A 114250-nucleotide genomic window follows, 5' to 3' on the forward strand; every position below is an offset into this window, starting at 1 on the left:
CACCTCGTCGTCGAGGTGCGCCGTCGCGCGGAAGAGCTCGAGCACCGCCGTGAGCTCGGCCTGGTTGTTCGTCGCGTGCGGCCACCCGCCCGCGGCCCAGCACCCGTCGTCCACGTACCAGGCCCAGCCGGCGGGGCCGGGGTTTCCGAGAGCCGATCCGTCGGCAGCGGCGATGATCACAGGGGTCCCTTCGAGCGCGGTGCGCGCTCATCGTATCGGGAGCCCGGAACTCGGCGGGCGAGTTGCATCCGCGCTCAGCGGACGGCGGCGGCCGCGTCGGAGGCCGCGCGTAGACTCGTACGGTGATCCTGCAGGGCTTGAACACGGCGCTTTCGCGCGCCTCCACAATCGACGGCGCACTCGCCGAGGCCCTGCGGAATGCCGACTTCTCGGCGCCCGCCGGCATCGACGCGTCCCTCCTGGCCGGCCTCCTGCAGCGTCGAGCCGAGGCCGGACTGCCGCCGGCGCTGCTCGTCATCACCGCGACGAGCCGGGAGGGGGAGTCGGTGCGATCGTCGATCGCGCCCTACCTCGACGGTGCCGAGGTCCTCGAGTTCCCCGCATGGGAGACGCTGCCGCACGAGCGGCTGAGCCCGTCGGCCGAGACGGTCGGTCGCCGCCTGCACGCCCTGCGCCGCATGCGCGAGTGGGCCGAGGCCGGCTCGCGGCATCCGCTCGTCGTCGTCGCCTCGGTGCGGGCGGCGCTGCAGCCGCTCGCCGACAACCTCGCCGAGCTCGCGCCGATCGAGCTCGTCGCGGGCGGCCGGGGGTACGACCTCGCCGACCTCGCCACCCACCTCGTCGACCTCGCCTACTCGCGCGTCGACATGGTCGCCCGGCGCGGCGAGTTCGCCGTGCGCGGCGGCATCCTCGACGTGTTCCCGCCCACCGCCGATCACCCCGTGCGGGTGGAGTTCTTCGGCGACGAGGTCGAGGAGCTGCGCGCGTTCTCCGTCGCCGACCAGCGGTCGCTGCCCGGCGCGGTCGAGCGGGTTCAGCTCGCCCCGAGCCGGGAGCTCCTGCTGACCCCGGCCGTCCGGCAGCGCGCCCGCGAGATGGTGCACGAGTTCCCGAGCCTCGCCGGCCTGCTCGAGAAGGTCGCGGAGGGCATCCCGGTCGAGGGCATGGAGTCGCTCGCCCCAGCCCTGCTCGAGCGATTGGTGCCGCTCGCCCACTACCTGCCCGAGGGGGCCGCCGTCGCCGTGCTCCAACCCGAGCGCGTCACCGGCCGGGCGGTCAGCCTCGCCGAGACGAATCGCGAGTTCCTCGGCGCGGCGTGGAGCGCCGCCACCGCCGGCGCGGAGGCGCCGATCGACCCTTCGACGTGGCTCAGGACAAGCCTCGCGGCCGGCGATTTCCTCACCGTCCGCGAGTTCCGTCGGGCGGCGCTGTTCAGCGCACCGGGCGAGCCCGACCCGCGGCGGGTGTGGTGGACGTTCTCGAGCTTCGACATGGGCGATGCCGCCGAGGTCGTGGCTGCATCGTCGGATGCCGCGGCAGCCGAGGCGGCGGCGGGTGTCGCGTCCGAGTACGTGCGCGTCGCCGCGAACGCGATGCCGACCTTCGCGGGCAACGTCGCCGGTGCGGTCGACCACGCCGGAGAGCGTCTGCGCGACGGGTGGAGCCTCGTCGTCGCATCCGCAGGGCACGGACTCGTGGAGCGCGCCCGCGACGTGCTCGCCGAGGCGGGGCTCGCCGCACGCATCGTCGAGCAGGTCCCGGCCGAGCTCGAACCGGGCGTCGCCTACCTCGTCCAGGCCGACGCATCACGAGGGTTCGAGGTGCCCGAGGCGAAGCTCTCGCTCATCGCCGAGGCCGAGTTCTACGGGCGCGCCGCCGGGTATGACGCGCGCCAGAGCAACAAGCTCGCCACCCGCCGGCGCAACGTCGTCGACCCGTTGCAGTTGAAGGCGGGCGACCACGTCGTGCACCAGACGCACGGCATCGGCCGCTTCGTCGAGATGGTGCAGCGCGAGGTCGCGACCGGCAGCCGCCCGACCGGTCCCAGCCGCACCGCCGGCATCCAGCAGGCTCCGACCGCGGTGAGGGAGTACCTCGTGCTCGAGTACGCGCCGTCGAAGCGCGGCCAGCCGGGCGACAAGCTGTTCGTGCCGACCGACCAGCTCGACCTGCTGAGCCGCTACGTCGGCGGCGAGGCGCCGGCGCTGTCGAAGATGGGCGGCAGCGACTGGGCGCAGGCGAAGGGCCGCGCTCGCAGGGCCGTGCGCGAGATCGCGGTCGAGCTCGTGAAGCTCTACTCGGCGCGCATGGCCGCCAAGGGTCACGCGTTCGGCCCCGACACCCCGTGGCAGCACGAGCTCGAGGAGGCGTTCCCGTTCGCCGAGACGCCCGACCAGCTGCAGACCATCGACGAGGTGAAGGCCGACATGCAGCGGCCGATCCCCATGGATCGACTCCTCGCGGGCGACGTGGGCTTCGGCAAGACCGAGGTCGCGGTGCGCGCCGCGTTCAAGGCCATCCAGGAGGGCAAGCAGGTCGCGATGCTCGTGCCGACGACCCTGCTGGTGAGGCAGCACTTCGAGACCTTCGGCGAGCGGTTCGCGGGATTCCCCGTGCACGTGCGCGCGCTGTCGCGGTTCCAGTCCGACAAGGAGGTGCGCGAGACCGTCGCGGGCCTCGCCGACGGCACGGTCGACATGGTCATCGGCACCCATCGCATCCTCACCGAGCAGGTGAAGTTCAAGGACGTGGGCCTCCTCATCATCGACGAGGAGCAGCGGTTCGGCGTCGAGCACAAGGACGCGCTGAAGAAGCTCAAGACCAACGTCGACATCCTCGCCATGAGCGCCACGCCCATTCCGCGCACGCTCGAGATGGCCGTCACCGGCATCCGCGAGATGTCCACGCTGGCCACGCCGCCCGAGGACCGCCACCCGATCCTCACGTTCGTGGGCCCGTACTCCGAACAGCAGGTCGCCGCGGCGATCCGGCGCGAGATGCTCCGCGAGGGCCAGGTGTTCTTCGTGCACAACCGCGTGTCCTCCATCAACCGGATCGCCGCGCAACTCTCCGAGCTCGTGCCAGAGGCGCGCATCGCCGTCGCGCACGGGCAGCTCAACGAGCACCTGCTCGAGCAGATCGTGGTCGACTTCTGGGAGCGCAAGTTCGACGTGCTCGTCTCGACGACGATCATCGAGACCGGCCTCGACATCTCCAACGCCAACACGATCATCATCGACCGGGCCGACAAGTACGGCCTCTCGCAGCTGCACCAGCTCCGCGGCCGCGTCGGCCGCGGTCGCGAGCGCGCCTACGCGTACTTCCTCTGGGATCCGCAGAAGCCGCTCTCCGAGACGGCGCACGACCGGCTGTCGACCATCGCGGCGAACAACGAGCTCGGCAGCGGCATGCAGGTCGCCCTGAAGGACCTCGAGATCCGTGGCGCCGGCAACCTGCTCGGCGCCGAGCAGGCCGGGCACATCGCGGGCGTGGGCTTCGACCTCTACCTGCGCATGATCGGTGAGGCCGTGTCGGCGTTCCGGGGCGACGTGGCCGACGGGCAGACCGAGCTGCGGCTCGAGCTGCCGGTCGACGCGCACATCCCCGAGGACTACGTCGACTCCGAGCGGCTGCGCCTCGAGGCCTACCAGAAGCTCTCCGCGGCGAGCGGACCGGCCGCGAAGGAGGGGCAGATCGACGCCGTCCTCGACGAGCTCGTCGACCGCTACGGCGCGCCGCCCGACGCCGTGAAGCACCTCGTCGCGATCTCGCGGCTCCGCCGCCGGGCGCAGCTCGCGGGCCTCTCCGACGTCATCGCCACCGGCTCCAAGCTGCGCATCGCACCCGCGAACATCCCCGACTCGCGCCGCGTGCGGCTCGAGCGGCTCTACCCGGGCGCCAGGCACTTCGCCCAGAACGACGTCATCCTCGTGCCGTTCCCCACGCCCGGCGGCGAGCTGCCCGACGACGCCGATCTCATCGATTGGGTGTCGAAGCTCGTCACGGCGATCTTCCCGGTGCCGGATGCCGCAGTCGAGGCATCCGAGGCATCCGCCACCGCCTGACGGGAGCGACGATGAGCCGACGACTCAGATGAGCAACGCGACCGTGACCAATCCGGTCGTCGTCATGGTGACCGTGTAGGGCAGGGCCATCCACAGCATCCGGCCGAACCCCAGCCGGATGAGTGGTGCCAGCGCTGACGTGAGCAGGAACAGGAAGGCGGCCTGGCCGTTCGGGGTCGCAACACTCGGGATGTTCGTGCCCGCGTTCACGACGATCGCGAGCGACTCGAACTGCTCATGCGTGATCGAACCGGCGTCGAAGGCCTGAGCGATCTCCGTGATGTAGACGGTCGCGACGAAGACGTTGTCGGTCACGGCCGAGAGCGCACCCGCCGCGACGAACAGCATGGCCCCCTGCTGTGGTCCGTCTTGAGCGAGCACGAAGTCGATCACGGGCGTGAACAGTCCCTGATCATCGATGACGGCGACGATGGCGAAGAACGTCACGAGCAGCGCGGTGAACGGCAGCGCCTCCTGGAAGGCGCGCCCGAGCGAGGGTTCGTTCGTGACGCCGTTGAACGCGGTCGCAACGACGATCACCATGAGGCCGACCAGTCCGACCTCCGCGAGTTGGAACGCAAGCGAGACGACGAGCAGGACCGCGGTGATCGCCTGGATCGTGAGTCTGGCCTTCTGGCGGGGCCCCCTTCGGGCCGCCTCCCGGCGCTCCCACCGCTCCATCACCTCGCGCACCGACGGGGGAAGCTCCACGCCGTAGCCGAACCAGCGGGTCTTCTCGACCAGGACCGTGGTGAGCAGCCCGACGATGAGCAGCGGGAGCGAAACCGGCAGCATGCGCACGAGGAACTCGACGAAGCCCCATCCGACGAGTTGGCCGATGAGGAGGTTCTGGGGCTCGCCCACGATCGTGACGAGTCCACCCAGAGCCGTCCCGACCGCTGCGTGCATCATGATGTTGCGCAGGAAGCCGCGGAAGCGATCCAGATCGCCCTTCATCGGGTCGTTCACCAGCTCGTCGTCGGCATGATCATGCTCGTCGTCGAAGCCGCGATCCGAGGCGAAACGGTGGTAGACCGCGTAGAGCCCGGTCGCCACCGCGATGATGACGGCGACCACGGTGAGCGCGTTGAGGAAGGCTGAGAGCAACGCCGTCGCGCCGACGAAGGTGAGCGAGAGCATGAGCTTCGAGCGCACGGCGACCAGCAGCTTCGTGAACACCACCAGCAGCACGTCCCGCAAGAAGTAGATGCCCGCGACCATGAAGATCAGCAGCAGGATGACGGAGAAGTTCGCCGCGGTCTCGTCGTACACGCTCTCGGCGCTGGTCATGCCGATGATGACCCCCTCGATCGCGATGAGGCCCCCGGGCTGGAGCGGGTAGCACTTCAGCGCCATGACCAGGGTGAAGATGAACTCCGCCACGAACACCCACCCGGTGATGAAGGGACCGGATGCGAGGAGCACGAACGGATTCAGCACCAGGAACGCGACGATCGTCGCCTTGTACCAATCGGGGGCCTCGCCGAGGAAGTTGCGCGTCACCGCTCTCAGGAACTCGCGAACCATGCGCGTACCTCCTCCGTATCCGTCTGTTGTCCGGTCGTGTCGTCGCCGGGGGGCCTCAATGCGCGAATGGGCCCCCCACGCCGGCATGCTCGCCGCGGCGGCGGTATCGCCGTGACTGCAGATTGACGGCGACGCTGGAGAGGACGATCGCCACGCCGGAGCCGAGGAGCACCGCGAGCGTTCCCTCGTCGGCGACCCCGGGCCGACCGGCGAACGCGAGCTCGTTCATGAGGAGCGAAACGGTGAAGCCGATGCCGCCGAGCGCGCCCACGATGGCGAGGTCGCTGAGACGGAGCGGCGTGCCGCTCTTCGGTCGCGCCACGAACCCACCGAGGGCGCCCACGACCGTGATGCCGATGAACTTGCCGACGGGCAGGCCGATGAGGATGCCCCAGAATGCAGGATCGAGGGCGCTCGGGCTCACCCGCGGCACCACGACCATCGCCGCCGAGAATGCGAACAGCGGGAGGATGACGCCGTTCGACCACGGCTCGAGCGCGTGCGCCGAGCGACCGCCGGGTCGCCTGGCCATCACGAGGCCGAGCGCGACGCCTGCGACCGTCGCGTGCACGCCCGACCGGTACACGAAGTACCAGGCGAGCACGGCGAGCACCGTGAGCACGACGATGATGGGCCAATGCGGCCGGCGCGACAGGATCCAGGGCGACCGGGGCTTCATCAGGCGACTGAATGCACCGAACAGCGCGATCGCCATGGTGGCGAACCCGAGCGAGGCGAAGTCGACGTCGCTGGTGAAGAAGAACGCGATGATGAGGATCGCGATGAGGTCGTCGAGCACTGCGAGGGCCAGCAGGAACACGCGCACGCGCGTCGGGAGGAATGTGCCGAAGATCGCGAGCACGCCCAGCGCGAAGGCGATGTCCGTCGCGGTGGGGATCGGCCAGCCGTCGACCGTGTCGGTGCCCGCGGTGAACGCCACGAAGATCACGGCCGGAACGACGACGCCGCCCACGGCGGCGATCGCGGGCGCCATGGCCTTCGAGGGACTGTTGAGCTCGCCGATCACGAGCTCGCGCTTGAGCTCGACCGCCACGATGAAGAAGAAGATCGCGAGCAGTCCGTCGCTGATCCAGTGGCCGGCCGAGAGGTCGAGACCGATCCAGGTCAGGTCGAGGTGTTCGTCCTTGAGCTCGATGAGCCGGGGTCCGAACGGGAGGTTGGCGATCACGAGGCCGAGCACCGCGGCGATGAGCAGGAGGGCGGCCGACATACGCTCGGAGCGGAGGAAGTTCATGAGACTCCTGTTCGGCGGCGCCCGTCGATGGCGGTGCGGCGTGGGCAACGACGGCGGTCTCCCGCCGGCCGACCAGTCTTCCCGGCGCTCCGCCTCCGATACTATCGGGCGGCTCCCGACCCTCGCGGGCATCCCACGACCGAGCGTTTAGCATGGCTGCGAGGGCGCGTCCGCCCGGAGGGGAGCGATCGTGGGAGACATCCGACACGGGAACACGACGGAGTCCACCCCGCCCGAGACCAGGCGGCTCGACGAGCTGATCGAGACCGTCGCATTGCTCCGCGCCCCCGGCGGATGCCCCTGGGACGCCGACCAGACGCACGCCTCGCTCGTGCAGTACCTCGTCGAGGAGAGCTGGGAGCTCATCGACGCGATCGAGTCGGGCGACCGCGACGAGATGATCGAGGAGCTCGGCGACGTGCTCTACCAGGTGCTGTTCCACGCCGACATCGCCGCCCACACCCCCGGTGAGGACTTCGACATCCAGGATGTCGCGGCGCACATGACGGCGAAGATGGTGTCGCGGCATCCGCACGTCTTCGGCGGCGACCGCACGGCCGAGACGGCCGACGACGTCGTCTCGTTCTGGGATGAGCTGAAGGCCGACGAGAAGCCGCACCGCACCAGCGTGCTCGACGGGATCCCGCGGGGCATGCCCGCGCTCGCGCTGGCGCAGAAGGTGCTCGGCAAGGCCGAGAAGGTCGGCGTGGGAGCCGCGTCCGCGCCGCGGACGAACGCGTCCGCGTCGACGGTGACGGATGCCGCTGCGTCGCCCGCGCCCGCCACGGAGGAGGAGCTCGGCCGCGCGCTGCTCGCGCTCGTGGCATCCGCTCGCTCGCAGGGACTCGACGCGGAGCGGGCCCTGCGCCACGCGGTGCGAGGACTCGAGGACGACGTGCGCGCCGCGGAGCGGGGTTCCGGGGAGTAGCCCGAGTCGGCCGTCAGGCCACTCGGCTCCCGGTCGGCAGGCGCGCGCCGCCCACTGAGGGGTCGCGCGCGACCGCGGGGGCAGCGTACGGTCGGGGCAGGGTCATCGACGAGGAGGGGTCCATGGGCATCGAGGAGGAACGGCTCGCCGAGTTCTTCGACGCGTATGCCGCTGCGCTCCGCGAGTTCGACGCCGACGCCACCGCGCAGCTCTGGGGCCTGCCGGGCATGATCGTGACCGACGACTTCGCCGGCGCGCTCGAGAGCCGGGCCGACATGGCCGCGGGACTCGCGTCGTCGTATCCGGTCTACCGCATGCTCGGGCTCGAGTCGGCACTGCCGGAGATCCGTGCGGTGAGCGCCCTCACCGACCGCATCGCGACGGTACGGGTGCGCTGGAGCTATCTCGACGCCGATGACGACCTCATCGTCACCACCGATTACGAGTACCTCGTGCGCGACGACGCCGACGGGTTGCACGTCTACCTCGCCGTGGGCATCGACGAGGCCGAGGCGCTCCAGCGGGCGGCGCGCATCCGCGGCGTCGACCTCGACCTGTTCGGCTGAGGCGTGCGCGTGCGCGCGGCGCACGCGCAGGTGCGCCCGCGCGTGCTGGAAGAATGGTCGGCATGGCCGCATCCGTCACCCCTCCGCGCGGCATGCGCGACTTCCTGCCCGCCGAGAAGGCCCGGCGCGAGCACGCGCTCGGCGTGATCCGCGGCGTCTACGCGGCGCACGGCTTCGACGAGATCGAGACGCCCGTGATGGAGGACTCGTCCCGCCTGCACGCCGGCCTCGGCGGCGACAACGAGAAGCTCGCGTTCGCGGTGATGAAGCGCGGCCTGACCGCCGACGACCTTGCGGCGGCCGCGGCATCCGGCGACGCCCTCTCACTCGCCGACCTCGGCCTGCGCTACGACCTCACCGTGCCGCTCGCACGGTTCTACGCCACGCACCGCGCGGCGCTGCCGCCCGTGTTCCGCGCCATCCAGATCGCGCCCGTCTGGCGGGCCGAGCGCCCGCAGAAGGGTCGCTACCGCCAGTTCGTGCAGTGCGACATCGACATCATCGGCGAGGCCGGCCCGCTCGCCGAGCTCGAACTGCTCACCGCCACGGTAGCGACGCTCGATGCGCTCGGCCTCGGCGGCTGCACGATCCGCCTGAACGACCGGCGCATCCTCGCGCGCATCCTCGGTTCGTGGGGCGTGCCGGCCGAGCTGCGGGAGCGCGCTCTCATCACGATCGACAAGCTCGACAAGATCGGCACCGGGGGAGTGGCGGCCGAGCTTCGCGATCTCGGCGTCGAGCACGCTGATGTCGCGGCCGAACTCGAGGCGCTGACGAACGCGGGCTGGCACCTGCTCGACCGCCAGGCGTCGCAGACCGGGCACAGTGTGCCCCCGCCGGCTTGGCTCGACCAGGAGGCGTACCGCGACCTCCTCGCCCTCCGCGAGGCCCTGCCCGATGCCGCGATCGAGTTCGACCCGACGCTCGTGCGCGGCATGGGCTACTACACGGGCACGATCTTCGAGGTCGCGCACGACGATCACGGCTACTCCCTCGGCGGGGGCGGCCGCTACGACCACATGATCGGGCGCTTCCTCGGCCACGAGGTGCCGGCGTGCGGCTTCTCGATCGGGTTCGAGCGCATCGTCGACCTCCTCGAGATCGCGGATGAGGCGCGACCGCGTGCGGTCGTGCTCGTGCACGATGCGGATGCCCCGGCAGCGCAATTGCTCGCCCTCAAGTCGGAGCTCGTGGCATCCGGCACCAGGGTGCGCCTCGAGCGGCGGGTCAAGAACCTGCGGGGCATGCTCGACCGCGTGAGCGCCGACGGCTTCGACGCCTTCGCCCAGGTCGGACCGGACACCGCGGATGCCGCGTCGCTCGCGTTCCGCGACCTCACGACGTCAGCCTGACTCCGCGCGCGGAGAGCGCGTTCGCGAGTTCTCCGCCTGACTCGTCCCCTGCGCTGGGGCGGACCTCACGACCTGCTCGAACTCACGGCGGGCGACGCGCTTGCCGGTGACTTCGGGCACGGCATGGCGCCGAGAGGGCGCAGATGCCGGGTGATTCCGTGCATTTGCGATGTTTCGAGGAGCTGGCCGCTGGTCTGTGGACAGCGGCGAACGTCCGGTCGCGAGGCCCGGCAAGGTGGGCGAATGACTCGACGTGCGCCGCTCGCCCCGCACCTGTTCGGGGCGGCGTTCCACGTGCGCGACCAGGACTTCCATGGTGCCAGCCGCGGACGCCTCGTGGCGTCCGATGTCCAGCGGCCGTTCACGGCCGTCCGCTCGCTCGGACTCGACCTCGACGACGCCGTCGGCCGGTGCCTCGCTTACGAGCCGCTGCTCCGGCCGGGCGAGGCGTTCAGCCATGCGACGGCGGCAGCGCTGTTCCGGCTGCCGCTGCCCGAGGACTATGAGGCGGTGCACGTGCTCGCGCCGCCCGGCGTGGCGCGGGCCCGCGGGCGCGGCGTGAACGGCCACGCGGCATCCGTCGCGCTGCCGGTCGTGCTGCACGAGGGGCTGCCGGTCGTCGCGCCTGCCCATGTCTGGTGCCAGCTCGCGAACGACCTGTCGACCTACGACCTCGTCGCGGTCGGCGACGCGATCGTGACCGGTCTGCGCCGCGGCGAGGTGCGCGCGGCGGCGCTCACGACGCTCGACGAGTTGCGGGATGCCGCGGCGCAGTGGGGCTCGCGGCGCGGCACGAAGGCGATCGCGGCTGCGTTGCCGTGTATCCGCGTGGGCGCGGAGTCCCGGAAGGAGACGCATCTTCGGCTCACGCTCGTCGACGCGGGGCTGCCCGAGCCGATCCCGAACCCGCCCGTGCGGCTGGCGTCCGGCGTGGTCGTGCATCCCGACCTCGCGTACCCCGAACGGCGGGTCGCGCTCGAGTATCTCGGCGACATCCACCGCACCGAACGGCGACGCTGGCAGGACGACCTGAGGCGCCGGCGCGGCCTCACGGCGACGGGGTGGCTGGTCCTCGAGGTCACGGCCGACGACCTCGCGTCGAATCGCGCGGCGTTCGTCGCGAGCGTGCGCGAGCTGCTCGCGAAGCCCGCCGCGTGATCGGTCAGCGCCGATGCGTCGCCGCCCGGTCCGACGCATCGAAAGGGCGTGCATGCAGTGTCTTACCCTGCATGCGCGACGTTTCGATTGGTGCGCGGCGACGACGGGATGTCGCGGCACGGGCGGCGGGAATCGAGAGGGCGCGGATGCAGGGTCGCACCCGGCATCCGCGCCCGTTCGATGTCGCGAGCGCGAGCGCGCTGAGCGGATGCCGCGGGGCCCCGGGGGTGCGGGCGGCGGCCGTCATCCGACCTCCGAACGTCACCGAGTCGTGAGCATTACTAGACTGACTCCGGATCACGACGGAGTCGTCCGACGCACACCCCCCCATCACAGAGGAGTTCACTGTGGCATTCATCGAAGCTGTAGGCGCCCGCGAGATTCTGGACTCTCGCGGCAACCCGACCGTCGAGGTCGAGGTGCTCCTCGACGACGGCTCGCTGGCCCGCGCGGCGGTTCCCTCGGGCGCGTCGACCGGTGCCTTCGAGGCGTACGAGCTCCGCGACGGCGACAGCGACCGCTACCTCGGCAAGGGCGTGCAGAAGGCCGTCGACGCCGTGCTCGACGAGCTCGGCCCGGCCATCGAAGACCTGGATGCCGCCGACCAGCGCCTCGTCGACGCCGCGCTCATCGAGGCCGACGGCACCGAGAACAAGGGACGCCTCGGCGCGAACGCCATCCTCGGCGTGAGCCTCGCCGTCGCGAAGGCCGCCGCCGACGCGGCCGACCTCCCGCTCTTCCGTTACCTCGGCGGCCCCAACGCGCACGTGCTGCCCGTGCCGATGATGAACATCATCAACGGTGGCGCACACGCCGACACCGGCGTCGACATCCAGGAGTTCATGGTGCTGCCCATCGGCGCGCCGACCTACTCGGAGGGCCTCCGCTGGGGCGTCGAGACGTACCACGCGCTGAAGAGCCTCCTGAAGTCCAAGGGCCTGTCGACGGGCCTCGGCGACGAGGGCGGGTTCGCGCCCGACCTCGAGAACAACCGCGCCGCGCTCGACCTGATCGCCGAGGCGATCGGCAAGGCCGGCTTCACGCTCGGCACCGACATCGCCCTCGGCCTGGATGTCGCGGCCACGGAGTTCTTCGAGAACGGCGTGTACCGCTTCGAGGGCAAGGACCGCACCGCGGCCGAGATGAACGCGTACTACGGCGAGCTCGCGGCCGCCTACCCCCTCATCTCGATCGAGGACCCGCTCGCCGAGGACGACTGGGAGGGTTGGGCGGCGCTCACTTCCCAGCTCGGCACGAAGCTGCAGCTCGTCGGCGACGACCTGTTCGTCACCAACCCCAAGCGCCTCGCCGACGGCATCGCCAAGCACGCGGGCAACTCGATCCTCGTCAAGGTCAACCAGATCGGCACGCTCACCGAGACGCTCGACGCGGTGAAGCTCGCGCAGCGGGCCGGCTACACCGCCGTGCTCTCGCACCGTTCCGGCGAGACCGAGGACACGACCATCGCCGACCTCGCCGTCGCAACCGACTGCGGCCAGATCAAGACGGGCGCGCCCGCCCGGAGCGAGCGAGTCGCCAAGTACAATCAGCTCCTGAGGATCGAAGAAGAACTCGGTGAGGCCGCGGTGTACGCGGGCCGCACGGCGTTCCCCCGATTCACGGCCTGAGTCGGGTGACGGGGGTGGCCGTGGGGCCGCCCCCGTTCGGCTTCCCGGGTCGGTGAGGAGGGGCGATGCATCCGGATGCTCCGCGCCCACCGCGATCCTCCGGCATGCCGCGCCGGCCGGCCGTCCCGGGGCGACCGCGCCCCGCCGGCGACGACGGAACGTCCTCGACGAAGCGAGCGGATGCCGCGAAGTCGTCGCGTTCGGCGAAGGCGGATGCCGTGAAGCCCGCGCCCACCCCGAAGCCGGATGCCGCGAAGCCCGCTCGTGCCCCGAAGCCGGATGCCGCGAAGGCCGAGCGAGCCCCCAAGTCGGGCGCCGCGACCGCACCTCGGTCCGGCAAGGACGCGGCCGCGAAGCCCGCGAAGTCCGCGTCCGCCTCGGCCGGCGCCGGCTCGGCGAAGACGGCCGATGCCGCGAAGCCCGGCCGCGCACCGAAGCCCGCGCGCACGCCGGGCTCGCGCCCGCCGGGTTCGTCCCGCTCCACGCGGGGCGGCGGCTCGAAGTCGCCGTCGGGCGGGCCTGTCGCGGCCGACCGCGCGGGGTGGCTGAGCGGCATCCGATTCTCAGGCTTCTCGCTCATCATGATGGGTGTGCTCGTGCTCGCGGTGGTGGTGCTCGCGCCGACGATCGCGGCGTTCGCCCAACAGCGCCAGCAGATCGCGGAGCTGCGCGCCGCGGTCTCCGAGCAGGAGGGCGAGGTGCAGCGCCTTCGCGACGAGCGCGAGCGCTGGAACGACGAGACGTTCATCATGACCCAGGCACGCGAGCGGCTGTACTACGTGATGCCGGGTGAGGTGAGCTACCTCGTCATCGACGACCGTTCCGAGGCGGCCAAGGCGGATGCCTCGGCTGAGGTCTCGGCCGAAGTGACCGAAGCGAAGGGCGACTGGATGCGCACCCTGCTCGACTCCGTGATGACGGCCGGGCTCGCTCCCGCGCCCGCGGCGCCCGTGGAGGCACCTGCGGACGTGCCTGCCGAGGGGAGCGACGGATGACGCGCCCGCCCTTCCCGCCCGTGAGCGAACGCGACATCCGCATCGTCTCGGCGCAGCTGGGACGCCCGGCGCGCAATGTCGTCGGCATCCCGGCGCGCTGCGTGTGCGGGGCTCCGACGGTCGTGGCGACCGCGCCGCGCCTGTCGGACGGCACGCCGTTCCCGACCTTCTACTACCTCACGCACCCGGTCGCGACCGCGGCGATGTCATTCCTCGAGGCGGCGCAGGTCATGGTCGAGTGCAGCGAGCTGCTCGCGGCCGACGCCGAGTTGCGGGCGGCGTACCAGCGCGCGCATCGCGACTACCTCGCCGACCGCGAGTCCATCGCGGTGGTGCCGGAGCTGGCCGGCATCTCCGCGGGCGGCATGCCGACGCGCGTGAAGTGCCTGCATGCGCTTGCGGCGCACGCCCTTGCCATGGGGCCCGGTGGGAACCCGATCGGCGACATCGCGCTCGAACGCTCGTCGTGGTCGCCCGACGTGTGCCAATGCCCCGACTACGGCGTGGACGTGCCCGACCCCGAGGACCCCGCCGACGACGACACCGGAGGGCGCGCATGACGCGTCACGTGCCTCGCCCACTGGCTGCCGTCGCGAAGGCCGCTGCCCTCGCCGCCGCAGCGACGATGATCGCGCTCGCGGGCGCGACGCCCGCGCACGCCGACACGGTGCGCGACCTCGAGTACTGGCTCGCCGACTACGGGTTCACGACCGCGTGGAACTCGTCGCGCGGCGAGGGCGTGACCGTCGCGGTGATCGATACGGGCGTCAACGGCGATGTCGCCGAACTCCGCGGGGCCGTCACGGGCGGCACGGATGTCTCGGGGCTCGGCTCGCCCGACGGCCAGACGCCGGTGGGCGACGACCCGAACCACGGCACGATGGTCGCCTCCCTGCTCGCAGGTCGCGGGAGCGGGGAGGGCAACGGCGTGATCGGCGTCGCCCCCGAGGCCGACCTGCTCACGGCATCCGTGGCATTCGGCCAGGACACGGGCGCGACGAAGTCGAACGACGACCAGATCGCCGAGGCCGTGAAGTGGGCCGTCGACAGCGGTGCGGACGTCATCAACATGTCGCTCACCCGCAACACCCGCGACTGGCCCGAGAGTTGGGACGACGCGTTCATGTACGCGTTCGAGCACGACGTCGTGATCGTCGCCGCCGCGGGCAACCGTGGCAGCGGCACGAGCGAGGTCGGCGCGCCCGCGACGATCCCCGGGGTGCTCACCGTCGCAGGCGTCGACCGCGACAAGAACGCGAGCTTCGACGCGAGCTCGCAGGGCATCACGATCGCCGTCGCGGCGCCGAGCGAGGACCTGGTCGGCGTGCTCCCCGATGGCAGCTACGTGCAATGGAGCGGCACGAGCGCGGCCGCCCCCATCGTCACGGGCCTCGTCGCCCTCGTGCGCAGCGAATATCCCGAGCTGGATGCCGCGAGCGTCATCGAACGACTCATTCGCACCGCCGACCCGCACGGCGACGAGGTGCAGACCGCGCTCTACGGCTTCGGCATCATCGACCCCGTCGCGGCGCTCACGGCCGAGGTGGACGAGGTCGACGCGAACCCCCTCGGAAGCCTCGCGGACTGGATCGCACTGCACCGTCGAGCGGATGCCCCGGAGACGTCGACCGACGGCGAGGAGCAGGAGATCGTGCCCATCGCCGACCCGCCGCTGCCGCGATCCGACGGCGCGCAGACCCTCCTGCCGACCGCGTGGACGCTCGCCTACATCACCGTCCCGCTCTCGCTCGTAGCAGGATTTGGTACGCTAGCAGCGCTGTTGGGCATCGGCGCCACTCGGCATACCAGGCGGACTGTCCGCACCCGCGAGCAGTGATCGCACGCACCAGGCCGCACGTACCAAAACTGAGGAGTCCATTCACCGTGCCCAAGATTCTCATCGTCGGCGGTGGCTATGCGGGGTTCTACACGGCGTGGAAACTCGAGAAGTGGCTGCGTCCCGGCGAGGCCGAGGTCACGATCGTCGACCCGCTCCCGTACATGACGTACCAGCCGTTCCTGCCCGAGGTCGCGGCCGGCTCGATCGAGCCCCGCCATGCGGTCGTGTCGCAGCGCCGGCACCTGAAGAAGACGAACGTCGTCACGGCCAAGGTCACCCGGATCGACCACGCGTCGAAGACGGCGATGATCACGCCCGAGGTGGGCGAGCCGTGGGAGTTCGAGTACGACGTCGTCGTGGTCACGGGCGGTGCCGTGTCGCGCACGTTCCCCATCCCGGGCATCGCCGAGAACGCCATCGGCCTGAAGGCGATCGAGGAGGCCGTCGCGATCCGCGACCGCGTGCTCAGCAACTTCGACAAGGCGTCGAACCTGCCCCCCGGCCCAGAGCGCGAGCGGCTGCTCACGTTCGTCGTCGTCGGCGGCGGATTCGCGGGCATCGAGATCTTCGGCGAACTCCGCTCGTTCGCGAGCGCGTTGCTCGACTACTACCCGCAGCTCACCTTCGACGAGACGCATTTCCACCTCATCGAGGCCATGGGCCGCATCATGCCCGAGGTGTCGCTCGAGACGAGCCACTGGGTCATCAAGCACCTGGCCCAGCGCGGCGCCGAGATCCATCTCGACACCCAGCTCTCGAGCGCGGTCGACGGCGTCATCGAGCTGTCGACGGGCGAGCGCTTCGAGTCCGACCTGATCGTGTGGACGGCCGGTGTCATGGCGAACCCCGCGATCGTGCGTTCGAGCGACCTCCCCGTCGAGGAGCGCGGCCGGCTGCTGACCCGCGCCGACCTCCGTCTCGGCGACGAGGACGACTTCGTGCCCGACGCGTGGGCAGCCGGCGATATCGCCGCCGTGCCCGACCTCACGGGCGGCGGCGTCGGCGGGTACTGCGTGCCCAACGCGCAGCACGCGGTGCGCCAGGGCAAGCTCCTCGCGAAGAACATCGTGGCGGTGCTGCGCGGCGAGGAGCCCAAGGAGTACTTCCACAAGAACCTCGGGGCGGTCGCCGGCCTCGGCATCGGCCACGGCGTGTTCCAGTCGGGCAAGCTCGCGCTGAAGGGCCTCATCGCCTGGTTCGCGCACCGCGGCTACCACGGCCTCGCCATGCCCAGCTGGGAGCGCAAGTTCCGCGTGTTCTGGGGCTGGTGGAACAACTTCTGGCTCGGCCGCGACATCGTGTCGCTCGCCGCGGTGCAGCAGCCGCGCGCCCAGTTCGAGATATTCGCGGCACGTCCGAAGCCGCCGGCCGCGGCCGCACCCGCCCCTGCGTCCGCCGCGGCATCCGGCAAGGCTGCACCGAAGGCCGTGACGCGGAAGGCGGCACCCGTGGAGGCCAAGGCCTCGGCGGCGAAGGCCGCTGAGACCGCGCCGGCCGAGGCGAAGGCCGACGCCGAGCCCGTCGCAGCGAAGTAGTCTGGGACGCGGCGCCGCCGGGTGCGGCGTCGCGCTCCCGTAGCCCAATCGGCAGAGGCAGGCGACTTAAAATCGCCGCAGTCTGGGTTCGAATCCCAGCGGGAGCACCCAGGTACTCGAGCTGTCGCCCCCGCGGTGGCGCGCCCTCATCGGGTCATCGATCGAGGTCGATCGCAGGGTCGACCGCGGTGAGCATGCGGTGGTGGGCCGGACGCCACGTGCGGCCGATCCGCTCGGCGAGTTCGTCCAGCGTCGCGGCGACGTCGATCGCGGCGGAGTCATGCACCGCCTCGACGACCACGAGCACGCGACGGGTGGCCGGGGTCACGGCGGAACGGCCGCTCTGGCGCGTCACCCAGCGGCGGGAGTGCGCTGAGCCCGCGTCATCGGCGTAGACGATCTCGCCGGCGGCGGGATGCTCGACGTCGCCGGAGAACGTGACGTACGTCTCGGCGCCGCTCGCCGGACGCACTGTGAGGTCGCCGTCGACCCGGTCGACGTCGAGGACCGCGATCGGGATCGCGCGCGCCGCTGACACCGCGTTGCACAGGTCCACGAGCGGATGCAGGCGCGGCAGGTCGCCATGCGTCCGGATGCGGCGGAGCAGGGACTCCGCGGCGCACCGGTACTGCGTGGGCTTCAGTCCCATCTGCGCGTACGCCCGCCGCCAGGCGCGGATCTCGGGGAGTTCGCTCTCGGGAACGTGTTCGGCCCGCCTCGCGGCGACCGCCGTGCGCTCGCGCACGGAGGCATCGACGTCGGCGTCCACCCGGATGCCGTCGCAGACGAGCGCCCCGGCACTGAGGCTCGGGAAGGTCTGCCAGACCTCGTCGGCGTGCCGGAATCGTCGCGTCATCCTCGCCTCCATCCCTGGCTCCACCCCCGTTGGCCGGTGCCGCACGCAGGCGAGCGCCCGCGAGCGGACGGCCGGAACCCGACGACGAGGCCCGCCGCGATCGCCGTCATCCCGAGCCAGGCCCCGGGCGAGGGGAGCGGTCCACCCACCAGCGCGCCGATGAGGGCGGCCGACGGTGCGGCGATGCCGGCGCAGAGCCCCACCCGGCTCGGGCCGAGACGCTCGACCCCCGTGAACCAGAGGACGAACGCGAGGGCGGTCGCGACCGACCCGAGGTAGGCGATCGCGGCCAGGGCGTCCGGCGTCGTGAACGCCGCCGGATCGGGGCGCTCGACGACGGCGGAGAGCACTGCGAAGACCACGGCGGCGACCGCCGACGTCCAGATGGAATAGCTCCAGGGGCCCATCCGGGGGAGGGTCCTCGAACCCATGAGCGTGAACGCCGCCTCGCAGCCGATGAGGCTGACGGCCATCGCGATGCCGATCGCGTCGCCGCGCCCCCATCCGGTGACGGCGATGGCCCCAGCGCCGACGATCACCGCGCCGGCGACGACCGCGGGCGCGGGTCGGCGGCGCTGGACGAGCGCGCCCGCGATCGCCAGCACGATCGGGATGCACGAGACGGCCGCACCGAGCAGCCCCGGCTCGGCGTGGCGCGTGCCGACGATCGTCGCGAGGTTGAACCCCACCAGCCCGGTTGCGGCGCCGCCGATCACCCATCCGAGATCGCCGCGTCGGGGTCGGACGAGCCGCACGCGGAGCACGCAGGCGAGGAGCACGAGCGTCCCTGCGGCGACGGCGTAACGGCCGGACTGCACGCCGAGGACGGGCAGGTGGCGGGTCGCGGAGATCACCGCGACACTGCTTCCCAGCAATGCCATGCCGGCGAAGCCCGGCCACGCGCTCCACCAGAATCGCCGACCGGTCGGCGTCGGTCGGACCAGCGTCGGCGCGTCGGCGGCATCAGGGGTCATGTCGTCCATCGTCTGCGCCTGTTGGTCCTCGCGGAAGGTCCAAATGGGTCACGCTAGATTGGTCCAATGCGCGGGTCCGACTTCCTCCAACTCGATCCCGAGCCGGTCGGGCGCGGTGCGCGCACCGAGTGGCTCACGCTCCGGCTCCGCACCGCCATCCTCGACGGCGCGCTCGGCATCGGCTCACGGCTGCCATCGTCCCGGGTCCTGGCCGAGGACCTCGGGTTCTCGCGTGGCACGGTCGCCGAGGCCTATCGGCGCCTCACGGAGGAAGGCCTCATCGCGGGCAGCGCGGGCGCGGGCACGACTGTCGTGGCGGCGGGGCTGTTGTCTGCTCGCGCGGCGGGACGGTCGGCGGCAGCATCGGCGGCAGCGCCGGCGGCGACGCCCGCCGGCGCGCCCGCGGGTCGATCGGACGCGTGGGTCGAGGTACCGGGCGCGAGCCACGACGCCGTACCGAGCTCCCTGCCGCACGCCGACGTGATCGACGTGGCCACGGGCCTGCCCGATCTCGCGGCGTTCCCTCGCGGTGCCTGGCTGCGGGCTGAGCGAGAGGTGCTCGCGACGGCGACGGCCCGCCAGCTCGGCTACGCTCCGCCCGAGGGCACCGTCGAGCTCCGGCATGAGCTGAGCGGATGGCTCGCACGGTCGCGCGGGGTGGTCGCGCAGCCCGACCGCATCATCGTGACGGGCGGGGTCACCGGTGCGCTGAGCCTCGTCGCCCAGCTCCTGCGCGATGACCGGTCCGTCCCGATCGCGGTCGAGGACCCCTGCGCGGAGGGCAGTCGACGCATCCTGCGCCATTGGCTGGGCGAGGTCACCCCGGTCGCCGTCGACCGCGACGGCATCGAGGTTCGGAGGCTCTCGGCTTCAGGGGCCCGTGCCGTGCTCGTGACGCCCGCTCACCAGTACCCGACCGGAGTCGTGCTCTCGCCCGAACGTCGCCGGGAGATCGTCGCCTGGGCACGTGACGGCGGGAACCTGGTCATCGAGGACGACTACGACGCCGAGTACCGCTACGACCGCCGACCGGTGCGGGCGGTGCAACCCCTTGCCCCGGATGCGGTCGCGTACGCGTCCAGCCTGTCGAAGACGCTCGCCCCCGCGTTGCGGCTCGGCTGGCTCGTCGCGCCCGAGCACCTGCACCCTCGTCTCGTCGAACTCCGCTGGGCCATCGACCTCGGCTCTCCGGCGCTGCCGCAGTTGACGCTCGCGCACCTGCTGCGCTCCGGCGCGCTCGAACGCCACCTCCGCAGCATGCGCGTGCGCCACCGGGCACGGCGCGACGCAGCGCTGGTCGCACTCCGAGAACACCTTCCCGGATGCTCCGTGGTCGGCATCGCGGCGGGGCTCCACCTCGTGATCGAACTCGCCGACGGCGTCGATGACGAGCGGATCGCGGCCGATGCGCGAGCCGAGGGCGTGCTCGTGCAACCCCTCGGCCGGCACTTCGCCGGTGTCGGTCGCCCCGGGCTCGTCATCAGTTACGCCGGCAACCATCCCGCGCGGGTGCAGCGCGCGATCGAGGTGCTCGCCCACGTCATCCATCGTCGCGGAGGCACGCTCGCAGCCTCATGACATACGGTCGAGCCGCCGCAGGATGAGCCCCTCGCGGAGCGCCCACGGCGACACCTCGAGCTCGCGGACGCCGAACGCGCGCATCGCCTCGGAGAGCACCACGGCGCCCGCGACGATCTGGAACGTGCGGTCGGCGGTGATGCCGGGAAGCGCGGGCCGGGCATCGGCGGGGATCTTCGCGAGGCGCGGCGTCCAATCGTCGAGTCCGCGTCGCGTGAGCACCATGCGATCGGATGACCCGACGCCTTCCTCGACCGTGCCCGCAAGACGTGCGAGCGAACGGATCGTCTTCGACGAGCCGACCACGTGATCGGGAGCCGGCAGGTCGCGCAGCGGCGCGATCGCCTCGGCGAGCACGGCACGGGCGTGCCCCCGGAGCCGGGCGACCTGGTCGGTGGAGGGCGGGTCATCGGGGAGGAACTCGATCGTCGAGCGTCCGGCACCGAGCGGGACCGAGAGCGCGACATCCGGCACCTCGTCGAATCCCTGTGCCAGTTCGAGCGAACCGCCGCCGATGTCGAGCAGCAGGATCCGGTCGGCGGACCATCCATACCACCGGCGTACGGCGAGGAACGTGAGCCGCGCCTCCTCTTCGCCCGAGAGCACCTGCAGGTCCACCCCCGTCTCGGCGGTGATGCGGGCGAGCACGGCTTCACCGTTGGCCGCCTCGCGGATCGCGGAGGTCGCGAACGCGAGCAGCTCGTCGATGCCCGCCTCCTGCGCGGCGGCCACGGCCTCGACGACGGCGTCGATGATCGCCTGGACGCCCACATCGCCGATGGAGCCGTCGGGCTCGAGGTAGCGCATGAGCCGGAGCACCGACTTCTGCGAGGTCGCCGGGATCGGCCGGGCCCCGGGATGGGCGTCCACGACCAGTAGGTGCACGGTGTTGGAACCGACGTCGAGAACCCCGAGGCGCATGTTGCGAGCGTAACCCGTGGCGAGTGCGCGCGAGGGAGCTTTCGTGCATACTGGTGCGACTGGGACGACTGTCCCACTTCGGCCGGCGATGGAGTCGAGAGGAGACGCGTGGCCCGCATCCCCGCATCCGAGCGCCGCGCGGCGCTCATCGAGGCGGCGCTCCGCGTCGTGTCGCGGCGCGGCATCGCCCAGGCAACCACCCGCGCGATCGTGGCCGAGGCCGGCATGTCGCTCGCGAGCTTCCACTACGCATTCGACTCCCGCGACGAGCTCATCGACGAGCTCATCATCACCGTCGTCGCCCGCGAGCAGCAGGCCGTCATTCCCGACCTGTCACCGGGCCAGAGCCTGCGGGAGCTGCTCGAGTCCGGCATCCTCGGCTATTTCGAGCATCTGAAGGCCGATCCCGAGCACGAGCAGGCGATGCTCGAGCTCACCCAGTACGCGCTGCGGTCGCCCGAGCGGCATCCGCTCGCCCGCGCCCAGTACGCGCGCTACGCCGAACTCGCCGAGCGCTCGCTCGAGCTCGCCGCGAGCGTTGCCGACGTCGCCTGGCGCGTTCCGGTACCCGAGGTGGCGCGCACGCTCGTGGCGTTCACCGACGGACTCACCCTCACCTGGCTCGTCGATCGCGATGACGACGCCGCCCGGGCGGTCGCGCAGGCGGCCGCCGACGCCCTCTCGAGAATGGCCGGTCCACGATGACGAACCTCGACGCGGCCTCCGAAGCCTCGCCCGCCCCGACCGCCGCACTCGGCGAGCCGACCAGGCGCGTCGGCGTCGGCTGGATCGCCGCGTTCGCGACGGTCTGGTTCGGCATCTGGATGGCGCAGCTGACGCCGGTGCAGCTCCTGCTGCCCGCCCAGATCGATGCCCAGCTGCACCCCGACGACTGGGTCGACAGCGTCATGGCGTTCGGCATCATCTCCGGGATCACGGCGCTGTTCGTGATCGTCGCCTACCCGCTCACGGGGGCGCTCTCCGACCGCACGGCCTCGCGATGGGGCCGACGCCGGCCGTGGATCGCCGGCGGCGCGATCGCGTTCGCCCTCTCGCTCGTGGTGCTCGGCTTCCAGACCGAGGTGTGGGCGATCGGCCTCGCGTGGGTTGTCGCGTCGATCGCGTTCTGCGTCATGACCGCGGCGCTCACCGCGACCATCTCCGACCAGGTGCCCGTGGGGCAGCGCGGCTTCGTCTCGGGCTGGATGTCCGCGCCGCAGGCGGTGGGCATCATCGTCGGCCTCGTGGTCGTGACGATGCTCGTGCCCGGCACGGTGGCCGGATACGCCGTGCTCGCCGTCGCGCTCGTGGTGCTCGCGCTGCCGTTCCTGCGCGTCCACGACGAGCCGCTCGCGCCGGGGGAGCGGGCGCGCGTCACCGCCCGAGGCGTCATCGCGAGCCTCTGGATCAGCCCGCGCCGCTACCCCGACTTCGGCTGGACCCTGACGAGCCGCGTGCTCGTCTCGGTCGGGAACGCGCTCGGCACGAGCCTCCTGCTCTACTTCCTCATGTTCGGCCTCGGCGACGAGAACGCCGAGGAGGACCTCATCATCCTCACGCTCATCTACATGGTGTTCGTGATCCTCGCCTCGCTCCTGCTCGGCAAGCTCTCCGACCGCCTCGGGCGCCGCCGTGTCTTCGTCTTCGTGGCAGGAGGACTGCAGGCCCTCGCCGCGCTGTTGCTCGCGCTCGTGCCCGACCTCACCGTCGCGATGATCGGCGCGGGGCTGCTCGGGCTCGGCTACGGCTGCTTCCTCTCCGTCGACCAGGCCCTCGCGACGCAGGTGCTGCCCGACCCGGGCGCGCGCGGCAAGGACCTCGGCATCATGAACATCGCCTCCGCGGTGCCGCAGTCCCTCGGCCCGCTGCTCGGCGCGCTCGCGGTGCTCGCGACGGGATCGTTCACCCTCGTCTTCGTGCTCAGTGCGCTCTGCGCCCTCGGCGGCGCGCTGGCGGTCATGCGCGTGCGGAGCGTGCGCTGATGGCCCTCGACCTCCGTTTCGACGATCCGGTGACGGATGCCCCGGCGTGGCTCGAGCCCGCCCGGTACTGGCCGGCGCTCACCGCCGCCACCCGCGACCTCGACGCGCCCGTGGGTGCCCTGCACCTCGGCGCGCTCCGGCACAACGCCCGGGACATGACCCGCCGTGCCGCGGGCACCCCGATCCGCATCGCGTCGAAATCGGTCCGCGTGCGCGGCGTGATCGAGGCGCTCCTCGAGCAGCCGGGCTATCACGGCGTGCTCGCCTACACGCTCGCCGAGGCACTGTGGCTCGCCGACACGGTGGACGATCTCGTGGTCGGCTACCCCACGGCGGAGCGCGGCGGCATCCGTCGACTCGGCGGGGATCCCGACCTCGCGAGTCGCATCACGCTGATGGTCGACTCTCCGCAGCAGCTCGACCTCATCGACGACGTGATGCCGCCCGGAAGGCGCGAGGAGATCCGGGTGTGCCTCGAGCTCGACGCGTCGTGGGAGGCACCGGTGCTCGGGCACCTGGGCGTGCATCGTTCGCCCGTGCACGATCCGGCCGACGCGGGCGCGCTGGCCGCGTACATCGCACGACGACCGGGCTTCCGGCTCGTCGGCATGATGTCGTACGAGGCGCAGATCGCAGGCGTCGTGAACCGGCCGGCAGGCAGGCCGATCGACGGTGCCGTGAACCGCTGGATGCAGTCCCGCTCGATGCCCGAGCTCGTCGAACGCCGTGGGCGCGCGGTCGCCGCGGTGCGCGAGCACGCCGACCTCGAGTTCGTGAACGGCGGGGGCACCGGCTCGATCGAGGCGACGGCCGCGGATGCCTCGGTCACCGAGATCGCCGCCGGCTCTGGGCTCTTCGGCGGCCACCTGTTCGACGGCTACGCCCACTTCACCCCCGCGCCGGCCGCGGCGTTCGCGCTCGACGTCGTGCGCTCGCCGAGCCCCCGGCACGCCACCATCCTGGGCGGCGGATGGATCGCCTCGGGCCCGCCCGCCGTCGACCGGCTGCCCCGCATGGTCTGGCCCGAGGGCCTTGCGATGATCGCGCGCGAGTCCGCAGGCGAGGTGCAGACCCCGGTCACGGGTCGGGCCGCGGGCCGCCTGCGCGCCGGTGACCGCGTCTGGTTCCGGCACACCAAGTCGGGCGAGCTCTCCGAGCACCTGAACGCCTTCGCCGTGGTCGAGGGCGACGAGGTGGTCGGCGAGCTCCCCACGTACCGCGGCGAGGGGAAGGCGTTCCTGTGACGGCGAGTGGCGACACGTGGCGCAACTGGGCCCGTACCGAAGCGGTGCGACCGCTTCGCGTGGAGCGGCCCGCCACGACCGACGCGGTGCAGCGCGCGGTGGCCGCGGCTGCGGCATCCGGCCTGCGCATCAAGCCGGTCGGGTCGGGGCACAGCTTCACCGGCATCGCGGTGGCGCCGGGCGTGCAGCTCGACCTCGCCGACCTCACGGGCGTGATCGACGCGGATGTCGCGACCGGCCGCGTGACGCTGGCCGCCGGCACGCCGCTGCACCAGCTGCCCCAACTGCTCGCACCCTACGGCCTCGCGATGCCGAACATGGGCGACATCGACCGGCAGACGATCGCGGGGGTCACGTCGACCGGGACGCACGGAACCGGCCTCAGGTTCGGCGGCCTTGCGACCCAGATCGTCGCCGCGAAGCTCGTGACCGGCAAGGGGGAGCTCCTCACCGTGAGCGAGACCGTGCGCCCCGACCTGCTGCCCGCCGTGCGCCTGGGCCTCGGTGCCCTCGGCGTGCTCATCGAGGTGACCCTGCAGCTCGTGCCGCGCTTCGTGCTGCACGCGGTGGAACGGAGCGAGCCGTTCGACGAGGTGCTCGACGGGTGGGTGGACCGCGTCCGAGAGGTGGACCATCTCGACGTGTACTGGTTCCCGCACACGCGCACCGCACTGACGAAGACGAACACGCGGCATCCGGGCGATGCGCCGCGTCGGCCCGTCGGGCGGGTGTCGGGTTGGATCGACGACGAGCTGCTCGCGAACGGCGTGCTGCGGGGAATCTGCGCCCTCGGCGCGCTCGCGCCAGCGGTCACGCCTCCCCTTGCGCGCCTGGTCGAGGCGCTTACGCCGAACCGCGAGTTCTCCGACTTCTCGCCGGCGGTGTTCACCGCGGGTCGTTCTGCACGCTTCTGCGAGATGGAGTACGCGATCCCGCTCGATGCAGTGCCCGACGCCGTGCGCGAGGTGCGCGCGCTCATCGAGCGCAACGGATGGCGCATCAGCTTCCCGATCGAGGTGCGCGCCGCGGCATCCGACGACAACTGGCTCTCGACCGCTTACGGACGCGAGAGCGGCTACATCGCCGTGCACCGATACTTCCGGGAGGACCCGCGCGAGTACTTCACGGCGGTGGAGGAGATCATGCGGAGCTTCGGCGGCCGCCCGCACTGGGGCAAGATGCATACCCAGACGGCGGAGACACTGCGTGAGCTGTTCCCGCGATTCGACGACTTCCTCCGCGTGCGCGACGAGCTCGACCCCGAACGGCGGTTCGCGAACCCCTACCTCGAGCGCGTGCTCGGCGCGTAGGTGCGGTGACGGAGGGCGCTACGGCGTGCGCCGGCGCAGCGTGATCGAGCCGACCACGATCGACCCGACGATCCACGCGCCGATCGCGAGCAGTCGCACCATGATCCACTCTGTGCTCTCGGTGTCGCCTGCGACCGCCTGGAGCGCCTCGATGGCGTAGCTGAGCGGCAGCCAATCGCTGATGATCTCGAGCCCCTCCGGAAGCTGGTCGCGCGGGACGAAGATGCCGCCGAGCAGGATCTGCGGGAACACGAGCAGGGGCATGAACTGCACGACCTGGAACTCGGTGCGCGCGAACGCGCTCGCGAGCAGCCCGAATGCGGTCCCGAGCAGCGCGTCGGCCACCGCGACGGCGAACAGGAGCCAGATCGAGCCCTCGATCTCGAGGCCGCACACCCACACGGCGAACGAGACCGCGATGGCGGTCTGGAAGATGGCGAGGAACCCGAACGCGAGTGCGTAGCCGAGGATGAAGTCGCCCTTGCCGAGCGGCATCGAGAAGAGCCGCTCGAGCGTGCCGCTCCGGCGCTCGCGCAGCGTCGCGATGCTCGTGACCAGGAACATGACGATGAACGGGAACAGCGCGATCATCGCAGGGCCGATGGAAGCGAAGACGTCGGTGTCGGTGAAGATCCACGCGACGAGGCCGATGAGCAGGCTCGGCACCACGAGCAGCAGCCCGACGGTGCGCGGATCGTGCCGGATCTGGGTGAGCACCCGGCCCGCGGTCGTGAACGTGCGGACGAGGGTCATCGCGCCGCCTCGCTTCCGGTGCCGGCCTCGGCGCTCCGCGCGGCCGCGTCATGCGGCTGCAGGTCGGGTTCGCCGCGATCGATGAGCCGCAGGAACGCGTCCTCGATGTCGTCGGTGCCGGTGAACTCGAGCACGCCCTTCACGGTGTCGTCGGCGAGGAGCTCCCCGTCGCGCATGAGCAGGAGCCGGTCGCAGCGCTTGGCCTCGTCCATCACGTGACTCGATACGAGGAGGGTCGCGCCGTCGGCGGCGAGCTCGTGGAAGAGCTGCCACAGCTCGACGCGCAGCACCGGGTCGAGGCCGACCGTCGGCTCGTCGAGCACGAGCACCTCGGGGGCGCCGAGGAGTGCGGCGGCGAGCGAGACGCGTCCGCGCTGGCCGCCGGAGAGCGAACCCGCGAGCTGGCCGGCCACCGAACCGAGGTGGGTGCGTTCGATCACGCGGTCGACGTCGGATGCCGGTGCCCCGAGCACCCGGCGGAAGTAGGCGAGGTTCTGCCGCACCGTGAGGTCGTCGTACACGCTCGCCTGCTGGGTGTAGTAGGCGACGCGCCGCCGCAGCACCTTGGACCCCGCAGGGAGGCCGAGCACCTCGATGGTGCCCGACTGCACGACCTGGACGCCCACGATGGAGCGCATGAGCGTCGTCTTGCCGCTCCCGCTCGGTCCGAGGAGCCCCACGATGAGGCCGCGCGGCACGGCGAGGGACAACCCGTGGAGCACCGGCGTGCGCACACGTTTCACGTGCAGGTCGTGCACGACGATCGCGGGCCCGCTCGCGGCATCCGCTTTATTCATCATGTGCTGAATTCTGCGCCTGCGCGAGCGCGCTGTCAAGGATCGGGCCGGTTCCCGTGAGGTGCCACTGGAGGGCCGGCGCGACCCGAGCAACGATCTCGTCTTCGGGGAGGGAGGCGATCGGCTCGAACGCGAGCACATAGCGCACCATGATCACGCCCACGACCTGCGACGCAGCGAGCTCGGCACGCAGCTCGGCGTCGCCGGCGTCGCCCAGCCTCGTCGCCAGGCGCAGCATGATCTCACGACGCAGGAATTCGCGCAGCATCCGCGCCGCCGGCCCCTGCCCGATGACCGAGCGCAAGGCCGTCGTCGCAGCGGGCCGCACCTTGGGGTTGTCCCACGCCGCGAGCACGGCGCGAAGCAGCCGTGCCCCGAGTTCCTCGACCGGGCCGTCGAGCGCGCCCTGCACGATGCGGTCGGGACGCAGCGGCACCGCCACGACCTCCGCGACGAGCGCCGACTTGTCGTCGAAGTAGTGGTGCACGAGCGAGGGGTCCACCTGCGCGCGGCGTGCGATCGACCGGATGGACGCGGCCTCGTACCCGCGCTCGCCGAACTCGGCCGCAGCGGCCTCGAGGATCCGCGCCTTCGTGTCGTCTCGGTTGGCGCCGCGGGGCCGACCGCGCCGGCGGGGTTCCGCTCGCTGCTCCACAGGCTGAGCCTACGCCCGGAGCGGCCCGGCGCTTCCCTTCGAGTCTCATGGGAAGCTCAGCAGGGCCGCATGACCGATCGGTAGGATGATTCGCATACGCCGCAAGTCGCCACAGCGCTAGGAGTCCGTGCCATGGAATGGCTCATCCCCGTCATCATCGTCGTCGCGCTCGTGGTGATCATCGGCATCTACCTCTGGGCGACCTACAACTCACTGGTGACGCTGAACGTGCGGGTCGATGAGGCCTGGAGCGACATCACGGTGCAACTGAAGCGCCGTGCCGACCTGATCCCCAACCTGATCGAGGCCGTGAAGGGCTATGCGGCACACGAGAAGGCGGTCTTCGAGAACGTCACCAGGGCACGCGCCGAGACGCTGCAGGCGCAGGGCCCGGTCGAGGCGGGCGCCGCCGAGAATCACATGCAGCAGGCCCTGAAGTCGATCTTCGCGGTCGCCGAGGCGTACCCGCAGCTGCAGGCCAGCCAGAACTTCCTGCAACTGCAGGCCGAGCTGGTCGACACGGAGGACAAGATCCAGGCATCCCGGCGCTTCTACAACGGCGGTGTGCGCGAGCTCAACACCAAGGTGAAGGTGTTCCCCAACACGCTGTTCGTGCGCGGCCTCGGCTTCCACGAGCGCGAGTTCTTCGAGGTCACCGAGCCTGCGGCGATCGCAGAGCCGCCGCGCGTGCAGTTCTAAGGGCCGGCGTTGTACCGCGCGATCGCCAAGAACAAACGCAACACCGTCTTCATCATCCTGTTCTTCCTCGCCATCATCGGCGGGCTGGGATGGCTCGCGGCGTGGGTGTACCAAGACCTCACGATCGTCATCGTGACCCTCGTGATCGCGACCGCCTACGCACTGTTCCAGTACTTCACGGCCGACCGGCAGGCGCTCGCCATGTCGGGCGCGATCGAGCTGCACAGCAAGGCCGACCACCCGCGGCTCTGGCGCACGGTGGAGAACCTCTCGATCACCACGGGCACGCCCATGCCGCGCGTGTTCGTCATCTCCGACCCCGCCCCCAACGCGTTCGCGACCGGCCGCGACCCCGAGCACGCGGTCGTCGCGGCCACGACGGGCCTCCTCGAGATCATGGACGACGCCGAACTCGAGGGCGTCATGGCGCACGAGCTCGGCCATGTGCGCAACTACGACATCCGGCTCTCGATGATCGTGTTCGGGCTCGTGGTCGCCGTCGGGTTCATCTCCGACATGCTCGTGCGCATGACGTTCTTCGGGCGTGGCAACAACCAGAACCCCGTCGTGCTGGTCTTCGGCCTCGTGGCCATGCTCATCGCCCCGCTCGTCGCGAGCCTCGTGCAGGTTGCGGTCTCGCGGCAGCGCGAGTACCTGGCGGATGCCACGGGCGCGATGACCACGCGGCATCCCGACGCCCTGGCGCGCGCCCTCGAGAAGCTCGAGGTGTACGGGCGCCCGATGCGGCGCCAGAACTCGTCGATGGCGCACCTCTGGATCGCCGATCCACTGAAGCCCGGCGCCATCGCCCGCCTGTTCGCCACGCACCCGCCGATCACCGAGCGCGTCAAGCGGCTCGAGCAGATGGGCGGCGCCTTCTAGGTTCTCGGCTTCATGGGCCGAGGCGTCAGGCTGCGGCGAGCTCTGCGCGCAACGCCGGCGCGAGATCGCCGCGCTCGACGACCTCGACGTCGTCGAGGCCCTGCCACGCGGCCGCTTGCCACAGCACCGGCAGCAGTCGCGCGGCCGTCTCAGCCGGCGCGCCGTGCTCGGACCAGGCCGACTGCACGCGCAGCACCTTCGCCCTTCGATCGCTCTTCAGGTCGACCCGCCCGACCACGTCGTCGTCGATGAGCACGGGCAGCGAGTAGTAGCCGAACTTGCGGTCGGGTTCGGGCGTGTAGATCTCGATGCGGTAGTGGAAGTCGAAGAGCCGCTCGGTGCGCGGCCGGAACCACACCACCGGATCGAACGGCGAGAGCATGGCAGCGGCCTCGAGCCGCCTCGGCCTGCGGGCGTCGCGGTGCAGCCACGTCGGCGTGGGGCGGCCGCCGGTCGTCCACCCGGGGACCTCCACCGGGAGCAGCTCGCCCGCATCCTCCAGGTCGCGGATCGCGGCGCGCACCGGCGCCCGCTTCATGCGCCAGTAATCGGCGAGGTCGGCTTCGGTGCCGATGCCGAGGGCGGATGCCGCCCGGCCGACGAGCTGGCGCACCGCATCCGCCTCGGCGGGCGGCTCGCCCAACAGCTCGGGCGGGAGCGCCTGCTCGGGCAGGGCGTAGACCCGCTCGAACCGCCGTCGCTCGACGCAGACGACCTCGCCGACGCGGAACATCCACTCGAGTGTGCGCTTGACATCGGACCAACCCCACCACGGACCGCGACGCTCGTTGGCGTCGTGCTCGATGTCGCTGGCCGCCATGGGCCCGTTGGCCGAGAGCTCCCCCCGCAACCAGTCGGCGAGCGTGCGGTTCTCGACCAGCCAGCCGCCCCACTCGCTGCCGCTGCGGCGGTACTCCTCGCGCCGGAACTCGAACAGCGGCCACAGCTCTCGCGGGATGAACGCCGCCTGGTGCGCCCAGTACTCGAGCATGCGACCTCGGCGCCCCGTGGTGACGCGATCGAGGAGCGCGCGGTCGTAACCGCCCACGCGGCTGAACGCCGGCAGGTAGTGGCTGCGCTCGAACACGTTGACGGAGTCGATCTGCAGGAGTCCGAGCCGTTCGACGACTCCCGCCACCTGCCGCAGCCCGGGCGGTCGGGGCACGGCGCGGCCGAAGCCCTGCGCGGCCAGCGCGATGCGTCGGGCGAGGGCGGGGCTGACGGAGTCGACCATGGTGCTCCGACCCTATCGGGGGCCGCCGACAGTGGCCGGTCCATGCCGTGCCGCGTATGCGGCGCGCCTAGACTGGAGCGATGACGGGGTCGAACGGGCAGGCTCGGGGCAGGTCAGTCGGGCGGCGTCGGCCTGCCGAGCGCGAGACCCCGCCACCCGCGCCTCGGCCCGACGCCACCGAGTCGGTGCCGTTCGGCATGCGCATCGCGGCGGCATGGTCGTGGAGGCTGCTGCTCGTCGGCGGCGTGCTCGCCGTCGTGATCTTCCTCATCATCCAGTTGCGCCTGATCGTCATCCCGCTGCTCGTGGCGGTGCTGCTCGGCGCCCTCCTCGTGCCGTTCTCGCAGTTCCTGCAGCGTCACCGTTGGCCGAAGTGGCTGGCAGTCACGGTCGCGATGCTCTCCGCCCTCACCGTGGTGGGCGGCCTGCTCACGCTCGGCATCTCGCAGATCGTTCGCGGCTCCGACGAGCTCGCCGCGCAGTCGCTCGTGGCGTGGGAGGACTTCCGCGAGTGGCTCCTCGAGGGTCCCCTCCACATCACCGAGACGCAGCTCAACGAGTTCGTGGCGCAGGCCATCGCCTCGGTGCAGCAGGACAGCGGCTTCCTGGTGAGCGGCGCGCTGTCCGTCGGAACCACGCTCGGACACTTCCTCGCCGGCATGCTCCTCGCGCTGTTCGCGACGCTGTTCGTCCTCATCGACGGCCACGGCATCTGGCGCTGGATCGTGGGCATCTTCCCCCGGCGGGCGCGGGCGGCCGTCGACGGCGCAGGTGAGGCGGGCTGGGCGACCCTGCAGAACTTCGTGAAGGTGCAGATCCTCGTCGCCACGATCGACGCGATCGGCATCGGCCTCGGCGCGTTCCTCCTCGGGGTCCCGCTCGCCGTGCCCATCGCGATCCTCGTGTTCCTCGGCTCGTTCATCCCCATCGTCGGTGCGGTGGTCACGGGCGCCCTCGCGGTGTTCGTCGCGCTCGTCTACAACGGGCCCGTCATCGCGCTCATCATGCTCGGCATCGTGCTGCTCGTGCAGCAGGTCGAGGGCCACGTGCTGCAGCCGCTGATCATGGGCACGGCCGTGAAGGTGCATCCACTCGGCGTCGTGATCGCCGTCGCCACGGGCTCGCTCCTCGCGGGCATCCCGGGCGCGCTCTTCGCGGTGCCGGTCGCGGCCGTGCTCAACGTCATGATCATCTACATCTCGGGCGGGTCGTGGAAGGGCGAAGCCGGCCCACCGCCGACCGAGGCGCGGTCGCCGCTGTGGCGCACCGTCCCACAGCGACCCGGTTACCAACGAGGAGAATGAACGCGTGATCACGACCATCCCAGGGCCCGGCCTCGCCGAGTTCGAGCACGCACGCGAGATCGTGTCGCGCGTCGCCCGCCGCACGCCCATGGAGTCGTCGCGGTTCCTCGCCGACCGCCTCGGCGTTCCGGTGTACCTGAAATGCGAGAACCTGCAGCGCACGGGTTCCTACAAGCTCCGCGGCGCCTACCACCTCATCTCCGCGCTGAGCGACGCCGAGCGCGAGCGGGGGGTCGTCGCGGCCTCCGCCGGCAACCACGCGCAGGGCGTCGCGTACGCGGCGCGTGAGCTCGGCATCCGCGCCACCATCTTCATGCCCGTGGGCGTCGCCCTGCCGAAGCTCGACGCGACCCGCGGCTACGGCGCCGACGTCGTGCTGCGAGGCGACTCGATCGGAGAGACGATCGAGGCGGCCGCGGCGTTCGCCGCAGAGACCGGCGCGGTCATCATCCCGCCGTTCGACCACCCCGACGTGATCGCCGGCCAGGGCACGCTCGGGCTCGAGATCCTCGAGCAGGCGCCGGACGCCACGACCATCGTCGTGCCCATCGGCGGCGGCGGCCTCGCCGCGGGCATCGCGAGCGCGGCGAAGCAGCAGGCTGCGCGCGAGGGCCGGCCCCTGCGCGTCATCGGCGTGCAGGCCCAGAACGCGGCGCCCTATGTGGCGTCGCTCGCGGCGGGGGAGCCGCGGCAGGTGCCCGTCGTGCCGACGATCGCCGACGGCATCGCCGTCTACCGTCCCGGGGAGCTCAACTTCGCCATCATCCGCGACACGGTCGACGAGGTCGTGATCGTGTCCGAGGACGACATCGCCCGAGCCCTGCTGGTGCTCCTCGAGCGCGCGAAGCTCGTGGTCGAGCCGGCCGGCGCCGTGGCGGTCGCGGCGATCATGACGGGGGCGGTGCGCTCCGACGGTCCCGTCGTCGCCGTGCTCTCGGGCGGCAACATCGACCCCATGCTCATGCAGCGGGTCGTGGCGCACGGGCTCGCGGCATCCGATCGCTACCTCACGATCAGCGTGGGGCTGCCCGACCGCCCGGGCCAGCTCGCACGGGTCGCCGGGCTCCTCGCCGAGGCGAACGCGAACGTCATCGAGGTGCTGCACACGCGGCACGGATCGGGCCTGCAGATCTCCGAGGTCGAGCTCCGGCTGTCGGTCGAGACCCGCGGGCCCGAGCATCGCGAGTCGGTCGTCGAGGTGCTGCGCCGCGCGGGCTACGACCCCAGGGTCGAGGTCGACTAGCAGCATCCGACCGCATACGACGACGGCCCCCGCGCACTGCGCAGGAGCCGTCGGACGATCGGATGCGGGCTACTGGCCGTCCCAGGTCTCGACGCCGGTGACCTTCACCGAGATCTCGCGGCCGTTCGGGGTCGTGTAGCTCGTGGAGTCGCCGACCTTCAGGCCGATGATCGCCGCGCCGAGCGGCGACCGCTCGCTGAACACGTCGAGCTCGGAGTCGCCCGCGATCTCGCGGCTGCCGATGAGGAAGGTCTCCTCATCGCCCGCGATCACCGCGGTGATCACGGTGCCGGGCTCGACGACGCCCGACGACATCGGCGCATCGCCGACCTGCGCGCTGCGGAGCAGCGCAGTGAGCTGGCGGATGCGGGCCTCCTGCTTGCCCTGCTCGTCCTTCGCGGCGTGGTATCCGCCGTTCTCCTTCAGGTCACCCTCTTCACGCGCGGACTCGATGCGCTTGGCGATCTCCTCGCGACCGCGCGTCGAAAGCACCTCGAGCTCGGCCGCGAGCCGGTCGAAGGCCTCCTGCGTGAGCCAGGTGACGGTGGCGTCCTGCGCCATGGTGCACTCCTGAAATAGCCTGACGCCCCGACGTCTGCCGGGGCGAATCCCCCATATTAGGTGAGCCAGCAGCTCGAAATCAAACCGGTGTTCGCCTCCCGCGCAACCCGTACGGTCTCGGTGAACGTGCGCAGGTACTGCTCGGATGCGGGGATCTCGACGACCCGCCAGCCGACGACCGTGAAGTCCTCGTCGAGGGCCTGCACGATGCATGCCGTCTCGTTGCCCGGGGGTACAGAGAGGGTCCAGCTGACCTCGACCGCGCGCTCTTCGTTCATGAGCCGGTGGCCGGTGTCGGTGGCCTCGACCGATGGCTTCTGGCCGTCGAGGCCCGCCCAGACGACCCACGCGACGAGCACGATCGCGAACGCGATCGCGGCGCCGATCACGAGCATCCGATCGCGCGTGCGACGGGTCCTCGTGCGACCGTAGCGCTCGGCGAGCTCGTCGGTCTGCTGCTCGGCCACCGCCCCGGCTCCTTCCCGCCTCGATCGTCTAGGCTTGGAATCCAGCCTAACCCGCCCGTGAAGGGAACCCGATGCTCGTCGTGCCCGCCTGCTCCACCATGGGAGCGTGCTCGTGATCGCTGCGGCGGTTCCGTTCCTCGTGCACGCTGCTGAGGAGGAGTTCGACCCCGACACCGTGACTCCGGGCGTGTGGGGATTCGTGCTGACGTTCCTCGTGATGGTGGTCGTCGTGCTCCTCGTGCTCGACATGGTGCGACGCATCCGCCGGGTGAACTACCGCGCAGAGGTGCGTGCGCAGCTCGAGGCCGAGCGGCTCGAGCATGAGGTGTTCGGCGACTCCGAGGCGCCGGATGCTCCGGGCTCGACGTCGGGACCGGATGCCGCGGCATCCGACGACGACGAGGACCTGCCGCCCGGCCGCTGACACGAGCAGGCGCGGTCAGCCCAGGTGGTAGACCGGGTTCATCGCGATGATGAGCGTCGCCGTCCAGTGGCACATGAACGCCAGCACCGTGCAGGTGTGGAAGATCTCATGGAACCCGAACGTGCCGGGCCAGGGATTCGGCTTCTTGAGCCCGTAGACGATCGCGCCGATCGTGTAGAGCACCCCGCCCACGATCACGAGCACCATCATCGCGACGCTCGCCGCGAGCAGGTCGCCGATGTACATGACCGCCGCCCAGCCGAGCAGGAGGTAGATCGGCACGTACAGCCAGCGCGGCGCGGAGATCCAGAACACCCGGAATCCGATGCCGAGGAGCGCACCACTCCACACGATGGCCAGCAGCACCCACCCCTTGTCGGGCGGCAGCGCGAGGATCGAGAGCGGCGTGTACGTGCCTGCGATGAGCAGGAAGATGTTGGCGTGATCGATGCGCTTCAGGATCACCTTCGTGCGCGGCTTCCAATCGAAGCGGTGATAGAGCGCGGAGTTGCCGAACAGCAGCATCGAGGTGAGCGTGAAGACCGCCGAGGCCCACTTCGCCGGGGCGCCGTCGGCGAGCACGATGAGCACGACGCCCGCCGCGATCGTGACGGGGAACGTCCCGGCGTGGATCCAGCCGCGCCACGTCGGCTTCACCTCGGCGGGGTACGCGAGCGAGTCGTCGAGCAACGGGATGTTGGGAAGATCGGACCCGTGGGCGTCGCGGTCGACCGCGACATCCGCCGCGTCGTCCGGGGCGACCGGGCGAGAGAGGTCGTCCGCAAGGGTTGCGGAATCGCGGCGGCGCTTGGGGGTCATGGTCACAGCGTAGGCGTTGACCTGTCACGCTTCCCTGTGAGTGCGCCGGGCGGTGGAGAGGTAGCGTAGTGCCGTGCAGACCAGCGATCAGCCCCTCGGTCGCGGCATCCTCTACCGCCTCTACCAGAATCGGCTGCGGCGCGAACTCGACCAGGCCGCGCTCCCTCGACATGTCGCGATGATCATCGACGGCAACCGCCGGTGGGCGAAGCAGCTCGGCTACGAGACCCCCGCGCACGGGCACCGCGCCGGGGCGGCGAAGATGCGCGAGTTCCTCGAGTGGTGCGACGACCTCGGCATCGCGGTGGTGACGCTCTACCTGCTGTCGAGCGACAACCTCGGCAACCGCCCGAGTGCGGAGCTCGCCGATCTCATCGAGATCATCGCCGAGCTCGCGGAGGAGCTCTCGCATTACCGCGACTGGCGCGTGCAGCACGTGGGCTCGGACGCCGGGCTGCCCAAGCCGCTCGTGGCCGCGCTCGACGCCGCCGAGCACCGCACGGCCGACAAGCGGGGCATGCACGTGAACCTCGCGGTCGGGTACGGCGGCCGCAAGGAGATCACCGATGCGATGCGCTCGATCGTGGCCTCGCACCACGCCGAGGGACGCAGCCTCGAGGACCTGGCCGAGCGGCTCACGCCCGATCTCATCGGGGAGCACCTGTACACCGGCGGCCAGCCAGATCCCGACCTCGTGATCCGCACCTCGGGCGAGCAGCGGCTCAGCGACTTCATGCTCTGGCAGGCGGCGCACAGCGAGTTCTACTTCGTCGAGGCGCTCGGCCCCGACCTCCGGAAGGTGGACTTCCTGCGCGCACTTCGCGACTACGAGAAGCGGCATCGTCGATTCGGCGGATGACCGCGCTCCATCCGCGCCCCCGGTTCTGCCATGATATGGCTCGGAGAAGGGGGCGTACGTGACCATCGACGCATTCATCGCGGGCTTCAGCGAGGAGCCCGGCTACCTCGACTACGGTCGGTTCGGCCCGCTCTCGACTCCCGTCGCCGAGGAGGGCTTCGCGCTCACGCAGGTGCTCCAACGTGCACGGCACGGCAGCGTCGACGTGTTCCTCGAGCAGGACGCGCGGGTGCGAGCCGCGGCATCCGCCCTCACCGGATTCCCGGCGGAGTCGATCGTGTTCCAGCCGAACACGTCGCAGGGCATCATGCACGCGATGTTCGGCCTCACCGGCAGCGTGCTGTTGTCGCCGGGCGAGTTCCCGAGCCTGCCGATCGCGGCGGTGCGCGCGCAGGAAGCGCTGCACTCGGTGCAGCCCGCATGGCTGGAGACCGACCACGGCAAGGTGACGCCCGGGCAGATCCGGGAGCAGCTCGAGGCGAACGTCGCTGCCGTGGCGGTGAGCCTCGTGGACGCCCGCACCGGCTACCTGTGCGACATCGAGGGGATCCGACAGGTCATCGGCGACCGGCTGCTCATCGTCGACGCCATCCAGGGGTTCGGCGTCGTCGACGCGCCGTGGGATGCGGCCGACGTCGTGCTCTCGGGCGGCCAGAAGTGGTGCCGCGCCGGATGGGGCACCGGCATCATGGCGCTGTCGGCGCGAGCGCTCGAGCGCCTCACGCCGGTGTTCTCCGGCTTCACGGGCACCGAGGAGCCCGAGCCGTGGGAGCACGTGCCGCCCCCCGCGCCAGACGCCCGCGCCTACCGGGTGTCGAACCCGGATCCGATCGCCGAGGCCCGGTTCGCGGCTGCGCTCGAGGACATCGCGCAGGCCGGTGTGCCCGCCATCAACGCCGCCGTCGCGGAGGGCGTGAGCCGGGTGATCGAGCTCGCCGACGAGTTCGCGATCGCAGTGGTGAGCTCGCGCGACGAGCAGGAGCGCGCGGGGATCGTCGTGCTCGAGCCGCCGGCCGGGCAGGTCACGTACCTCACCGCATCGCTGCACAACCACGGCGTCACCGCGACCACGCGCCAGGGGCGGGTGCGGCTCAGCGTGCACGCCGCGACGAGCGAGGAGACGCTCGACATGCTGCGCGGGGCGTTCGTGTCGTACGGCACGGCCGCGTCGTACTGACGGTCTTCGCGGTATCAGGTCTCCGGGCGAGGCGCGCTCGCGGCATCCGCTCGATTGTGAACAACGGATGACGATTTGCGTGTCGCTGGCACGGAATCGGCCGCGCAGTCGTAGCGTCAGAGGCATCGGGCATGGTGCCTGGTCGAGTCGGCTCGTGAAGCGCTCGTGGGAGGATTCGCCGGCCGGCGCGAGAGCCGAGCGGAACGCTCGGGGCGGGAGCGGTTGTGGCCTCACTCGAAACCTCCAAGTCCATCGGTCGACTCTCCGGGCGCGCGAAGGCGCGTCCTGATCTTTCTGCACCCACGGGTGCCGCGCAGTCCGAGCGGACGTACGTGCTCGACACCTCGGTACTCCTGTCCGATCCCCGGGCGCTCTTCCGCTTCGCCGAGCACGCGGTGGTCCTTCCCGTCGTCGTCATCACGGAGCTCGAGGCGAAGCGCAACGACCCCGAGATCGGGTACTTCGCGCGCCAGTCGCTCCGGATCCTCGACCAGCTGCGCGTCGAGCACGAGCGGCTCGACTTCCCGATTCCCGTCGGAGACGGGGGGTCGCTGCGCGTGGAGCTCAACCACTCCAGCCCCTCGGTGCTGCCGAGCGGGCTGCAGCTCGGCGACAACGACTCGCGCATCCTCGCGTGCGCCGCGAACCTCGCGAACGACGGGGTCGCGGTCACCGTGGTCTCGAAAGACCTGCCGCTGCGCGTGAAGGCCGCGTCGATCGGCCTCGACGCCCAGGAGTACCGCGCCGAGCTCGCCCCCGACTCCGGGTGGACGGGCATGTCGGAGCTGTCACTGGGCTCGAACGACATGGCGAAGCTCTACGAGCACGAGCACATGACCACTGCCGAAGTGCAGGATATGCCCGTCAACACGGGGCTCGTGATCCACTCCGATCGCGGCTCGGCGCTCGGCCGGGTCGTCGGCGAGCGCGAGGTGAAGCTCGTGCGCGGCGATCGTGAGGTGTTCGGCGTGCACGGTCGGTCGGCGGAGCAGCGGCTCGCGATCGACCTGCTGCTCGACCCCGACGTCGGCATCCTCTCGCTCGGCGGCCGCGCCGGCACCGGAAAGTCGGCCCTCGCGCTCTGCGCGGGTCTCGAGATGGTGCTCGAACGCCAGCAGCACAAGAAGATCATGGTGTTCCGCCCGCTCTACGCGGTCGGCGGCCAGGAGCTCGGCTACCTGCCCGGCGACCAGGGCGAGAAGATGAACCCCTGGGGCCAGGCGGTGTTCGACACGCTCGGCTCGGTGGTCTCCGACAACGTGCTCGAGGAGGTCGTCGACCGCGGCATCCTCGAGGTGCTCCCGCTCACGCACATCCGCGGCCGCTCGCTGCACGACGCCTTCGTGATCGTCGACGAGGCCCAGTCGCTCGAGCGCAACGTGCTGCTCACTGTGCTCAGCCGCATCGGCCAGAACTCGCGGGTGGTCCTGACCCACGACGTCGCGCAGCGCGACAACCTGCGGGTCGGCCGCCACGACGGCGTCGCCAGCGTGATCGAGACGCTGAAGGGGCATCCGCTGTTCGCCCACATCACGCTCACCCGCTCGGAGCGCTCGGCGATCGCGGCACTCGTGTCGGAGATGCTCGACGGAGCCGAATTGACGTAGCGGATGCCTCGTGGGGCGCGTGTCCCGGGTATTCGGTCCCCGCGTCGCCCGGGCGTCGCCCGAGCCGGCCTGACGCGGCATCCGACAGGCGCACGCCGTTCTGCGGGAGGCGGCCCGGCCCGTCTGCGTTGGCAGGCGGTATTCGACCCCCTCGTCTCGGTCGTTCTCGGGCCCGCGCCGGAGGAGTCGTGGATCACGGCGGTTGCTCGTGTCGGAGCGGCTCGACGTGGCAGAACCTGCTCAAGGGCGGGCCCCGACAGGGTCAACCGATGGAGGGCACGAGCGCGGTGACGAAGGCGGTGGCGAACGGTGCCAGCAGACTCAGAGCGGTGATCGGGCTGCGCAGGAGGCGGGCATCGAGGCCGAGGCGTTTGACGAGGCGACCTTCCGCCGCCACCTGCGACTCACTCGGCACTCCCGACCGCGAGGTAGTGAGCGCTCGCCGAACGAGGGCGGTGGCCTGAACACGCCATTCGAGAACAAGAGGCACGATGATCGCGGCCGCGACCAGGGCGAAGAACACGCCATAGCCGAGCACGTAGTACGGAGGAAACGCTTCCGGTTCCAATCCCGCGTCGAGCCGTGCCATCCGTAGTGCGCCCGTATTGAGCACGAGCGTCGACAGAAGGAGACCCAGGGCTAAAGACGAGTCCTCTATGCAGCGCCAAATGGCATCCATGACGTCAATCGCCGAGCCGAGATCGGGCGAGTCGATCTCCTCCGATGCACCATCATCATCTAGTGCACGAGGCGGCGCTATCGACGCGATCTTTCCGCCCATCGCCCAGATCTCCTCGTGCGTAGCCCAAACGAGCATGATCCACGGAGCGGCGGCCACCCATCCGAGTGCCATCAGCACACCTATGACCGCTACGAACATGCTGTTGGTGGGAGGTGGGGCGAGCTCTCGTGTGATGAGTGTCAAGAGTGCAGAGGCCGCCACCGCGAGCGCTGTATACGTGAGGATCGAGCGGTACCACCATCTCCGAGGTCGCCGCCACTCGTCGGGCAGTCGCGAGCGTGTGCCGACGCCCGCGATGAACGTCAGCATCCAGATTACGAGGGATATCGCTGCAACTGCGGCCCACAGCGGGTAGCCTCGCTTCATCCCAACGTCGCCACCCAACCAGCGACCGATCGCAAGCAATACCGAGAAGGCGACAAGGGCTGCGACGGTCACTGCCAGGGCCGTCGCCCCTGGATTCGTTCGCCGCCGAGTGTCGTCGATCACCTTGCTCATCAGGCACCCCCAATGCCCAGTTGATCTCTGACCTCGTGACCGCCCGAGCAATAGATACTCGGCGGACGAGGAGGCTGCACGCAGGGTAGCACGAGCGTTCGAGCAGCACGATGTCCACCTCGCCGACCGACATCGTGCGAGCGCGAAAGGGCGAACGCCCACCGGAAGCCGGCAAGCGTTCGTGAATCACGACCTCTGTCATGGCACTGTCGGCGCGGGCGCTCGAGCGCCTCACGCCGGTGTTCTCGGGCTTCACCAGCACCGAGGAACCCGAGCCGTGGGATGAAGACCGCCCCCGCGCTCACCCACATCCGCGGGCGGTCGCTGCACGACGCGTTCGTGATCGTCGGCGAGGCCCAGTCCCTCGAGCGCAACGTGCTGCTCACTGTGCTCAGCCGCATCGGCCAGAACTCACGCGGTTCCTGTCCTCGCTGATTCGTCCCGGGGGGCACGGCATGTCACGCTGGACCCGTGAATTCAGTGCGGGCGGTGCTCTTCGACGTCGACGGCACCCTCGTCGACGCGATCGCGGGCCAGCGACGGATCTGGGCGCGATGGGCGACCGAATTCGGGCTCGACCCGGCGATCGTGTACGACGTCGCCCTGCGCGCACGCCCGATCGACACCGCGGTGGAGGTGCTGCCGGGTCGCGACCCGGTGGCGGCAGCCGTCCGCTTCGACGAGCTCGAAGACGAGGACGCCGCATACGGCCCCGTGCACGCCGTCGAGGGTGCGGCCGCCCTGCTCGCCGCGCTCGCCGACCACCGGTGGGGGCTCGTCACCTCGAACGCCGAGCGTCGCGTCGTCCGCCGATTCGAACGGCTCGGCCTCCCCCTTCCGGGCGTGATCGTCGACAACCGGGCGACGCGACTCGGCAAGCCGGCTCCCGACCCCTTCCTGCACGGTGCAGGGCGCCTGGGCGTGCCGGCCGAAGGCTGCCTCGTCATCGAGGACTCGCCCTCGGGTGTGGCCGCCGGTATCGCCGCGGGGATGACGGTCTGGAGCGTGAATCGCGAGGAACCCGTGCCCGGCTCCGATCGGCACTATCGTGCGCTGGCCGATGCGGCGGCCGACATCCTGGCCTTCGTCGCGGGCTGACCAGGCGGCGTCAGGCCTGCGGCGGTCGCGTCATCGACAGCAGGTCGAGCGCCTTGTCGAGCTGTTCCTCGGTGAGTTCGCCGCGCTCGATGTAGCCGAGGTCGATCACGGCCTCGCGCACCGTGATGCCCTTGGCGACCGAGTGCTTCGCGATCTTCGCGGCGGCCTCGTAGCCGATGAGCTTGTTGAGCGGGGTCACGATGGACGGCGACATTCCGGCAAGGGCGGTCGTGCGTTCGACGTTCGCCTCGAGCCCGTCGATGGTCTTGTCGGCGAGAGCCCTGACCGAGTTCGAGAGCAGGCGGATGGACTCGAGCACCGCCGTGCCCATCACGGGGATCTGCACGTTGAGCTCGAAGGCTCCGGATGCCCCGCCCCACGCCACCGTGGCGTCGTTGCCGATGACCCGGGCCGCCACCATGAGCACGGCCTCGGGGATGACGGGGTTCACCTTGCCCGGCATGATCGAGGAGCCCGGCTGCAGGTCGGGGATCCGCAACTCGCCGAGGCCGGTGTTGGGGCCCGAGCCCATCCAGCGGATGTCGTTGGCGATCTTCGTAAGGCTCACGGCGATGGTGCGCAGGGCCCCGGATGCGTCGACGAGGCCGTCGCGGTTGGCCTGCGCCTCGAAGTGGTCGACCGCCTCGGTGATCGGCAGCTCCGTCTCCCGCTGGAGGAGCTCGATGACCAGCTGCGGGAAGCCGGCGGGCGTGTTGATGCCCGTGCCGACCGCCGTGCCGCCGAGCGGAATCTCGGCGACGCGGGGGAGTGCCGTGCGGACCCGCTCGATGCCGAGGCGCACCTGACGGGCGTAGCCGCCGAACTCCTGGCCGAGGGTCACGGGCGTGGCGTCCATGAGGTGCGTGCGGCCGGCCTTCACCACGTCGGCCCACAGCACGGCCTTCTTCTCGAGCGCGACCGCGAGGTGGTCGAGCGCGGGGATCAGGTCGTCGATGAGCGCGGCCGTGACGGCGATGTGCACCGAGGTGGGGAACACGTCGTTCGAGGACTGCGAGGCGTTCACGTGGTCGTTCGGGTGCACCGGCGAGCCGAGCTTCTCGGTCGCGAGGGTGGCGAGCACCTCGTTCATGTTCATGTTCGACGACGTCCCCGAGCCGGTCTGGTAGACGTCGACCGGGAAGTGGGCGACCGCGTCGTGCTTGCCGGCGATGACCTCGTCGGCGGCCTCCTCGATGGCCTTCGCGATGGCCGGGTCGAGCACGCCGAGGCGGGCGTTCGCCTGCGCTGCGGCCTTCTTGATGCGGGCGAGCGCCTGCAGCTGCTGCAGCTCGAGGCCCGAGCCCGAGATCGGGAAGTTGTCGACGGCGCGCTGGGTCTGCGCCCGGTAGAGCGCCGATGCGGGGACCCGCACCTCGCCCATCGTGTCGTTCTCGATCCGGTAGTCGGCGGCGTTGTCCACCACGGTGTGTTCCCCTTCGGTTGCGTGCCGGGCCCTCACGGCGAGTACCGCGATCGCGGCGGTCAGATGCGTCCGACGACGATGTCGGTCTCGGCGCGTCCCTCGACCAGGCGGTAGTTCGCGCCGACGATAGCCAGCGTACCCGCTGCGATCGCGTCGCTGATCATCTCGGAGCTCTCGAGCAGCTCGGCGACGGTGTCGCGCAGGTGCTCACGGCCCACGAAGCCGGCGTCGACGTCGTCGGGCGTGACCGGGGCGTCGGGCTCGGCGCCGGCGACGCGGCGCACGGCGGGGACGATGCGGTCGACGACCGCCGCGATGTGCGGGGGCAGCGGGGCGGCGTCCGCCGCCTGCGAGTCGATCGCCGCGCGCACGGCCCCGCACTCGTCGTGCCCGAGCACGAGGATGAGCGGCACCCCGAGCACGCCGACCGCGTACTCGAGGGACCCCAGCACCGAGTCGGAGATCACCTGGCCGGCGTTGCGCACGACGAACGCGTCGCCGAGGCCCACGTCGAAGATGATCTCGGCCGAGAGGCGCGAGTCGCTGCATCCGAAGATCGCGACCCGGGGTCGCTGCGTGTACGCGAGCGACGTGCGGTGGTCGACGTCCTGGCGCGGATGCTGCGGCTCGCCCGACACGAACCGCTCGTTGCCGCGGCGCAGCTCGCGCCACGTGGCAGCCGGAGTCTCATGGCGTTCGTTCGGCTGCTCGCTCACGGGCGGCTCCTCTCAGCGCTGCGCGTCGATCGTCGGGACGAGGGCGGTGGCGATCGTCTCGAACTCCTCTGGCGTGCCGGTGCCGAGCAGCACGAACGTGCTGTCGCCCGCCTCGGTGGTGAGGCCGTATCGGGCGTTGCCCACGTCGTCGCCGGAGTCGCGGTTGTCGTATACCGTCCACTCGACGCCGTCGATCGTGATCGTGCCGGTTGCGATGGTGCGCTCGAGGAGCGCGGCGACCCACGTGGGGTTCGCCTCGAGCCCCTGGTACATGCCGATGTACTCGTCGCTGGGCGTGAGGTAGCCGGCGTACCATGCCGTGACCTGGTCGGCACTCGACGAGCGGAGCTCGGCGGCATTGGCGCGCCACCCGTCGGGCAGCTCGGGCACCGCGAGCGGGACGTCGCTTGCGACCTGCGCCTGCTCGGCCACCGCGGCGACGTCGATGTCGCGCTCGATCGCGGTGTCGCTGCGGGGGACGAGCAGCACGATCACGAGCACCGCGAGCAGGCTCGCCCCGAGCGCCAGGAGCAGATTCCTGAGCGTCTGCCGCTGGCGATAGTTCACCGAGTTCGCAGCCTTGCGGGCCGCGGTCTCCTCGGGCGTCTCGGGCCGGCCGAGCTCGGCGACGACGCGCGGTGGTCGCTTCGCCATCAGCGGGCGCCAGCGTCGTCGGATGCGGCAGGCGCACCGCGCCCGGCGCGGGCTCGCGCCGCGTCGAGGCGCGCCTTCGCGCCGATGAGCCACTCCTCGCACCGGGCGGCGAGCGCCTCGCCGCGCTCCCACAGCGCGAGCGACTGCTCGAGCGTCGCGGAGCCCTGCTCGAGCTCGGCCACGACCTGCACGAGCTCGTCGCGCGCCTGCTCGTAGCTCAGTTCGGCGACATCCGTGGTGGGGGGCATGCAACCATTCTATTCGGCGTCACTGTCGGCGCCGTCGCGCCCGACGGGACCGGTGGACACGGCCCCGAGCACGCCCTCGGCGAGCGTCAGCGTGAGGCCCGCACCCTCGGGGGCGCCGTCGGGGTTGCGCAGCACGTGCCCGTCGGGGCCCTGCACGATCGCGTACCCGCGGTCGAGCGTCGCCTGCGGCGAGAGGGCGCGCAGGTGCCCGCGCAGCTCGCCGACGCGAGCCGTCTGCTTCTCGACACAGCGCTCGATGAGCTCGGAGCCGCGCGCCACCCACCGCGTGAGCTCCTCGGAGCGACGGTCGACGATCCATGCGGCATCGGCGAGGGCGGGACGCGCGCGCAGATGGCCGATGCGGTCGATCTCGCGGCCGAGGATCGTCGCCAGTCGCATACCGAGCCTCGCACGCGCCTGCCCGACCCGCACGAGCTCCTCGGCGACGTCGGGCACCACGCGCTTCGCGGCATCCGTGGGCGTCGACGCACGCAGGTCGGCGACCTCGTCGAGCAGCGGCCGGTCGGCCTCGTGTCCGATGGCCGACACGATGGGGGTGGATGCCGCGGCGGCGGCTCGCACGACGCGCTCGTCGCTGAAGCCCAGCAGGTTCTGGAAGTCGCCGCCGCCGCGCGCCACGATGATGACCTCGACCTCGGGGTCGGCGTCGAGGCGCCGGATCGCGGCGACCACCTCGGGTGCCGTGCGGTCGCCCTGCACCGAGGCGTACGCGGTGCGGAACTCGACGGCGGGCCAGCGGAGGCGGGCGTTGCGCAGCACGTCCTGCTCGGCGTCGCTGTCGCGGCCGGTCACGAGCCCGACGACCGCGGGGAGGAAGGGGAGTCGGTGCTTGCGGCTCGCGTCGAAGAGTCCTTCGGCGGCCAGCTGTGCGCGCAGGCGCTCGAGCCGCTCGAGGAGGTCGCCGAGGCCGACGTGCTTCATGTCGTAGACCTGCATCGACAGCGTGCCGCCCTTGACCCACCAGCTCGGCTTCACGAGCAGGATGGCGTGGTCGCCCTGCTTGAACTGCTCGCTCAGCCGCGCCCGCACCGACGACCACATCGTGAACGAGATGGTGGCGTCGACCTCGAGGTCCTTCAACTTGCCGTAGACGTTGCCGCCCGAGACGCCCCACTGCGTGATCTCACCCTCGACCCAGACGGTGCCGAGGCGGTCGAGGTAGTCCTTGAGCTTGCCCGACAGGAGCGCGACGGGCCAGGGGTGCTCGCGCGTCGCCGGTGCATCCGTCATCGAGTCTCTCCCGTTCCCGTTGGCCCGTTTCCCGTCGACCGCTCGCTCAGCACCGCCCGCGTAGGATGGACACCGTGACGAGCACGACGGATGCCCCGCGAATCGGCCTCGGCATGCCCAGGGTGCCGGGTGTGCGCGGCCGGCTCAAGGATATCCCCGTCCCCGGACACAAGCGGGTGCTGCTCGCCGCGCCGCGCGGATACTGCGCGGGCGTCGACCGTGCCGTGATCGCGGTCGAGAAGGCCCTCGAGCACTACGGCTCCCCCGTGTACGTGCGCAAGCAGATCGTGCACAACATCCATGTCGTGACCCAGCTCGAGCAGCAGGGCGCGATCTTCGTCGACCAGGTCGACGAGGTGCCCGAGGGCGCCCACATCGTGTTCAGCGCGCACGGGGTGTCGCCCGCCGTGGTGAACGCCGCCGCCGACCGGGGGCTGCACGCCATCGACGCGACCTGCCCGCTCGTCACGAAGGTGCACCGCGAGGCAGTGCGCTTCGCGCGCGACGACTTCGAGATCCTCCTCATCGGCCATGAGGGCCACGAGGAGGTGGAGGGCACCGCCGGCGAGGCCCCCGACCACGTCACGGTCGTGAACAGCCCCGACGACGTCGCGAACATCGAGGTGCGCGACCCCGACAAGGTGGTCTGGCTCTCGCAGACGACGCTCTCGGTCGACGAGACCATGGAGACGGTGCGGCGCCTGCGCGAACGCTTCCCGAAGCTCCAGGATCCGCCGAGCGACGACATCTGCTACGCGACCCAGAACCGGCAGGTGGCGATCAAGAAGGTCGCCCAGGACGCGGAGCTCGTGATCGTGGTCGGCTCGGCCAACAGCTCCAACAGCGTGCGCCTCGTCGAGGTCGCGCTCGAGTACGGCGCGAAGGCCGCCTACCGTGTCGACTACGCCAGCGAGGTCAAGCAGGAGTGGCTCGACGGCGTCGCCACGGTCGGCGTGACGAGCGGGGCATCCGTGCCCGAGGAGCTCGTGCAGGAGCTGCTCGACGCGCTCGCCGACGCCGGGTACGGCGAGGTCGCCGAGGTGAAGACGGCAGAGGAGGACCTCATGTTCTCGCTCCCGAAGGAGCTGCGCCGCGACCTCGCCGGCAACCGCGACGCCCGCGCGCTCGGCGGCCGGGCGCGCACCGCCCAGGCCTGAGCCCGAGCGACCCTGCCCCGACGGTCGATCGTCGGGGCTGTTCGCCCTGCGCGTACGTCGGAACTGGACCTTGCGGAGTGAGCGCTCACTCAGTGTATGCTCGCACCCATGACGACCACAACCGCGCGAGCGACCCGTGCGAAGCCGATGCCCGTGGAGGAGCGGCGGGCGTCGATCGCCCGCGCGACCCTGCCCCTGCTGGTGGAGCACGGCCGTGACGTGACGACCCGGCAGATCGCCGAAGCTGCCGGCGTCGCCGAGGGCACGCTGTTCCGCGTCTTCGACGACAAGGAGGCGATCATCGACGCCGCCGTCGAGGAGTTCCTCGATCCGGAGCCCTTCCGTGCGGCCCTGCGACGGATCGATCCGTCGCTGCCCCTGGAGCTGAAGATCGAGCTCATCCTCGATCGCCTCCTCGATCGCTTCGCCGGCATCTTCGGCGTCTTCGCGGCGCTCGGCGGCCGACCGCGGCCCCCGCAGTCGGCCGAGCCCGACATCATCATCGGCATCTTCGAGGACCTGCTCGCACCCGACCTGCAGGCGCTGCGCGCGCCCCCCGGCGACGTGTTCAGGTTCGTGCGCCTCGTCGCCTTCGCGTCCGCGATGCCGCATTTCGGCCCGACCACGGGCCTCGACGCCGACCGGCTCGCGAACCTCATCGTGCACGGCATCGCCGGCGAGGCATCCGAGCGACCCATCGCATCGATCCGGCCGGGCGAGCCGGACGCATCCGCCTCCGAGAGGGGAGCCGCCCCGTGCTCATGAAACTGCTCGCCCGCCACCTGCGTCCCTACTGGGCGCTGCTCGTCGCGGTCGTCGTGTTCCAGCTCGCGCAGTCGATCGCGTCGCTGTACCTGCCGACGCTGAACGCCGACATCATCGACGACGGCGTCGCCACGGGCGACACGGGGTTCATCATCTCGACCGGCGGCGTCATGCTCGGCATCACGCTCGTGCAGATCGCGTGCGCGATCGCGGCCGTCTACTTCGGCGCCCGGGCCGCGATGGCCTTCGGCCGCGACGTGCGGGCCGCCGTGTTCAGCAGGGTCGCCGACTTCTCCGAACAGGAGGTGTCGCGGTTCGGGGCTCCGAGCCTCATCACGCGTTCCACCAACGACGTGCAGCAGGTGCAGATGCTCGTCCTCATGTCGTGCACCATCCTGGTGTCGGCGCCGATCCTCGCCATCGGCGGCGTGATCATGGCGCTGCGCGAGGACCTCGCACTGTCGTGGATCATGGTCGTCGCGGTGCCCGTGCTCCTGCTCGCGGTGGGGCTGATCATCTCGCGAATGGTGCCACTGTTCCAGTCGATGCAGCGGCGCATCGACGGCGTGAACCGCGTGCTCAGGGAGCAGCTCACCGGCATCCGCGTCATCCGTGCCTTCGTCCGGGAGGGCGTCGAGAGCGCGCGCTTCGACGAGGCGAACGACGCGCTGACCGACACCGCGTTGAAGGCCGGCCGCCTGTTCGCCCTCGTCTTCCCCGTCGTGATGCTCGTCCTCAACGTCTCAAGCGTCGCGGTGCTCTGGTTCGGCGCCTTCCGCGTCGAGGACGGCTCGATGCAGATCGGCTCGCTCGTCGCATTCCTCAGCTACCTCATCCAGATCCTCATGGCCGTCATGATGGCGACGATGATCGCGTTCCTGCTGCCGCGCGCAGCGGTGTCGGCCGGTCGGATCGGGGAGGTGCTCGAGACGACGCCGAGCGTCGCCGAGCCGCAGTCGCCCGTGACCGCACTCACCGCGCCCGGCACGGTCGAGTTCCGGAACGTCGACTTCGCCTACCCCGGCGCTGAGGACCCGGTGCTGCACGACGTGAGCTTCACCGCCCTGCCCGGACAGGTCACGGCGATCATCGGGTCGACGGGCGCGGGGAAGACCACGATCGTCAACCTCATCGCGCGCCTCTTCGACGCCACCGGAGGCAGCGTGCGTATCGGCGGCGTCGACGTGCGCGATCTCGACCCCGACGTGCTCAACGCCCAGTTGGCGCTCGTGCCGCAGAAACCGTACCTGTTCACGGGCACCGTCGGCTCGACGCTGCGATACGGCGACCCGGATGCCACCGACGAGGAGCTCTGGGACGTGCTCAGGGTGGCCCAGGCCCGCGACTTCGTGGCCGCGATGCCCGGGCAGCTCGATGCGGCGATCGCACAGGGCGGCACAAATGTCTCGGGCGGGCAGCGCCAGCGGCTCTCGATCGCGCGAGCGCTCGTGAAGCATCCGCCGATCCTCCTCTTCGACGACTCGTTCTCGGCGCTCGACACCGCCACGGACGCGCGGCTCCGCTCGGCGCTCGAACGCTCGGCGTCCCACGCGACCAGGATCGTCGTCGCGCAGCGGGTCGCGACCATCGTCGATGCCGACCGGATCCTCGTCGTCGACGACGGCCGGATCACGGCACAGGGCACCCATGAGGAACTGCTCGAGACATCCGAGGCGTACGCCGAGATCGTCGCGAGCCAGCTGAGCGCGGAGGCGGCGGCATGAGCGGATCGAACCCCACCACGTCGACGGCACCGGCTCGGCTGCCGATGCCGCCCCGACGCGGCCCGATGGGCGGCGGACCCTTCGGCGGCGTCGGCATGCCGACCGAGAAGTCCATGAACTTCTGGCCGTCGGCGAAGCGCCTGCTCGGCCGCCTCTGCCCGGAACGCGCGCTCGTCGTCGCGGTGATCCTGCTCGGCGTCGTGAGCGTCGTGTTCACGGTGCTCGGGCCGAAGATCCTGGGCCAGGCGACGAACCTCATCTTCGAGGGCTTCCTCTCGCTGCAGATGCCGGCGGGAGCGACGAAGCAGCAGGTCGTCGACCAGCTCCGCGCATCGGGTGACACGAGCCAGGCCGACATGGTGCAGTCGATGAACCTGACGCCCGGCCAGGGCATCGACTTCGCCGCGTTGGCGACGGTGCTCGCGTGGGTGCTCGCGCTGTACGTGCTCGCCTCCCTGTTCGGGTGGGCCCAGGGCTACGTGCTGAACGGCGTGACCCAGCGCACGGTGTACCGACTCCGTGAGGAGGTCGAGGCGAAGCTCCACCGACTGCCGCTGTCGTACTTCGACCGGATCCAGCGGGGCGAGCTGCTCTCGCGCGTCACGAACGACATCGACAACATCTCGCAGTCGCTCCAGCAGACGATGAGCCAGCTGCTCACGTCGCTGCTCACGGTGGTCGGCGTCATGGTCATGATGTTCGTCATCTCGCCGCTGCTCGCCGTGATCGCGCTCGTGACGATCCCGCTCACGATCCTCATCACCACGGTCATCGCCAGGCGATCGCAGAAGCTCTTCGTCGCCCAGTGGAAGCACACGGGCACGCTCAACGCGCAGATCGAGGAGGCCTACTCCGGCCACTCACTCGTGCGGATCTTCGGGCGTCGTCGCGAGGTCGAGCGCGGGTTCACGTCGAAGAACGAGGAGCTCTACGACGCGAGCTTCGGCGCGCAGTTCGTGAGCGGCATCATCATGCCGGCGATGATGTTCGTCGGCAACCTCGTCTACGTCGCGATCGCGGTCGTCGGCGGGCTCATGGTCGCGGTCGGCGGCATCAGCCTGGGCGACGTGCAGGCCTTCATCCAGTACTCGCGGCAGTTCACGCAGCCGCTCAGCCAGCTCGGCTCCATGGCGAATCTGCTGCAGTCGGGGGTCGCGAGTGCCGAGCGGGTGTTCGAGCTGCTCGACGCCGACGAGCAGGTGTCAGACCCCGAGGACCCCGAGGCGTCGGCGGAGTCGCCGTCCGAGGCATCCGGTCGCCTCGTCTTCGAAGACGTCTCCTTCAGGTACGACCCCGAGAAGCCGCTCATCGACGACATGTCGCTGACCGCGGAGCCGGGGCAGTCGATCGCGATCGTCGGGCCGACCGGTGCGGGCAAGACGACGCTCGTGAACCTCATCATGCGCTTCTACGAGCTCGACGGCGGCCGCATCACGCTCGACGGCGTGGACATCACACGGATGACCCGCGACGAGCTGCGCTCGCGCATGGGCATGGTGCTGCAGGACACCTGGCTGTTCACCGGCACCATTCGCGAGAACATCGCCTACGGCCGACCGGACGCCACGGAGGAGGAGATCCTCGAGGCCGCGCGGGCGACGTATGTCGACCGGTTCGTGCGCACGCTGCCAGACGGCTACGACACCGTGCTCGATGACGAGGCGTCCAACCTCTCCGCCGGCGAGAAGCAGCTCATCACCATCGCGCGGGCGTTCCTCGCGCACCCCGCGGTGCTCATCCTCGACGAGGCGACCAGCTCGGTGGACACCCGTACCGAACTGCTGCTGCAGCACGCCATGAACGCGCTGCGCCGCGACAGGACGAGCTTCGTGATCGCGCACCGCCTCTCGACGATCCGCGACGCCGACCTCATCCTGGTGATGGAGGACGGCCGGATCGTCGAGCAGGGAACCCATTCCGGGCTCCTCGCGGCCGACGGGGCATACGCACGCCTGTACGAGGCGCAGTTCGCCGCGCCGCTCGAGGGCGACGACGAGACCGGTTCGACCGAGGCGGCCGCGGAGCGGATCGCGAGCTGATCGTCAGCCGGCGGTCGCCGTGAGGTGCTCGAGCAGCATCGGGTCGCCCGTGATGGCGATGACGGTGAACACGAACAGGGCGATCGCCGCGACGACACCGCCCCCGAGCGGCAGCCAGAACGAGGGGCGACGCGCGCGCATGAGCACGATCGACCCGGCCGCCGTCGCCACCCAGAGCACGACCTGCACGATCGAGCCGGCGAGGATGAGCCCGGGGATCTCGGGACCCGGCGTGTAGGCCTCGATGCCCTCCTGGGTGTGCAGCAGCTGCATCGACTGCGGCATCGCCTGCAGCACGCCCACTGAGAGCCAGGCGCCGAGCACGCCGATCACGAGGAGCAGGATCGTCACGGCGCGGTCGAGCGGCCGGTCGGGTCGTGTGCCACGACCAGCGGATGCCGCGGAGAGGGCTCGTGCCGGCGGCCGTGCCGGGGGCGTGGGCAACTGCGGCGCGGGGTCGGACGTGGTCTCTCCCGCGGGCGGCTGCCAGGACCACCCCTCGGGCGCGTACTCGCCGTACTGCGGGCGCGGACGCTCGTCGCGCGGTGCGGGTGAGGCCGCGGAGACCCCCTCGGGCGTCGGCCCCTCGGCCGGCTCGTCGGGGATCCCCGCGGCGTGCTGCTCCGGCATCCGGAACCTAGGCGCTGATCGACTGGCCGGCCGAGCCGAGCTGCCGGGTCGATTCGCCCACGCGGGCGGCCATCGCCGACTCGGCGACCTTGCCCCAGGCGCGCGGGTCGTACTGCTTCTTGTTGCCGACGCCGCCGTCGACCTTGAGCACGCCGTCGTAGTTCTGGAACATGTAGCCCGCGATCGAGCGCGTGAACGCGTACTGCGTGTCGGTGTCGATGTTCATCTTCACGACGCCGTTCGCGACCGCCTCCGCGATCTCGGCGTCGGTCGATCCGGAGCCGCCGTGGAAGACGAGGTCGAGCGGCTTCGCGCCGGTGCCGTACTTGACCGCGAGGCCGTCCTGGATCTCCTTCAGGAGCTCGGGCTTCAGCTTGACGTTGCCAGGTGCGTAGACGCCGTGCACGTTGCCGAACGTGAGGGCCGCCATGTAGCGGCCGTTCTCGCCGAACCCGAGCGCCTCGACCGTCTTGATCGCGTCGTCGAGCGTCGTATAGAGGTGCTCGTTGATCTCGTGGCTGACGCCGTCCTCCTCGCCGCCGACGACGCCGATCTCGACCTCGAGGATGGCGTTGATCGCCTTCATGCGGGGGAGGATCTCCCTGGCGATCTCGAGGTTCTCGTCGAGCGGCACCGCGGAGCCGTCCCACATGTGCGACTGGAAGATCGGGTTGCGGCCCGCCTTCACCTCCTCCTCGGAGGCGGCGATGAGCGGGTAGACGAAGTCGGCGAGCGCGTTCTTCGGGCAGTGGTCGGTGTGCAGGGCGACCGTGATGGGGTAGGACTTCGCCACCTCGTGGGCGAACCGCGCGAAGGCGAGGGCGCCGGTGGCGCGAGCCTTGACCGTGTGGCCGGCGAAGTAGTCGGCGCCGCCGGTGGTGACCTGGATGATGCCGTCGGAGCCCGCCTCGGTGAGCCCCTGCAGCACCGCGTTGAGCGTCTGCGAGGAGGAGACGTTGAACGCCGGGAAGGCGAAGCCCTTCGCCTTGGCGGTGTCGAGCATCTCGGCGTACTGCTCCGGGGTTGCGATGGGCATGGGGCTCCTTCGAAGGTGACGGTGGGTTCGCCACCGAGTCTAGCGAGGTGGCGAGGAGTGCTCATGAGTGCCGGATGCCGCGGGCGCGCGCCCGCGGCCGCACCGACGAGATGCGGCAGGATGGGCGGGTGCACCACGATCCCCGCCCGGTTCCGAGCCGACCCGACACCGTGTTCGGCATGGACCTGCGGGCGGCGCTCGGCGCCGCCGTGCTCGCGGCCGCCGACGCGGCACGCGCCCGCGTGGGATCGGGCGATCCTGATGCCGTCGACGGCGTCGCCGTCGACGCCCTGCGCCGCGCGCTCGCGTCGGCGCCGGCCGCACTGACGGTCGTCGCCGGCGAGGGGGAGAAGGACGAGGCGCCCATGCTGCACCCGGGCGAGCGGTTCGGCACCGGGGCCGGGCCCGCCCTCGACCTCGTCGTCGACCCCGTCGACGGCACCCGGCTCGCCGCCTCCGGCAGGCCGGGCGCGATGGCGATCCTCGCGGTCGCGCCGAGCGGCGCCTTCGCCGACCTCGGCTCGGCCCACTACCTCGACAAGCTCGTGCACGCGGGGCCCGACGTCGGCCTGACGCTGCGTGGACCAGTCGCCGAGAACCTCGCCCGACTGGCCGGCGCTCTCGGCATCAGGGTCGAGGAATTGCGCGTCGCCGTGCAGGCCCGCCCTCGGAACGTGGAGGTCGCGGAAGCGGTCGCTCGGGCGGGAGCGCGGGTGCACGCGTTCGAGCACGGCGACATCGAGCGCGTCGTGCACGCCGTGGCATCCGGCGGTTCGCTCGACCTCCTGCTCGGCGTCGGCGGCGCGCCCGAAGGCCTGCTCGAGGCGGCGATCGTGCGTGCCCATGGCGGCGTCATGCTGGCGGCCCTCGCGCCGCAGTCGTCGCGCGAGTCGGAGCGCCTCGCCCACGGCGGGCACGACGCGACGCGGGTGTTCGACCTCGACGGGTTGTGCTGCGAGTCGGCATTCGTCGCGATCGCGCCGGTGACGCCGTGCGCGCTCGGCCCGGCCGGGGCGACACTCGTCGAAGTGGGGCCGGGGCCGCTCGCCGCCGACCTGTCCGGATGACGCCTCGTGACGACAGTGTTAAGAACCTCGATTCTTTCAGTGCCGTTCAGCCCTGATCCACGCCGCGCGTCGTTCGCGATGCCTAGGCTTGAAGCCGCGGGCATCACCCGTCCGCGAACAGCTCCGAGCGCCGGAGCCGAGTCACACAGCGTCCGGGAGGACCCTCGATGGTGAGCACCGATACGGCAACCCTCTTCCTGCACCCCGACCGCAACATCGCGCTCGAGCTGGTGCGCGCCACGGAGGCGGCCGCGATCCGCTCGTACCCGTGGATCGGCCGCGGAGACAAGCTCGGCGCCGACGGCGCCGCCGTCGACGCGATGCGCCTATTCCTCGGCACGGTGAACTTCGACGGCGTGGTGGTCATCGGCGAGGGCGAGAAGGACCAGGCCCCGATGCTCTTCAACGGCGAGCGGGTCGGCAACGGCCGCGGCCCCGCCTGCGACATCGCGGTCGACCCGATCGACGGCACGGCGCTCACGGCCGCCGGCCGCCAGAACGCGCTGTCGGTGATCGCGGTCGCCGACCGGGGCACGATGCTCGACGCGTCATCCGTCTTCTACATGGACAAGATCGTCACGGATGCCTCGGGCATCGGCGTCGTCGACATCCGCAAGCCCATCGGCGAGAACCTGCGCGCGCTCGCCGCGGCGAAGGGCAAGGACGTGGGCGAGCTCCGCGTCGCGGTGCTGAACCGTCCGCGTCACGAACAGCTCATCGCCGACATCCGCGCGGCGGGTGCCGGCACCCGCCTGATCAGCGACGGCGACGTGGCCGGCGGCATCAACGCGGCCCGCTACGAGTCGCGCATCGACATGTGCGTCGGCATCGGCGGCAGCCCGGAGGGCATCACGACCGCCTGCGCCATCAAGGCGCTCGGCGGGTTCATGCAGGGCAAGCTCGCGCCGAAGGACGACGCCGAGCGCGCCCGCGGGGAGGCGGCGGGGCTCGACTGCGACCGCGTCTACGAGCTCGACGAGCTGGTGCGCAGCGACAACACCTTCTTCGTGGCCACCGGCGTGACCGACGGCGAGCTCGTCGACGGCGTGCGCCGCAAGGGCCCCATCATCCGTACCGAGAGCATCGTGCTGCGCGGCAAGTCGGGCACGATCCGCCGCATCATCGCGGACCACCACGCCGAGAAGTGGCTCGACGAAGTCGACCGATGACCGGATGCCGCGGGCGGATGTCCGCGGCAGGCACGAGAATGGGCCGATGACCGACGCCAGTCGTCTGCCACGAGCGCTCCTCCCGTTCACCTCGGGCCAGTACCGGCTGCTCACGATCGCGCTCGCGGCGTCGCTCGTCAGTGCCGGGGCGTGGATCGTGTCCGCAGTGTGGCAGGTCGTGCAGCTCGGCGGCACCCCGATCGACCTCTCGTTCGTGGCCGTCGGTTCGAGCCTCGGGCTGGTGCTCGCCGTGCTGTTCGGCGGCGTGGCGGCCGACCGCATCCCGCAACGGCGCATCCTCCTCGCGGTTGAGATCGTGCGCGGGGCGGGATTCGCCATCGCGGGCCTCCTCGCCGCGACCGGGCTCATCGAGGTGTGGCACATCGCGGTCATCTCGTTCGTGCTGGGCGTCGCAGACGGATTCTTCTACCCCGCGTATTCGGCTTGGCTGCCTGCGATCCTGCCCGCGGAGCAGCTGCTCGCGGCCAACGGCGTCGAGGGCGTGCTGCGCCCGGCCGCGATGAACGCCGTCGGTCCTGCGCTCGCGAGCGCGCTCATCGCGATGCAGGGGCCGTGGCTCGCGTTCATCGTCGTCGCGGGGCTGCAGGTCGTCGCCGCATCCGTGCTCGGGATGATGCGCACCACCGCCGTGCGCCGCGACCTCGACGAGACGCCGGTGCACCCGTTCCGGCAGACGTTCATCGACCTGCGCGACGGGTTCGCCTACCTGCTGCGCACCAAGTGGCTCTTCGCGACTCTCGCGTTCGCGATCGTGCTCGTGTTCCTCATCATGGGACCGATCGAGGTGTTGCTGCCGTTCGCTGTGAAGGACCAGACCGGCGGAGGTGCAGGTGCCTTCGCGCTCACGCTCGCTGCGTTCGGCGTGGGCGGAGCCGTCGGCTCGCTCGCTGTCGCCTCGATGCGACTGCCGCGGCGCTACCTCACGCTCATGATCCTGGCGTGGGGGTTCGGCTGCCTGCCACTCGCGGTGATCGGGCTGACGTCGTGGCTCTGGGTGATGGTCGTCGCTCTCTTCATCTGCGGGCTGCTCTTCTCGGGAGCCCAGGTGGTGTGGGGCACGCTGCTGCAGCGCCGCGTGCCGCCGGCGATGCTCGGACGCGTGTCGAGCCTCGACTTCTTCGTCTCCCTCGCGCTCATGCCGGTGTCGATGGCGGTCGCAGGACCCGTCGGGGAATGGATCGGTCTCGCGCCCGCCTTCCTCATCGCCGGACTCGCATCGCCGTTGCTCGCGATCGCGACGCTCGCGTTCGCCCGGCTCGGGAAGGACGAGCTCGCCCACCCGCTCGACATCGCCGTGGATGCCTCGATCGTCACCGGCCCCGAGGCCGCGGCCGGCTTCGAGTTGCCCGTCGACGAGCCGCATCCGCGGCCCGAGACGTCGCGTCGGATCGACCCCGAGCCCGGCTGACGATCGGGGGTCGACCCGCGGCCGCGGGCATGCGAGTCTGGACGGGAGCGAAGGAGGGACCGGATGGTCACCATTCGAGATGCATTCCCCGGGTTCAGCGTCGACGACGTCGCCGCGGCACGGGAGTTCTACGGGACGAGGCTCGGGCTCCCGGTCGACGATGACGCGATGGGGGCGCTGCGCATCTCCCTGCCGTCGGGTCAGTCGGTGTTCATCTACCCGAAGCCGAATCACGAGCCCGCGACCTTCACCGTGCTGAACCTCGTGGTGGAGGACATCGACCGGGCCGTGGATGAGCTCAACGTGGCCGGCGTCGTGACGAAGATCTACACGGGCGCCGACGACTTCGGCACCGACGAGCGAGGCGTCGCACGAGGCAGCGCAACGGGCGGGGGCCCGGACATCGCGTGGTTCCGCGACCCGGCGGGCAACGTGATCAGCGTGCTGGCCGGCTGACGCCATCGCGACTGCGCCGTCGGCAAGGGCAGGTGTCAGTCGTGCGACACGGCGTCGGGCGCCTCGAGCTGGCGCCGGATCTCGGGGTCGAGGTCGGCGCCGGCGCTCGAGACGAGCTCGTAGGCGGTGAGCTCCCGGGGCGCCTCCTCGATGCCCTGCAGCGGTGCGAGCACCTTCGACTCGTCGAGGGCGCCGAGCTTGCGTGCCGTGGGCAGCACCTGGCGCTCGAGCGAGCCGACGAACGCGTTGTAGTCCTTCACGCTGCGCTCGATGGTGCGGCCGAGCTTCTCGATGTGACTCGCCGTCGTGGCCAGGCGTGAGTATAGCTCGCGGCTCAGGTCGAACAGGGTCTTCGCCTCATTGGTCAGCACGTCCTGCTGCCATGAGAACGCGACGGTCTTGAGCACCGACCACAGGGTGACGGGGGAGGCGAGGGCGACTCGCTTCGAGAACGCGAACTCCATGATGCTCGGGTCGGCCTCGAGCGCGGCGGAGACGAGCGACTCGCTCGGGATGAAGGCGATCACGAGTTCGGGGGAGGCGTCGAGCCCGTTCCAGTAGCCCTTGGATCCGAGCGCGGTGACGTGCGCGCGGACCGCCTGCACGTGCTGCTTCATGAAGTCGGCCCGCCGCGCGGCATCCGCCCCGCCGGCCGTGGCCGGGATCTGGCTGGCCTCGAGGTAGGCGTTGAACGGCACCTTCGCGTCGACGGCGATCGACTTGCCGCCGGGCAGGCGCACCACCATGTCGGGCCGGCCGTGGCCGGAGTCGCTCGAGATGCTCGACTGCACGTCGAAGTCGACGCGCTCGACGAGGCCCGCGGCCTCGACGACGCTGCGCAGCTGGGTCTCGCCCCAGACGCCGCGCGTGCTGTTGGAGCGGAGCGCCGACGCGAGCGACTCGGCCGTGGAACGCAGGCGCTCCTCGGACTCCGCTGCGGACTTCAGCTGCTGCGTGAGCTCGCCGTGCTGGAGGTTGCGCTGCGACTCGAGCTCGGTGACCTTCGACTGCATCTCGGTGAGGGACTGCTTGACGGGAGCGAGCGCCTGCAGCACGCGGCTCTCGGCCTGCTCGCGCGCCTCGCGGGCCTGCTGTTCGGCGCGGTGCTGTTCGACGAGCTCGCGCTGCTGCAGCTGTGCCGCCATGATCTGCTCGCGGAGCGCCTCGCCCGTGGCCTGCGTGGCCGCGAGCTCCTCTCGGAGGAGCGACTTCGCGGCCTCTTCGGCCGCACGCACCTCGGCGAGCTGCGCCTGGTGGCGCGCCTCGACCAGCGCCGGATCGTCGGCCACCGGCTTCCCGGCAGCGCGCCGGGCCGACCAGACGGCGACGGCGAGGCCGCCGAGCAGGCCGCCGACGAGGAGGCCGATGAGGAGCGCGAGGAGGTCCATGGGGACAGTGTCGCAGCGGCTGCCGACATCGCGGGGGAGGGGGCTCGGCCGGGCGGGGATCCGCCGGCCTCCGGGTGCGCGACCGGCCGCGGCGACGGCGCCTGGTCGGATGTCGCTACTGCAGTGCCATCGGGCCGTGCACGGCACGCTGCTGGCGGGTGGCGACCGGTCCGATCGCGCCGAGCTGCACGCGCGTGATGTGGGCGAGCCGCTCGAGGTCGTCGACCTCGTGCCGCTTCGCGGCGTGCACGACGATGGCCGCGCACGCCTCGGCGTCGGCGAGGGCGTCATGGTGCGAGAAGTCCTCGAAGCCGGCGGCCATCGCCGCCACCGGCAGTCGGTAGGACTCGAGGTGATAGGTCTTGCGTGCGACCTGCAGGCTGCACAGGGAGCGGAAGTCGGGCACCTCGAGGCCCACCGCGACCGACGTCTTGGCGATGACCGCCATGTCGAAGCCCGCGTTGTGGGCCACGAGCACGTCGCCCTCGGCGAACTCGCGCAGCAGGGGCAGATGGTCGGCCCACCCGGGTGCATCCGCCACCATCTCGGGCGTGATGCCGTGGATGCGGATGTTCCACTCCGAGAACTCGTTGTGCGGGAACGGCGGCCGGATGTAGCGGTGCACGCGGTCGACGACCCTGCCGTCGCGTACCTTCACCAGCCCGACGCTGCAGGCCGACGCGCTCGACGAGTTGGCGGTTTCGAAGTCGATCGCGGTGAAGTCCACTGGCACGCGAGCATCGTCGCACGCGGCTCCGACACGGCCGGGCGCGTCGTCGGGCGCGTCGGCGATCGGTGCGGAAACGGGTTGACGGATGCCGCGGGCAGGGCGTGGAATGGCTGCGGGAGCGCCGCTACGGCGACGCGCCGCGAGGTGAGGAGACCGGATGACCGAGCTGCCCGCACCGGTGCGCGAGGCCTTCGCCGCCACCAACGAGGGCGATCTCGCCCGCTTCATCGCGGCCTTCGCCGAGGACGGCGTCATCGACGACTGGGGACGCGAGTTCCACGGACACGAGGAGATCGCGGGCTGGAGCCGCCGCGAGTCGATCGGCGTGCAGCAGACGTTCTCGGTCACCGACGTGCGCGTGGGGGACGGCGAGGTCGTGGTGATCGCCGACGTCGGTGGTGGCGGGTTCAACGGCCCCTCGACGTTCACGTTCCGGCTCGCGCCCGACGGCGCCACCATCGAACGCATGGCGATCACGGCATGAACGACGCACCGGCCACCGCATCGCCGGACGAGCCCGGCCTCGTCGCCGACCCGTCCGACCCCGAGACGGCGAAGAGCGCCCGCTCGTTCGGGGTCGCGGCATCCGTGTACCACCAGGCCAGGCCCGGCTACCCGGTCGAGGCGATCGCCTGGCTCGTCGGTGACGGCGTGCGGGTGCTCGACCTCGGCGCCGGCACCGGCAAGCTCACCGAGGCCCTCGTGGCGCTCGACCTCGATGTGATCGCCGTCGACCCGGTCGAGGAGATGCTCGAGGAGCTCGAGGTCGCCGTGCCGGGCGTGCCGCGGATCCTCGGCACGGCGGAGGACATCCCGCTCGAGGAGTCGTCGGTCGACGCGGTGCTCGCCGGTCAGGCGTGGCACTGGTTCCAGCCCGATCGTGCCATCCCCGAGATCGCGCGCGTACTGCGGCCCGGGGGCGTGCTGGGGCTCGTCTGGAACAGTCGCGACATCCGTGCCGACTGGCTGCGGCAGGCGGGCGAGATCATGCACGAGCGCCACGACGCGAGCGCCACGTTCGAGAGCTACGTGAAGATCGGCCCGCCGTTCGGCGAGATCGAGGAGCACACCGTCGAGTGGAGCGAGCGGATGTCGCGCGGGCGGTTCCTCAACCTCGTGCGGTCGCGCAGCTACTTCATCACGGCCACCGCGTCGGAGCAGGCTGCGACGATCGCCGCCCTGGAGACACTGCTCGACACGCACCCCGACGTGGCCGGCGCCGAGGAGCTCGCCGTGCCCTACGTCACGCGCTGCTTCCGGGCCCGGCTCGACTGAACGGCTCGACGGGGTCCCCGACCCGCCGCCCGCCTCAGCCCTCCAGGAGGTCCGCGGTCGCACGCAGGATCGCGACCACAGCAGCCGTCTGGCGGTCGGATGCCGCGATGCGCGCCGGCGCGGCCGCCTTGTCGTCGAGTTGCGCGTCGGGGGCGCCGGGTCCGCCGGGACCCGCACCGACCGACGCGCTCGTCGTTCCGAGCAGGATGCGACCGCCGAGCACCTCCTCGCCGTGGAACTCCGGCGTCTGCCTGCGGTTCGCGCCGAACACCTCCACGACCGAGCGCACGAAGTCCCGGTTCGACACGCTGCCGACGCCGGACTCGAGCAGCGGCAGCGCGGCACGGGTGAAGTCGCCCTGCCCGCCCGACTCCCAGGCCACCTCCGTCGCCCTGCAGGCGCTGAAGAGCACCTCCCTCCGAACCCCCGCGTTCCGCGGCGCGGTCGGCGTGACGATCTCCGACCCCAGCACGCTTGCGATCGCGGCGTCGCGCACCGCGTCGGGCTTCGCCGACGCCGCGGCGAGGCCGCGGTCGGCCTTGTACGCCTCCTCGTCGGCGCGGGTCAGTTCGACGGCGCGGGGGCGGGCGTCGCCGACAGGCGTCAGGTCGAGGCGCGGCGCCCGGTTCGCCGAGCCGGAGTGGCAGCTGTCGAAGAACGCCGTGAGGTTCACGCCCTCGGGAATGACGTCCCAGATGCGTGCGAGGTCGTCGTCGATGATGAGGCGTCCCTGCTTGCGGAAGTCCACCGGGCAGAGAGCCTCGTCCTTGGCGACGTCGCCGTCCTCCTCGTCGGCGTCGAGGTCGGGCACGAAGGTGCCGTGCCCCGAGTACTGCACGGCGAGCACGTCGCCCGGTGCTGAACCGCTCACGAGTTCGAGGATGCCGCGGAGGATCGCGTCGCGGGCGGCAGCGGCATCCGTGAGTTCGGTCACGTCGAACCCCGTGTCGCGCAGGGCCTCCGCCCACGCGTGGGCGTCGGCCACCGCCCCCTGCAGGCGATCGCCCTCGTCGGGGTAGGCGTCGACGCCGATGCACAGCGCCCGGCGCGCACCGCCGATCGCGGCTCCTCCGTCGGGCGCCCCTCCACCGATGGATCTGGTTCCACCGGCTCCCGTCGGCGGCAGGTCCTCGTACTCCGGCCAGGGCGCCACGGTGCGGCCGTGTCCCTTCGGGAATGCCGTGATGTCGGTGACGCCCGCCACGCGACGCGCGACGCTCTGCATCGTCGGTGCGTCGTCGTCGAAGTCGCCGTGGGAGGTCGCCGCGCTCGCCGCCCGCACGCCCACCGCATTCGGCGCGAGCACGAGGTCGCCGTCGGCGGATGCCCCGACGAAGAACTCGGCGAGCTCGGCGTCGCGGGTGAGGAACTTGGCCATGCCGAGGATCGGGGTCGCCTTCTGCGGCTCGAACGACGCCGACACCAGGTAGAGCAGCGACTTGTTGTAGATACGCAGGCAGGTGTCGGCGCGCTCGGCTTCGTCGTCCATCGTGAAGATCGCGAGCCGCTCGATCTTGCCGCTCCTCGCGTGCGGCATGAGCAGCCTCGAGAAGGTGTCGACGCGCACCGCGGGCGCGAGGAGGCTGAGCGACGCGATCGCGGGGACATCCGCCTCGAGCGCCGCAGGCAGCAGGTGCGAGTGGAAGATCGAGCCGGCGCTGTGGCCGACGGCGTGCACCTCCACCTCGCCGGGGTGATCGGTCATCCACTTCCCGAGGGCGCGTACGAAGTACTGGCCGCCGCCGCCCTTCACGGCTGCCGCGGCGGCGTCGACCTTCATGTCGTTCCAGATGCCCCCGCCGCCGAGGAGCCGCGCCGCGACCTCGAGGAACGAGTCCTTCGCCTCGTCCACCCAGCCGCGGCGTCCGCCGGATGCCCAGCGGCGCAGCGCATCCCAGAGCGCCGTGCCGAGGCCGGTCTCCCAGACGAAATGGATCGGGTAGACGCCGTTCTCCTTCCACCAGGCGATCTGCTGCTCGGCGATGCCGAAGCCCGCCTCCTTGTCGACCAGGCCGCCGTGTGCGTAGAGCACGATCGGCACGGGGCCGGGCGCGTGGTCGGCGACGAACGCGGGCAGGTGGGTCGCGAAGATGGCGTCGACGTCGGCGGCCGTCGTGCGGAACTCGCCGACGCTCCGCGGGTCGGAGGGCGCCCCGGTCGCGAGCTTGCCGTCCCCGAGGGCGATGACGTGCGGCCGGAGGTCGGCGAGCGCTCCGGCCGAGAGCGTCGGCCCCCCGCGCGACGCCGCGGTGGTCGTGGTCGGCGGCGGCGGGGGAGCGGAGGGGCTCGGCGGGCGTACGGCGTTCATGATGGCGGTCCTTCCGGGATCGGCTGGTCGAGGTGGATGTGCGCGTACGGATGCGCGTACACGGCGTAGGCGAGCTCCGAGAGGTCGGCATCGGCTCTCGCGGCGAGTCGGGCGGCGCGCGCGGCGTCGGCGATCGTCGCGTCGTCGTCGGCGAGCGCGAGGTAGAACGCTTCCACGAACGTCGAGGCGGGGTCGTCGCCGACCGCCCAGGAGCATCCGACGAACGCGGCGGCGCCGCCGCGCAGGAAGGCCTCGGGGAACCCGCCGAGCGAGGCCGGCGCCGACGGGAGGCGGCCGATGTCGCACGCGTTCAGGAAGACGAACGGCCCGGTAGCTGCGGCATCCGTCGCCCCTCGGTCGGGCAGGTCGCGACGCAGCTCGCCGTCGGAGTATCGGGCCGACGGCACGTCCTCGGCCTCGCGGAACGCCGAGAGCAGGAGCTCCTGCGTCGGCGACGCCCCCTCGCTCCAGCGGCCGTGGCCGGCGAAGTGGAGCAGGTCGAAGCCGTCGTGCATGAGGCCGGCGATGCCGTCGGCGTCGTCGGGATCGATCGACTTCGCGGCGAACCGGTGCTCGAGGAAGCGCCGTTCCTCCGTGGTGTGGGTGAGCCGCAGGTGCTGCTCGGCGTAGTCGGGACACACGAAGCGCACGCGCTCGGGCGCCACGCGCAGGTCGGTCGGATGCGCCGTGTCGTAGACCCAGCGGGTGAGCCCGTAGGAGCTGAGGAAGCGGGGGCGGCCGTCGTCGGCCACGCCGAGGGGCGGTAGGAGGTGCACGATCTCCCAGGGCACGTCGAGTTCGCCCGAGGTCTGCACGATGAGGCCGTCGAGGCCGTCGGGCTCGGCGTTCCAGAGGAGCTCGAGCACCTCGGTGCTGAAGAGGCTTCTGGCCAGGCCCATGCCGAGCGAGCGCAGGCGCCGCAGGCCGTACCTCGCGCGTTCGTCGCGATCGAGGAGGTCGCCGAGCTCCGATCGGAGGCCGGCGATGCGCCGGTAGGTGCGGGAGATGAATGCCGCCTTGTCGGCGAGGTGGATCGTGCACTCGCGCGCCTCGCCTCCGACCGACACGCGGATGCGCAGGGTCGAGTCCGTGCCGACGATCGACTCGTCGACGCGGATGCTCGGGAGCACGACGAGGTCGGGGTCAGGCTCGACGACGTCGGCGGTCACCTCCGCGGGAAGCGGCTCGGTCGGGGTGCCGACGGCGACGATCTCGGCGGTGAGCCGCAGGGTGGCGAGCGGCAGGTCGGCGTCCTGCCGCACGACGAGCGACACCTCGCCGTTGCCGGGGAGCGGCGCGACCAGCCGGAAGCGGTGCTCGGCGACCTCGTGCGCCGAACGCGGCAGGCGTGTGACGATCGTCTCTGGTTGGTCGCCGACGAGGCGGAACCCGCGCAGGGCGATGGTCACCGTGAGGTCGCGTTCGGCATCGACCTTTATCGACTGCACCGTATGGCTGGTTCCGGCGGATGCTTCGAGCCGGCGTCGGCTCAGGCGCAGCCTCACGTCGAACTCGGCGTCCACGGCGACGCGCCTGGGCATCTCGGCGTGCACGTGCGCGACGGCGCGGCGGTCGGGTGCGGGAAACGACGGCGCCGGAGAGGGCGGCGGTGGTGGCGCGGCCGACCGCGTCACCGGGGCCGGGAGGGGCGCGCCCTCCTCGGGCGGCGCTGCCTCGAGCGCCGGCTCCGCCTCGCGCGGCTCCTCGGGCGCAGACGCCTCGAGTCCGGCTCGCGCGGCGTCGTACCGCCGGGCGAGCTCCTCGGCCTCAGCCTCGGTCGCGCACTCCACGACCACGGCGAGTGCGCTCCGGGCTTCGAGCCGGAACGGCAGCACCACCTCGAGCGCGTCGGGGTCTTCGCCCATCGGGCGGAACGTGCACAGGAGGCCGTCGAGCTGCACGAACACGACCACGCGCCTGGGGTCGACGTCGTCGGCGATGGCCAGCACGAGCACCGGAGCCGCGCCACCCGTGCCGATGAGCACCGCCCGGGCCAGTTCGCGCCCCGACGACGGCGGCGTCCAGCCGGTGGCATCCGGCGCGCCGATCACGCGCACCGCGCCGCGCGCACCGAGGATCGCCGACGCGGGCGTCATCGCCCGGCCCTCCGCCCGCGGCATCCGCGCGCTCGCCTGCACCTGGCGGACATGGCCGCCTCCCCATCGAGTGCCACCGTCGCCCGAGCGAATCAGAGCGACGCTCAACATCCTCTGGCCGCAGCATACGACCGCGGCGACGGCGCCCGCCAGCGTGGCCGGCGCAGTAAGGGTGGTCCCGGATGCCGCGCAGGGAGCGCCCTGAGCAGGCCCGGCGGGTCGCGCTCGACCAGTGCCGGCCACCACCCGCCTGCCCCCGGCATCCGTCGTCCGACCGCCCGTCGCAACCACGTACGCTGGGCTGGTGAATCGCGGCCGGGTGTACTTCTTCCTGGCGCTCGCGAACCTGTTCTGGGCTGGCAACTACGTGTTCGGCGAGATGGTGACGCGTGAGATCTCGCCGATCTCGCTCACGTTCTTCCGCTGGGTGTTCGCGTTCCTGCCGCTGCTCGCGATCGCGCGGCTCATCGAGCGGCCGAACTGGCGCACGGCGCTGCGCGAGTGGAGACTGCACCTGCTGCAGTCGCTGCTCGGACTCACCGGGTACACGCTGCTGCTGTACGCCGCCCTCGGCCTCACCGGCGCGGTGAACGCGGCCGTGATCAGCGCCATCAACCCGGCGACGATCGCGCTCGGCGCGGCGATCTTCCTGCACGAGCGCCTGAATCGCGTGCAGGCGCTCGGCCTCGTCGTCGCGTTCGTCGGCGTGACCGTCGTGCTCACGGGCGGCGATCTGCCGCTGCTGGTCGAGCAGGGCTTCGGGGTCGGTGACCTGCTCGTGATCGGGTCGGTGCTCGCGTGGACCGTGTACTCGCTGATCTCGCGGCGGCTCGTGACGCCGCCGATCACCGCCACCTCGGTGCAGGCGGTGTTCGCCGTGGTCACGATGCTGCCGCTGATCGCCGTCACCGGCGTCTCCCTGCCGACGACCGCGGGCGGCGCCACCGGGCTCGCGTACATCGTGATCTTCCCATCGATGGCGGGCTACGCGCTCTGGAACATCGGCGCCTCGAGGGTCGGCCCCTCGCGCGCCGGGATCTTCCTCAACCTGCTGCCCGTGTTCGTCGTGGTCATCGCGCTCCCGTTCGGCGCGACCCTCGAGCTGCCCGCCGTCATCGGCGGCACCCTCGTGATCGCGGGCGTCTACCTGACCCTGCACGTGCGGCGGTCGAGGCTGGGCCCGGCGGATGCCGCGACCGACCGGCCGGTACGATAGACCCCCGTGGCTCTCACTATCGGCATCGTCGGCCTGCCCAACGTCGGCAAGTCAACCCTGTTCAACGCACTCACCAAGAACCAGGTGCTCGCGGCGAACTACCCATTCGCGACGATCGAACCGAACATCGGCGTGGTGAGCCTTCCCGACCCGCGGCTCGAGACGCTCGCCGGCATCTTCGGCTCCGAGCGCATCCTTCCCGCCACGGTGTCGTTCGTCGACATCGCCGGCATCGTGCGCGGCGCGTCGGAAGGCGAGGGACTCGGCAACAAGTTCCTGGCGAACATCCGCGAGGCCGACGCCATCGCACAGGTCGTGCGTGGGTTCGACGACGCGGATGTCGTGCACGTCGAGGGCACGATCGACCCGAAGGCCGACCTGGAGACCATCAACACCGAGTTGATCCTCGCCGACCTCGAGACCCTCGAGCGCGCCATCCCGCGCTTCGAGAAGGAGGTCAAGGGCAAGAAGCTCGCGCCCGAGGTGCTCGCCGCCGCGAAGGAGGCGCAGGAGCTGCTGCAGAAGGGCACGCCGCTGTCGGCGGCATCCGTCGACCTCGGGCCGGTCAAGGAGCTCGGCCTGCTGACCGCGAAGCCGTTCATCTACGTCTTCAACGTCGATGAGGCGACGCTCACGGATGCCGCGCGCAAGGCCGAGCTCGCGGCGCTCGTCGCGCCCGCAGAGGCCGTCTTCCTCGACGCCAAGATCGAGTCGGAGCTCATCGACCTCGACCCCGCGGATGCCGCGGAGCTGCTCGCGTCGACCGGACAGGACGAGTCGGGCCTCGACCAGCTCGCCCGCATCGGGTTCGACACGCTCGGCCTGCAGACCTACCTCACCGCCGGCCCGAAGGAGTCGCGCGCGTGGACGATCCACAAGGGCTGGAAGGCCCCGCAGGCCGCGGGCGTCATCCACACGGACTTCGAGCGCGGCTTCATCAAGGCCGAGGTCATCTCGTTCGCCGACCTCGTGGCGACCGGCTCGGTGGCCGAGGCGCGTGCCAAGGGCAAGGCCCGCATGGAGGGCAAGGACTACGTCATGCACGACGGCGACGTGGTCGAGTTCCGCTTCAACGTCTGACGATCCCGACGTTCGCGCCCCGCCACTCTACGAATCGAGTCGACCCATGATCACCGTGCATCTCCGCTATGAGATCGACGCCGACAAGCTCGCGGACTTCCACGAGTACGGGCGACGGTGGATCCACTTGGTCAACCGGTTGGGTGGCGTGCATCACGGCTACTTCCTGCCGAGCGAGGGCGACAGCGATGAGGCCTTCGCCCTCTTCACCTTCCCGTCGCTCGCCGAGTACGAGCGGTACCGGCTCGCGGCGGTCGATGATCCCGAGTGCCTCGAGGCCTACCGCTTCGCCGCGGAGACGAAGTGCATCCGACGATACGAGCGGCGCTTCCTCTCGCCGGTGTTCGACTGACCGTCGGGCCCGCGGGATTCAGGCGACCTGCGTGCCAGGGGCGGGCCCTGATCCGACCCGGGTGAGGCGCACCCGGCTGATCGCATCGGGCGCGGCGGTGAATCGACCGGCCCGCCCGTCTTCGGTGACGTAGGTGACCCGGATGCCGCGACCGATCCGCGCGAGCTTCGTGATCTCGTACGCCCGACCGGAGGCGCTGAGGAGCGTGTCTCCGACCGCGAGCTGTCGGGTCTGTCGTAGTTCGATCGCCTCCATGATGAGAGTGTCTCAGGAACCACCGACATTCGGATGGCGACCGGTTCACGTCACATCACGAAAGGGTGGGGCGTGCGATGCTGGGGACATGCCAGAGTCACCTGAGGTGCAGGCGCTCGTCGACGATCTCGGCACGAGGCTGACGGGCCGCGAGATCCGCGACGTCGATGTCGTCGAGTTCCGTGTGACCAAGACGCGCGCCCGACCGCTCGCGACCCTCACGGGGGAGCGCGTGACAAGCGCAGCGAGACGCGGCAAGCACCTCGATCTCGCCGCCGGCACGTCGCAGCATCTCGTCGTGACGCTCGGTCGGCACGGCTGGGCGCGGTACCGCGGCGCCGACGGCCAAGGTTCCGACGGGCAAGGTTCCGAAGGGGATGCGGGCGACGCCCCGCCGACGCTCGTCGCCTTCACGTTCGACGACGGCAGGGTCCTCGAGCTCACGGATGCCGGCGATTGGGTGTCGCTCGGCTGCTGGGTCGTCGACGACCCGGCCGAGGTGCCCGCCGTCGCGAAGCTCGGTCCCGATCCCGCCCATCCCGACTTCTCGCGCGCTGAGTTCGACCGCGTCGTCGTCGGGCGACGGAAGCAGGTGAAGGCGGTGCTCCAGGAGCAGGAGTCGCTGGCCGGTATCGGCAACGCCTACTCCGACGAGATCCTGCATGCGGCGAAGATCTCGCCGCTCGCGCATGCCGCGTCGCTGACGTCGGCCGAGCTCGGCAGGCTGTTCGACGCCACGGTGCGCGTCGTCTCAGAGGCGATCGACGCGCAGCGGGGTGTGCCGATCGACCAGCTCAAGGCGGCGAAGGTCGCCGCCATGCGGGTGCACGGGCGGGCAGGCGAAGCATGTCCTGTGTGCGGCGACACGATCTGCGACTTCTCGTTCGCAAGCACGACCGCACAGTACTGCCCGACGTGCCAGACCCGGGGTGAACGGCTGCCCCTACGGCCGGCGTAGCGGCCGGCGTCGTCGCCGCTCAGATTCGTTCATGAAAAAAGCTCAGAACCCTCTTGCAAACCTCGCGGATCGGCGTACGCTAGTGGGCACCACCGGAGGAGCTCCGGCCTAGAAAGGTCCCGACGAGTCGACAGACGCCGAGACCTTTCGCATTGCCCGGACGCGTTTCGCAGGCCGTGCCCAGGGGGTTTCCGGCACTCGCGCCCGGTGCGGCGACCCGCGAGGAGTGCCGCACCGAAGCCGCGATCGCCTCCGTCAAGGTGAGCCCAATGGCCCCGTCCCCGTGCCGTCGGGCACGGTCGTGACGTCCACGAGCTCCTCGCGCCCGCTGCCACCCGACACATCGAGCGTCAGGACCGGTCCGATGCCGGGCGCGTAGAACTTCAGCTCCGCGACATCCGGCTCGAGCGGGTTCGTGTCGCGCGTGAGCAGTGCGCTCTCGAAGCGCCCGTACGGCACCTCGACGAGCTCCTCGACGCTCAGCACGGCACCGTTGTCCTCGGCCTCGCCGGCGTAGTACTCCTGCCGGTAGCTCATGCCCGGCTCGGGGTCGGCGGGGAGCGCGATGCCAGGCAGGGCGCCGTCGACGCCGGCCTCGAACGAGCCTTCGCGCGAGACGATCTCGCCGTTCTCGAACTCCGCGGTGTCCTCCCCGAGGTACCAGATCGCACCGGCGGCATCCTGCGCGTACCAGTCGAACGTGTCCTCGATGATCTCGCCGTCGCGGTACACCGTGTCGCGCACGACCCGCGCCTCGATGCCGTTCGCGATGGTCTTCGTCTCACTGGTGACGATGACGTCGACCGTGAGCTCGCCGCCCTCGGGGTCGAACTCGACGTACGACCATCGCGTGCGCGGTTCCATGGGCCAGTACGGATTGTCGATCTCGGTGGTGAACTCGGCGGGGTCGAGCGAGACCGGGTCGTCGCTCTGCGGCAGCGACGACGACGCGGGTACGCCTGCCGTGCACGCCGACAGCGCGAACACGCATGCAGCGCAAGGGGCGAGGATGCGAAGCATCCGTCCGTGGATCGTCGACATCGGGGGCCTCGATTCGCGCGATCTGAGCGCCGCGCCTTTCCTCCACGATGCACCGGCCTCAGCCACCGCGCCACCGACGTTCAGCGGCGCTTCAGCCGCACTCAGCGTGGCTTCAGTACGGAAGCGCGTTCAACGAGACGCGCGGAAGTGTCGGGTCGCTCCGTCAACGTGTTCGACGTCGTGCCGCGCGTTCGGCGAGCTTCGCGTCGAGCGCCTGCTCGTCGGCGAGGAACCAGATCTGGTCGCCGTGGTTCGACTCCCATACGAAGTCCCGCAGGGCGTTGCTCTCGGCGAGGTGCTCCGTGATGTCGCCGATCACCGCGAGCCGGAGCCGGTAGTTCACGAGCTTCTGCGTGATCTCGCCGGCGATGCCCGTGTTGAGGCGGAAGAACTCGGGGTCGAGCCGCTCGACCGGCACCGCAATGAGGTTCGCGTGGTGCGACCACGCAGTGCCGACGAGGTCGGAGGCGTCATCGGGTGTCGAGATGGGCTCCCCATCGGTCTCGATATGCAGGATCCGGATGTCACTGGCGTCGTCAATGAACATGGCTCCGACCTTAGCGCCGCGCGGGCTTCTGGCGCTGCCCCCGACGCGATGTCGGCTCAGCTGGGAGCGTCGAGGCAGGTGACCTGGTTGATCCAGCCGTAGCCGTAGTCGTCGTTGCCGAAGACCACGATCGTGGCCTCGTTGCCGAGCACGTCCTGCTTCTCGATCGTCTCGAGGTGCTCTGGGAACATCGCGTCCGCATCATTTCCGAAGCCGAGCTGTATCTGCAGTGTGTCGCAGTCGGCCTCGGTGAACAGAGCCGATTGCCAACAGCCCTGTTCGTGTTCGGCGGGGCACTCGGCGCCGTAACGGTCGTCGGCATAGAACTCGATCGCCGCCGGAAAGGCGAACAGCGTTTCTCCGGACTGGAATCGCTCCACGGCGGGGTCGCCGGACTCCCCGGCCGACGGGCCCTCGACCTCGGACTCGATGGCGTCGCGTGCCATCGTCGCAGCCGTCGTCGCGAGGTTGATCGCACCGATGGTCGCGAAGGTCACGAGCGCGACGAGCACCGTCGCGCCGGCCACGATGCCGATGATCGCCCCGCGCGAGAGTCGACGCCGGCGTGCCGGTGCCACGGCATCCGTCACCGGAGCGGGCTGCGTCCTCGCCTGGGCGAGGAGTGCTTCGCGAGCCGCCGCGAGTGTCTGCGCCCACTCCTCCGCTCGGCGACGTTCTGTGGCATCGAGGTACCGCGACGGATGCTTCGCCAGGGACTCGCCCTCATAGGCGCGCTCGACGAGTTCGACGGTCAGGGGGCATCGGAGAAGATGCGCAGCACGCGCCGCGCCGTGATCGGGTCCACACGCTGATCGTAAGGGCGCGTGGCACGCTTGGGTAGCTACGGGCAATGCGTCGGGCGGCGGGTGACCCGAACCGGTGCTGATGTCCGCCGTGGGTGAGAGCATGGACGGGTGCCCGAGTTGCCCGAGGTCGACGCGCTGGTGGGATTCCTCCGCGAGCGTGCGGTCGGCCATGGCGTGGCAGCCGCGACGGTCGCCGCGATCTCGGCGCTGAAGACGTTCGACCCGCCGCTGCAGGGGCTCGTCGGGCGCACGATCGACGGGGCGTCGCGGCACGGCAAGTTCGTCGACCTCCAGGTCGGCGGCCTGCACCTCGTGTTCCACCTCGCCAGAGCCGGGTGGTTGCGGTGGTACGACCAGCTGCCCAAGACCGTCATCAGGCCGGGCAAGTCGCCCATCGCGCTCAGGGTGCGCCTCGACGACGGCGCCGGCTTCGACCTCACGGAGGCGGGCACCAAGAAGTCCCTCGCGGTGTACGTCGTCCGCGACCCGTCGGAGGTGCCCGGCATCGCACGGCTCGGCCCCGATCCGACGGCGCCCGACTTCACGCTCGACGACTTCGCGGGCATCCTCGCGGGGCGGCGCACGCAGATCAAGGGGCTGCTGCGCGACCAGTCCGTGTTCGCGGGAGTCGGCAACGCCTACTCCGACGAGATCCTGCACAACGCGCGGATGTCGCCATACGCGCTCGCCGCCAAGCTCAAGCCCGACGACGTCGAGCGGCTCTACCATGCGTTGCGCGACACCCTCTCCGAGGCGATCGCGGCAACAGCCGGCCACCCGCCCGACGAGCTCAAGGACTCCAAGCGCACTCGCATGCAGGTGCACGGCCGCACCGGCCAGGTGTGCCCCGTGTGCGGCGACATCGTGCGCGAGGTGATCTTCGCCGACTCCACGTTCCAGTACTGCCCCACCTGCCAGACGGGCGGCAAGCCGCTTGCCGACCGGGTGCTGTCACGGCTGTTGAAATAGCAAGGACGGCGATGTCGGATGCCGCTGCCAGACTGGTCGCGATGATCGACGAACTCCGCACCGACCGCCTCCTGCTCACCCCGCTCACGCTCGACCACGTCGACGACTACTTCCGCGTGTACGGCGATCCGCGCACGTGGGAGCACCTGCCGACCGGGCGGCACGCCAGCCGCGGCGAGTCGGCACGTGCGATCGAGCGTTCGATGGAGTCCCGCCGGGTGCACGGCTTCGGCCACTGCGCCGTCGTGCTGCGCGAACCCGTCGGCGACCTCGCGCCAGGCGCCTTCCTCGGGTCGGCTGGGGCGGCGATGCTGCCGTTCGACGCGTGGAATCTCGGCTACCGCCTGGCGCCCGAGGCCTGGGGTCACGGGCTCGCGGGCGAGGCCGCGCAGATCTCGCTCGGGGCCGCGCGTGAAGCCCGTCCCGAGATCCCCGTGACCGCGCGGGTGCTCGCCAACAACCTCGCGTCGATCCGCGTGCTCGAGCGCCTCGACCTCCAACTCGTCTGGCAGGGTGCATCCGGGGCGGCGCCGGCGGGTCCTGATGACACCACGCACCTCGAGCGACTCGTCTTCAGCGACCGGCCGCTCGACGACGAGACGCTCGAGGCGGTCATCGCGCTCGGCTGACTCTCGCCATCGGCGCGGTGGCCCGGCAGACTCGAGGCATGGGATTCTCCGAGACCGACCTCGTCCACCTTCGGCGCGCAGTCGAGCTCGCGCGAGAGGCAGCCGACGGCGGCGACGGCCCGTTCGGCTCGGTGCTCGTCGATGCGGCCGGCGTCGAGCGGTTCGCCGGCCGCAATCGGGAGGCGAGCACCGGCGACCCGACGCGGCATCCCGAGTTCGAGATCGCTCGCTGGGCTGTGACGCATCTCGCGCCCGCGGAGCGCGCCGCTGCCACCGTGTACACGTCGGGTGAGCACTGCCCCATGTGCTCGGCGGCGCACGCCTGGGTGGGACTCGGGCGCATCGTGTACGTGGCGAGCTCCGCGCAGATCGCCGCGTGGAGGGGGGCCATGGGTGCGCCCGCGTCGCCCGTCGCTGCGCTGCCCATCGCCGAAGTCGCGCCCGGGCTCGACGTCGAGGGCCCCGTCGACGAGCTCGTCGACGAGGTGCGCTTGCTCATCCGGCGAGCCGTGTCCACGGGCTGAGCCGCTCACCGCCGGGTCGCGAGCGGGTGGCGGAGTTCCCTCCACCACCCGGTCGCAGGGTTCGGGCTAGACGTGCCTGCCCGCCTCGGTATCGCGGCGTTCCGTCGCCGGGTCGACGCCGTACTCGCGGCTCGCGAGGTCCCGCTCGTCGGTCGCCCGGGCGTGATCGGCCTTGGTCACGACATCTGGGTCCACCGTATCGGCCTTCTGCAGCCGCTCGTCGGTCTCTGCGCGCAGGTGCTGCGCGTCGGCCTGATGCGCCGCGCTCTCGCGCGTGAGCCGTTCCGACTCGAGTTGCGCCTGCATCGCGTCGGCCTCGGCCTGCTTCGCGGCGGCGGCGGCACGCGCCGCGTCCGCCTCACGCTCGCGGCGCGCGACATCCGACTCGTAGGCGTTCTGGCGGAGTTCGGCCGCCTTCCGGCGCTCGGACTCGAGCTGCGCCTCACGGCGCCTCCGGCTCGTCAGCAGCACGGCGGCCACGATCGCGATGACGACGATGATGCCGACGATGATCCAGATGATGGTGCTGGTCTCCACAGGGAACCGCCTCCTCGGGTCGGGTGCGACTCAGCCAACACGCCCGGAACGGATGACGGCAATGCCTTGCCAAACCGAACGGAGTGCGGCATCATGCGCCTGCCATGCCCGCGCCGAGCGGCGCCGATGCCACCTCCTGGCCTGCGAGCACGTCGTCAAGCAGGCGCTCGAGCGTGGCGAGGCCGTCGGGGGAGGTCACCGACTCGAGGTGTCCCTGCACGGATGCCACGCCCGCAGCGCGCATCGCGTGCACGACGCCGGTGCCGGCATCCGCGGCCACCTCCAGCCCGAGGCGCGGCGTCGTCGATCCCGCAGGCGCGAGCGCCGAGAACGTGTTGTAGAACCCGATCGCCGCGCGTTCGCCGAACACGTCGACCTCGAGCTGCACGCCCTGTCGCGGCGTCGGCAGCGGGGCGATCGGCAGGCCCGCGACATCCGCCAGCACCTGGTGGCTGAGGCAGACGGCGAGCATCGGGCGTCCAGACGCCAGCCGTGCCGCGATGAGCTCCCGCAGGCGGGCGACGCGCGGGTCGGCCGCATTGCGCGGATCGCCGGGGCCCGGGCCGAACACGACGAGGTCCTCGGATGCCTCGTCGGGCGCAGCATTCCATGGGACGACGCGGGCGTCGATGCCGAGGTGCCGCAGTTGGTGCGCGAGCATCGTGGTGAAGTCGTCGCCCGCATCGATCACGATGGCGCTCGCGTGCCGCGACGAGCGGGCCGCCTGCGGCGACCGCCAGAACGCGGCGAGCCGGTCGTTGCGCGCGGCGAGCAGCGAGTCGAGGTGGACGGCGTCGACGTGGCGCTCGGGAGCGGTCGCCCGCGGCAGCGCCCCGAGCGCGGTGAGCACACCGGCTGCCTTCGCGCGGGTCTCGGCGACCTCGCCCGCAGGATCCGAGTGCCGCACGAGCGTCGCGCCCACAGGCACGCGCACCCGCCCGGCAGCGTCGAGGTAGGCCGTACGGATGAGGATCGGCGCGTCCAGGTCGACTCCGCCGGCGCGCGGCGTGAAACGGGCGAGCACCCCTCCGTAGTAACCCCGCGGCGTCGTCTCGTGCCGGGCGATCACCGCGCACGCGTTCCCAATCGGCGACCCCGTCACCGTGGGGGCGAACATCGTGTGACGCAGCACCTCGCGAGGGTCGAGTGTCGAGCGGCCCTCGAGCAGGTACTCGGTGTGGGTGAGCCGCGACATCCGCTTCAGGAACGGGCCGCGGATGCGCCCGCCGTCGGGGCAGACGGCGCTCATCATCTTGAGCTCCTCGTCGACGACCATCACGAGCTCCTCGCGCTCCTTCACGTCGTCGAGGAACGCGAGCAACGCGGCGTCGTCGCGACCCGCCTCGCCGTGGCGGAACGTGCCGCTGATCGGGTTCATCGACACCACCCCGTCGATCGACGAGACGTGGCGCTCGGGCGTGGCTCCGGCCGCCGCGAGCCCGGGCGTGCCGAGGGCGAACGTCCAGTACGCCCCGGACTCGTGCTCGAGGAGCTCCCGCATCCATCCCAGCACCGCCGCGGCGGGCGCGGCATCCGTGGAGCCCGTGAACTCGCGTCGGATCACGAAGTTGGCGCCCTCGCCCCGTCCGATCTCCTCCTCGATGACCCGGCGCACGATGCCGGCGTACTCGTCGTCGCTCACGTCGACGTCGAGGTCGCCGACGACCACGGGATGCCGCGGCAGCAGCCGCAGGGCCTCGTCGACGGGCACGGACTCGCGGTCGCGCACCACGAGGCACCGGATCGGCGCGTCGTCGTCGTGGGCGTCGAAGCCGCGCTCCCGCACCTGCCGGAACGGCACGAGCGCGAGTACCTCGGCATCGCCGAGCGGGATGTCTGCCAGTCGGTCGACGTCGACGACGTCGCCGACGAGGACGTCGAGGGTGGGCTCGCGCTCGCGGTGGATCACGGCGAACGCCGGGGTCTGGTGCGCGGTGAGGAGCGAGGAAAGCAGGCGGGTCATGTCGGTCTCCGGTCGGGCCCTCGGCCGGCATCCCGCTGCAAACGCGAAACGACCGCCCTCGGGCGGTCGTCGTGCGTCGAAACGCGTGGAGTCCGCCTAGGAGGCGGGCCACCAGGTGCGGATCGACGCGGTCATGTCGAGCACTCTAGGGCATGCGGTCGCGGAGCGCACGCCGGATGCCGCGCGGCTACGATGCGAGGATGCCTCCAGCCGCGCATCCCGACCCCGCCCTGGTCGCGCGCCTGCGCGCCGCGGGGTGCGTGTTCGCGGAGGAGGAGGCGTCGCTTCTCGCGACCGCCGTGGAGGGCACGCCGGATGCCGCGGCCGACCTCGAGCGCCTCGTCGTCCGCCGTGTCGCGGGGGAGCCGCTCGAGCAGGTGCTCGGATGGGCGGAGTTCGCGGGACTCCGGATCCTCCTCGAGCCCGGCGTCTTCGTACCGCGCCGCCGCACCGAGTTGCTGGCGGCCGAGGCGACCCGCCTTGCGCAGGCCGTGGCCGACGACGGGCGAGTGCCGGTCGTGGTCGACCTGTGCTGCGGTGCCGGCGCCATCGGCGCAGCGGTCGCCGCCGCCGTCGGACGCATCGAGCTCGTCGCCGCCGATGTCGACCCCGCCGCGGTCGTCGCCGCACGACGGAACCTCGAACCGCTCGGCGCCCGTGTCGTCGCGGGCGACCTGTTCGATGCGCTGCCGGACGACATGAGGGGACGGGTCGACGTGCTCGCGGTGAATGCGCCCTACGTGCCCTCCGCCGAGATCGCGATGATGCCGCCCGAGGCGCGCGACCATGAGGCACGCGTCGCACTGGATGGCGGGGCGGACGGGCTCGACGTGCACCGGCGCGTCGCGGCATCCGCCGCGGACTGGCTCGCGCCAGGAGGTCACCTCCTCATCGAGACGAGCCGTGGCCACTCGCCCGTCACGGCGGAGCTCGTGATCGCGGGCGGCCTCGACGCGCGCATCGTGCGCGACGACGAGCTCGCCGCCACGGTCGTCATCGGCCGACGCTGAGTGGTGCGGCCGCCGCGCCGGGTCACGCCGTCGGTCGCCGTCGCGGTCAGGGGGCGTCCTCTGCGGTCCGGCCCGACCGCGCCGCCTCGAGGATCGACTGCACCTCGGCGTCCGAGGTCTGGGTGAAGTTCAGGTAGTACATGCCGACCGCCATGAAGCCCGGCGGCGCCGACAGGCACACGACCTCGTCGACCTCCCGCATCGCCGCGAGTTCGGCGAGGCTGTCCGGCGCGCCGACCGGCATCGCGAGCACCACGGATGCCGCGCCGAGCTCCCGCGCCACGAGGGCCGCAACGCGGGCGGTCGCACCCGTGGCGACCCCGTCGTCGACGATGACGGCCGTGCGCCCTCTCAGGTCGATCGGAGGTGCGTCGCCGCGGAACCGGCGGACCCGCGCTTCGAGCTCTGTGCGCTCACGTCGCTCCACGGCCTCGAGGTCCTTTGCGTGCACGCCGCCGAACCTCAGCACGTCGTCGTTCAGCACGCGCGCACCTCGCTCGCCGATGGCGCCCATCGCGACCTCGGGCTGGCGGGGGAGCCCGAGCTTGCGCACCACGAGTACGTCGAGCGGCGCGTCGAGGGCCCGAGCGACTTCGGCCGCCACGGGCACGCCGCCGCGCGGCAGTCCGAGCACGACGGGGTGTTCGAGCTCGCGGCCCGCGAACGCCCGCGCGAGCCGCCGGCCCGCGTCGCGTCGATCGGTGAAGTATTCCATCTCCCTTGATGCCCCTGGGCGGTTGACGTTCGCGCCGCCCCTTTCTCGATAGTCAGAGACCGTCGACGAGTGCCGATCGGAGTGGTCCGCTGAGCCGCTGCGGCACGTCGACCTCCACCGCGAGACCCTGCAGGGCTCTCCCGAGATACACCCGCGCTGAGGCGGCGATCGTGATGTCGACGATCTCCCGGTCGCTGAACCCGGCGTTGCGCAGGCGAAGCGTATCGGCATCCGTCATCCTCGACGCATCGCGCCCCACCTGCTCGGCGAAGCGCATCATCGCGACCTCCGCGTCGCTGAGGCCGGCATCGGTGTAGTCGCGGGCGATGCGTTCCAACTGCGCCTCGTCGAACAGTGCGAGCGACTTCAGGCCGTGCGCGAGCCGGCAGTGCTTGGATCCTGTGCCACGCGCCGCGGCGAGGGTCACGAGCTCGTAGCGTCGTGCCCCGAGCGGCTCCGCCACCGAGCCGATGAGGTCCTCGAACGCACGGTAGGCGGCGGGGTTCATCGCCATCGCCTTCGTGTGCGGTGGCACGTAGCCGAGCGATGCACGGTCGTCGTCGTAGAAGTCGGCGACGTCCCCGGTGGCCTCGTCCTCGCGGATGGTTCGGATGATCGTCATGGCACCCCCATCTCGCACGTGCTCGGGTGCTTTCATGCTGACACGACGACGTGCGCGATGCCAGCCCTGTCGAAAGGGCGGTCGAGCTCGGTGGGGTCGTGCGGTGGGGCGACGGGGGCCGGCCGGCGGTGATAGCGCGCGGCATCCGCATCGTCAACCCCTGTATTCCGCCGACTCAGCCACCTAGCGTGGAGGCTCCAAGGCCAAGGGCAAGGCCAAGGGCGGGGCAGCGGGTCGGATGACTGGGGGTCATCCGACCCGCGTTCTCTCGATCCCGAGCGAAATTCGCCTACGTGAACTCGTCGCCTACACTGATGGAATCCATCCCCCTGAACGGGGGAACTCGTTCAGCACCAGAGGGATTCGGCGGCACCTCGTCGTCCGTCGGGCTTGGAGATTCCGTGGGGCGTCACATCGTCAAGGCCCCGGCGAAGAAGCCGGGCCGCGCGCTCATCCTTTCCATCATCGCCGCATTCGCCGTCGTCGGCATCGTCGCAACGGGAGTGTTCCTCTGGGTCGGCGGGCACCTCGACCCGCTCTTCGCTGTCGCCGACTCGGGCTGCGCCGACAGCGAGCAACTCGTCGTCATCGCCGACACGTCCATCGCCCCCGCCCTGGCCGACATCGCGGAGGACTTCGACGCGGCATCCGAGACCTGCGTCGAGACCACGGTGAAGCCGCAGGACTCCGCCGACACCGCCGCGGTGCTCGCGTCGGGCGGCATCGAGGCCGACGCCTGGGTTCCCGAGTCCGGCGTGTGGCTCGACCGCATGACGGCGACGGCGGCATCCCTCGGGCAGACCCCGCCGAAGGTCGAGGTCGGTGAGCCGATCGCGTCGACCCCCGTCGTCTTCGCCGCCGCCGCGACGAATGCCGCGGCCATCGCCAGCGAACCCGTCACCTGGTCGCGCGTGCTCGGGGGCGCGCTTCCGACGATCCTGCCGGACCCCGAGGCGTCATCGGCGAGCCTCGCCGGCCTCCTCGCGCTCCGCGGGCACTCCTCACCCGACGACCCGCGCCAGTTCGCGGGTGCGATGATCGAGCTCGGCAAGACCATTCCCGCCTCGACGAGCGCGGCGTTCGGCGCCCTCGCCGCCGCTACGCAGCCGAGCGTCGTGATCACGAGCGAGGCGCAGGTAGCCGCCTACAACCTCGACGATCCTGCGGAGACGCTGGTCGCCGCCTACCCCGCTGATGGGACCGTGTTCGTCGACTACCCGTTCGTTCGGCTTCCGGTGCGCACCGATACCGGCGACGATGAGGGCGAGGGCGCCAGCGCGGACCGTGTCGCCGAGTCCGCCGCCGAGCGAGCCGATCTGCTCACCGCGTTCGCGGCGGCCGCGCGGGGTGCCACCGATCGCCTCGCGGTCGACGGGTTCCGCGCGGGGGACGGCTCGGGCACGCTCGAGGTGCCGGGTCTCGCAGCCGAGGCGCCTGCGGCGGTGGCCGACCTCGACAGTGCCGCCCAGCTCGAGATCCTCCGCGCCTGGGCGGTGCTGACCCTGCGCTCGCGGATGCTCGCGGTCATCGACGTGTCGGGCTCGATGGAGGAACCCGCCGAGAACGGGCTGCGGCGCATCGACATCTTCCAGCAGGCCGCCATCGCCGCGATGGAGAAGTTCTCCGGCGAGGTGGAGATGGGCGTCTGGGTGTTCTCGACCACCCGCAACGGCGACCTCGACTACGAGGACCTGTCGCCCATCGCCCCGCTCGCGGATCTCGCGCACAAGCAGGAGATCGCGGGCATCATCCAGTCGCTGCCGGCGAGGCTCGGCGGCGCCACGGGCCTCTACGACACCACGCTCGCCGCCGTGCAGCGGGTGCGCGAGTCGTACGACCCCGCCAAGGTCAACTCCGTGCTGCTCATCACCGACGGCAGGAACGAGGACGAGAACGGCATCGACCTCGACACACTGCTCGCCGAGCTCGGCAAGATGGACGACCCCACGAAGCCTGTGCCCGTCATCATGATCGGGTTCGGCCCCGACACCGACCTCGCCGCGATGCAGCGCATCGCCCAGGCCACGAAGGGCGCCGCGTACTCCGCGTCGAGGCCGGAGGACCTCAGCACCGTGCTGGTCGACGCGCTGTCGCAGCGCGCCTGCCGGCCGAACTGCGGCTGATCACGAGGGGCGTCAGTGCGCGGCGGGTGCGCCCTCCATCATGTCGGCGGGCTTGCGCACGAAGAAGGCGCCGACGATCGCCGTGAGCGACAGGATCGCACCGACGAGGAACGCCGAGCGGATGCCCGACGCCTGCGCGGCCTCCGCCGACGCGCCGGCTACAGCCATGGACGCCGTGCCCGCGGCCATCACGGTGACGAACAGCGCCGTGCCCGCGGCTCCGGCGACCTGCTGCACCGTGCCGACGATGGCCGAGCCGTGCGAGTAGAACCGCGGCTCGACCGACCCGAGCGCCGCCGTGAACAGCGGCGTGAACATGAATGCGAGAGCGATCGACAGGGCGACGTGGGCGGCGAGCAGCAGCCACGGCGAGGTCTGCTCGGTGACCATCGTGAGCGACCAGAGCACCACGCTCACGAGGATGCTGCCGGGCACGAGCAGCGGCCTCGGCCCGAACCGGTCGAACAGCCGGCCGACCGTCGGCCCGAGCAGTCCCATGATGAGTCCACCGGGGAGGAGCAGGAGGCCGGTGAGCAGCGGCTCGAGGTGCAGCACGTTCTGGAGGTAGATCGGAAGCAGGATGATCGTGCCGAACAGTGCCGCCATCATGACGACCATGAGCCCGACCGAGATCGCGAAGTTGCTCGAGTGGAACGTGCGCAGGTCGAGGAGCGCCCGATCGCGTCGCTGCAGCCGGAGCTGTCGCCAGATGAAGGCGCCGATGCCGACGGCGCCGACGCCGAGCGAGATCCACATCGCGGCCGGGTTCTCGAGGCCGCTCACGACCCCGCCCACGAGGCTGAGTCCGTAGACGAGTCCGCCGAAGCCGAACGCCGAGAGGATCACCGAGAACACGTCGATGGGGATCACCCGTGGCTCGCTCACGTTCTCGACGCGCCGGATGCCGATGATGAGCATCGTGAGCGCGATCGGCAGCACGAGCCAGAACATGTAGCGCCAGGACAAGTAGCTCAGGATGAGACCCGAGATCGTCGGACCGATCGCGGGGGCGACCGAGATCACGGTCGACACGCGACCCATGAACCGGCCGCGGTCGGCCGCGGCGACGAGCGTCATGAGGGTGGTCATGAGCAGCGGCATCATGATCGCCGTGCCGCTCGCCTGCACCACGCGAGCGAACAGGAGCACCTCGAAGCCGGGTGCGAGCGCTGCGATGAGCGTGCCGGTGGAGAAGAGGCTCATCGCGGCGATGAAGATCGGCCGGGTGGCGAACCGCTGCAGCAGGAAGCCCGTGATGGGGATCACGACGGCCATCGTGAGCATGAAGGCGGTCGTGAGCCACTGCGCCGCCGAGATCGTGATGTGGAGGTCGGTGACGAGGTGGGGGATCGCGACCGCCATGATCGTCTCGTTCAGGATGACGACGAACGCCGACGCGAGCAGCAGCCATATGACGCGCGAGTTGCGCGCACCGTGCAGGGCCTCGGCATCGGTGTGGAGGGCGTGGGTCTCGAGGGCGGGCTCGCCGAGTGCGGCGGGCTCGCCCTGGGCCAGGTCAGGTACGGCGCGTTCGGTCACGGAAAAGCATCCAATCGATGTCGGCGCAGAGCGGCGCCGGGGGTTTGCGTCGAATGTGTGTGTCAACCCGCGCCCGACGAAGCGCTATTCCCGATTCGAGCGATCGATCGGAATGCATGGAATCGCGTCGCGGGCGCGGACTACGGAGCGGGCGCGGGCCCGTCGGTCGGCGTGGCGTCGGGCAGCCACCCCTCGAGGAGCTCCTCTTCGGGAGCGACCTCGTCGTCGACCCGTTCCTCGTCGACCGAAAGGTGGTCGTCGTCGGCGGGAATGGCGGTGGGATCGGTCATGGCTTCACGATATCGCGCACCGCCGACACTGCCCGAGCCACCGCCGCGGCCGCATCCGTGACGTCCGCCTCGGTGGTCTCGGCGCCGAGCGTGAAGCGCACCGCGGTCTGCGCGAGCTCGGCGGGCACGCCGATCGCGGTGAGCACGTGCGACGGCTCGTCGCTGCCCGCCGCGCACGCGGAGCCGCTGGAGCAGATCACGCCGTCGCGCTCGAGCTCGAGCAGCACGGCCTCGCCGCTCGTGCCCGGGAACACGAACGAGACCGTGCCTGGCAGACGCCGCACGGGGTCGCCGGTGAGCACGGCGACCGGTACCTCGGCCGTGACGCGCGCGATGAGCTCGGCGCCGAGCACGCCGACGCGGGCCGCGGCATCCGCTCGCTCCTCCTCCGCGAGCCGCAGCGCGGTGGCGAACGCCACGGCACCGGCCACGTTCTCGGTGCCCGAGCGCCGCCCGCGCTCCTGGCCGCCGCCGTGCAGCACCGGTTCGAGCGGGATCCGGCCGCGCACGATGAGCGCGCCGGTGCCCTTCGGCGCACCGACCTTGTGGCCGGCGAGCGAGAGCGCGTCGACGCCCAGCCCGTCGAGTGAGAGGGGCAGCCACCCGGCGGCCTGCACGGCATCCGAGTGCATGAGCGCGCCCGACGCGTGGGCGATCGCCGCGAGCTCGGCCACGGGCTGCACCGTGCCGATCTCGTTGTTCGCGAGCTGCACCGACACGAGCGTCGTATCCGGCCGGATGACGCGGGCGAGGGCATCGGGGTGCACCAGCCCGCCCGCGTCGACCTCGACCTCGTCGAGCTCGAAGCCGTGGACACGCGCGAGGTGTGCGGCGGACTCGAGCACGGCCTCGTGCTCGATCGGCGAGATCACGACGTGCCGTCCGCGCGGGTTCGCGAGCGCGATGCCCTTGATCGCGAGGTTGTCGGCCTCGGTGCCGCCGCTCGTGAACACGACGTCGCCCTGGCGGCATCCGACCACCGCCGCGACCTGCGCCCGCGCGTCGGCGAGCGCCCGTGCCGCCTCGTCGCCGAGCCCGTGGCTGCTCGACGGGTTGCCGAACGCGCCCGCGAGATATGGCCACATCGCCTCGAGCGCCTCCCGGCGCACGGGCGTGGTCGCGGCGTGGTCGAGGAAGATCACGGCTGCCCCCGGGTGCCCGCGGCGGGCACGGTCGAGATCACCACGTCGAGCCCGAGGTCGAGCGCCCGGGCGGAGTGGGTGAGCGCCCCGACCGAGATCACGTCGACCCCGGTCGCGGCGATCGCGCCCACGATGTCGAGCGAGACGCCGCCGGATGCCTCCACCACGGCGCGCCCCGCGATGCGCGCGACCCCCGCGCGCAGGTCGTCGAGGCCGAAGTTGTCGAGCATGATCGTGTCCGCCCCGCCGGCGAGCACCGCATCGACCTGGTCGAGCCGGTCGACCTCTACCTCGAGGTGGGCGGTGTGCGGCATCCGCTCACGAGCGGTCCGGAGCGCGGTGGCGAGGTCCTGCCCGTCGGCCGTGAGCACGGCGAGGTGGTTGTCCTTCGCCATGACCGCGTCGGAGAGCGAGCGGCGGTGGTTGCGGCCGCCCCCGTCGCGCACGGCCTGGCGCTCGAGGCTGCGCAGGCCCGGGGTCGTCTTGCGGGTGTCGACGATGCGGGCGCGTGTGCCGGCCACCGCGGCGACGTACCGGGCCGTGAGCGTGGCGATGCCCGACATGCGCTGCACGAGGTTGAGGGCGACCCGCTCGGCCGTCAGGATGCCGCGGGCGGGACCGTGCATGCGGGCGAGGGCGTCGCCAGGCGCGAACGGGTCGCCGTCGCCTGCGAGGCGCTCGACGACGATGCTCGGGTCGACGATCCGGAACGCGGCCGCGAAGACCTCGATGCCGCTCAGCACGCCCGACTCGCGGGCGACGAGCTCCGCGGTGGCGGTCGCGTGCACGGGGATGAGCGTCTCGGACGTCAGGTCGCCCCACGGGGCGTCCTCGTCGAGCGCGGCGCCGACGATGCGGTCGATCTCGCCGATGCCGGACATCAGGCCGCCTCCCGTTCGGCGGCGGCGACCACGCCCGCGCTCGCCGTGTCGTCGGAGCGGAAGTGCGCGCCGACGCTCTCATGACGAGCGAGCGAGGCCGCGACCGTGAGCCGCGCGAGGTCGAGGAGGTTGCGGTCCTCGGCGGTGCGGCGGTCGTGCACCTCGGGCGCCCGCCAGGAGCCGAGCCGAGCGGATGCCTCGGTGAGCCCGCGTGCGTCGCGCTCGAGTCCCACGTGCTCCCACATGAGCGCCTGCAGCGCCGTGCGGTCGAACGGCCCGCTGTCCAAAGGGGGAATGCAGGAACTTTCCGGCGACACGCCGGTGACCGGGCTGCTGCCACCGGCGAGTCGCACGGAAGTTCCTGCGGTCGCCACGGCATGAGTGGTGGAACGGAGGGGGAGCGAGGGATCGGGAGACGCGAGCGCCCGGGCGGCCCGGTCGGCGAACACCGCCGCCTCGAGCAGCGAGTTCGACGCGAGCCGGTTGGCGCCGTGCACGCCGGTGCGGGCGGCCTCGCCGACGGCGAAGAGCCCCGGCAGGGTCGTGCGACCGTCGAGGTCGGTCGCCACGCCGCCCATCGCGTAGTGCGCGGCGGGCGTGATCGGCACGGGGGACGTCGACCAGTCGTAGCCGGCCCCGCGGCATGCCGCATCCAGGCCGGGGAAGCGCTGCGCGAGGAAGCCGGCGCCGAGCGCGGTGGCGTCGAGGAGCACGGGACGTCCGCCCTGCTCGGCCATGCGCCGCCAGACGGCCCTGGCCACGACGTCGCGAGGCGCCAGCTCGGCGCGTGGATCGACCTCGTGCAGGAACCGCTCGCCGAGCTCGTCGACGAGCACGGCACCCTCGCCGCGCACCGCCTCGGAGATGAGCGGCGTGCCCGGCGCGGCGAGCGCGGTGGGGTGGAACTGCACGAACTCCAGGTCGGCGACGGCCGCGCCCGCGCGGTACGCGGCGGCCACGCCGTCGCCGGTCGCGACGTCGGGGTTCGTCGTATGCCTGTAGAGGCATCCGCTGCCGCCGGTCGCGAGCATGACGGCGTCGGCCCGCACCTCGACCAGGGCACCGGATGCCGCGAGCAGCCGCGCTCCCACCGCCCGGCCGTGCTCGACGAGCAGGTCGGCGAGCATGGTGCCCTCATGCACGTGCACCGCCCGGCGCCGCACCGTGGCGACCAGCGCGGACTCGATCGCCGCGCCCGTGGCGTCGCCCCCGGCGTGCAGGACGCGCGCGCGCGAGTGCGCCGCCTCGAGCCCGCGTTCGAGCCCGGAGTCACCGCGGTCGAATGCGACCCCGAAGCGGATCAGGTCGCGAACGCGCGCCGGCCCCTCGTCGCAGAGCACGCGCACGGCGGCGGGGTCGGAGACGCCCGCGCCCGCCGCGATCGTGTCGGCGTAGTGGCGCTCGACGGAGTCGTCGGGGAACAGGGCGGCCGCGATGCCGCCCTGCGCGTGGCGCGTATTGCCGTCGGCGAGCTCGGCCTTCGTGACGAGCTCCACGGAGTGCCCGGCCTCGGCCGCCCGCACCGCCGTCCAGAGGCCGCCGATGCCGCCCCCGACCACGAGCACGTGCACCATCGTCAGGCTCCCGCGACCGGTGTCACCGAGGCCGGCGGCTTCGCCGCGAGCATCCGCTCGAGGGCGAGGCGAGCCGGATCGGCCACGCTGTCGGGCACCGTGATGCGGTTCACGACGCGTCCGGCGACGAGTTCCTCGAGCACCCACGCGAGGTAGCCCGGGTGGATGCGGTACATCGTCGAGCAGGGGCACACCACCGGGTCGAGGCAGAAGATCGTGTGTTGCGGATACTCCGCCGCGAGGCGCTGCACGAGGTTGATCTCGGTGCCGATCGCGAACGTCGAGCCGTCGGGCGCCGCCTGGATCGCCTTCACGATGAAGTCCGTCGAGCCGGCGGCATCCGCTGCGTCGACCACCGGCATCGGGCACTCGGGGTGCACGATGACCTGCACGCCGGGGTGCTCGGCACGAGCCTGCGCGATCTGGTCGACCGTGAAGCGCCGGTGCACCGAGCAGAAGCCGTGCCACAGGATGACGCGGGCGTCCTCGAGCTCCGACACGGTGCTGCCGCCGAGGGCCTTGCGCGGGTTCCACATCGGCATCTGCTCGACCGGAACGCCCATGGCCTTCGCGGTGTTGCGGCCGAGATGCTGGTCGGGGAAGAACAGCACGCGCTGCCCGCGCTCGAACGCCCACTCGAGCACCGTCCTCGCGTTCGACGAGGTGCAGACGATGCCGCCGTTGCGGCCGACGAAACCCTTGAGCGCCGCCGACGAGTTCATGTAGGTCACGGGAATGACCGGCACGCGCCCGTCGGCGTCGACGGCGGTGAGATCGCCGTACACCTCGGCGAGCTGCTCCCAGCACTCCTCGACGCTGGACTCGTCGGCCATGTCGGCCATCGAGCAGCCGGCGGCGAGGTTCGGCAGGATCACGGCCTGGTCGGGCGTCGACAGCAGGTCGGCGGTCTCGGCCATGAAGTGCACGCCGCAGAACACGATGGCCTGGGCATCGGGCCGGCCCTTCGCGGCGTTCGCGAGCTGGAAGGAATCGCCCGTGAAGTCGGCGTGCTCGATGACCTCGTCGCGCTGGTAGAAGTGGCCGAGCACGACGACGCGGTCGCCGAGCGTCGCCTTCGCGGCGCGGATGCGATCGTGCAGCTCGGCGTCGCTCGCCTCGCGGTACTCCGCGGGCAGCGCACCCTGGCGGGGCGAGCCGGTGGGGATCACGTCGCCCATCGACGAGCCCGGGCCGTAGCCCGCAGGGCCGCGGTCGAACTCCCACGGGCCCTTCGCGAGCGCGGGCGAGCAGGTCGCCCCGGCTGTCGCGCCCTTCGTGATGAGCCGGATGGTGCGGTCGACGGATGCAGCGGCGCGCGTCGAGGTCACGTCGCGGGCCGGGGGAGGTGCGATGGTCATGGGTTCGTCCTCTGCAGTGCGGTGGTGGCTGGTCGATCGGATGCCGCGGGCCCGGCGCCGGTGTCGAAGCGGTAGAGCGCGGGTGGGCGGTGCGGAGTGCCCGCGAGGCGCTGGCCGGTGTCGACGAGGGTGCCGGAGGCCTCCATGGTGCGGCGGAAGTTGGCCGGGTCGAGGCGCCGGCGCAGCACGGCCTCGTGCACGCCGCGGAGCTCCGCAATGGTGAACGTCTCGCCGAGGAGGGCGTGCGCGATGCGGGAGTACTGGAGCTTGGTGCGCAGCCGCCAGAGCGCGTAGTCGATGATCTCGCGGTGGTCGAACGCGAGCTCGGGGAGTTCGTCCTCGTCGAACCAGCACACGTTCTCATCGGAGACGGCGCGCTCCACCTCGTCGGAGTGCACGAGCGCCCAGTACACGACCGAGACCACTCGCTCGTCGGGGGAGCGGTCGGGGGCGCCGAACGTATAGAGCTGCTCGAGGTAGCGCGGCGCGAGGCCCGTGGTCTCGGCGAGCGTGCGTGCCGCGGCCGCGTCGAGGCCCTCGTCGACGGGCAACCAGCCGCCGGGCAGCGCCCAGCGACCGGCACCGGGTTCTCGCAGCCGGCGCACGAGCGGGATGCGCAGGCTGGACGCGGCGGCGCCCTCGTCGGGGCTCAGCGCGAAGATGACGGTGGAGACGGCGAGCCGCGCCTGCGTGCGCTGCTCGTGCTGTTGCGACATCCGCTGCCTCCCCTCTTAGAGTCGGTCTGACTCGAAGTGCTGGGACGAGCTTACAGTCAAATTGACACGAACGCGAATTCCGTGACGTCCTCCGGGCGTGCGCTGAGGCGGAATACGTAGTGCCACGGATGTCGCGGCGTCCGATGAAAGCGAGCATCTGACCACCAGCTCACCCGAATCGAGGCATCATCATGCGCAAGCTCTACTTCGCCGTCACCGTGCTGCTCACCGCGGCCGTCGTCCTGCAGTTGTACCTCGCCGCCGTCGGCGTGTTCTCGAACCCCGAGGACGAACTGTTCGCGTGGCACGGCATGAACGGCCGGGTCGTCCTGCCGATCCTCGCGCTGTTGACGATCGTCGTCGCCGCGCTCGCCCGCGCCGGCAAGCGCACGATCTGGCTCTCGGTGCTGCCGTTCGCCCTCCTGATCCTGCAGACGCTGATCTTCGTCGTCGGCGGCATGATCTTCGGGCTCGGCCCCGACGACCACGCGAACCCGCCACTCGGCGCGACGCTGTTCATCGCCCTTCACGGCGTGAACGGCGCGGCGATCCTGCTGACGAGCGGATGGCTCGCGGTGCGCGCCCGCCGGCTCGTGCGCGAGCCGGTGCCGAAGGGGACCACCACCGCCGAAGCGGCCGCAGAGTCGGCCACCGAGCCGACCCCGGTCGACGCCGAGGTCGCGCGCTGACCGACCGGCCGACCAGTGAGCGAGGGGGGATCCGATGACGACGGCGGCCCTCCTCGCCCTGTTCGCGCTCACGATCCTGCCTGCGGCGGCCTGCTGGCTCGTGGCGGGCTTCGTGGCGGCCGGCGCCGGCAGTGAGCCGGGTCGACGCGAGCGGTGGCTCGTCGTCGCGCTCGCCGCAGGCGGCTCGCTCGCGGTCGTCGCCGCCGGCGTGATCACGGCGCTCCTCGCCGGGCGTGGCTGGTGGTTCGTCGCCGAGAAGGTCGTGCTCGGGCTGCCGCTCGCCGCCGTCGGCGCGGTTGCGGGATCGATCGGCCTCGCGCGCTGGCTGCGAGGCGACCGCACGCCACGCGCACGGGTGCTGCTGCTCGCCGGCGGATTCGCCGTGGCCGCCGCCGCGGTCGCGTCCTGGCTCATCGGGTACCCGGTGCAGCCGGTCGCCGCACTCGTGCTCGTCGCGGCCGTGCTGCTCGCGACCGGCCTCACCTGGGCGATCCTCGCGTCGCGCGGCCGCCGCTCGGTCGTCGGGTTCGCGGGCCTCCTCGCGGTCCTCCTCGCCGGCGGCGTCGGGTGGTCGTGGCTCGCCGATACCGCCGCGCCGAGCCTCGAGGCGGCCGGGCACGAGCATGGGGATATGGGCGGCACGTCCGCGCTCGCTGCCGCGCCGGCCGCGGCATCCGGTGTCCGCTCGGTCGAGGAGCTGCGGACGCCGGTGGATGCTGCAGGGCCGATGCGCTCGTTCGAGCTGACCGCCGCGCAACGCAGCGTGACGCTGTCGTCGGGCGCGAGCATCGACGTGTGGTCGTTCGGCGAGGCGCTGCCCGGACCGGAGCTGCGCGTCACCGAGGGCGACCTCGTCGAGGTGACCCTGCGCAACCGCGACGTCGACGCAGGCGTGACGCTGCATTGGCACGGCGTCGACGTGCCGAACGGCGAGGACGGCGTCGCCGGCGTCACGCAGGACGCGGTGCTCCCCGGCGACGAGTTCACCAGCCGCTTCGTGGCCGAGACCCCGGGCACGTACTGGTATCACACGCACCAGGCCTCGTCGGAGGGCGTCCGCAGGGGTCTCTACGGCATGCTCGTCGTGGAGCCCGCGGCCGGCCAGGCGGAGGACGTCGATCTCGCGCTTCCCGTGCACACGATCGGCGGCGCGGTGCTCGTCGGCGCCGTCGACGGGCCGCAGGCGCTCGAGGTGCCGGCCGGCGGTGCGGTGCGGCTGCGCATCGCGAACACCGACCGTGCGCCGTTGCGGGTGCTCCTCGCGGGCACGCCGTTCCGCGTCGCCGCGGTCGACGGCCGCGACGTCGCCGGCGGCGCCGAGGTCGAGGGGGAGGCGGTGCGCCTCGCCGCGGGAGCCCGAGCCGATCTCGTCTTCACGATGCCCGAGACGCCCGTGCGACTCTCGACCGACGCCTCGCGCGAATCGGTGCTCGAGCTCGCGCCGCTGGGGGCGGCATCCGCTCGCGACGCCGCGTGGCCCTCGGTGACGGATGCCCCGGAGCTCGACCTGCTCGCCTACGGCGACGCCGCGGCGCCCGACCTCGGTCCGTTCACCGTGGAGGCCGACCTCGTGCTCGACCGGATGCCGCGCTTCGTGGGCGGGGCGCCCGCGTACGCGTATACGGTGAACGGCCGGGTGTTCCCGCACATCGCGCCGATCGTGGTGCGCGAGGGCGACGTCGTGAGGATCACGATCGCGAACCGCGGCTTCGACGCGCACCCGATGCACGTGCACGGTCACCACGTGCTCGTGCTCTCACGAGACGGAGTCGGCGCCACCGGCGCGCCGCTCTGGCTCGACACCGTCGACGTGCGCCCGGGTGAGGTGTGGGAGGTCGCACTCGTCGCCGACAACCCCGGCATCTGGATGGACCACTGCCACGACCTCGAGCACGCCGCGCAGGGCATGATGATGAGCCTCGCGTACGAAGGCGTCACCACCCCGTTCGAGCACGACGCGCACGCCAACCGCCCGGAGTGACGCTGCCCCGCACGTGACGCTGCGCCTCCAGCATTGACACCGCAGCAAGAGACCGAATCGGTGATCCGAAGCGGGGTCTACTGCTGGGCCGACGCCACCCGCCACCCACGCTGGTGCAGGCGGGCGGCGATCCGCTGCGTGGTCAGCTGCGAGCGGTGCCCCACCACATCGGGAACGTCGTCCGCGGTCACCCGGACCACGATCCATCCGATGTCCTGCAGTCGTTCGTATCGAGCGATGTCGCGGCGGAACTGTTCGGGAGCGCGATGATGGTCGCCCTCGTACTCCATCGCGATGCGCTGATCGGGATACGCGAGATCGACAGATGGCTCGTAGGGTGCGAGCCGCGGGTCGCGAACCCGATAGCCGACCATTGGTTCGGGCAGCCCCGCCCGGACGATACGGAGACGGAGCAGCGTCTCCCTGCGTGACAGCGGTCCGGGACGAAGGAGGGGCAACGCATCGCGGAGGCGCCCGGCGCCCACGCCGCGATGATGGCGTGCCGTCCCCACCGTGAGAGTCGCAAGGGACGCGACCCGCGGGCCGCCTCCGAGCTTCTCGCGTCCGGTGATGAGGAAGTCGCCGGCCGCAACGAGGTCATCGACGCCGAGGAGGGTCGCGAGCTGGCACCACGTGGTCGCGGCGTCCGTCACGCGGATGCCGCCGGCCACGAGCGTGCCGGTTCGCCTCGGGTCGAGCTGGTGTCCGATCACGTTGCGGACCCTCGGCTGCGGATCGCCGGCGAGGACGGAGACGTGCAGGCGCAGATCCGACTCGACATGCAGTGGGAGGGGCACACCGTTCAGGATCGCCGCGGTCGCATGGCTGAAGAACTGGGTCGGCGGCATCCGCGTCGCGTAGGCGGCGGCCAGACTCGCGACGGTCGCAGGGGCGTCGGCATCGAGTCGCGCGCCCCGGAACGGGATGCGGAGGTCGGATGCCTCGAGCCGGCGCCTGCTCACTCCGAGTTCCAACGCGTCGACGACCGCGAACGACTGGCGTGCGGCGATCGATTCGGGGAGCGGTTCGGGACGACGCACCCGCTCAGCGTGCCCTCCCAGCGGCCGCCGGGCCCGCGCTTGTCCACAGGCGGCGTGCCCGCACTCGACGTGCCTATTCACTCCGCAGAGAACCACGTTCTGGGGTGCCCAGAGCGTGGTGGACTACGGAGTCGATGGGCGCGCGACGCGCTGCGCTGCGCTGCTAGGATCGGCGGTACAACCTCACACCGGGCCATCGACGCATCGCGGGAGAGCCGGAGTCATCCGGCACCGAAGGAGCAAGCCTCCCCGCCAATCTCTCAGGTCACCACACCGCGATGACGAGGCCGCTCTGAAAAGCGGATCGGGCATTCCCGCCACATCCCGCCGACGGTGAAAGCGCGAACAACGCGTGAAACTCTCAGGCCCATGACAGAGGGGGAGTTCCCAGCGGCATCCGCCGACCGCCCACGCGACTCTGGAGAACTCGTGACCGACCCCGGCACCACCGAAACCGGCACCATCGAACGTCGGAGCCCCCTCGATGCGGTGCACCGCGCCGCGGGCGCCTCGTTCACCGACTTCGCCGGGTGGCAGATGCCCGTGAGGTACTCGAGCGACCTCGCCGAGCACCACGCCGTGCGCACGCATTCCGGCCTCTTCGATCTCTCGCACATGGGCGAGATCATCGTCGTCGGGCCCGAGGCCGCGCTCTCGCTCGACTACGCGCTCGCCGGCAAGCTCTCGGCGATCGCCGAGGGCCAGGCGAAGTACTCGCTCCTCCTCGACCGCGACGGCGGCGTCATCGACGACCTCGTCGTCTACCGCACGGGCGAGGACCGCTACATGGTCGTCGCCAATGCGGCGAACCGCGAGGTCGTCGCCAAGGAACTCCGCGACCGCACGTCGCCGTTCGAGACCGACGTGTTCGACGAGAGCGACGACATCGCGCTCATCGCCCTGCAGGGGCCCGATGCCCTCGAGGTGCTGCAGCAGGCCCCCGGATTCGGCATGCAGGGTCCCGGCAATGACGAGGAGGACTTCGTCACCGGCCTCGAGCGTCTCAAGTACTACCGCGCGATCGCCGCGGAGTACGAGGGCGAGCCGGTGCTTGTGGCGCGCACCGGCTACACCGGCGAAGACGGCTTCGAGCTCTACGTCGCACCCGACCTCGCCCCGCGCCTGTGGGACGCCCTCCGCGAGACCGGCGGACCCCGCGTCGTGCCGTGCGGCCTCGCGAGCCGCGACACCCTCCGCCTCGAGGCGGGCATGCCGCTCTACGGGCACGAGCTGAGTCGCGACATCCTGCCGGTGCAGGCCGGCCTCGGCCGCGTCGTCGCGCTCACCAAGGAGGGCGACTTCGTCGGCCGCGAGGCCGTCGAGCAGGGTCCTGCCGCAGATGCCCCGGTGCTGGTCGGCCTCGCTGCGGAGGGACGCCGCGCCGCGCGCGCCGACTACGAGGTGTACGACGGCGAGGGTGCTGATGCCGCGCGCGTCGGCGTCGTGACGAGCGGCGCCCTCTCGCCGACGCTCGGCCACCCCGTGGCGATGGCGCTCGTCGCCCCGGATGCCGCGGAGATCGGCCGCGGCCTCTTCGTCGACGTCCGTGGCACGCGCGTCGCGGCATCCGTCGTCCCGCTCCCGTTCTACAAGCGCCAAGCCTGACCGCCGGCGCCCACCTACCGCACCCACCGCCCGCACGCACCGCCCATCGCGAGGAGAGACCATGACCGACCAGACCGCCCTGCAGTACACCGAAGAGCACGAGTGGGTGCGCGTCGACGGCGACACCCTGACGATCGGCATCACCGACTACGCGGCCGAGAAGCTGGGCGACGTCGTGTACGTCGACCTGCCCGCGGTCGGCTCGAAGATCACCGCGGGCGCGGTCGTCGGCGAGATCGAGTCGACCAAGTCGGTCGGCGAGCTGTTCGCGCCCGTCGACGGCGAGGTCGTCGAGGCGAACCAGGCCGTCGTCGACTCGCCCGAGCTCGTGAACAGCGACCCGTTCGGCGAGGGCTGGCTCATCAAGGTCGCCGCCGCGGGCCTGCCGAAGCTCCTCAGCCACGACGAGTACCGGGCGCTCACGGGCGAATAGCACCGCGCTCCGACCGCACCCGGACAGAACACGAAGGATCACCATGCCCGTCTCCTCGGCCTTCGACGCCGACGCCTTCGGCCGTCGTCACATCGGCACCACGCCGCACGACCACGAGTGGATGCTCGCCGCCCTCGGCTACGACTCCCTCGACGCGCTCATGACGGCGGCGGTGCCGACGGCGATCCGCATGGGGGAGGTGATCGACTCGGTCATCCCGCCGGCCGCCACCGAGCGCGAGGCGCTCGAGGAGCTCGCGGCGCTCGCCGAGCAGAACACGGTGCGCACCTCGATGATCGGCCTCGGCTACTCCGGCACGATCACGCCGGCCGTGATCCAGCGCAACGTGCTCGAGAACCCGAGCTGGTACACCGCCTATACGCCATACCAGCCCGAGATCTCGCAGGGCCGGCTCGAGGCGCTCATCAACTTCCAGACGATGGTCGCCGACCTCACCGGGCTCGACACCGCGAACGCGTCGATGCTCGACGAGAGCACCGCCGTCGTGGAGGGCATGCTCCTCGCCCGCCGCGCGTCGAAGTCCGCGTCGAATCGCTTCGTCGTCGACGCCGACACGCTGCCGCAGACCCACGCGCTGCTCGTCTCCCGCGCCGAGGCGGTGGGCATCGAGCTCGTCGTCGCGTCGCTCGACGAGGACACGGATGTCGCCGCCCTCGGCGAGCACTTCGGGCTCTTCGTGCAGTACCCGGGCGCCTCGGGCCGCGTGTGGAACCCGGCATCCGTCATCACGGCGTCGAAGGCGCAGGGCTCGCTCATCGTCGTCGCGGCCGACCTGCTCGCCATGGCGCTCCTCACGAGCCCCGGTGAGCTCGGCGCCGACGTCGCAGTCGGCACCTCGCAGCGCTTCGGCGTGCCGATGGGCTTCGGGGGACCGCACGCCGGCTACATGGCCGTGCGCAAGGGTCTCGAGCGACAGCTTCCAGGACGCCTCGTGGGCGTGTCGCAGGATGCCGCGGGTCACCCCGCCTACCGCCTCAGCCTCCAGGCGCGCGAGCAGCACATCCGCCGCGAGAAGGCCACGTCGAACATCTGCACCGCGCAGGTGCTGCTCGCCGTGATGGCGTCGATGTATGCGGTGTACCACGGCCCCCGCGGCATCCGTCACATCGCCGTCACGACCGCGGCGAAGGCGAAGGCGCTCGCCGACGTGCTCGCCGGGTTCGGGCTCACACTCGCGAATGATGCCTACTTCGACGCGATCCGCGTGCACGTGCCCGGACTCGCGAAGCACGTGGTCGCCCGCGGTCGCGAGCTCGGCCTCAACCTGTGGGAGGCGGACGAGGCGACCGTTCACATCGCCGTCGACGAGACGACGACCGCCGACGAGCTCTCGCGTGTCGTCGAGTCGTTCGGCTTCGACCCCCGCACCGCGGTGCCGGTGTCGCTGCGCGAGGTCCCCGCGAGCCTGCCGGAGTCGCTCCGCCGCACGAGCTCCTACCTCGAGCACCCCGTGTTCAACACGCACCAGTCCGAGACGCAGATGATGCGGTACCTCAAGCAGCTCGCCGACCGCGACTACGCGCTCGACCGCGGCATGATCCCGCTCGGCTCCTGCACCATGAAGCTCAACGCGGCCACCGAGATGCAGTCGGTCACCTGGCCCGAGTTCGCGAACCTGCACCCGTTCGCCCCAGAGGCCGACGTCGAGGGCACGCTCGGGCTCATCGAACAGCTCGAGAACTGGCTCGCCGAGGTCACCGGATACGACACCGTGTCGCTGCAGCCGAACGCCGGCAGCCAGGGCGAGCTCGCGGGACTCCTCGCGATCCGCGGCTACCACCGCGCGAACGGCGACGTCGACCGCGACCTCTGCCTCATCCCCTCGAGCGCACACGGCACGAACGCGGCATCCGCCGTGCTCGCCGGCATGCGTGTCGTGGTCGTGGCCTGCGACGAGCTCGGCAACGTCGACCTCGACGACCTGCGCGCCAAGATCGCCGAGCACGCCGACCGCATCGCGGCGCTCATGATCACGTACCCGTCGACGCACGGCGTGTACGAGCACGAGGTGACCCGGATCACCCAGGCCGTGCACGACGCGGGCGGCCAGGTCTACGTCGACGGCGCGAACCTCAACGCCCTGCTCGGCTATGCCCGCTTCGGCGACTTCGGCGGCGACGTCTCGCACCTCAACCTGCACAAGACGTTCTGCATCCCGCACGGCGGCGGAGGCCCGGGCGTCGGCCCGGTCGCGGCGAAGGCGCACCTCGCGCCGTACCTGCCCGGACACCCGTTCGCGCAGCGCGCCGACCACTCCAGTGGCGTCACCCACGACGGCGGCCCGGTGTCGGCGGCGCCCTACGGCAGCCCGTCGATCCTGCCGATCTCATGGGCGTACGTGCGCATGATGGGCTCGGAGGGACTGAAGCAGGCCACCGCAACGGCCGTGCTCGCGGCGAACTACGTCGCCGCGCGGCTGCGCGACCACTACCCCGTGCTCTACACGGGTGACAACGGCCTCGTCGCGCACGAGTGCATCCTCGACGTGCGGCCGCTCACCGCGGCGACCGGAGTCACCGTCGACGACGTCGCGAAGCGGCTCATCGACTACGGCTTCCACGCGCCGACCATGTCGTTCCCCGTGGCGGGCACGCTCATGGTCGAGCCCACCGAGTCGGAGGACCTCGCCGAGCTCGACCGCTTCATCGAGGCGATGATCGCGATCAAGGCCGAGGCCGACGCGGTGGGCCGCGGCGAGTGGCCGGCCGACGACAACCCGCTGCGCAACGCGCCGCACACGGCCGAGTCGGTCATCGCGGGGGAGTGGACGCACCCGTACACGCGCGAGCAGGCCGTGTACCCGGTGCACTCGCTGGTGCGCAACAAGTACTGGGCGCCTGTGCGTCGCATCGACCAGGCCTACGGCGACCGCAACCTCGTGTGCGCCTGCCCGCCGGTCGAAGCCTTCGCGTAAGCGACCCGTCTCACCGGAGGAGCCCCCCACACGGCGCGGGCTCCCGAGTCGCCGATGAGCACGAGGCGCTTGCGGGCGGCAGGCCGGAACGTGCCGAGCAGCAGTGCGAGTACCGTGAGAGGCGTGAGCACGACCACCGCGTGCACGACGAGCGGGTGGAGTGGGAGGCCCGCGACCTGGAGGACGTCCTCCGACGCGAGCTGCGTGGCATCCACGCCGGGAACACGTCGCGCCCCGCGCCGGGGTTCATCCGGGCCGCCGGGTGAACCGTTCGCGGCGCCGCCTCGTTGTGAAGGCAGGAGGTGACGGATGCAGCCCGACGATGACAGCCGGCTGGTCGCCCTGTACGACGCGCACGGGCCGTCGGTGTGGCGGTACGTCGTGCACCTCACCGGCGACCCGGCGGGCGCCGACGACATCGTGCAGGAGACGCTGCTGCGCGCCTGGCGGAGCCCGCGCATCCTCGCCCAGGAGCCGTCCTCGACGAGGTCGTGGATGTTCACCGTGGCCCGCAACCTGGTGATCGACGAGGCGCGCAGCGCCCGCCGGCGCCATGAGATCGTGGCGGCCGAGCCGCCGGAACGCGTGCAGGACGACGCCACCGAGGCCCTGTTCGAGAGCCTCCTGGTGGAGGAGGCCCTCGGGACGCTGAGCCTGGAGCATCGCGCGGTGATCGTGCACGCGTACTACGGCGGATGCGGCGTGGCCGAGGTCGCGCGTCGCCTCGGCATCCCCGAGGGCACCGTCAAGTCGCGCCTGCACTACGGCCTGCGGGCGCTCCGCCTCGCCCTGCAGGAGAAAGGGGTGACGCGATGAACCCGGATCACGTCCTCTACGCCGACTGGGACTCCGCGTACGTGCTCGGCGCCCTCTCGCCCGCGGAGCGCCGCGAGTTCGAGGAGCACCTCGAGACCTGCGAGACGTGCCGCCGCTCCGTCACGGAGCTCGCGCCCATGCCGGGCCTGCTCGCGCGACTCTCGCCCGAGCGCGCAGCCGCGCTCGTCGACGATCCGGATGCCGCGTCAGCCGCGGCACCGCGCGACGAGCTCCTCGCGGCCGTGCGGCGGGAGGACCGCCGCCTGCGCGCCCGTCGCAATCGGGTCTGGCTCGCCGCGGCGGTCGCCGCCGCGGTGCTCGCGCTCGTCGCGATCGCGGTGCCGCTCACGTTCGTCCGGCCCGGCGCCGGCACGGAGTCGGTCGCATTCGAGGCCGTCGCCGACGTACCGCTCACCGCGACCGCCACGCTCACCACGACGGAGTGGGGCACGAGGATCGAGCTCGACTGCCGCTATGCCGGCGACGGGGCATCCGACGCACCGCCCGACGGCTGGCCGTACGCGCTCGTGGTCGTCGACCGCGACGGCGAGCGCAGCGACGTGTCCAGCTGGCGGGCGAGTCCCGGATCCGCCGCGCGTCTGGCTGCGGGCACCGCGGTCGACCTCGACGACATCGCCTCGCTCGAGATCCGCGCGGTCGGCAGCGGCGACGTGCTCATGCGTGGGACGTCGGGCTGAGCCTCGCCGGTGAACCATCGGGGCGGCGGCGGATACTGATCCGACGAGGCTCCTCGGGAGTACACTGAGATTCTCTCGCATAGGGGGTGCGCATGATCTCCGCCGATCTCATCGCAGTACTCGCGACGGTCGCGTTCGTCGGGCTCTTCGTCGGGACGTCGATGCTCGCCGGCAGCGGCTTCGGACTCGAGAAACGCGCGAGTCTTCTCGAGCGACGCGACCCGGGCACCGCCGCCGCCCTCCGCCGCGCGCAGTTCATGAGCGACTTCCCGAGCGGGGGCGTCTTCGGCGACGAGGGGTTCCTCGCCGTCTGCTCGCCCAGCCGCCGCAGCTGGTACGAGGGGGCCAGGGTGCGGGCGACCGACTCCGACCTCCGGGTGGAGGTCCCGGAGGAGGCGCTGCCGCCGATGCCTGCCACGGTCGTCGCCCTCGCGCGGAGCGAGCACGTGCCGCAGGCGCCGCGCCCGCGGCATCCGTCGACGCCGGCGTCAACCCCGGCGCACGCTCACTCGGCGGGCGGGGCGAAGAGCTCGGGCCACCAGCCGACCGCGAGCGGGTAGCCGACGAACGACACGACGTCGATGACCCAGTGCGCGATGACGAGCGGCATCACGCGGCCCCATCGCGCATAGCACCACCCGAAGACGATGCCCATCGCCGCATTGCCGACGAAGGGCCCGAAGCCCTGGTAGAGGTGGTAGGTGCCGCGCAGCAGCGCGCTCGACACGATCGTCGCCCACGGCCCCACGCCCAGCTCGCGGAATCGCGTGAACAGGTAGCCGACGACGATGACCTCCTCGCTGAGGGCCGCCTCGAGCGCCCGCAGCACGAGCACCGGCACGGTCCACCAGAACCAGTCGGCCGGTGACGTCTGCACGGCGACCGTGAGGCCGAGCGCCCGCCCGATCGCGTAGAGCGCGAGCCCCGGCACGCCGATCACGGCCACGAGCAGGAGGCCGGATGCCGCGTCCCGGCCGGGCCGCGTGAGATCGAGGCCGATACGACGGAACGGGCTCACGCCCGGCTGCCACAGCAGGTAGAGCACGAGGGCCACCGCGAACAGCCCGAAGAAGATGTCGAGGAACTGGTACGTGAAGTCGAGCCACTCGCGGCTCGAGCGCGACGGGTTGAGCGCCACGGACTGGTCGCCGAGCGCACGCTCCTCGGTGAGCTTCGCGATGAGCGACACGATCGAGTACACAGCGGATGCCCCGAGCGAGAGCCCGAGGACGATCACGACCTCGATCCGCAGGCGTCGTGCAGTCGGCATGCGGACATCCTCGCACGGAGGCCGTGAACGCAAGAATCCTGCGTGTCGAGCATGGTTTCGCGCTCCGTCCGTCTCGCTAGATTGCGCGTCGGTAACGGTTTTCTCAGGAGTTTGATTCCACAGGAACCGCTCCATAGTCTCGATCTACCAGCGCTCCAGTGCGGCCAGAAGTCGCGCTGTCGACGCACATCTCACAGGAGGAACATTGAAGATCAAGAGAATTGGCGTTGCCGCCATTGCTCTTGCGGCTGCGGGAGCGCTCACGCTCTCGGGCTGCACCAGCGGTGCGCCATCGTCGACTGAAGGTGCCGGCAGCTCGACTGCGATCATCACGACGAACGGCTCGGAGCCGCAGAACCCGCTGATCCCCACCAACACCAACGAGACCGGTGGCTCAAAGATCACTGAGTCGATCTTCGCCGGCCTCGTGTACTACGACGTCGACGGCGCCCCGCACAACGACGTCGCCGAGTCGATCGAGACCGACGACTCGCAGACCTACACGATCAAGATCAAGCCCGACCAGAAGTTCACGAACGGCGAGCCGGTCGACGCGAACTCGTTCGTCGACGCATGGAACTACGGCGCCGCGCTCGACAACGCGCAGCTCAACAGCTACTTCTTCGAGGGCATCGAGGGCTTCAGCTACGACGAGAACGTCCCCGAGCTGCCCGGCCTCGAGGTCGTCGACGACACGACCTTCACGGTGACGCTCGCCCAGCCGGAGTCGGACTTCCCGCTCCGCCTCGGCTACACGGCGTTCAAGCCGCTGCCGGCGTCGGCATTCGACGACCTCGAGGCCTTCGGCGAGAACCCGGTCGGCAACGGCCCGTACATGCTCGACGGCGAGGGCGCCTGGAAGCACAACGAGAAGATCGACCTCGTCGTGAACCCCGACTACGACGGCCCGCTCAAGGCGGTGAACGGTGGTCTCTCGATCATCTTCTACGCGACGCAGGAGGCCTCGTACGCCGACCTCCAGGGCGGCAACCTCGACGTCCTCGACCAGATCCCGGCGGGCGCGCTGTCGACCTACCAGAGCGAGTTCGAGGGCCGTTCGGTCAACCAGGCCTTCTCGGGCATCCAGACGTTCACCGTCCCGGAGCGCCTCCCGCACTTCTCGGGTGAGGAGGGCAAGCTCCGTCTGGCCGCGCTCTCGAAGGCGATCGACCGCGAGGAGATCACCGACGTGATCTTCGAGGGGACCCGAAGCCCGGCCCACGACTTCACGGCGCCGACCCTCGACGGCTACTCGGAGGACATCCCGGGCACCGAGGTGCTCGAGTTCGACCCCGAAGGGGCCGCGGAGCTCTGGGCCGAGGCCGACGCCATCTCCCCGTGGAGCGGCTCCTTCCAGATCGGCTACAACGCCGACGGCGGCCACGGCCCGTGGGTCGACGCTGTTGCCAACCAGCTGAAGAACAACCTCGGCATCGACGCCTCGGGCGCTCCGTACCCGACGTTCGCCGAGTTCCGCACGGCGATCACCGACCGCACGATCCAGACCGCGTTCCGCACCGGTTGGCAGGCCGACTACCCGGCCCTGTACAACTTCCTCGGACCGATCTACGGCACGGGTGCAGGCTCGAACGACGGCGACTACTCGAACCCCGAGGTCGACTCGCTGCTCGACGAGGGTCTCGCCGAGACCGACCTCGACGCTGCGAACGAGAAGTTCCAGCAGGTGCAGGAGATCCTGTTCCAGGACCTCCCCGCGATCCCGCTCTGGTACTACAACGTGAACGGCGCGTGGAGCGAGTTGGTCGACAACGTGCAATACGGCTGGAACTCGGTTCCGCTCTACTACCAGGTCACCAAGAGCGAGTAATTCTCGTTCCGGGGCGACTCCGGGTTAGACTCTGAGGCGCCCGTGGGGCGGCAGCCGATCGGCTGCCGCCCCACTCCCACGTATCCCCGGTGCGAACCCGATCGGCGTAGCATCGTTGGGACGAACTCGCACAACGGTGAGGTTTCTTCAACATGTCAACATCCACGAAATGCGGGGCCTGATCCATGGCCGGCTATATCGTGCGCCGAGTGCTGCAGGCGATCCCTGTGCTGCTCGGCACCACCTTCCTGATCTACTTCATGGTCTTCGCAATGCCCGGAGACCCGATCGTCGCGCTGTTCGGCGACAAGACGCCGCCCCCGCAGGTCATCGAAGCGCTGCGTGAGCGGTACCACCTGGACCAGCCGTTCATCGTCCAGTACTTCATCTTCCTCGGCAACATCTTCCGAGGCGACCTCGGCGTCTCGTTCTCGGGACAGCCGGTATCGGAGGTCCTTGCGTCCACCTTCCCGGTGACGCTCCGACTCGCGGCCCTCGCGATCTTCTTCGAGATGGTCGCCGGCATCACCGTCGGCCTCATCTCGGGACTTCGCAAGGGCGGCATCTTCGACGCGAGCGCGCTCGTGGTGAGCCTCATCCTGATCTCGCTGCCGATCTTCGTCGTCGCCTTCGTCGCGCAGTACATCTTCGGCATCCAACTCGGATGGTTCAGAACCACAGTGGGCATCGGCGCCCCGATGCAGGACCTGATATTGCCGGCCCTCGTGTTGGCGACCATCAGCTTCGCGCAGATCAGTCGACTGACGAGGGCGTCGGTCATCGACACCGAGGGACAGGACTTCGTTCGCACCGCCGCGAGCAAGGGCCTCTCCCGCAATCGCATCGTCCCTGTGCACATCCTGCGCAACTCGCTGATCCCGGTCGTCACGTACCTCGCGGTCGACTTCGGCACGCTCATGGTCGGCGCGACGGTGACCGAGGGCATCTTCAACGTCCCCGGAGTGGGACGCACCCTGTACCAGGCCATCATTCGCGGAGAGGGGCCGACCGTCGTCGCCTTCGTGACGGTCATGGTGCTGATCTACCTCGTGGTGAACCTGCTGGTGGATCTGCTGTACGCCGTTCTCGACCCGAGGATTCGCTATGCCAAGTAACATCACCAGACCCGATCAGCAGCACTATGTCGCGCCGATCGAGGAGACGCCGGTGGTCGCCATCGACGCCGTCAAGACCGAGGGCAAGCCCTCGAACCTGTGGATCGACGCATGGAACGACGTGCGCAAGCGCCCGATGTTCTGGATCTCGTCGGCACTCATCGTGCTCGTCGTGGTGGTCGCCCTGTTCCCCGGCCTGTTCACGCAGGTGCCCCCGAACAACGACTGCCAGCTCGCGAACAGCAACGGGGGGCCGACCGATGGCCACCCGCTCGGCTTCACGAAGCAGGGCTGCGACATCTACTCGCGCATCATCCACGGCACCGCGACATCGCTGTCGGTCGGCATCATCGTGACGACGCTCGTCTTCGTGCTCGGCATCGTGTTCGGTTCCTTCGCGGGCTTCTACGGCGGATGGCTCGACTCGGTGCTCTCGCGCCTCGGCGACATCTTCTTCTCGATCCCCTACATCCTCGCCGCCGTGGTCATCATGTCGGTGTTCTCGCAGTACGCGAACGTGTGGGTGATCTCGCTCGCCATCGGCATATTCGCGTGGCCGGCGACAGCACGTGTGCTGAGAGCCGAGATCCTGAGGGTGAAGAACTCCGACTTCGTGATGGCGTCGACCGCGCTCGGCGTCTCACGCTTCCGCATCCTGCTGCGCCACGTGCTGCCGAACTCGATCGCCCCCGTCATCGTGATCACGACGATCTCGCTCGCCGCGGCGATCGTCGCAGAGGCGACGCTGTCGTTCCTCGGCGTCGGCCTGCCCTCGAACATCATGTCGTGGGGCAACGACATCAGCGCGGCGCAGTCCGACCTCCGCACTGCTCCACAGGTGCTGATCCTCCCGTCGATCGCGCTGTCGGTCACGGTGCTGAGCTTCATCCTGCTCGGCGAGGTCATCCGCGACGCGCTCGACCCGAAGGCGAGGGCCCAGCGATGACCGAGATCGTGAACACCACCGGCGTGCAGCAGACTGCGGTCGATATCGGAGAGCGCCCGCTCCTCGAGATCAAGGGCCTCCAGGTCGGCTTCAACACCCAGGACGGCGTGATCAAGGCCGTCGACGGCATCGACATCACCCTCTATCGCGGGCAGAGCCTCGCGATCGTGGGCGAGTCGGGCTCCGGCAAGTCGACGACGGCGCACGCCATCATCAAGCTGCTGCCCGGGACAGGGCACATCTCCGGCGGCCAGATCCTCCTCGACGGCCAGGACCTCACCAAGACGTCGGAGAAGGAGATGGAGGCGATCCGCGGTCGCAAGATCGGGTTCGTGCCGCAGGACCCGATGTCGAACCTCAACCCGGTGTGGTCGATCGGCTTCCAGGTCGAGGAGGCCATCAAGGCCAACGGCATCGCCTCCGGGCGCAAGGAGGTCAAGAAGCGCGCGATCGAGGTGCTGAAGCAGGCCGGCCTGCAGGACGCCGACCGGCGCCTGAAGCAGTTCCCGCACCAGTTCTCGGGCGGCATGCGCCAGCGTGTGCTCATCGGCATGGGCCTCGCGGCCGACCCGCAGCTGCTGATCGCCGACGAGCCCACCTCTGCACTCGACGTGACGGTGCAGCGCGTGATCCTCGACCACCTCGAGTCCCTCACCCGCGAGCTCGGCACGACGCTGCTGTTCATCACGCACGACCTCGGCCTCGCCGCCGAGCGCGCCGAGCAGCTCGTCGTCATGTACAAGGGCAAAGTCGTGGAGTCCGGGCCGTCGGCCCAGATCCTGAAGGACCCGCAGCATCCGTACACGCAGCGCCTGGTGGCCGCAGCGCCGAGCCTCGCCTCGCGCCGCATCCAGGCGACCGGGAGCATCGCGGCGGCCGAGTCGGGCATGAAGGCCGACGCATCGCATGTGGCCGGCGAGGAGATCGACCTCATCGCCACGGCCGAGGCGCGTGCCGAGGCGGTCGAGGCCGCGGCATCCGCCCCGCCCGCGATCGTCGTCGAGGACCTCACCAAGGTCTTCAAGATCCGCGGATCCGGCGAGTTCACTGCAGTCGACAACGTGTCCTTCCAGATCCCGAAGGGCACCACGATGGCCCTCGTCGGCGAGTCGGGCTCCGGCAAGTCGACCGTCGCGAAGATGCTGCTGAAGCTCGAGGACGCCACGAGCGGAAAGATCGTCGTGGGCGGAAAGGACCTCGCGTCGACCACCGGCAAGGAGCTCTTCCAGCTCCGCAGCCGCATGCAGCCGGTGTTCCAGGACCCGTACGGTTCGCTGAACCCGCTGCGCAACATCGGCAACACCATCTCGGAGCCGCTGTCCACGCACAAGTACGGCACGAAGGCCACGCGCCGCCAGCGCGTGCACGAGCTGCTCGACCAGGTGTCGCTGCCGCGTACGCTCATCAGCCGGTACCCGAACGAGCTCTCGGGCGGCCAGCGCCAGCGCGTCGCCATCGCGCGTGCGCTCGCCCTGAAGCCCGAGATCGTCGTGCTCGACGAGGCGGTCTCCGCCCTCGACGTGCTCGTCCAGGCGCAGATCCTGCGCCTGCTCGCCGACCTGCAGTCCGAGCTGGGGCTCACGTACCTGTTCATCACCCACGACCTCGCGGTCGTGCGCGTCATCGCCGACCACGTTTCGGTGATGCAGCGAGGCAAGATCGTCGAGAAGGCGACCACCGACGAGGTGTTCGACAACCCGAGGGAGCAGTACACCCGCGACCTGCTCGCGGCGATCCCCGGGGCCGGCATCGAGCTCGGCGCGTAGCCTACGTCACCGCGCGAACGCCCGGCATCCGCTCACCGGATGCCGGGCGTTCGCCGTTCCCAGCCGAACCCGTGCCGCGCACGGTAGGCTTGCATGGCGTGCGCCGCGCATCGGCTTCGCGCGATCCCACAGACCTTCACACCCAGCGCTTCCGCGCTGCCGCCGTGCCGCCCACCGAGGGCCGCGTCGGTGCCACGTGACGACCCGCATCACTGAGGACCAACCACCATGGCCAACGCCACCCGCAACGACCTGCGCAACGTCGCGATCGTCGCCCACGTCGACCACGGCAAGACGACGCTCGTCGACGCCATGCTCAAGCAGACGAACTCCTTCGCCGAGCACGCCCACGTCGACGAGCGCGCGATGGACTCGAACGAGCTCGAGCGCGAGAAGGGCATCACGATCCTCGCGAAGAACACGGCGGTGGAGTACGCGGGCGCGCACGCGGCATCCGGCCCCGTGACGATCAACGTCATCGACACGCCCGGTCACGCCGACTTCGGCGGCGAGGTCGAGCGCGGCCTCTCGATGGTCGACGGCGTCGTGCTGCTCGTCGACGCGAGCGAGGGCCCGCTGCCGCAGACCCGCTTCGTGCTGCGGAAGGCGCTCGAGGCGCGCCTGCCGGTCATCCTGCTGGTGAACAAGACCGACCGTCCCGACGCGCGCATCGACGAGGTCGTCGCCGAGAGCCAGGACCTGCTCCTCGGCCTTGCGAGCGACCTCGCCGACGACGCCGTGTCTGCTGGAACGGACGGCGAGCTCGACCTCGACGCCATCCTCGACGTGCCGGTGGTGTACGCGTCGGGCAAGGCCGGCCGTGCGTCGAGCAACAAGCCGGAGAACGGCAGCCTCCCCGACAGTGACGACCTCGAGCCTCTGTTCGAGGCGATCCTGCAGCACGTCCCCGCGCCGACCTACGACGACGAGGCGCCCCTGCAGGCGTGGGTGACGAACCTCGACGCATCGCCGTTCCTCGGCCGCCTCGCACTGCTGCGCGTGTTCAACGGCACGATCCGCAAGGGCCAGACGGTCGCGTGGGTCCGTCACGACGGCTCGCACTCGAACGTGCGCATCACCGAGCTGCTGAAGACGAAGGCGCTCGACCGGTACCCGGCCGAGGAGGCGGGCCCCGGCGACATCATCGCGGTGGCCGGCATCGAGGAGATCACGATCGGCGAGACCCTCGCCGACTCCGAGGACGTGCGCCCGCTGCCCGCCATCCACGTCGACGACCCCGCGATCTCGATGACGATCGGCACCAACACCTCGCCGGTCGTCGGCAAGGTCAAGGGGCACAAGCTGACCGCGCGCATGGTCAAGGACCGCCTCGACCGCGAGCTCGTCGGCAACGTCTCGCTCAAGGTCGTCGACATCGGCCGCCCCGACGCCTGGGAGGTGCAGGGCCGCGGCGAACTCGCGCTCGCGATCCTCGTCGAGCAGATGCGCCGCGAGGGCTTCGAGCTCACCGTGGGCAAGCCGCAGGTGGTCACGAAGACGATCGACGGCAAGGTCCACGAGCCGTACGAGCACCTGACCATCGACGCGCCCGAGGAGTACCTCGGCGCCATCACGCAGCTCCTCGCCGCGCGCAAGGGCCGCATGGACAACATGGCGAACCACGGCACGGGCTGGGTGCGCATGGAGTTCATCGTCCCGAGCCGCGGGCTCATCGGCTTCCGCACGGAGTTCCTCACCATCACCCGAGGCACGGGCATCGCGAATGCGATCTCGCACGGGTACGACGAGTGGGCGGGCACCATCACGACCCGCAGCAACGGCTCGATCGTCGCCGACCGCTCGGGCGTGGTCACGCCGTTCGCCATCATCGCCCTGCAGGAGCGCATGACCTTCTTCGTGAATCCCACCGAGGAGGTCTACGAGGGCATGGTCATCGGCGAGAACTCGCGCAACGACGACATGGACGTGAACATCACGAAGGAGAAGAAGCTCACGAACATGCGTTCGTCGACGGCCGACACCTTCGAGTCGATGACGCCGTCGCGCCAGCTCACGCTCGAGGAGTGCCTGGAGTTCGCGCGCGAGGACGAGTGCGTCGAGGTGACGCCCGAGAAGGTGCGCATCCGCAAGGTCGAGCTCGACCAGACGGCCCGCGCCCGCGCCGCGTCGCGCCTGAAGAAGCAGGGCTGACCGGCGGGTTCCGGCCCAGGACTCGAGCGGATGTCGCGTGCGCGTGCGCGCGGCATCCGCTCGATTCGTTGCGCCCCACGCAAGGGAGAGCGCTCCCAGTGGTCTCCCAGATAACGGTTCGATAACGGAGGAACCTCCCAGATTCGATGCGTACGGTGGGCGAGATTGTCTCGAAACCCCCGATCGAGATCGTCTCGAAACCCCCGATTCGGATACGTAACGCACCTTGACTCCCCCCAAGCACGGCCGCCGTGCAGCCCCCAAGTCCCTCCGCCTCCGCATCCGCACCACCCGTGATTCCGGTGCCAGCCCGGCGCGGCCGAGCACGCCCGCGGCGGCCACGCCCGCTCGTCGGACCACGCACCGCAAGCGCTCGCTGCGCCCTGCCCTCTCGGTCGCGGCGATGACCTTCGTCGGCGGCATGATGATTGCCACGAGCGTGCCCGCACTCGCGATCACGGCGACCGACTCCGAGCCGCGCGCCTCCGTCTACGCGCCCGCCGCCGAGGATTCGATCTCGCTCGACCCGCAGACGATCGAGGTCGCGAGCGAGGCCGAGACGAAGGTGATGGCCACCGAGGGCTACTCGGTCGAGGCGGCGCCGCCGCCCATCTTCTCGGAGGTCGCCAACGTCGGCAGCGTGTCGATCGTCGAGTCCGGCGCCGTGGTCTGGCCCGTGATCGACCCCGAGGCGCGCGCCTCGGGATTCGGCCCGCGTGAGGCACCCTGCGACGGCTGCTCGACGTTCCACGACGGCGTCGACTTCAACCCCGGCAACAGCACGCCCGTGATGTCGATCGCCGACGGCGTGGTCGTGCTGGCCACCGAGGACGGCGGCGGCCTCGGCGTCAACGTCGAGGTGCAGCACAACATCGGCGGCGAGCTCGTCACGAGCTCCTACGCGCACATGCAGTACGGCTCGCTCCAGGTCGTCGAAGGCCAGAGCGTGAGCGCGGGCCAGCAGCTCGGGCTCGTCGGCACGACCGGGCAGTCCACCGGCCCGCACCTGCACCTCGAGATGTTCGGGGTGGACGGCGTTCGCTTCGACGGCTTCGCCTGGCTCAGCGAGCACATCGGCTGACGCCGGGGCGCTACCGCAGCCCCGCGGCCTGCGGCGGGCGTCAGTCTCCGAAGTGCGGTTCGCGCTTCTCGAGGAACGCCGCGACGCCCTCCCGCATGTCGGCCGTGCGGAAGGCGTCTTCGAATCCGGCCACCTCGAGCTCCGTCGCGACCTCGGTCGTCTGGCCGGTCGCCGCCACGAGCACCCGCTTGGCGAGCCCCACGGCTGTGGGCGAGTTCGCCGCGATCTCGGCGATCGTCGCCCGCGCGCCGTCGAGGAGCGCCTCGCGGTCGGCGAAGCGTCGGGCGACGAGCCCCGAGGCGACCGCCTCGTCGACGCCGATCCGGCGCCCGGAGTAGATGAGCTCCTTCGCCCGGGCGATCCCGACCGCGCGGGGGAGTCGCACCGTGCCGCCGAATCCCGGGATGAGCCCGAGCCTCACCTCGGGCTGGCCGAAGCTCGAGGCATCCGTCGCGTAGATGACGTCGCAGGCCAGGGCGAGCTCGAGGCCGCCGCCGAGCGCGAATCCGTCGACGCAGGCGATGACGGGGGCAGCCAGCGCCTCGATCGCGGCGGCCGCGCGGTGGCCCCGACGCGCGAGCGCGGACGCGTCCTCGGGTGACAGCGAGGCCAGGGCGCGGATGTCGGCGCCCGCGACGAACGCACGGCCGCCCGCGCCGACGAGCAGCACGCCCCGGACGGCGGAGCCCGCCTCCACGAGCCCGTCGAACGCCTCGGCGAGCTCCTCGAGCACCGAGGCCGAGAGCGCGTTCAGCGCGGCGGGACGGTCGATCGTGACGACGGCGACCCCGCCATCGTGCTCGACGCGCACCGCGCGCTCGGCGCCCCGATCCGTGGCTGCAGCATCCGACATCGTCATCGATCCTCTCCGGCGGGCCTGCGCCGCGCCCGCTCCACGCTACGGCATGGTTGGGGCGCTGGGCCGACCGGTAGACTCCGACGCGAAGGGGATGCCACGGATGTCGCGTGCGCCGCACGCCGTCGCAGCCCTGCACCATCACAGAGGAGTTCTCCCATGTCGATCACGCCGACCACGACCCGCGCTGCGATCGCCGTCGCGATCGCCGGCATCACCGCCTCGCTCCTCACCGGATGCTTCGGCAACCCGGGGAACGTCAACCAAGCCGTCGAGGACGCGATCGAGAGCGCAACAGGCGGCGACGTGAGCCTCGACGGCGACCTCCCCGCGGACTTCCCCACGTCGGTGCCGCTCATCGAAGGCGACGTCAACGTCGCGGCGGGCGCTGGCGGAAGCGAGGGGTGGGTCGTCGTGATCACGCCGTCGGCATCCGACGACCCGGTGGGCGAGGCGGCATCCGCCCTCGAGGCCGCAGGCTTCACTGCGGACCCGAAGGTCACCGGTGAGGGCGCCGCGCTCTATTCGAACGGCGAGTACACCGTGCTGATCGTCGGCAAGGGAACCGCGGTCTCGTACACGGTCACGCCGGAGCAGTGAGCACCGAGGACGCCCCGTCGCCGCTGGCGCGGATCGGCAGCTACGCGATCGCGGCGGTGATCGGCGTGATCTACGGCGCGGTCGCGACCGTGGGACACCGCCACGAGATCCGCATCGGCGAGATCGTCATCCCATGGGGGCTCGTCGCGGCGCTCGCCGGCGTGCTGGCGCTGCTCCTCGGGATCCGGCTGGTCGCCGGCGGCCGGTGGGTCGCGGCGGCGGCCGCCGTCGGGGTCGTCGGCACGGTGGCGTTGCTGACCCTGCCCGGACCCGGCGGTTCCGTGCTCGTCGCAGGCGATGTCGAGGGCACCATCTGGGCGGTCGGGCCGGCGCTCATCGCCGTGCTTGTGGTCGCATGGCCGAAGCTGCCCGAACGCCGCACCGCCCCCGTGGACGCTTAGACTGGTATTCCAGTCTTCCGAAGGGACAGCGAGCCACCGTGACCTATGTCATCGCCCTGCCGTGTGTCGACGTCAAGGACCGCGCCTGCATCGACGAATGCCCCGTCGACTGCATCTACGAGGGTGAACGCTCGCTCTACATCCACCCCGACGAGTGCGTCGACTGCGGCGCGTGCGAGCCCGTGTGCCCCGTCGAGGCGATCTATTACGAAGACGACCTCCCCGAGGAGTGGGCGGACTACTACAAGGCCAACGTCGAGTTCTTCGACGACATCGGCTCGCCCGGCGGCGCCGCGAAGGTCGGCGTGATCGCGAAGGACCACCCGGTCATCGCCGCCCTGCCGCCGCAGGCCCACTGAGCATGGGGCGCGGCGATCTTCCGGAGTACCCCTGGGACCTGATGGGACCCTACCGCGACCGGGCTGCGGCGCACCGCGACGGCATGGTCGACCTGTCGATCGGCTCACCGGTCGATCCGACGCCGGCGATCGTGCGCGAGGCGCTCGCGCTCGCCACCGACGCCCACGCCTACCCGACGACGGTGGGCACGCCCGAGCTGCGTGCCGAGATCGTCCGCTGGTTCGAGCGGCGCCGGGGCGTGACCGGGCTCACCGAGGCGCACGTGCTGCCGACCATCGGCTCGAAGGAGCTCGTCGCGCTGCTGCCGTTCCTCCTCGGTCTCGGCGAGGGCGATATCGTCGTGCACCCGCGAGCCGCGTATCCCAGCTACGAGATGGGCGCCGTGCTCGTGGGCGCCACCGCGATGGCCTCCGACGACCCCGACGAGTGGCCGGAGGGCACGCGCCTCGTGTGGCTGAACAGCCCGGGCAATCCAGACGGGCGTGTGCTCACCGTGGAGGAGTTGCGTGCCGCGCGCGACCGGGCGCGCCAGCTCGGCGCCGTCATCGTCGGCGACGAGTGCTATGCCGAGCTCGGGTGGGAGGGGCGCTGGGCCGACGAGCCCGTGCCGAGCCTGCTCGACCCTGCGGTGACCCGCGGCGACCGCAGCGACACGCTGGTCATCTACTCGCTGTCGAAGCAGTCGAACATGGCCGGGTACCGAACCGCGTTCGTCGCCGGATCCCGCACCGTCATCGGGCGGCTCACGACGGTGCGGAAGCACGCGGGCCTCATGCTGCCGCAGCCGCTCCAGCACGCGATGGTCGCCGCCCTGGCCGACGACGCACACGTCGCGGAGCAGAAGGAGCGCTACCGCAGCCGCCGCGACATCCTGAAGACCGCGCTCGAGGCGGCCGGGTTCCGCATCGATCGCAGCGAGGCGGGGCTCTACCTCTGGGCCACCGAGGGACGCGACGGATGGGACAGCCTCGGCCGGCTCGCCGACCTCGGCATCCTCGGCGGACCCGGGCACTTCTACGGCGTGCACTTCCCGGAGCACGTGCGGCTGTCGCTCACGGCGAGCGATGAACGCATCGCCGCGGCCGCCACGCGGCTCCGCGACGCCGCCGCGGCGTGATCGCCCTCCCTGTGCAGATCGCCAACGGAACAGCCCATCTCTTGGCGGATGCAACAGTGTGCCCGGAGCACGTCTAGGCTGTATTCGGGTCGCGGCCGCGTTCGGCCCCGGACCGGAAAGCAGGTGACCGCGAAAGTGACGATCACAGGAGGCGCCGTGAGCGACGTCGTGAACCAGGCGCACGGGAAGCGTCCCGTTGCCGCCACCCTGTCCTTCCCGGGCGGCACCGCCGAGTTCCCGATCCGCCCCGCCGTGGACGGCAACTCGAGCATCGACCTGTCGACCCTGACCCGTCAGACGGGTCTCACCGCGCTCGACTACGGCTTCGTCAACACCGCCTCGACGCAGTCCGAGATCACCTACATCGACGGCGAGCAGGGCATCCTCCGCTACCGCGGCTATCCGATCGAACAGCTGGCGGAGCACTCCACCTACCTCGAGGTCGCCTGGCTCCTCATCTACGGCACGCTGCCGAGCGTCGACGAGCTCGCGGAGTTCGACGAGAAGATCCGCAGGCACACGCTCCTGCACGAGGACCTCAAGCGGATCTTCACGGCGCTGCCCCACACCGCGCACCCGATGTCGGTGCTCTCCAGTGCCGTCTCGGCGCTGGCGACCTACTACGAGGACTCTTCCGACCCCCACGACCTCGACCACGTCGAGCTCACCATGGCGCGCCTGCTCGCGAAGCTCCCGGTGATCGCAGCCTACGCGCACAAGAAGAGCATCGGGCAGGCGTTCCTCTACCCCGACAACTCGCTGAGCTTCGTCGACAACTTCCTGCGCCTGAACTTCGGCAACATGGCGGAGCCGTACACGATCGACCCGGTGCTCTCGAAGGCGCTCGACCGCCTGCTCATCCTCCACGAGGACCACGAGCAGAACGCCTCGACGTCCACCGTGCGCCTCGTCGGCTCCACGGGAGCCAACCTCTACGCCTCGATCTCGGCCGGAATCCAGGCACTGTCGGGCCCGTTGCACGGCGGCGCCAACGAGGCCGTGCTCCAGATGCTCGCCCGCATCCGCGACTCGGGCGAGGGAGTCGAGAAGTTCGTCGAGCGCGTCAAGCGCAAGGAGGAGGGCGTGAAGCTCATGGGCTTCGGGCACCGCGTCTACAAGAACTACGACCCGCGTGCGAGGCTCGTGAAGGAGTCGGCCGACGAGGTGCTCGCCGAGCTCGGCGTGAACGACCCCCTGCTCGACCTCGCCAAGGAACTCGAGCAGATCGCCCTCGAGGACGACTACTTCAAGGAGCGTCGCCTCTACCCGAACGTCGACTTCTACACGGGCGTGATCTACAAGGCGATGGGCTTCCCCACGCGCATGTTCACGGTGCTCTTCGCGATCGGGCGCCTGCCCGGCTGGATGGCGCACTGGCGCGAGATGAACCTCGACCCGCAGACGAAGATCGGCCGCCCGCAGCAGCTCTACGTGGGCGAGCCAGCGCGCAGCTACCCCTCGGCCTAGCGCCGGCGCAAGCTCGGAGGCCGCCCTCCTCGCTCGGTCAGATCGCGGCCGCCTCGTCGGCCACGGCGCCGTCGGCCGGCGTCTCCCGACGCCCCGCGAGCCCGGGCCGCGGGTCGAGGTGGATGCCCGCGAGCATGCAGCGGACCGAGCCGCCCGCGAGCTCTATCGTGGGCACGTCGAGCGGCAGGAGCCTCGCCGACCGCTCGATGCGGCAGCGCTGGTCGGCGGTGAGCGCCTGGAACGCGCGTCGCGAGAGCGCGAGCACCCGACCCTGCGACCCCCACAGCTCGAGCGCGTTGCCGCAGAACTCGTCGGCCTGCTCGTCGCTGATCGCGATGACGTCACGGCGCCCCCGGGCCGCGAGACGGTCGAGCACCTCTCGCCGGCGCGCGGGGGAGACCAGCATGTCGGCGGCGACGAGCGCGAACTCGGTGGCGATGCTGAGGATCACGTTGGTGTGGTAGACCGCGACGCCTCGGCCGTCGACCGCGTCGAAGACCATCGGCTCGTAGCCGAAGTTCGTGCAGAACCGCTCGAGGGCGATCGGGTCGGCGCGATTGGAGCGGGCCGCATAGGCGATGCGGAGTTCGTGGTCGAGCACCATCGCGCCCGTGCCCTCGAGGAACACGTCGTCGACCTCGAGGCCCGAGTAGTCGATGACGTCCTGGACGCGGTAGCTGGCCTTCAGCATCTCGACGATGTCGCCACGTCGCTCGGTGCGGCGGTTGGGCGTGAACATGGGGTACAGGGCGACGTGTCCCCCCGAGTGCGTCGAGATCCAGTTGTTCGGAAACACGCCGTCGGGCCGGTGCCCGGACTCGTCCTCGAAGAGGTGCACGGTCACGCCGGCCGTCTCGAGCGCCGCGGCCGCGCGGGTCACCTCGTCATAGGCGGATGCCGCGAGCAGCGCCGGGTCGATTCCGTCGAGGTTCGGCTGGAAGCCGTTGTCGGCGAGCGTGTCGGGATTCGGCGCGAAGTGGTGCGGTCGAATCATGACGACCGCGGCGGGGGCCTGCACCGACACGCGCTCAGCCCACCGGGGAGAACGCGCCGACGAGGCCGAAGAGGTCCTTCGGGTCGTCGGGGTCCGCCACGAGGTCGATGCGCTGCTCGAATCGCGTTCCGGCCACCTCGTCGCGCACGTAGCGGAGCGCGGAGAAGTCCTCGACGGCGAAGCCGACCGAGTCGAACAGC

The 114250-nt window shown here is 70.9% G+C and carries 109 protein-coding genes, 1 tRNA gene, 1 pseudogene and 1 riboswitch (2 of these 112 running past the window's edge); of the genes and pseudogenes, 65 read left to right on the plus strand and 46 right to left on the minus strand.

What is annotated here, in order from left to right:
* Positions 1-180, minus strand: partial view of a ribonuclease H gene (locus ASG80_RS19940; RefSeq protein WP_056734022.1) — the beginning only. It extends 546 nt beyond the left edge of the window; only the first 180 of its 726 coding nucleotides appear in the window; its start codon is at positions 178-180; the stop codon falls past the left edge of the window.
* A 122-nt stretch (positions 181-302) separates the two neighbouring features.
* Here ASG80_RS19940 and mfd point away from each other — a divergent pair, with 122 nt between their 5' ends.
* Complete coding sequence (gene mfd, locus ASG80_RS19945) at positions 303-4025, plus strand: transcription-repair coupling factor (RefSeq protein ID WP_056734024.1); 3723 nt, start codon at positions 303-305, stop codon at positions 4023-4025.
* 24 nt (positions 4026-4049) lie between these two features.
* Here the strand turns inward: mfd and nhaB are convergent, their stop codons facing one another.
* Together nhaB and ASG80_RS19955 are read right to left on the minus strand one after the other, a co-directional pair.
* Positions 4050-5552 (minus strand): sodium/proton antiporter NhaB, encoded by a 1503-nt coding sequence (nhaB, locus tag ASG80_RS19950; RefSeq protein ID WP_056734026.1) that lies wholly within the window; start codon positions 5550-5552, stop codon positions 4050-4052.
* A 55-nt stretch (positions 5553-5607) separates the two neighbouring features.
* A complete protein-coding gene (locus ASG80_RS19955) occupies positions 5608-6807 on the minus strand; it encodes a Na+/H+ antiporter NhaA (RefSeq protein ID WP_056734028.1) in 1200 nt (399 codons plus the stop codon).
* A 190-nt stretch (positions 6808-6997) separates the two neighbouring features.
* Between ASG80_RS19955 and ASG80_RS19960 the strand changes: the two genes are divergently transcribed.
* The 11 genes from ASG80_RS19960 to ASG80_RS20005 all read left to right on the plus strand — a co-directional run bounded on the left by ASG80_RS19960 (position 6998) and on the right by ASG80_RS20005 (position 16916).
* Positions 6998-7735 carry a MazG family protein gene (locus ASG80_RS19960; protein WP_056734030.1) on the plus strand — a complete coding sequence of 246 codons (738 nt, stop codon included), beginning with the start codon at positions 6998-7000 and terminating at the stop codon, positions 7733-7735.
* 122 nt (positions 7736-7857) lie between these two features.
* Positions 7858-8301 carry a hypothetical protein gene (locus ASG80_RS19965; RefSeq protein WP_200952640.1) on the plus strand — a complete coding sequence of 148 codons (444 nt, stop codon included), beginning with the start codon at positions 7858-7860 and terminating at the stop codon, positions 8299-8301.
* A 62-nt stretch (positions 8302-8363) separates the two neighbouring features.
* Positions 8364-9653 carry a histidine--tRNA ligase gene (hisS, locus tag ASG80_RS19970; RefSeq protein ID WP_056734295.1) on the plus strand — a complete coding sequence of 430 codons (1290 nt, stop codon included), beginning with the start codon at positions 8364-8366 and terminating at the stop codon, positions 9651-9653.
* A gap of 243 nt (positions 9654-9896) precedes the next feature.
* Positions 9897-10811 (plus strand): hypothetical protein, encoded by a 915-nt coding sequence (locus tag ASG80_RS19975; protein WP_056734032.1) that lies wholly within the window; start codon positions 9897-9899, stop codon positions 10809-10811.
* 146 nt (positions 10812-10957) lie between these two features.
* A complete protein-coding gene (locus ASG80_RS24775) occupies positions 10958-11086 on the plus strand; it encodes a hypothetical protein (protein WP_255355618.1) in 129 nt (42 codons plus the stop codon).
* Positions 11087-11158: 72 nt separating this feature from the next.
* Positions 11159-12439, plus strand: coding sequence for a phosphopyruvate hydratase (gene eno / locus ASG80_RS19980; protein ID WP_056734035.1), 1281 nt, complete (start codon positions 11159-11161; stop codon positions 12437-12439).
* 104 nt (positions 12440-12543) lie between these two features.
* On the plus strand, positions 12544-13434 hold the full coding sequence (locus ASG80_RS24645) for a septum formation initiator family protein (protein ID WP_235508420.1): 891 nt from the start codon (positions 12544-12546) through the stop codon (positions 13432-13434).
* The gene (locus tag ASG80_RS19990; protein WP_056734037.1) at positions 13431-13994 is read left to right on the plus strand and encodes a DUF501 domain-containing protein; all 564 of its coding nucleotides are present in this window, start codon (positions 13431-13433) and stop codon (positions 13992-13994) included. The genes ASG80_RS24645 and ASG80_RS19990 overlap by 4 nt, the downstream gene beginning before the upstream one ends.
* Positions 13991-15271, plus strand: a complete 1281-nt coding sequence (locus ASG80_RS19995) for a S8 family serine peptidase (protein ID WP_056734039.1) — start codon at positions 13991-13993, stop codon at positions 15269-15271. Before ASG80_RS19990 ends, ASG80_RS19995 begins: the two co-directional genes overlap by 4 nt.
* Positions 15272-15318: 47 nt before the next feature.
* The gene (locus ASG80_RS20000; protein WP_056734041.1) at positions 15319-16809 is read left to right on the plus strand and encodes an NAD(P)/FAD-dependent oxidoreductase; all 1491 of its coding nucleotides are present in this window, start codon (positions 15319-15321) and stop codon (positions 16807-16809) included.
* 33 nt (positions 16810-16842) lie between these two features.
* Positions 16843-16916: transfer RNA gene (locus ASG80_RS20005), tRNA-Leu, on the plus strand.
* A 47-nt stretch (positions 16917-16963) separates the two neighbouring features.
* On the opposite strand, the gene ASG80_RS20010 is transcribed toward ASG80_RS20005, so the two are convergent.
* Both ASG80_RS20010 and ASG80_RS20015 read right to left on the minus strand, forming a co-directional pair.
* The gene (locus tag ASG80_RS20010) at positions 16964-17665 is read right to left on the minus strand and encodes a B3/4 domain-containing protein (RefSeq protein ID WP_056734043.1); all 702 of its coding nucleotides are present in this window, start codon (positions 17663-17665) and stop codon (positions 16964-16966) included.
* On the minus strand, positions 17662-18648 hold the full coding sequence (locus ASG80_RS20015) for a DMT family transporter (RefSeq protein ID WP_056734044.1): 987 nt from the start codon (positions 18646-18648) through the stop codon (positions 17662-17664). Before ASG80_RS20015 ends, ASG80_RS20010 begins: the two co-directional genes overlap by 4 nt.
* Before the next feature lie 57 nt (positions 18649-18705).
* Between ASG80_RS20015 and ASG80_RS20020 the strand changes: the two genes are divergently transcribed.
* A complete protein-coding gene (locus tag ASG80_RS20020) occupies positions 18706-20217 on the plus strand; it encodes a PLP-dependent aminotransferase family protein (protein WP_056734045.1) in 1512 nt (503 codons plus the stop codon).
* Here the strand turns inward: ASG80_RS20020 and ASG80_RS20025 are convergent.
* Positions 20212-21138 (minus strand): Ppx/GppA phosphatase family protein, encoded by a 927-nt coding sequence (locus ASG80_RS20025; protein ID WP_056734047.1) that lies wholly within the window; start codon positions 21136-21138, stop codon positions 20212-20214. The genes ASG80_RS20020 and ASG80_RS20025 overlap by 6 nt on opposite strands.
* 108 nt (positions 21139-21246) lie before the next feature.
* Between ASG80_RS20025 and ASG80_RS23775 the strand changes: the two genes are divergently transcribed.
* The 4 genes from ASG80_RS23775 to ASG80_RS20045 are packed head-to-tail and all read left to right on the plus strand — an operon-like array spanning position 21247 to position 25674.
* Entirely contained in the window at positions 21247-21843 is a 597-nt protein-coding gene (locus ASG80_RS23775; protein WP_056734050.1) for a TetR/AcrR family transcriptional regulator, read from the plus strand.
* Entirely contained in the window at positions 21840-23120 is a 1281-nt protein-coding gene (locus tag ASG80_RS20035) for an MFS transporter (protein ID WP_056734052.1), read from the plus strand. The genes ASG80_RS23775 and ASG80_RS20035 overlap by 4 nt, the downstream gene beginning before the upstream one ends.
* Positions 23120-24364, plus strand: coding sequence for an alanine racemase (locus tag ASG80_RS20040; protein WP_056734054.1), 1245 nt, complete (start codon positions 23120-23122; stop codon positions 24362-24364). The genes ASG80_RS20035 and ASG80_RS20040 overlap by 1 nt, the downstream gene beginning before the upstream one ends.
* The gene (locus ASG80_RS20045) at positions 24361-25674 is read left to right on the plus strand and encodes a D-arabinono-1,4-lactone oxidase (protein ID WP_056734056.1); all 1314 of its coding nucleotides are present in this window, start codon (positions 24361-24363) and stop codon (positions 25672-25674) included. Before ASG80_RS20040 ends, ASG80_RS20045 begins: the two co-directional genes overlap by 4 nt.
* Before the next feature lie 18 nt (positions 25675-25692).
* On the opposite strand, the gene ASG80_RS20050 is transcribed toward ASG80_RS20045, so the two are convergent.
* Genes ASG80_RS20050 through ASG80_RS20060 form a run of 3 tightly spaced genes read right to left on the minus strand, consistent with a single transcriptional unit; the run spans position 25693 to position 27879 of the window.
* Positions 25693-26427 carry an ABC transporter permease gene (locus ASG80_RS20050; RefSeq protein WP_056734058.1) on the minus strand — a complete coding sequence of 245 codons (735 nt, stop codon included), beginning with the start codon at positions 26425-26427 and terminating at the stop codon, positions 25693-25695.
* Positions 26424-27224 carry an ABC transporter ATP-binding protein gene (locus ASG80_RS20055; protein ID WP_369816287.1) on the minus strand — a complete coding sequence of 267 codons (801 nt, stop codon included), beginning with the start codon at positions 27222-27224 and terminating at the stop codon, positions 26424-26426. Before ASG80_RS20055 ends, ASG80_RS20050 begins: the two co-directional genes overlap by 4 nt.
* Entirely contained in the window at positions 27217-27879 is a 663-nt protein-coding gene (locus tag ASG80_RS20060) for a TetR family transcriptional regulator (RefSeq protein WP_235508421.1), read from the minus strand. The genes ASG80_RS20055 and ASG80_RS20060 overlap by 8 nt, the downstream gene beginning before the upstream one ends.
* A 132-nt stretch (positions 27880-28011) precedes the next feature.
* On the opposite strand from ASG80_RS20060, the gene ASG80_RS20065 reads away from it, so the two are divergent.
* The gene (locus ASG80_RS20065; RefSeq protein WP_056734061.1) at positions 28012-28578 is read left to right on the plus strand and encodes a LemA family protein; all 567 of its coding nucleotides are present in this window, start codon (positions 28012-28014) and stop codon (positions 28576-28578) included.
* Positions 28579-28587: 9 nt separating this feature from the next.
* The gene (locus ASG80_RS20070) at positions 28588-29460 is read left to right on the plus strand and encodes a M48 family metalloprotease (RefSeq protein ID WP_056734063.1); all 873 of its coding nucleotides are present in this window, start codon (positions 28588-28590) and stop codon (positions 29458-29460) included.
* A gap of 25 nt (positions 29461-29485) precedes the next feature.
* Here ASG80_RS20070 and ASG80_RS20075 read toward each other — a convergent pair whose 3' ends face one another.
* Entirely contained in the window at positions 29486-30694 is a 1209-nt protein-coding gene (locus ASG80_RS20075) for a winged helix-turn-helix domain-containing protein (RefSeq protein ID WP_056734064.1), read from the minus strand.
* An 80-nt stretch (positions 30695-30774) separates the two neighbouring features.
* Here ASG80_RS20075 and ASG80_RS20080 point away from each other — a divergent pair, with 80 nt between their 5' ends.
* Together ASG80_RS20080 and ilvA are read left to right on the plus strand one after the other, a co-directional pair.
* Positions 30775-31998, plus strand: coding sequence for an AI-2E family transporter (locus tag ASG80_RS20080; protein WP_056734066.1), 1224 nt, complete (start codon positions 30775-30777; stop codon positions 31996-31998).
* A 4-nt stretch (positions 31999-32002) separates the two neighbouring features.
* Entirely contained in the window at positions 32003-33241 is a 1239-nt protein-coding gene (gene ilvA, locus ASG80_RS20085) for a threonine ammonia-lyase (RefSeq protein WP_056734067.1), read from the plus strand.
* A gap of 69 nt (positions 33242-33310) precedes the next feature.
* Here the strand turns inward: ilvA and greA are convergent, their stop codons facing one another.
* The gene (gene greA / locus ASG80_RS20090; protein WP_056734069.1) at positions 33311-33802 is read right to left on the minus strand and encodes a transcription elongation factor GreA; all 492 of its coding nucleotides are present in this window, start codon (positions 33800-33802) and stop codon (positions 33311-33313) included.
* Positions 33803-33858: 56 nt separating this feature from the next.
* Positions 33859-34269, minus strand: a complete 411-nt coding sequence (locus tag ASG80_RS23965; RefSeq protein WP_056734071.1) for a DUF4307 domain-containing protein — start codon at positions 34267-34269, stop codon at positions 33859-33861.
* 106 nt (positions 34270-34375) lie between these two features.
* On the opposite strand from ASG80_RS23965, the gene ASG80_RS23970 reads away from it, so the two are divergent.
* Positions 34376-34693, plus strand: a complete 318-nt coding sequence (locus ASG80_RS23970; protein WP_056734073.1) for a hypothetical protein — start codon at positions 34376-34378, stop codon at positions 34691-34693.
* Between the two features lie 15 nt (positions 34694-34708).
* On the opposite strand, the gene ASG80_RS20105 is transcribed toward ASG80_RS23970, so the two are convergent.
* The gene (locus ASG80_RS20105) at positions 34709-35512 is read right to left on the minus strand and encodes a hemolysin III family protein (protein WP_082590772.1); all 804 of its coding nucleotides are present in this window, start codon (positions 35510-35512) and stop codon (positions 34709-34711) included.
* Between the two features lie 73 nt (positions 35513-35585).
* Here ASG80_RS20105 and ASG80_RS20110 point away from each other — a divergent pair, with 73 nt between their 5' ends.
* The 3 genes from ASG80_RS20110 (at position 35586) to ASG80_RS20120 (ending at position 39155) form a co-directional block, all read left to right on the plus strand.
* Positions 35586-36371, plus strand: a complete 786-nt coding sequence (locus ASG80_RS20110; RefSeq protein WP_056734075.1) for an isoprenyl transferase — start codon at positions 35586-35588, stop codon at positions 36369-36371.
* 58 nt (positions 36372-36429) lie between these two features.
* Positions 36430-37548 (plus strand): aminotransferase class V-fold PLP-dependent enzyme, encoded by a 1119-nt coding sequence (locus ASG80_RS20115; protein ID WP_056734077.1) that lies wholly within the window; start codon positions 36430-36432, stop codon positions 37546-37548.
* 251 nt (positions 37549-37799) lie between these two features.
* Positions 37800-39155 carry a PhoH family protein gene (locus tag ASG80_RS20120; protein ID WP_082590803.1) on the plus strand — a complete coding sequence of 452 codons (1356 nt, stop codon included), beginning with the start codon at positions 37800-37802 and terminating at the stop codon, positions 39153-39155.
* A gap of 262 nt (positions 39156-39417) precedes the next feature.
* Here ASG80_RS20120 and ASG80_RS20125 read toward each other — a convergent pair whose 3' ends face one another.
* A complete protein-coding gene (locus ASG80_RS20125) occupies positions 39418-40395 on the minus strand; it encodes a hypothetical protein (RefSeq protein ID WP_156401983.1) in 978 nt (325 codons plus the stop codon).
* A gap of 297 nt (positions 40396-40692) precedes the next feature.
* Here ASG80_RS20125 and ASG80_RS23190 point away from each other — a divergent pair.
* A pseudogene (locus ASG80_RS23190) lies at positions 40693-40812 on the plus strand (PhoH family protein); the annotation flags it as partial.
* Between the two features lie 54 nt (positions 40813-40866).
* A complete protein-coding gene (locus ASG80_RS20130; RefSeq protein WP_056734082.1) occupies positions 40867-41493 on the plus strand; it encodes an HAD family phosphatase in 627 nt (208 codons plus the stop codon).
* A 10-nt stretch (positions 41494-41503) separates the two neighbouring features.
* Here the strand turns inward: ASG80_RS20130 and ASG80_RS20135 are convergent, their stop codons facing one another.
* The 5 genes from ASG80_RS20135 to xseA are packed head-to-tail and all read right to left on the minus strand — an operon-like array spanning position 41504 to position 45785.
* Positions 41504-42916 carry an aspartate ammonia-lyase gene (locus ASG80_RS20135; protein ID WP_082590774.1) on the minus strand — a complete coding sequence of 471 codons (1413 nt, stop codon included), beginning with the start codon at positions 42914-42916 and terminating at the stop codon, positions 41504-41506.
* A 59-nt stretch (positions 42917-42975) separates the two neighbouring features.
* A complete protein-coding gene (locus tag ASG80_RS20140; RefSeq protein ID WP_056734084.1) occupies positions 42976-43632 on the minus strand; it encodes a carbonic anhydrase in 657 nt (218 codons plus the stop codon).
* Positions 43633-43644: 12 nt separating this feature from the next.
* Complete coding sequence (locus ASG80_RS20145; RefSeq protein WP_056734085.1) at positions 43645-44286, minus strand: DUF4245 domain-containing protein; 642 nt, start codon at positions 44284-44286, stop codon at positions 43645-43647.
* Positions 44286-44534 carry an exodeoxyribonuclease VII small subunit gene (locus ASG80_RS20150; RefSeq protein ID WP_056734087.1) on the minus strand — a complete coding sequence of 83 codons (249 nt, stop codon included), beginning with the start codon at positions 44532-44534 and terminating at the stop codon, positions 44286-44288. Before ASG80_RS20150 ends, ASG80_RS20145 begins: the two co-directional genes overlap by 1 nt.
* Positions 44535-44543: 9 nt before the next feature.
* Positions 44544-45785 carry an exodeoxyribonuclease VII large subunit gene (gene xseA, locus ASG80_RS20155; protein WP_056734088.1) on the minus strand — a complete coding sequence of 414 codons (1242 nt, stop codon included), beginning with the start codon at positions 45783-45785 and terminating at the stop codon, positions 44544-44546.
* Between the two features lie 113 nt (positions 45786-45898).
* On the opposite strand from xseA, the gene ASG80_RS20160 reads away from it, so the two are divergent.
* The 4 genes from ASG80_RS20160 (at position 45899) to ASG80_RS20175 (ending at position 51470) form a co-directional block, all read left to right on the plus strand.
* The gene (locus ASG80_RS20160) at positions 45899-46942 is read left to right on the plus strand and encodes a 4-hydroxy-3-methylbut-2-enyl diphosphate reductase (protein WP_056734306.1); all 1044 of its coding nucleotides are present in this window, start codon (positions 45899-45901) and stop codon (positions 46940-46942) included.
* Between the two features lie 108 nt (positions 46943-47050).
* Entirely contained in the window at positions 47051-47707 is a 657-nt protein-coding gene (locus ASG80_RS20165) for a TetR/AcrR family transcriptional regulator (protein ID WP_200952641.1), read from the plus strand.
* Positions 47698-49431: an ABC transporter ATP-binding protein gene (locus ASG80_RS20170; RefSeq protein ID WP_056734093.1), complete on the plus strand. Its 1734-nt coding sequence runs from the start codon at positions 47698-47700 to the stop codon at positions 49429-49431. Before ASG80_RS20165 ends, ASG80_RS20170 begins: the two co-directional genes overlap by 10 nt.
* Positions 49428-51470: an ABC transporter ATP-binding protein gene (locus ASG80_RS20175; RefSeq protein ID WP_056734096.1), complete on the plus strand. Its 2043-nt coding sequence runs from the start codon at positions 49428-49430 to the stop codon at positions 51468-51470. The genes ASG80_RS20170 and ASG80_RS20175 overlap by 4 nt, the downstream gene beginning before the upstream one ends.
* A 3-nt stretch (positions 51471-51473) precedes the next feature.
* On the opposite strand, the gene ASG80_RS20180 is transcribed toward ASG80_RS20175, so the two are convergent.
* Both ASG80_RS20180 and fbaA read right to left on the minus strand, forming a co-directional pair.
* Positions 51474-52100: a DUF6264 family protein gene (locus tag ASG80_RS20180; protein ID WP_056734098.1), complete on the minus strand. Its 627-nt coding sequence runs from the start codon at positions 52098-52100 to the stop codon at positions 51474-51476.
* A 7-nt stretch (positions 52101-52107) separates the two neighbouring features.
* A complete protein-coding gene (gene fbaA, locus ASG80_RS20185) occupies positions 52108-53136 on the minus strand; it encodes a class II fructose-bisphosphate aldolase (protein ID WP_056734100.1) in 1029 nt (342 codons plus the stop codon).
* A gap of 128 nt (positions 53137-53264) precedes the next feature.
* On the opposite strand from fbaA, the gene ASG80_RS20190 reads away from it, so the two are divergent.
* The 4 genes from ASG80_RS20190 (at position 53265) to ASG80_RS20205 (ending at position 57257) form a co-directional block, all read left to right on the plus strand.
* Positions 53265-54203, plus strand: a complete 939-nt coding sequence (locus ASG80_RS20190) for a fructose-bisphosphatase class II (RefSeq protein WP_162256662.1) — start codon at positions 53265-53267, stop codon at positions 54201-54203.
* A 167-nt stretch (positions 54204-54370) separates the two neighbouring features.
* Positions 54371-55372 carry a class II fructose-bisphosphatase gene (glpX, locus tag ASG80_RS20195; protein WP_056734104.1) on the plus strand — a complete coding sequence of 334 codons (1002 nt, stop codon included), beginning with the start codon at positions 54371-54373 and terminating at the stop codon, positions 55370-55372.
* Between the two features lie 46 nt (positions 55373-55418).
* Positions 55419-56801, plus strand: coding sequence for an MFS transporter (locus tag ASG80_RS20200; RefSeq protein ID WP_200952642.1), 1383 nt, complete (start codon positions 55419-55421; stop codon positions 56799-56801).
* A 63-nt stretch (positions 56802-56864) separates the two neighbouring features.
* Positions 56865-57257, plus strand: a complete 393-nt coding sequence (locus ASG80_RS20205; protein WP_056734106.1) for a VOC family protein — start codon at positions 56865-56867, stop codon at positions 57255-57257.
* Between the two features lie 35 nt (positions 57258-57292).
* Here ASG80_RS20205 and ASG80_RS20210 read toward each other — a convergent pair whose 3' ends face one another.
* Together ASG80_RS20210 and ASG80_RS20215 are read right to left on the minus strand one after the other, a co-directional pair.
* Positions 57293-58645 carry a DNA recombination protein RmuC gene (locus ASG80_RS20210; protein WP_056734108.1) on the minus strand — a complete coding sequence of 451 codons (1353 nt, stop codon included), beginning with the start codon at positions 58643-58645 and terminating at the stop codon, positions 57293-57295.
* Positions 58646-58760: 115 nt separating this feature from the next.
* Positions 58761-59378 carry an exonuclease domain-containing protein gene (locus tag ASG80_RS20215; protein ID WP_056734111.1) on the minus strand — a complete coding sequence of 206 codons (618 nt, stop codon included), beginning with the start codon at positions 59376-59378 and terminating at the stop codon, positions 58761-58763.
* 154 nt (positions 59379-59532) lie between these two features.
* Here ASG80_RS20215 and ASG80_RS20220 point away from each other — a divergent pair, with 154 nt between their 5' ends.
* Positions 59533-59859 carry a nuclear transport factor 2 family protein gene (locus ASG80_RS20220; protein WP_056734113.1) on the plus strand — a complete coding sequence of 109 codons (327 nt, stop codon included), beginning with the start codon at positions 59533-59535 and terminating at the stop codon, positions 59857-59859.
* Entirely contained in the window at positions 59856-60650 is a 795-nt protein-coding gene (locus ASG80_RS20225; RefSeq protein ID WP_082590778.1) for a class I SAM-dependent methyltransferase, read from the plus strand. Before ASG80_RS20220 ends, ASG80_RS20225 begins: the two co-directional genes overlap by 4 nt.
* Positions 60651-60684: 34 nt before the next feature.
* Here ASG80_RS20225 and ASG80_RS20230 read toward each other — a convergent pair whose 3' ends face one another.
* Both ASG80_RS20230 and ASG80_RS20235 read right to left on the minus strand, forming a co-directional pair.
* Complete coding sequence (locus ASG80_RS20230) at positions 60685-62958, minus strand: caspase family protein (protein ID WP_056734115.1); 2274 nt, start codon at positions 62956-62958, stop codon at positions 60685-60687.
* The gene (locus ASG80_RS20235) at positions 62955-65054 is read right to left on the minus strand and encodes a CHAT domain-containing protein (RefSeq protein WP_156401984.1); all 2100 of its coding nucleotides are present in this window, start codon (positions 65052-65054) and stop codon (positions 62955-62957) included. The genes ASG80_RS20230 and ASG80_RS20235 overlap by 4 nt, the downstream gene beginning before the upstream one ends.
* 304 nt (positions 65055-65358) lie before the next feature.
* Between ASG80_RS20235 and ASG80_RS20240 the strand changes: the two genes are divergently transcribed.
* Genes ASG80_RS20240 through ASG80_RS20250 form a run of 3 tightly spaced genes read left to right on the plus strand, consistent with a single transcriptional unit; the run spans position 65359 to position 67702 of the window.
* Positions 65359-66270 (plus strand): DMT family transporter, encoded by a 912-nt coding sequence (locus ASG80_RS20240; protein WP_056734120.1) that lies wholly within the window; start codon positions 65359-65361, stop codon positions 66268-66270.
* A 6-nt stretch (positions 66271-66276) separates the two neighbouring features.
* Positions 66277-67350, plus strand: coding sequence for a redox-regulated ATPase YchF (ychF, locus tag ASG80_RS20245; protein ID WP_056734122.1), 1074 nt, complete (start codon positions 66277-66279; stop codon positions 67348-67350).
* A gap of 46 nt (positions 67351-67396) precedes the next feature.
* Complete coding sequence (locus tag ASG80_RS20250; RefSeq protein ID WP_056734124.1) at positions 67397-67702, plus strand: NIPSNAP family protein; 306 nt, start codon at positions 67397-67399, stop codon at positions 67700-67702.
* 18 nt (positions 67703-67720) lie between these two features.
* Here the strand turns inward: ASG80_RS20250 and ASG80_RS20255 are convergent, their stop codons facing one another.
* Positions 67721-67957, minus strand: a complete 237-nt coding sequence (locus ASG80_RS20255; RefSeq protein ID WP_056734126.1) for a hypothetical protein — start codon at positions 67955-67957, stop codon at positions 67721-67723.
* An 88-nt stretch (positions 67958-68045) separates the two neighbouring features.
* Here ASG80_RS20255 and ASG80_RS20260 point away from each other — a divergent pair, with 88 nt between their 5' ends.
* The gene (locus ASG80_RS20260) at positions 68046-68915 is read left to right on the plus strand and encodes a DNA-formamidopyrimidine glycosylase family protein (RefSeq protein WP_056734128.1); all 870 of its coding nucleotides are present in this window, start codon (positions 68046-68048) and stop codon (positions 68913-68915) included.
* A gap of 255 nt (positions 68916-69170) precedes the next feature.
* On the opposite strand, the gene ASG80_RS20265 is transcribed toward ASG80_RS20260, so the two are convergent.
* The 3 genes from ASG80_RS20265 to ASG80_RS20275 all read right to left on the minus strand — a co-directional run bounded on the left by ASG80_RS20265 (position 69171) and on the right by ASG80_RS20275 (position 71093).
* Complete coding sequence (locus ASG80_RS20265) at positions 69171-69956, minus strand: hypothetical protein (protein ID WP_156401985.1); 786 nt, start codon at positions 69954-69956, stop codon at positions 69171-69173.
* Positions 69957-70119: 163 nt separating this feature from the next.
* Positions 70120-70503: a DUF4180 domain-containing protein gene (locus tag ASG80_RS20270; RefSeq protein ID WP_056734130.1), complete on the minus strand. Its 384-nt coding sequence runs from the start codon at positions 70501-70503 to the stop codon at positions 70120-70122.
* 56 nt (positions 70504-70559) lie between these two features.
* Positions 70560-71093 (minus strand): hypothetical protein, encoded by a 534-nt coding sequence (locus ASG80_RS20275; protein WP_056734132.1) that lies wholly within the window; start codon positions 71091-71093, stop codon positions 70560-70562.
* Positions 71094-71417: 324 nt separating this feature from the next.
* On the opposite strand from ASG80_RS20275, the gene ASG80_RS20280 reads away from it, so the two are divergent.
* The 3 genes from ASG80_RS20280 to ASG80_RS20290 are packed head-to-tail and all read left to right on the plus strand — an operon-like array spanning position 71418 to position 73431.
* A complete protein-coding gene (locus ASG80_RS20280; RefSeq protein WP_056734134.1) occupies positions 71418-72278 on the plus strand; it encodes an Fpg/Nei family DNA glycosylase in 861 nt (286 codons plus the stop codon).
* A gap of 41 nt (positions 72279-72319) precedes the next feature.
* Positions 72320-72907, plus strand: a complete 588-nt coding sequence (locus tag ASG80_RS20285) for a GNAT family N-acetyltransferase (RefSeq protein ID WP_162256663.1) — start codon at positions 72320-72322, stop codon at positions 72905-72907.
* Between the two features lie 38 nt (positions 72908-72945).
* Entirely contained in the window at positions 72946-73431 is a 486-nt protein-coding gene (locus tag ASG80_RS20290; RefSeq protein ID WP_056734137.1) for a nucleoside deaminase, read from the plus strand.
* Between the two features lie 66 nt (positions 73432-73497).
* Here ASG80_RS20290 and ASG80_RS20295 read toward each other — a convergent pair whose 3' ends face one another.
* Entirely contained in the window at positions 73498-73968 is a 471-nt protein-coding gene (locus tag ASG80_RS20295) for a hypothetical protein (RefSeq protein ID WP_056734139.1), read from the minus strand.
* 91 nt (positions 73969-74059) lie between these two features.
* Positions 74060-75931, minus strand: coding sequence for an anthranilate synthase family protein (locus ASG80_RS20300; protein ID WP_056734142.1), 1872 nt, complete (start codon positions 75929-75931; stop codon positions 74060-74062).
* Positions 75932-76131: 200 nt separating this feature from the next.
* On the opposite strand from ASG80_RS20300, the gene ASG80_RS20305 reads away from it, so the two are divergent.
* Positions 76132-76941, plus strand: coding sequence for a putative protein N(5)-glutamine methyltransferase (locus ASG80_RS20305; RefSeq protein WP_056734312.1), 810 nt, complete (start codon positions 76132-76134; stop codon positions 76939-76941).
* A gap of 46 nt (positions 76942-76987) precedes the next feature.
* On the opposite strand, the gene ASG80_RS20310 is transcribed toward ASG80_RS20305, so the two are convergent.
* The gene (locus ASG80_RS20310; protein WP_056734144.1) at positions 76988-77656 is read right to left on the minus strand and encodes a phosphoribosyltransferase; all 669 of its coding nucleotides are present in this window, start codon (positions 77654-77656) and stop codon (positions 76988-76990) included.
* 52 nt (positions 77657-77708) lie between these two features.
* On the minus strand, positions 77709-78278 hold the full coding sequence (locus ASG80_RS20315) for a carboxymuconolactone decarboxylase family protein (RefSeq protein ID WP_056734147.1): 570 nt from the start codon (positions 78276-78278) through the stop codon (positions 77709-77711).
* A gap of 401 nt (positions 78279-78679) precedes the next feature.
* On the opposite strand from ASG80_RS20315, the gene ASG80_RS20320 reads away from it, so the two are divergent.
* The gene (locus ASG80_RS20320) at positions 78680-80401 is read left to right on the plus strand and encodes a substrate-binding domain-containing protein (protein WP_056734148.1); all 1722 of its coding nucleotides are present in this window, start codon (positions 78680-78682) and stop codon (positions 80399-80401) included.
* A 12-nt stretch (positions 80402-80413) separates the two neighbouring features.
* Here ASG80_RS20320 and ASG80_RS20325 read toward each other — a convergent pair whose 3' ends face one another.
* The 7 genes from ASG80_RS20325 to ASG80_RS20350 all read right to left on the minus strand — a co-directional run bounded on the left by ASG80_RS20325 (position 80414) and on the right by ASG80_RS20350 (position 87901).
* A complete protein-coding gene (locus tag ASG80_RS20325; RefSeq protein WP_369816285.1) occupies positions 80414-81940 on the minus strand; it encodes a DHA2 family efflux MFS transporter permease subunit in 1527 nt (508 codons plus the stop codon).
* Between the two features lie 140 nt (positions 81941-82080).
* Complete coding sequence (locus tag ASG80_RS23785; RefSeq protein WP_156401986.1) at positions 82081-82230, minus strand: hypothetical protein; 150 nt, start codon at positions 82228-82230, stop codon at positions 82081-82083.
* On the minus strand, positions 82227-83372 hold the full coding sequence (locus ASG80_RS20330; RefSeq protein WP_056734151.1) for a cysteine desulfurase family protein: 1146 nt from the start codon (positions 83370-83372) through the stop codon (positions 82227-82229). The genes ASG80_RS23785 and ASG80_RS20330 overlap by 4 nt, the downstream gene beginning before the upstream one ends.
* Positions 83369-84253, minus strand: a complete 885-nt coding sequence (gene nadC, locus ASG80_RS20335) for a carboxylating nicotinate-nucleotide diphosphorylase (RefSeq protein ID WP_056734153.1) — start codon at positions 84251-84253, stop codon at positions 83369-83371. The genes ASG80_RS20330 and nadC overlap by 4 nt, the downstream gene beginning before the upstream one ends.
* Positions 84253-85827 (minus strand): L-aspartate oxidase, encoded by a 1575-nt coding sequence (nadB, locus tag ASG80_RS20340; RefSeq protein WP_056734155.1) that lies wholly within the window; start codon positions 85825-85827, stop codon positions 84253-84255. The genes nadC and nadB overlap by 1 nt, the downstream gene beginning before the upstream one ends.
* 2 nt (positions 85828-85829) lie before the next feature.
* Positions 85830-87185, minus strand: coding sequence for a quinolinate synthase NadA (gene nadA / locus ASG80_RS20345; protein ID WP_056734157.1), 1356 nt, complete (start codon positions 87183-87185; stop codon positions 85830-85832).
* Positions 87182-87901 (minus strand): NUDIX domain-containing protein, encoded by a 720-nt coding sequence (locus tag ASG80_RS20350; RefSeq protein ID WP_082590784.1) that lies wholly within the window; start codon positions 87899-87901, stop codon positions 87182-87184. The genes nadA and ASG80_RS20350 overlap by 4 nt, the downstream gene beginning before the upstream one ends.
* A 191-nt stretch (positions 87902-88092) precedes the next feature.
* Between ASG80_RS20350 and ASG80_RS20355 the strand changes: the two genes are divergently transcribed.
* Together ASG80_RS20355 and ASG80_RS20360 are read left to right on the plus strand one after the other, a co-directional pair.
* Entirely contained in the window at positions 88093-88590 is a 498-nt protein-coding gene (locus ASG80_RS20355) for a DUF6220 domain-containing protein (protein WP_056734162.1), read from the plus strand.
* A gap of 34 nt (positions 88591-88624) precedes the next feature.
* Complete coding sequence (locus ASG80_RS20360) at positions 88625-90571, plus strand: multicopper oxidase family protein (protein WP_056734164.1); 1947 nt, start codon at positions 88625-88627, stop codon at positions 90569-90571.
* A 77-nt stretch (positions 90572-90648) separates the two neighbouring features.
* On the opposite strand, the gene ASG80_RS20365 is transcribed toward ASG80_RS20360, so the two are convergent.
* A complete protein-coding gene (locus ASG80_RS20365; RefSeq protein ID WP_056734166.1) occupies positions 90649-91611 on the minus strand; it encodes a hypothetical protein in 963 nt (320 codons plus the stop codon).
* Between the two features lie 197 nt (positions 91612-91808).
* Positions 91809-91897: riboswitch (glycine riboswitch) on the plus strand.
* 83 nt (positions 91898-91980) lie between these two features.
* Between ASG80_RS20365 and gcvT the strand changes: the two genes are divergently transcribed.
* The 3 genes from gcvT to gcvP all read left to right on the plus strand — a co-directional run bounded on the left by gcvT (position 91981) and on the right by gcvP (position 96584).
* Complete coding sequence (gene gcvT / locus ASG80_RS20370) at positions 91981-93216, plus strand: glycine cleavage system aminomethyltransferase GcvT (protein ID WP_082590786.1); 1236 nt, start codon at positions 91981-91983, stop codon at positions 93214-93216.
* A gap of 61 nt (positions 93217-93277) precedes the next feature.
* Positions 93278-93649 (plus strand): glycine cleavage system protein GcvH, encoded by a 372-nt coding sequence (gcvH, locus tag ASG80_RS20375; protein WP_056734171.1) that lies wholly within the window; start codon positions 93278-93280, stop codon positions 93647-93649.
* Between the two features lie 43 nt (positions 93650-93692).
* A complete protein-coding gene (gene gcvP / locus ASG80_RS20380) occupies positions 93693-96584 on the plus strand; it encodes an aminomethyl-transferring glycine dehydrogenase (RefSeq protein WP_056734173.1) in 2892 nt (963 codons plus the stop codon).
* On the opposite strand, the gene ASG80_RS23790 is transcribed toward gcvP, so the two are convergent.
* Positions 96530-96799 (minus strand): hypothetical protein, encoded by a 270-nt coding sequence (locus tag ASG80_RS23790; RefSeq protein ID WP_156401987.1) that lies wholly within the window; start codon positions 96797-96799, stop codon positions 96530-96532. The two genes, gcvP and ASG80_RS23790, sit on opposite strands and share 55 nt — an antisense overlap.
* A gap of 94 nt (positions 96800-96893) precedes the next feature.
* Here ASG80_RS23790 and ASG80_RS20390 point away from each other — a divergent pair, with 94 nt between their 5' ends.
* The 3 genes from ASG80_RS20390 (at position 96894) to ASG80_RS20400 (ending at position 98658) form a co-directional block, all read left to right on the plus strand.
* On the plus strand, positions 96894-97400 hold the full coding sequence (locus tag ASG80_RS20390; RefSeq protein WP_056734178.1) for a sigma-70 family RNA polymerase sigma factor: 507 nt from the start codon (positions 96894-96896) through the stop codon (positions 97398-97400).
* On the plus strand, positions 97397-98098 hold the full coding sequence (locus ASG80_RS20395) for an anti-sigma factor (RefSeq protein WP_056734180.1): 702 nt from the start codon (positions 97397-97399) through the stop codon (positions 98096-98098). Before ASG80_RS20390 ends, ASG80_RS20395 begins: the two co-directional genes overlap by 4 nt.
* 92 nt (positions 98099-98190) lie before the next feature.
* Positions 98191-98658, plus strand: a complete 468-nt coding sequence (locus tag ASG80_RS20400; RefSeq protein ID WP_056734182.1) for a hypothetical protein — start codon at positions 98191-98193, stop codon at positions 98656-98658.
* On the opposite strand, the gene ASG80_RS20405 is transcribed toward ASG80_RS20400, so the two are convergent.
* Positions 98604-99368, minus strand: a complete 765-nt coding sequence (locus ASG80_RS20405; RefSeq protein WP_056734184.1) for a CPBP family intramembrane glutamic endopeptidase — start codon at positions 99366-99368, stop codon at positions 98604-98606. The two genes, ASG80_RS20400 and ASG80_RS20405, sit on opposite strands and share 55 nt — an antisense overlap.
* Before the next feature lie 205 nt (positions 99369-99573).
* Here ASG80_RS20405 and ASG80_RS20410 point away from each other — a divergent pair, with 205 nt between their 5' ends.
* The 6 genes from ASG80_RS20410 (at position 99574) to ASG80_RS20435 (ending at position 108255) form a co-directional block, all read left to right on the plus strand.
* Positions 99574-101196, plus strand: coding sequence for an ABC transporter substrate-binding protein (locus ASG80_RS20410; protein ID WP_056734186.1), 1623 nt, complete (start codon positions 99574-99576; stop codon positions 101194-101196).
* A gap of 185 nt (positions 101197-101381) precedes the next feature.
* Complete coding sequence (locus tag ASG80_RS20415) at positions 101382-102311, plus strand: ABC transporter permease (protein ID WP_056734188.1); 930 nt, start codon at positions 101382-101384, stop codon at positions 102309-102311.
* On the plus strand, positions 102301-103257 hold the full coding sequence (locus tag ASG80_RS20420; RefSeq protein WP_056734190.1) for an ABC transporter permease: 957 nt from the start codon (positions 102301-102303) through the stop codon (positions 103255-103257). Before ASG80_RS20415 ends, ASG80_RS20420 begins: the two co-directional genes overlap by 11 nt.
* Complete coding sequence (locus ASG80_RS20425; RefSeq protein ID WP_056734192.1) at positions 103254-105023, plus strand: ABC transporter ATP-binding protein; 1770 nt, start codon at positions 103254-103256, stop codon at positions 105021-105023. The genes ASG80_RS20420 and ASG80_RS20425 overlap by 4 nt, the downstream gene beginning before the upstream one ends.
* A gap of 228 nt (positions 105024-105251) precedes the next feature.
* On the plus strand, positions 105252-107174 hold the full coding sequence (gene typA, locus ASG80_RS20430; RefSeq protein WP_056734194.1) for a translational GTPase TypA: 1923 nt from the start codon (positions 105252-105254) through the stop codon (positions 107172-107174).
* 226 nt (positions 107175-107400) lie between these two features.
* The gene (locus ASG80_RS20435; protein WP_156401989.1) at positions 107401-108255 is read left to right on the plus strand and encodes a M23 family metallopeptidase; all 855 of its coding nucleotides are present in this window, start codon (positions 107401-107403) and stop codon (positions 108253-108255) included.
* Positions 108256-108295: 40 nt separating this feature from the next.
* Here ASG80_RS20435 and ASG80_RS20440 read toward each other — a convergent pair whose 3' ends face one another.
* Entirely contained in the window at positions 108296-109108 is an 813-nt protein-coding gene (locus ASG80_RS20440; protein ID WP_056734316.1) for an enoyl-CoA hydratase/isomerase family protein, read from the minus strand.
* Between the two features lie 162 nt (positions 109109-109270).
* Here ASG80_RS20440 and ASG80_RS20445 point away from each other — a divergent pair, with 162 nt between their 5' ends.
* The 5 genes from ASG80_RS20445 to ASG80_RS20465 all read left to right on the plus strand — a co-directional run bounded on the left by ASG80_RS20445 (position 109271) and on the right by ASG80_RS20465 (position 113056).
* Positions 109271-109711: a hypothetical protein gene (locus tag ASG80_RS20445; protein ID WP_056734198.1), complete on the plus strand. Its 441-nt coding sequence runs from the start codon at positions 109271-109273 to the stop codon at positions 109709-109711.
* On the plus strand, positions 109708-110112 hold the full coding sequence (locus tag ASG80_RS20450; RefSeq protein ID WP_056734200.1) for a hypothetical protein: 405 nt from the start codon (positions 109708-109710) through the stop codon (positions 110110-110112). Before ASG80_RS20445 ends, ASG80_RS20450 begins: the two co-directional genes overlap by 4 nt.
* A 38-nt stretch (positions 110113-110150) precedes the next feature.
* On the plus strand, positions 110151-110471 hold the full coding sequence (gene fdxA, locus ASG80_RS20455; RefSeq protein ID WP_021762463.1) for a ferredoxin: 321 nt from the start codon (positions 110151-110153) through the stop codon (positions 110469-110471).
* 2 nt (positions 110472-110473) lie between these two features.
* Positions 110474-111589, plus strand: a complete 1116-nt coding sequence (gene dapC, locus ASG80_RS20460; RefSeq protein ID WP_056734201.1) for a succinyldiaminopimelate transaminase — start codon at positions 110474-110476, stop codon at positions 111587-111589.
* Between the two features lie 207 nt (positions 111590-111796).
* Positions 111797-113056, plus strand: coding sequence for a citrate synthase (locus tag ASG80_RS20465; protein ID WP_056734318.1), 1260 nt, complete (start codon positions 111797-111799; stop codon positions 113054-113056).
* A gap of 37 nt (positions 113057-113093) precedes the next feature.
* Here the strand turns inward: ASG80_RS20465 and ctlX are convergent, their stop codons facing one another.
* Complete coding sequence (gene ctlX / locus ASG80_RS20470; protein WP_200952643.1) at positions 113094-114080, minus strand: citrulline utilization hydrolase CtlX; 987 nt, start codon at positions 114078-114080, stop codon at positions 113094-113096.
* A 4-nt stretch (positions 114081-114084) separates the two neighbouring features.
* Positions 114085-114250, minus strand: partial view of an ornithine cyclodeaminase gene (locus tag ASG80_RS20475; protein ID WP_056734203.1) — the final stretch only. It continues 863 nt past the right edge of the window; the window shows 166 of its 1029 coding nt (coding positions 864-1029); the start codon falls outside the window, past its right edge; the stop codon is at positions 114085-114087.

This window comes from Agromyces sp. Soil535 (assembly GCF_001428255.1).
Lineage (GTDB): Bacteria > Actinomycetota > Actinomycetes > Actinomycetales > Microbacteriaceae > Agromyces.

Coding starts and splice junctions, on each gene's coding strand:
- nhaB (WP_056734026.1), bottom strand. CDS start 5,552: ATGGTTCGCGAGTTCCTGAGAGCGGTGACGCGCAACTTCCTCGGCGAG.
- ASG80_RS19955 (WP_056734028.1), bottom strand. CDS start 6,807: ATGAACTTCCTCCGCTCCGAGCGTATGTCGGCCGCCCTCCTGCTCATC.
- ASG80_RS19965 (WP_200952640.1), top strand. CDS start 7,858: ATGGGCATCGAGGAGGAACGGCTCGCCGAGTTCTTCGACGCGTATGCC.
- hisS (WP_056734295.1), top strand. CDS start 8,364: ATGGCCGCATCCGTCACCCCTCCGCGCGGCATGCGCGACTTCCTGCCC.
- ASG80_RS19975 (WP_056734032.1), top strand. CDS start 9,897: ATGACTCGACGTGCGCCGCTCGCCCCGCACCTGTTCGGGGCGGCGTTC.
- ASG80_RS24775 (WP_255355618.1), top strand. CDS start 10,958: ATGCAGGGTCGCACCCGGCATCCGCGCCCGTTCGATGTCGCGAGCGCG.
- ASG80_RS24645 (WP_235508420.1), top strand. CDS start 12,544: ATGCCGCGCCGGCCGGCCGTCCCGGGGCGACCGCGCCCCGCCGGCGAC.
- ASG80_RS19990 (WP_056734037.1), top strand. CDS start 13,431: ATGACGCGCCCGCCCTTCCCGCCCGTGAGCGAACGCGACATCCGCATC.
- ASG80_RS19995 (WP_056734039.1), top strand. CDS start 13,991: ATGACGCGTCACGTGCCTCGCCCACTGGCTGCCGTCGCGAAGGCCGCT.
- ASG80_RS20010 (WP_056734043.1), bottom strand. CDS start 17,665: ATGACGCGACGATTCCGGCACGCCGACGAGGTCTGGCAGACCTTCCCG.
- ASG80_RS20015 (WP_056734044.1), bottom strand. CDS start 18,648: ATGGACGACATGACCCCTGATGCCGCCGACGCGCCGACGCTGGTCCGA.
- ASG80_RS20020 (WP_056734045.1), top strand. CDS start 18,706: ATGCGCGGGTCCGACTTCCTCCAACTCGATCCCGAGCCGGTCGGGCGC.
- ASG80_RS20025 (WP_056734047.1), bottom strand. CDS start 21,138: ATGCGCCTCGGGGTTCTCGACGTCGGTTCCAACACCGTGCACCTACTG.
- ASG80_RS20035 (WP_056734052.1), top strand. CDS start 21,840: ATGACGAACCTCGACGCGGCCTCCGAAGCCTCGCCCGCCCCGACCGCC.
- ASG80_RS20040 (WP_056734054.1), top strand. CDS start 23,120: ATGGCCCTCGACCTCCGTTTCGACGATCCGGTGACGGATGCCCCGGCG.
- ASG80_RS20050 (WP_056734058.1), bottom strand. CDS start 26,427: ATGACCCTCGTCCGCACGTTCACGACCGCGGGCCGGGTGCTCACCCAG.
- ASG80_RS20055 (WP_369816287.1), bottom strand. CDS start 27,224: ATGAATAAAGCGGATGCCGCGAGCGGGCCCGCGATCGTCGTGCACGAC.
- ASG80_RS20065 (WP_056734061.1), top strand. CDS start 28,012: ATGGAATGGCTCATCCCCGTCATCATCGTCGTCGCGCTCGTGGTGATC.
- ASG80_RS20075 (WP_056734064.1), bottom strand. CDS start 30,694: ATGGTCGACTCCGTCAGCCCCGCCCTCGCCCGACGCATCGCGCTGGCC.
- ASG80_RS20080 (WP_056734066.1), top strand. CDS start 30,775: ATGACGGGGTCGAACGGGCAGGCTCGGGGCAGGTCAGTCGGGCGGCGT.
- greA (WP_056734069.1), bottom strand. CDS start 33,802: ATGGCGCAGGACGCCACCGTCACCTGGCTCACGCAGGAGGCCTTCGAC.
- ASG80_RS20105 (WP_082590772.1), bottom strand. CDS start 35,512: ATGACCCCCAAGCGCCGCCGCGATTCCGCAACCCTTGCGGACGACCTC.
- ASG80_RS20125 (WP_156401983.1), bottom strand. CDS start 40,395: ATGAGCAAGGTGATCGACGACACTCGGCGGCGAACGAATCCAGGGGCG.
- ASG80_RS20145 (WP_056734085.1), bottom strand. CDS start 44,286: ATGGCGAAGCGACCACCGCGCGTCGTCGCCGAGCTCGGCCGGCCCGAG.
- ASG80_RS20150 (WP_056734087.1), bottom strand. CDS start 44,534: ATGCCCCCCACCACGGATGTCGCCGAACTGAGCTACGAGCAGGCGCGC.
- xseA (WP_056734088.1), bottom strand. CDS start 45,785: ATGACGGATGCACCGGCGACGCGCGAGCACCCCTGGCCCGTCGCGCTC.
- ASG80_RS20160 (WP_056734306.1), top strand. CDS start 45,899: ATGCCCAGGGTGCCGGGTGTGCGCGGCCGGCTCAAGGATATCCCCGTC.
- ASG80_RS20165 (WP_200952641.1), top strand. CDS start 47,051: ATGACGACCACAACCGCGCGAGCGACCCGTGCGAAGCCGATGCCCGTG.
- ASG80_RS20175 (WP_056734096.1), top strand. CDS start 49,428: ATGAGCGGATCGAACCCCACCACGTCGACGGCACCGGCTCGGCTGCCG.
- ASG80_RS20180 (WP_056734098.1), bottom strand. CDS start 52,100: ATGCCGGAGCAGCACGCCGCGGGGATCCCCGACGAGCCGGCCGAGGGG.
- fbaA (WP_056734100.1), bottom strand. CDS start 53,136: ATGCCCATCGCAACCCCGGAGCAGTACGCCGAGATGCTCGACACCGCC.
- glpX (WP_056734104.1), top strand. CDS start 54,371: ATGGTGAGCACCGATACGGCAACCCTCTTCCTGCACCCCGACCGCAAC.
- ASG80_RS20200 (WP_200952642.1), top strand. CDS start 55,419: ATGACCGACGCCAGTCGTCTGCCACGAGCGCTCCTCCCGTTCACCTCG.
- ASG80_RS20205 (WP_056734106.1), top strand. CDS start 56,865: ATGGTCACCATTCGAGATGCATTCCCCGGGTTCAGCGTCGACGACGTC.
- ASG80_RS20210 (WP_056734108.1), bottom strand. CDS start 58,645: ATGGACCTCCTCGCGCTCCTCATCGGCCTCCTCGTCGGCGGCCTGCTC.
- ASG80_RS20220 (WP_056734113.1), top strand. CDS start 59,533: ATGACCGAGCTGCCCGCACCGGTGCGCGAGGCCTTCGCCGCCACCAAC.
- ASG80_RS20225 (WP_082590778.1), top strand. CDS start 59,856: ATGAACGACGCACCGGCCACCGCATCGCCGGACGAGCCCGGCCTCGTC.
- ASG80_RS20230 (WP_056734115.1), bottom strand. CDS start 62,958: ATGAACGCCGTACGCCCGCCGAGCCCCTCCGCTCCCCCGCCGCCGCCG.
- ASG80_RS20235 (WP_156401984.1), bottom strand. CDS start 65,054: ATGACGCCCGCGTCGGCGATCCTCGGTGCGCGCGGCGCGGTGCGCGTG.
- ASG80_RS20250 (WP_056734124.1), top strand. CDS start 67,397: ATGATCACCGTGCATCTCCGCTATGAGATCGACGCCGACAAGCTCGCG.
- ASG80_RS20255 (WP_056734126.1), bottom strand. CDS start 67,957: ATGGAGGCGATCGAACTACGACAGACCCGACAGCTCGCGGTCGGAGAC.
- ASG80_RS20260 (WP_056734128.1), top strand. CDS start 68,046: ATGCCAGAGTCACCTGAGGTGCAGGCGCTCGTCGACGATCTCGGCACG.
- ASG80_RS20265 (WP_156401985.1), bottom strand. CDS start 69,956: ATGTCGACGATCCACGGACGGATGCTTCGCATCCTCGCCCCTTGCGCT.
- ASG80_RS20270 (WP_056734130.1), bottom strand. CDS start 70,503: ATGTTCATTGACGACGCCAGTGACATCCGGATCCTGCATATCGAGACC.
- ASG80_RS20285 (WP_162256663.1), top strand. CDS start 72,320: ATGATCGACGAACTCCGCACCGACCGCCTCCTGCTCACCCCGCTCACG.
- ASG80_RS20290 (WP_056734137.1), top strand. CDS start 72,946: ATGGGATTCTCCGAGACCGACCTCGTCCACCTTCGGCGCGCAGTCGAG.
- ASG80_RS20300 (WP_056734142.1), bottom strand. CDS start 75,931: ATGACCCGCCTGCTTTCCTCGCTCCTCACCGCGCACCAGACCCCGGCG.
- ASG80_RS20305 (WP_056734312.1), top strand. CDS start 76,132: ATGCCTCCAGCCGCGCATCCCGACCCCGCCCTGGTCGCGCGCCTGCGC.
- ASG80_RS20310 (WP_056734144.1), bottom strand. CDS start 77,656: ATGGAATACTTCACCGATCGACGCGACGCGGGCCGGCGGCTCGCGCGG.
- ASG80_RS20315 (WP_056734147.1), bottom strand. CDS start 78,278: ATGACGATCATCCGAACCATCCGCGAGGACGAGGCCACCGGGGACGTC.
- ASG80_RS23785 (WP_156401986.1), bottom strand. CDS start 82,230: ATGACCGATCCCACCGCCATTCCCGCCGACGACGACCACCTTTCGGTC.
- nadC (WP_056734153.1), bottom strand. CDS start 84,253: ATGTCCGGCATCGGCGAGATCGACCGCATCGTCGGCGCCGCGCTCGAC.
- nadB (WP_056734155.1), bottom strand. CDS start 85,827: ATGGTGCACGTGCTCGTGGTCGGGGGCGGCATCGGCGGCCTCTGGACG.
- nadA (WP_056734157.1), bottom strand. CDS start 87,185: ATGACCATCGCACCTCCCCCGGCCCGCGACGTGACCTCGACGCGCGCC.
- ASG80_RS20350 (WP_082590784.1), bottom strand. CDS start 87,901: ATGTCGCAACAGCACGAGCAGCGCACGCAGGCGCGGCTCGCCGTCTCC.
- ASG80_RS20355 (WP_056734162.1), top strand. CDS start 88,093: ATGCGCAAGCTCTACTTCGCCGTCACCGTGCTGCTCACCGCGGCCGTC.
- ASG80_RS20360 (WP_056734164.1), top strand. CDS start 88,625: ATGACGACGGCGGCCCTCCTCGCCCTGTTCGCGCTCACGATCCTGCCT.
- gcvT (WP_082590786.1), top strand. CDS start 91,981: ATGACAGAGGGGGAGTTCCCAGCGGCATCCGCCGACCGCCCACGCGAC.
- gcvH (WP_056734171.1), top strand. CDS start 93,278: ATGACCGACCAGACCGCCCTGCAGTACACCGAAGAGCACGAGTGGGTG.
- gcvP (WP_056734173.1), top strand. CDS start 93,693: ATGCCCGTCTCCTCGGCCTTCGACGCCGACGCCTTCGGCCGTCGTCAC.
- ASG80_RS20390 (WP_056734178.1), top strand. CDS start 96,894: ATGCAGCCCGACGATGACAGCCGGCTGGTCGCCCTGTACGACGCGCAC.
- ASG80_RS20395 (WP_056734180.1), top strand. CDS start 97,397: ATGAACCCGGATCACGTCCTCTACGCCGACTGGGACTCCGCGTACGTG.
- ASG80_RS20400 (WP_056734182.1), top strand. CDS start 98,191: ATGATCTCCGCCGATCTCATCGCAGTACTCGCGACGGTCGCGTTCGTC.
- ASG80_RS20405 (WP_056734184.1), bottom strand. CDS start 99,368: ATGCCGACTGCACGACGCCTGCGGATCGAGGTCGTGATCGTCCTCGGG.
- ASG80_RS20415 (WP_056734188.1), top strand. CDS start 101,382: ATGGCCGGCTATATCGTGCGCCGAGTGCTGCAGGCGATCCCTGTGCTG.
- ASG80_RS20420 (WP_056734190.1), top strand. CDS start 102,301: ATGCCAAGTAACATCACCAGACCCGATCAGCAGCACTATGTCGCGCCG.
- ASG80_RS20425 (WP_056734192.1), top strand. CDS start 103,254: ATGACCGAGATCGTGAACACCACCGGCGTGCAGCAGACTGCGGTCGAT.
- typA (WP_056734194.1), top strand. CDS start 105,252: ATGGCCAACGCCACCCGCAACGACCTGCGCAACGTCGCGATCGTCGCC.
- ASG80_RS20440 (WP_056734316.1), bottom strand. CDS start 109,108: ATGTCGGATGCTGCAGCCACGGATCGGGGCGCCGAGCGCGCGGTGCGC.
- ASG80_RS20445 (WP_056734198.1), top strand. CDS start 109,271: ATGTCGATCACGCCGACCACGACCCGCGCTGCGATCGCCGTCGCGATC.
- dapC (WP_056734201.1), top strand. CDS start 110,474: ATGGGGCGCGGCGATCTTCCGGAGTACCCCTGGGACCTGATGGGACCC.